Genomic DNA, 115,343 nt, shown 5'->3' with positions numbered 1-115,343 from the left:
GTCGCGCTCTATACCCGGGCAAATGAAAATAAGGGGTATCAGCATCCGCAGGATGTGTCCGACGCCGACAAAAAACGGCTGATGGCGCTGCTCAATGCCTGATGGCGCTACGCAACATCGTAAGCCGGATAAGGCGCTCGCGCCGCCATCCGGCAATCTTCATCTCATCAAAACAACGAAAATAACAATGCGACGGGCAGACTCATCGGCCAGGTTGCGCCCACGAGAATGGCGCTCAGAAAGCGGATACGTTTTTTATCGTGGGAAAGAAACCAGGTAATCAGGCAGGCAATCGCCGCCATCACTGCGTAAAAAACCAACATTTTTTGGTAGAGCGACATTTCGGGCATCCGAACCAGAGGGGAAAAACGCGCGCAATATGCTCTTTTTTTTGACGTACATCAAGTTTTATCCGTACTATTCAGCAAAACACTGAAATAGCTACACCATTCACCATGTTCATATTTTGTCTTATTGCGGATTGCCTGAACCCGTACTATACACAAAGGGGTCATAACGAAAGGTGGCAAAAATGAATGTTTCCAGTAAAACCGTGGTGCTGATAAATGTCTTTGCTGCTATTGGACTTTTTGGCCTTATCTCATTGAGATTCGGCTGGTTTGCCTGATGTACTGAGTGCTTGCTGCGCATACTGGCAGAGAGCGTTCCTCCTCTCTGCCATCGATTTACGATCTTCCCATGCCGCGCCGGAACGGTAAATTATCCTTAATGTTTAACCATTATGTGGCGGATAACCGTATAGTCTTCCAGCCCATAAAGTGACATATCCTTGCCGTAGCCCGAGCGTTTTTGCCCACCGTGCGGCATCTCGCTCACCAACATGAAATGCGTATTAACCCAGGTGCAGCCATACTGCAATCGCGCGCTCAGGCGATGCGCCCGACCCACATCTTTCGTCCAGACGGATGATGCCAGCCCGTACTGAGTATCATTTGCCCACGCCAGCACCTGCTCTTCATCATCAAACACCGTCATGCTGACAACCGGGCCGAACACTTCTCGCTGCACGATGGCGTCCTCCTGTTTTGCGCCGGCCAGCAGCGTTGGCGCAAAATAGTATCCTGCGCCGTCCAGTTTCTGGCCGCCGGTCACCACGTTGATATGTCCGAGCGCTTTCGCCTCTTCCACCGCTTTTGTCACTCGCTCAAGGTGCGCCTGCGAGCTGAGCGGCCCAAGCTCAGTCGATTCGTCGTTTGGCGAACCGGTTTTCAGGCTGGCGACCGCCGCGCCGAGTTTCTCAACCAGCGCGTCATAGATCCCTTTTTGCGCATAGATACGACAGGCCGCCGTACAATCCTGCCCGGCATTGTAGAAACCGAACGTTCGCACACCTTCGACAACGGCATCCAGATCGGCATCATCAAAGACAATCACCGGAGCCTTACCGCCTAATTCCATGTGCGTGCGCTTAATGGAGGGCGCGGTATGTTGAATAATGTGCTCGCCCGTCGCAATCGAGCCGGTCAGGGAGACCATCCGTACTTTTTCATGCCCGGTGAGCGGATCGCCAACCGTCTTGCCCCGCCCGAACAGCACGTTAAGCACGCCTGGCGGAAAAATATCCTTCGCAAACTCCGCCAGCTTCAATGCCGTCAGCGGCGTGATTTCAGACGGTTTTATCACCACACAGTTACCCGCCGCCAGCGCTGGCGCCAGTTTCCAGGCCGCCATCATCAGCGGATAGTTCCACGGCGCGATCGAGGCGACGACCCCAACCGGATCACGGCGGATCATCGAGGTATGCCCTTCCAGATACTCCCCCGCCGCCAGGCCGTTCAGACAGCGTGCGGCGCCGGCAAAGAAGCGAAATACATCGACAATCGCCGGGATCTCATCATTGAGCGCGCAATGCAGCGGCTTCCCGCAGTTTTGCGACTCCAGTTCGGCGAATGTCTGCGCATTTTCCTCAATCACGTCCGCCAGCGTTAACAGCAGCTCCGCTCTGGCTTTTGGCGTGGTTTGCCCCCATTCCGCGAACGCCCGGTCTGCGGCGCGAACGGCGGCATCTACCTGTGCGGGCGACGCCTCTGCAATCTCCAGAATCACCTCGCCCGTCGCCGGGTTGTAGACGGGCTGTTTTTCACCTTCACCGCTGACCAGCTCGCCGTTAATCAGTAATTGATGTGGCATACATCTTACTCCTGTCGCAAAATATTGAGCGGCAGCCTTGCCGTAAATATATGTCCTTTCCTAAAAATAGTCGGCGCGTCTGCCGCGCACCTGTTGGGATAAGGAAATTTAATCAGGTTGTGAGCTGACGCGCATTACGCCGCTCCACGCGGCGCGCATGTTCCATCTTTCGGAGTATAGACAAGGAGTTAGGCTGAGGATGGAAAAGACGGGGGGGTATTGATATTTCCTATGGCGAGTCAGCGATAAATAACGTTCTGCCCTGATAATCGATACGCTTTCTCTATTTTGACTAAAACCAAAAGATGGCAACGCGTATTTTATTTCAGCATATCGCGAATAAGTTTCCCCAGTTGAGATACCGCCTGCTCCTCTCTTTCTCCCCACCCCCATGCGGTATTAAACCGGAAAAAATGCGACCAGGTATCAGAGGTCGAAAACATTTTACCGGGGGCGATACTGATCTGATGCGCCAGAGCCTGCACACTGAGTTCCCCGGCATCAAGAGATTCGGGCAGTTCCAGCCAGAGAAAATAGCCGCTGTCATTGTGGTGAATCTTCACCTCAGCGGGCAGATGACGCAGCAGCGTTTGCCAGGCCTGCTGTTTTCGCTCCGCCAACTGGCGGCGCAGACGACGCAAATGCGCGTCATAGCGGCGTGTCGAAAGATAATCGACCAGAGCAAGCTGCATCGGTGAACTGGTGGATAGCGTACTCATCAGCTGTAGCCGCTGAATTTGTCTGGCGTACTTTCCCGCTGCAACCCAACCGATACGAAAACCGGGAACCAGACATTTCGAGAATGACGAGCAATGCAATATTTTGTCGTGGCGATCCCAGGCTTTGGCAGGCAGCGGTTTGTCGCGGCCAAAATAGAGCTCGCTGTACACGTCATCTTCAATCAGCACGACGTTGTACTGATCCAGTAACGCGACCAGCCGCGCTTTTTTCTCCGGGCTAAGGGTGAAGCCGAGCGGGTTTTGGCTATTGGTCATCAGCCAGCACGCCTTCACCGGATACTCCTGTAATGCCTGTTCCAGCGCCGCTAAATCGATCCCTTCTTGTACATCCGTGGCGACAGAAAGCGCTTTCAGGCGGAGTCGCTCCAGCGCCTGTAACGCGCCATAAAAGCAGGGATTCTCCACAATAACCCAGTCGCCCGGTTCGGTAACCGCCTGAAGGCTGAGGTTCAGGGCTTCCAGCGCCCCGGCGGTAATGACGATTTCATCAGGAGAGACGGTAATTCCCTGCTGCGCATAGCGTCGGGCGATGGCATGGCGCAGCTCGCTGTTCCCCGGCGGCAGGTTCTCAATCACGCTCATGGCCGTGGCGGTTTTACTGACCTGCGCCAGGGAACGGTTAAGCTGCTGCAACGGAAACAGACGCGGGTCTGGAAAGGCAGAGGCGAACGGCATCACCGACGCATCCCGGCTGGCCTGCAACATTTCGAAAATATAGGTATTAATATCAACGGATTCATCGCGCATTACCTGCACGGGCGGCATCGCAGGCTGGCGCACCGGGCGCGCCGCCACGTAATAACCCGACTGCGGACGCGCAATAATGCGCCCCTGGCTTTCCAGCAACTGATACGCATGTCCTACGGTCATAAAACTCATGCCGCTGCTGACTACCTGCTCACGCAAGGAGGGTAATCGATCGCCAGGCTGCCACACGCCGGAGGCGATTTGATCGCAAATTTGTTCCGCCAGTCGCTGATATTTCTTCATCGTTTTTTTATTTCACACAATATGTAAGCCTGCTGGAACAACCGGAAAAGCTAAAGCATAGTCAGCGATAACTCTTTACCCAATGCTCTGGCCGCAATCTGTACAGCATCGATTTTCGTTGCGTGTTTCAAGTCGAATAGTCGGGTAATTTCCTGCTTGGGTCTGCCAATGCGCCTCGCCAGCTCCTGCTGCGTGATTTTTGATTCAAGGAACGCATTCAACAAAAGGACTTTAGACGCAATGCTTAGAGGAATCTCCACATAATCATCAGCTTCATCAACCATTGAAGGTAAAGGAATTGGCTGGTTATCTTCAAAATAAAATTCAAAGGCGGTGACTAATGCGCCCTGCGCGGCTTCGAGAGACTCATGGCGGGTGTCACCTTGTGTTAACGCCTCTGGAATGTCCGGGAACGACACAACATAACCCCCTTCTTCTGCGGGAATGAGATTGACGGGATAACGCATAGTTTCTGGTAACGCTCTCATGTGATCAACCTTATATATCTGATGATTAATTCAAACCAAGCTGCTTTAGTATTGCTTTACGCAGGGTGTCTTTAATTTCATCACCAGGATGTCTGGGCATGACGCTTCGTTTGTCGTGATATCTCAACTTCAAATGATTCGTTCCATTTGTTACATCGACTCCCTGAGATTCAAGCCAGCGTCTGAACTCGCTCTGCTTCACCGCGCCTCCCTGCCATGTATTATAACCATAAGGTAAACATTTTTGTTTACCTTTTCTCTTTTTTTGAATGTTATACACCCCGAAATGGCTTTTGGCTGATTAACACTCAAAAACCGGAAAGCCGGTTCCAGTTTTGCGGGAAGGTTAACTATGGTGAGAGGGGTTTTAAGGTACATCAGGCGTGGCCGGGTGACGCTCAGCGTTCCCGGCCAGCCGCTGACTTAGTTTTTACGTTTTGGCAGCGTTTTCATCAGATCTTCCGGGCTTACGGAGGCGACAACGCTGCCGGGCAAAGGCATTTTCAGAATATGATTTTTGATCTTGCCGATAACGTGCATTTCGCACGGACGGCAATCAAACTTCAGCGTCAATACTTCGTCGCCGTGTACCAGTTGCATCGGCGTTGCTTTCCAGCTTTTGATATTCCCTTTCGCCTGTTTCGGGCACAGGTTAAAGGCAAAGCGCAAACAATGTTTGGTGATCATCACCGGCACATCGCCCTTCTCCTGGTGCGCCTCATACGCCGCGTCGATCAGTTGAACGCCGTAGCGATGATAAAACGCGCGCGCTTTGTGATTGTAGACGTTAGCCAGGAAGCTCAAATGCGTTTCCGGGTAAACCGGGGCTGGTTGCGCCACCGGCTTACGGCTGCCGCGTTGATAGTTCGCCAGACGCGCCGCATCCAGCATTTCTGCCGCTTCGCGACGGAACTGGTTGAGTAAACTGTTCGGCACGAACAGTGCGCCGGGGAGATTCACCTCAACGCTACGTGCGTAGTACATCGTCTGTCCCAGCTTCGCCACGCCTTCTTTCAGGTTGTTCAACGCTTTTTCGGCGTTGTTCGCCTCGTCAAACTGTCCCTCCAGCGTATGGGTGACGCTCACGCCCTCTTCGCTGGTCAGCGTCAGAATTAGCTGTTCCTGCCAGCCGCCTAACGCGATATCCACCGCCACCCGGCGTTCGCTGGAGGTTTTGGTTAACGCCTGCTGCCAGTTGTGGTCGAGATTACGGTTCAGCGGATGATGCGGGCGCACTTTATGCAGGTCGGGCGGCATTTCATTCGGCCAGACGCGATAACGGTTCTGTCCCGTCTTTTCCACCGTATTGGCGCGAAACCCCACCACTTCACGTTTGATCAGCACATTCAGGCCATCGCCGTTGGATAACGGTTCCGTCACCTCAACGTCCAGGTGATCTTTTGCCACTTTGACGACTTCGCCTACCGGTAAACCGATAAATTTTGGCGAATCGAACGCGCCGATATCCCCTTTACGGGCGTTAACAAAATAGTCGGTACTGCCGCGATGGAAGGTTTTATCCGTAGAAGGAATAAAAAAGTGCTCAGTACGACCGGCGGAAGCCCGCGCCAGGTCGCCACGCTCCTCGATAATCGCATCCAGCATCTGGCGATAGTGCGCCGTGATGTTCTTCACATAGCTCATGTCTTTGTAGCGCCCTTCAATTTTGAAGGAACGCACGCCGGCATCGATCAACGCGCCCAGATTGGCCGTCTGGTCATTATCTTTCATCGATAACAGGTGTTTTTCGTACGAGACCACCCGCCCCTGATCGTCTTTTAAGGTGTACGGCAGGCGACAGGCCTGGGAGCAGTCGCCACGGTTAGCGCTGCGACCGGTCTGCGCATGAGAGATATAGCACTGCCCGGAATAAGCCACGCACAGCGCGCCGTGGATGAAAAACTCAATAGTGGCGTCGGTGGCCTGATGAATCGCCTGGATCTGGCTCAGACTCAGTTCGCGCGCCAGCACAATCTGGGTGAAACCGACGTCGGCAAGGAATTTCGCCTTTTCAACGCTGCGGATATCACACTGCGTACTGGCATGCAGTTCAATGGGGGGAATGTCCAGTTCCAGGATGCCCATATCCTGCACAATCAGCGCATCGACGCCGGTCTGGTACAGATCGGTAATCAGCCGTTGCGCGGGCTCAAGCTCATCATCATGCAGAATGGTGTTTAACGTCACAAAGATCTTCGCGCCATAGCGATGCGCAAAAGGCACCAGTTCCGCGATATCTTTCAGGCTGTTACTGGCATTATGCCGCGCGCCGAAGCCCGGCCCGCCGATGTAAACAGCATCGGCGCCATGTAAGATCGCTTCACGAGCAATGGCGGTATCGCGTGCCGGACTTAACAGTTCAAGGTGATGAGGTTGCTGGCGCATACGGTTAATATCATCCAATAACAGCAAAATGGCGGCTATTGTAGTCAGAAGCGCGACGTTTCGGAATACTTTTCCCGTCTAACTATGTGGGTAATGGATCAAGGAGTGAAAGTGAACCGTCTGGTCGCTGCTATTGCGATACGCATGGGCGGCATCGCCCGCAAAACGCACGCCTTCGCCGGATTTGAGCGTGCGCCACTCCCCGGCAATACACATATCCAGCGTTCCCTGAATCACCACCACATGTTCGATGACGCCTGCCTCATGCGGCGTCGATTCGCTAAGCGCGCCCGGGGCCATCAATATTGAAAAATGGTCAAAACGGAGCTGCGGGTCCCACGGAAACAGCGGCGTGATCACCATTGCCTGTTGCTGCGGGTCGAAGGTCGGGAGATCCTCCGCTTCCGGCGGGGAGATAAACGTTGAAAACGGGACATTCAAACCGGTGGCAATCTTCCATAATGTCGATACCGTCGGGCTGGATTCGTTGCGCTCTATCTGGCCGAGCATTGCTTTTGAAACCCCTGTCGCTTCCGCCAGACGCGACAGACTCCATTCTCGCTGTTGGCGCAGCGCCTTCAGCGTCGTCGCCAGATAATGGGTCAGGTTGTCCATTTTTCTCCCCCGGTAAAGCCGCAGTCTATCACTTGTGCGCTATAGCGCACAATGCTACAGTTTGTGACCGTTATAACGCACAAGGGGCAATCATGCGGTCATTTTCACTTCCTCTGCCAACCGTGTTGTCTGGTTTCGTTGCGGTCCTGGTCGGCTATGCAAGCTCAGCGGCAATCATCTGGCAAGCCGCGATTGCCGCCGGCGCATCAACCGGACAAATTGCCGGATGGATGACGGCGCTTGGCATCGCGATGGGCGTCAGTACGCTGGCGTTAACCCTATGGTATCGTGCTCCGGTACTGACGGCATGGTCAACGCCCGGCGCCGCGTTACTGGTTACCGGCTTGCAGGGTCTCACGCTGGCGGAGGCCATCGGCGTATTTATTGTCGCGAATGCGTTAATCGTTCTGTGCGGCGTAACCGGGTTGTTTGCCCGCTTAATGCAGGTGATTCCGCATTCTCTTGCTGCCGCGATGCTGGCCGGTATTTTATTGCGTTTTGGTTTGCAGGCGTTTGGTCATCTGAATGGCGAGCTGTTTCTGTGCGGCAGTATGCTGTTGGCGTGGTTAGCGCTGAAAGTGCTGGTGCCGCGCTATGCGATTATCGCCGCAATGGTTGTCGGTATTCTGGTTGCAGGCATGAAAGGTGACATTGTCACGTCTGGCATAACCTTCTCCCCGGTGCTACCGGCGTTTATCGCGCCCCACTTTTCGCTTGCTCATAGCCTCGGCGTCGCCATTCCACTGTTTCTGGTGACAATGGCGTCACAAAACGCGCCCGGTATCGCCACGATGAAAGCCTCCGGTTACTCCCTTCCGGTTTCGCCGCTGATCGTGTTTACAGGGCTGCTGGCGCTGGTTTTATCTCCTTTTGGCGTCTACTCCATATGCATTGCCGCTATTACCGCCGCCATTTGCCAGAGTCCCGAAGCGCACCCGGACGCCGGGCGTCGCTGGCTGGCTGCGGCTGTCGCAGGCGGGTTCTATCTGCTGGCGGGATTGTTTGGCGGTTCCGTCACCGCTCTGATGGCCGCTCTGCCCGTAAGCTGGATTCAGATGCTGGCCGGGCTGGCGCTGCTGGGAACAATCAGCGGTAGTCTGTACCAGGCATTGCTTAATGAAACGGAGCGTGATGCCGCGATCGTGACCTTTCTCGTCACCGCAAGCGGGTTGACGCTGCTGGGCATTGGCTCTGCGTTTTGGGGACTGGTAGTCGGAGGCGTCTGCTACGGGGTGCTATCGTTTGCTCGCCGCGCGTAACTGCGACGGCGTCTTACCGGTCACCTGCTTAAAGCGATTGCTGAAATGGCTCGCTGAACTGAATCCGCAGGCCATCGCGATCTCTGACAGCGAACGGGTTGAATGGCAGACCCATTGCTGTGCCAGCGCCATACGCCGCTGCATCACGTACTGGTGCGGCGCCATGTTCATCGACTGGCGAAACATTCTGGCGAAATGAAATTCGCTCAATGCCGCCTCGCGCGCCAGATCGCTTAACGTCAGCGGCTCAGCAAGATGCGCTTCAATGTACGCCAGCACATTGCGCAGCGTGGCTGGCGCCAACCCGCCAGTAACCGTCGGGAGACGCCACTGCACGTTACTGTAATGCTGCACCAGATGCGTCAACAGCAGTGACGAGGCGGCGCTGAGCGTCATATGATTCGCCGGTTGCTGCCAGTCATTTCCCAGCAGGAACTGGCGATAAACCGCCGTTATTCCCGGATCGTTGCCAAAGGTGCGCTCATCCAGGGTAAAGCTGTACGGGCTTTTATCCCAGACCTTTTCCCCAACATCCCGCAGATGGGCATCTGTACAGTAGAGATGGACAAACGACAGGTCGTCGCGAATGTCCCAGACGGACTCACTCTCTTTTGGCATCAGACAGAAGCGATCCGGCCCCCCGCCATTCTTCCAGCCGCCCGGCGTTTTGTGGTAGCTCTCGTAGCCGTCAGCGACATACAGGCTGAGAGTATGGTGATCGCAATATTGCGTAATGTTGTCACGTTTATTTGACCATGCCGCCAGCTGGACACCCGAATGCAACGCAACCGAGTCATGCAGCACGGCATTATGTTTGCGTAAATTTTCAAAGGCATCATAAGACTGAGACATACCATCACATCACAAAGCAGTAATAAGTAGAATCTCAGTCTATAACAGCCACGATCTGTTTCCAGCCCTCACCGGTCAGACAGCGGCAAAAAAGCGCAAGATTTTGCAAGTCATCCGCAAACCGGTGCAAGCGCGCGCATTTTTTACATGTCACATTCCTTCTTCGGATAATAAAGATAAAGAAGAGAGTGTTATGAACGCATTATTATACTGTCTGGTGGTTGTCATTTGGGGAACCACCTGGATTGCGATTTATCTGCAACAAGGCCCGGTATCGGCGCCCGTGTCCATTTTCTGGCGGTTTGCCGTCGCCAGCGCGTTAATGATGCTCATCCTGCTGGCGAGCGGGAAATTACGTAAATTATCCGGGCGCGACCACCTGTTTTGCCTGTTACAGGGCGGATGCGTCTTCTGCTTTAATTTCTGGTGTTTTTATAGCGCCGCCGCCTGGATCAACACGGGGCTGGAGTCCGTCATTTTCTCAATGGCCGTACTGTTCAATGCGGTTAACAGCTTTGTGTTCTTCGGGCATAAACCGCCGCTACGCTTTTATTACGCTGCTGGTCTGGGATTAACGGGCATTATCACGCTGTTCTGGCAGGATCTGGCCAACAGCGGCTGGAACCACTCGCTGTTACTGGGGATTGGTTTGAGCGCGCTGGGAACGTTTGGCTTCTCTTTGGGCAATATGATCAGCATGCGCCATCAGAGAAAAGGTCTGGAAGTCATGACCACCAACAGCTGGGCGATGCTGTACGGCACGCTGCTGATCGCCGCCATTGCCTATATACGCGGCGATAACTTCACGCCGCAATGGACGTTGAGCTACCTCGGCGCCCTGCTGTATCTGGCAATATTCGGTTCCGTTATCGCGTTTGGCGCGTATTTTACTCTGGTGGGACGCATCGGCCCCGGCAACGCGGCCTACAGTACGCTGCTGTTTCCTCTGGTGGCGCTGACAATATCCACACTCTATGAAGGTTACGTCTGGCAAATGAATGCCGTTGTTGGATTAGTGCTGATTCTGGTTGGCAATCTGGTGATGTTCACGCGTCCAGAGGCGTTAATGAGTAAGTTAATTTACCGTCGCCGGGCGGCATAAAAAAACGCGCCATCCAAAGATGGCGCGTGAACTTATTTTTTACCGACATCAAACATGGTGGCATCAGTCGCCATGTCATCAATCACTTCTTTCAACGTTTCAAACGCCATCGGCGTATTTTCGTTGCTCAGGTCTTTACCCTCGCCCTGACGAACCACTTTCACCACCGGTTTATTGGTGGCGGCATCAATCAGCTCGCCTTCAAAGTAAAGATGCGTATCCATTGTGCGATGGCCTGTCGCCATCTGCGTACCCGCAACCACCAGGGCGACCGGCACCACTTCATAGAATTGCAGCCCCTCTTTGCTGGTATCAACGCCGGTTATCGCGCCGCGGAAAATCAGGCTACGCGGCCCTGGGGTCGTTACCAGAGGTTTACGTTTCTCAATGGCCGTTTTCAGTTGGGTATCGGTATAGCTTCGTAATTTATCCAGAACCTGCTGCCCGACCTGCGTTGTGGGTTTCGGCACCGGATAGTAGGTTATCGGGTTCCAGACGATGCTGTCATATTTAGACTCATCAAAGCTGGAGTCAACCCAACGGAGCACCGGTTTTCCCGTTGCGGAGGTTGTTTCTTTCAGCCCTGAATAATCTTTTAAGAACCCAGAATATTTATCCGGCTGAGTGATTTTTGACGCACAGCCAGATAAAGCCAATAAGCCAGAAAGCACTGCAACTTTAAATAAAGTATGAGTACGCATGGAAACTATCCCTTTTGTTTTTGCAGATATGCAATTGGAATAGTAGCAAAAGGAAACTAATCTGGATGGACTATAAATGGTATCGCCAGCACAAATTCAACACGGCGAGTTGCAGGCCGTATCAGGCCTGCAACGCTATCGTAAAATTGCGTTATGCGCTTTTACGCGCCAGCAGCGTCGCAAAACGCAGTTTGATGCGGTTGCCGTTGGCGTCCGTGCGGTGAAGTTCACCCACATCCTCGTTGTATTTCAGCAATTCCCAGCCTTCGTAGTAACGGCGCAGTTCCCCTTCTTTAAACGCAAACGGGAAACCCACGGTGCAGGGAAAATCTTCCGTATCCATTGCCGCCACAATCAGGTTATGCCCGCCCGGTTTGGTGCAGCGCTGCATATTGGCAATCAGCCCCGGAATAGTTTTCGCTTCCAGGAACATCATTACTACCGTTGAGAGAATAAAATCGTAGTCGCCTTCGAAGCTTAACGCGTTAAGGTCAACCACCTTTGCTTGCAGGTTTTCCAGCCCTTCCGCCGCTTTGATGCGCTCAACGTTGGCGATGCTCATCGGATTCTTATCCCAGGCGGTAACGTCATAGCCGTTCGCCGCCAGATAGAGGCTATTACGGCCATTTCCGCAGCCCAGATCCAACGTTTTACCCGGCGCGACCACCTTTGCCGCCTCAACGACGTCGGAGTGCGTGCGGGTTAAATCGTATTTTTCAGTAAAGTAATTTTCGTCACGAAGGGTCATTAGTTATCCTCAGATTTCAGTAATGCGGCGCGTTCTGTGCGCACGAGAAGTTTCCCCTGCATCAGCAGCGCAAACGTGCGTACGAGCAATAACGCTATGATAAAATTGGTAAAAATAAACAACGGAATCGCCAGCGTATGAAAAAATCCCGACGCGCTGGCGTGCCCTAAATGCAGCCCTGTCGTCGCCAGTGCTGAAACGCCGAACGAGAAGCTCCAGAAAGAGGCATTAAACGGCTGCGACAGATACCACGGCATCAGGCGCAGCATGAAAAGCAATTGCAGCAAGCCATAGCCAAACAGCATTTTCGCCAGCGTATCGCCTTCTCCGCCGTTGACGCTCAGCCAGGCGCTACAGGCCACTAACGCCGGAGCCAACTGAATGCCCAGCGATGTGCGCAGCACCGCCGGTAATTCACCGGAACTGCGCAAACGTTGCAAAATAACGGGTTCCAGACTCAGCCACGAGAATACGCCAGCCCCTAAAAAGACCAGCCCGGCGTCGTTGTAACCCAACGCGCCGCAGGCCATCGCGCTAATAAAGTTATTCGCTACCGTCGGCAGATACAGCCCCGGCGTTGTCGCCTCTTCAGGATGCGAACCGCGCCAGAGTCCCGCCGTTTGCCATGCGGCATAAGCCAGTTGCACCACGACGCCAATGCTGAACAATCCCACGGCTAACCCACGACACCAGGGGACAAAACCAATCGCCACCAGCATCGTGGTCGCAGGAAAAAGGCTGACAAAACTGCTCTTTACCGGATGCCGTACCTCCGCCAGTACGCTCTGTGGAAAACGCAGCAGACGGTTAAGAAAGGCAAGCGTCAGCAAGCTCCAGATGATCATTGCCAGGATCACCAGGCCATCGCCAATCCAGTGACTGACGGGCCAGATATGGCTGGCATAGCGCCACGCGAAGCCCATGCCAATGGTGCCCAGTACCATCCCAAAATAGCCAGCCGGAAGATTGAGCACCCGGTCGCTCTGCTTGTTCTTACTCATTTTGTTTAATTTATAAAGTATATTTTAAATGCATTTTATGGAATTTCGCCCTGTTTAGCCAGTGCTGAAAAATTTGCTACGGTTATCTTAAGCGAGCAAAGGGAAATTCCCCATGAGCAAATATCACCTGAGTGAAGAATCGCGTGCCTTTAGTTATCAGGATAACGGCCACAAGAAAAGCGTCCTGCTGCGCCAGATCATTGCCCTTACCGACTTTAACGACGTCAAAGCCGGAACCACTGGCGGCTGGGTAGACGATGAAAGCGTGCTGGCGCAAGAAGGACACTGCTGGATTTACGACGAGAATGCCCTCGCATTCGCCGGGGCGATGATTTCAGGCAACGCCCGCATCACCCAGGCCTGCATCATCAGAGATCGCGCGCAAATCGGTGATAACGTCTGGATTGATCTGGCCGAGATCAGTCACGGCGCCCGGATAAGCAACAACGTCACCGTGCAGAATTCGCTCGTTCGCGGTGAATGTCATCTGTCTGGCGACGCTCGTATTCTGCACCATTCGGAGATTATCGCCGCAAAAGGCCTAACTCAGGAAAGCGACCTGACGCTGCAAATCTACGATCGCGCCACCGTCAGCAGCTCGCGCATTGTGCATCAGGCGCAAATCTACGGCGATGCGATAGTCACCCAGGCGTTTATTGAACACCGCGCGGAAGTGTTTGATTTCGCGATCGTCGAAGGAAATGAAGAGAATAACGTCTGGCTTTGCGACTGTGCCAAAGTGTACGGTCACGCCCGCGTTATTGCGGGAACGGAGGAAGATGCCATCCCTACGTTGCGTTACAGTGCTCAGGTGGCGGAGCACGCGACGGTTGAAGGTAACTGCGTATTGAAACATCACGTTCTGGTCGGTGGTCATGCCGAACTACGCGGCGGCCCTGTCCTGCTTGACGATCATATCCTGATCGAAGGCCATGCCCGCATTCTGGGGGACGTGCTGATTGAGCATCATGTGGAAATCACCGATCGGGCGACGATCGAAACCTTTGATGGCGACAGCATCCACTTGCGTGGCCCAAAAGTGGTTAACGGTGAACAGCATATTACACGAACACCGTTGGCAGGGTTACTCTGAGGCGTTCTCGATAATGCGGGCGTACAGGTTGACGTCGTGATACTCCCCGTTGAGAAACTCCGCTTGTTTCAGGCATCCTTCCAGTTCAAAACCATTGCGGCGCGCCACCTGGTTGCTCGCCTGGTTCGCAACCCGACATTTAATCACAAAGCGTCGAAGCTCGCCGCGCCCGGCATAATGGCCGATAAACGCCTGAAGCGCGCGCGACATAATACCCTGCCGCTGGTGAGATTCATCCAGCCAGTAACCGATATAGGCGGTTTTATTCAACGGCTCTATCAGATTAAACGAGATGACGCCCACCACCTCCTCTTCCTGAAAGATAAGGAACATTTTGGCGTAGCCACGCTGGTGCAACATCATATTACCCTGCATATTTTTGCGCGTATCGTCTTCGCTGGCGACAAACTGCGGCCAGTTTAGCGATGCCTGTAGCCAGTCTTTGTTTTTAAGCACCAGTTGATGTAACGGCGTAACATGGCACTCTTCCACCGCTCGCAGTTCCAGTGTTTCGCTGATCGTGATGACTTCAGCCATTTCTCCATCCTTTACGGTGACAACAGCAGGATTTATTAGCTTATCACAGACTTGCCCGCATACCTGAAAACAGGAAGGGCTTCCTTGTCTGTCAGGAAGCCCTTTTAAGCAGGACAAAGACTGCGCAGTGCCTACAACGAATCAGCTCTCATTCAAACTTTCTTTCTGCAATATTCTGAGCAGATCCTCCTTCAGATGGAGTTTCTCTTTCTTCAGACGAACGATATCCAAACTGTATCCCCTGCCGTCAGAACCTTCCAGCCGGGCAATCTCATGATCAAGGGTGTTGTGTTTTTCGAACAAGGAAAGAAAGCGAGGATTCTCGGTTTTCAGTCGTGAAATCAGATCTCTGTATTCTGGAAACATACGCACTCCCTGTTAGTGGCTGTAAAACGTGTACTGAAGTACACACCGTCAGCTTACGCATTTGACATAAGGAATAATGCGAACGGGATCGAGTTTAAATAATGAGCAGAAAATGCGCAAGGAATCGTCGGGAGAAAAGAGCCGCCAGCAGTGTGGCGGCTCGGGGCAGCGCGGATTACCGCATCACGCGGTCATCAACGTAGCGACGCTTATCCGGCGCCGGCGGGAAATACTGATACAGCCAGGTTTCGCTAATGGCGTCCCCCTGGCAGCGCAGGAACATACGCATATCCACCGGGTCGGTCGAATCTGACGTCGGATACCAGTCAAACTGGATGCGATAACCATCGAACGGTTCGACGTAGAGGATCTCAACCTGTTTCGCTTCGCCGTTAGACAGCGTAATGACAGGTTCGATCCCCTTCGGCGCAGCGGCTTTCAGATCGCCGCCGACAAAATCAATGGCAAAGCGGCGCGCCCATTTTTCCGGGTAGTGTTCACCCGGCGCCCACCCTTCGGGGAAACCGCCCATACCGGTACGGGTCGCCATCACGCGCGCCAACGGCGAGCGAACCGGCGGTTGCGCGCTCCAGTAAAGACGGTATTTGAATGCCAGATCATCGCCCGCTTTGATCGCTTTTTCCGGCTGCCAGAAGCACACCACGTTATCGAGCGTTTCACCGGTCGTCGGGATTTCCATCAGACCGATAGACCCTTTCCCCCATTTGTTACGCGGCTCCACCCACAGGCTTGGGCGTTTGTTATACCAGCCCATGATGTCCTGATAGTGGGAAAAGTCACGGTCAAGTTGCAGCAGGCCGAACCCTTTCGGGTTATTGTCGAGATAGGCGTTGAACTGCAATTTCTGCGGATTATTCAGCGGACGGCAGATCCATTCGCCATTGCCCAGCCACATTGCCAGGCGGTCAGAGTCGTGAATTTGCGGATGAATGGTGTCGCACATCCGGCGTTCATTGTTGCCGCAGCTGAACATGCTGGTCATTGGCGCGATACCCAGCTGCTTGATGTCTTTACGCGCATAGATGTGGTTTTCCACATCCATGATCACCTGACTCTCTTCACAGTGGATCACAAATTTATAGGCGCCAGTGACGCTTGGGCTGTCCAGCAGCGCGTACACGGTAAACGTGGTGTCGCCCGGTTTCGCCGTCTCAAACCAGAATGCGGTGAAGTCCGGGAACTCTTCTTTGCTGTCGGTATAGGTGTCTATCGCCAGGCCTCGCGCGGACAGCCCGTACTGATAAGTGTCATCCACCGCGCGGAAGTAGCTTGCCCCCAGGAAGGAGACGATGTCGCGACGCGCCAGTTCAGGCGCTTTAAAGGCGCGAAAGCCCGCGAAGCCAAGGTCGGTTTGCCCTTCCAGTTGACGGGTATCGACACCGGCATCGTTGTATTTGAACAGTTCCGGGCGGAAATGAATTTCGCGCGCCTGATGTGTGCTGGCATCAAGCGAGAACATACGCACGCGACGACGAAAGCCCATTCCTACGTGGAAAAATTGCACATCCAGCTTGCGGCCTTCGATGTTGTTCCACAGAGAGTGCGCCGCATCGTACTGAATGCTGTTGTAGGCCTGCGGCGTCAGATTCGCCAGCGTATTGGGTAACGCCCGGGGTTCGCCGCCCCACGGCTTTTGCGCTAAATCGTTCGCCATTGATTGCAGAACGGAAAAGTCAAAACGGACGGTTTGACCATCTGCAATATCAGACTCTGCCGCGAAAGCGGCGCGGGAAAAGAGTGAAGCAATACCGCTCGTACCGCACACGGCGGCCATTGCCATTGAACCTTTAATAAATCGTCTACGATCCATACCTGAAAGTGAGTCCTTCTGGTCGTGTGAATGGTCCCGCGCTGGTCTCTATCAGCGGCAAGAAGTGCAACGTTTCTGACCGCTCACTCTAGACAAAATTCATTAATAATCCAATTGTTGGCTGTCGATAATCTGTACAAAAGCCAAAATATTTTATGTCGATAAGAACAGACCGAATACCGTGTAAATACAGATGGCGCGCTTTCAGGTTATGAAAAGCGCAACCTGCCGAACATCTCGCCATTATTCCAGACTGACGTGATGTTTCATCACCCGTTTGAACAGCGCCATCCGCGCACCCATAAAGCGGTTCTCTACTTTAAAACCGGCAAATTTATTCAGTCCGATGCGTAACAAGCGATCCCGCCCCTGAACGCTGGCGGGCCAGCGCACCGGACCATGCAGAACATCGCAGGTCCGGCTGGCGTGACGGGCGAAATTAACCCAGTAATCGGCGATATGCCGGGCAAACGCCAGATCGTTGTCATTCACGTAATTGCGCGCGGGTTCCGCCAGCGTCAGCGTATCAAAGACATACGGCACTTCATTTCCGTGCCAGGCGCCGTTGGCGTAGGTTGTGTGTTCAGTTTCCGCGACATAGTCAAACCAGTATCGCCAGCACGGTTCACCTACCCGCTGCTGCGCCTGCATCACCACATAGCCCAACGTGGTGAACGCCATATCGCGGCAGACCTGGCGCCCCAGCTCTTCATCGCCTTTCACGCCGGGATAGAGCAGTTTGATCAGCCCTAACCCCAGTCGGCGTTCGCGCCGCAATTTCGCGATCTGCCCGGCGAGATCAACGCCAAACACCGCCATCACGCTCGCTTCGTCGCTGTTGGAGCCAATCAGAACCGGCATTGGGTGCTGCTTTCCGGCAAAGAAGGTCTCCATCATCGGCTGTGGCAATACAGCATCGCCGGAAATCGGCGTCGGCGCGATTTTCAACGGCGCGCCCAGCGGCCAGAATGCCTCCGCCGGTAGCGCCCGCAACTGTTCAGCAGTAGCGTTCGGCAAATTAAAATGCGCCGCCAGTTCGATGCCCTTTTGCAGCGCGACCTCGCGCGGCGTATCCGGTAACGTATAACCACTCTGAATAATAGCTTTATGGAACAGGCCCTTTGCCCGTGGGGACGCCATCAACGACAGGACGCTACGCGCGCCAGCGGACTCGCCGAACAGCGTCACATTCTGCGCATCGCCGCCGAAAGCGGCAATATTGTCCTGCACCCAGCGTAGCGCCGCGATCTGATCGAGCAAGGCGAAGTTATGCACGCATTCGCCGTCCTCGCCATCAAGGGCCGGATGAGCAAAAAATCCCAGGTGACCAAGACGATAATTGAGTGTGACTACCACGACATCGCGCTTCGCCAGCGCACAACCGTCGTAAGGCGGTAATCCTCCTGCGCCGATGGTGTAGCCGCCGCCATGCAGCCAGACCATCACCGGCAACGGCTGCGGGCGCATCGCGGGCGCCCAGATGTTCAGATACAGGCAATCCTCGGAAAAACGCCCCGGATCGCCCCCGCCAAGCTCGCGACAATATTCAATATCCTGCCAGCTGGCGCATGAAAATGTATTCGCAGGGCGTTCGCCCTGCCAGGGTGCGGCAGGCTGTGGCGCCCGCCAGCGGAGCTGACCCGTAGGCGGCGCGGCATACGGTATACCGCGCCAGATGTGGATGTCGTTTTGCACGACACCCATGACATTTCCCTGTTGCGTTTCGACAAGTGGGATGGAGGGATTCAACATGACGCATTCCTTTTCCTTCACATCCCGACAGCATACCGCGATCAGAGCAGTCCGCAACGCCGTTTACTGCGTTCTTCCGCCGCCTGATAAAGCGCAAACTCATCATATACCGGGCACCCTAACGCCTGCTCAAAGGCGTCGCGGCTGGCATTGCCGTGGCTACGCGCCTGGGTTTCGTTACCCAGGTTAGACTGGAATATTCCGGCCGCGCTTACCGGCAGAAAATCTTCATAGGTAATGGGTTGTGCCACCACCCAACCGCGTTCAATCAGCGGCTGTGGGTCGTCGCCCGGATGAATAGACTGGCGGTGCGATTCACCAGCAGGCGTTAACCGGTAGCGAAACCAGGCGAGCCCCTGCTGGCGCAGTAAAAATTCGCTGTCCGGGAAAGCGTTAAAGACCGCCTGCAAATGCAGCTGATGCGTAAGATTATCTTTGCCCGTCCCCGCCTTATGCAGTAACGCATCGTACAACCGCCGCCCTTCAGGCGTCAGCGCCACGCCGCGCTGTTCAATCTCACCAAAACGTGCCGTATGGCTGCCCTCCGTTTCACCGGCAAACAGCACCGACTCTTCCAGCGCCTTGAAACTGGTCTGGCGTAACAGAATCGGCACCTCACGGCGCGGAGGCCCTTCAATCAGGATCTTGGGTTCGATACCGCATTCCGGCATCATCAACTGCACTTTGTCGATATCCAGCGTGCGCGGCGTCAGGTGGTTAATGTGGCACCCCGGAAAACACACCACGTCAGCAATCAGACGGTGTTCATTATGTAATGCCTGATACGTTTCCCTGTCCACCGTGGCGTGCCGGTGCCAGCGGAAAGTCTCCAGCGCCTCCTGCACAAACTCCCGCGCCTGCGCCCCGGTAAAATTGCCCTGCGCATCAAAGACGTCCAGAAGTTCGCGACAGCGCGGCGTAAAGATATCGCGCTTCGCCAGAATATCCGCCGCGCGTTGGCGCAGCGTCGCGTTCTCAATTAACTCCAGCCGTAATAGCGAGGTGAAGACGCGAAACGGGTTGCGGGAAAGCGACGCATCGTCAATGGGGCGAAAGGCGGTGGAATGAACGGGAACGCCCGCCTGAGAAAGGTCGTAATAACTGACGGGATACATCCCCATAATCGCAAACATTCGGCGCAAGGTGGAAAGCTCCTGCGCCGTACCCACCCGAATCGCGCCATGCCGTTCAACGTTCAGCCGCGCCAGCTCATCCGCGTTGGCCAGCTTTTCATGCAGCGTGGGATTATTTTCCAGTACCGTCAGATTCACATCAGCGACAAGTTCCAGCAATGTACCGTACTGTGGAACTTCCTGCTGGTACATTGCTGACATTGCCTGCGAAAAGTGTTCCCGAATCTCATCAGCCGCGATGGTGTTCGCCATAATGTCATGCCTCCAGTGAATATTACCTGGAGTGTAGAAAACGCCGTTCACTCTGGTGGGAAGAATTTACAAAGTGTGATCTCACCTGTGCGGATTCAGGTGATGTTCCAGCCAGGGGAGCATCTGTTTCTTACGGCTCAGCATCCCTTCCACCTCGCAGGGGTGCGGGACGTCCGGCTGGGCATCTCCGGCAAACCAGAGGCGGGAATAACCGAGATTGATATCCGTGAGCATCAGAACAACCAGCGCCGCATCTGCCCCGGCGGCATAGCGCGCCATTTCCTCACGCAGGTCGTCCATCATCGCATCAACCTGTTCCAGCGCATACAGCTCAAGCTGCGCCACGCAAACCCGCTGCCCGTGGACAGTAAAGGTTTTCATGTCCTTCTGAAGAAGCTGGCTGGCGTTCATCCCTTCCACGCTGGTTTTCGCGTACAGAAGATCGCGGCTAAAGTGTTCAAGAGACAGACCGGCGAGCTGGCTGAGCGATTCCACCGTAAGGCGGTCATCCGGGGTCGTTGTCGGCGAACGAAGCGTGACAGTGTCACTCAGGACGGCGCCCAGTAATAACGTCGCTTCTGCGGGTGAAAGCTGTTTTCGAATGGCATCCGTCATCAGTTGCCACAGTAATGTCGCGCTACTGCCAACAGATTTTACCCACACTTCCGGCGGCAGTCGGGTGATCAACCCGCCTAAGCGGTGATGGTCAATAATGCCAACAACGTTACTCTGCGCTAAAGAATCCGGCCCCTGGGCTGGTTCGGTAAAATCAACCAGCCAGACGTCCCGATCGGTGAGCGGAACGCTTAATCGTTCAGGTATGGGCAACCCCGCCTGCGCAAAAATAAACTGCGTCTCACGGTTGGCTTCCCCCGTGCGGAACGCCACTGCCTCCTGCCCGCGTAACGTCAGCCAGCGCGCCGTCATCATGGCCGTACAGATAGCATCGCTATCAGGATTGAGGTGACCAATTACATATATCATTGTTGTTTCCTGTTGGAAAAAGCATGAGGAACCGGAAGAGTATTGACCAGCCCGACACGCTCCTGGTGATAAAGAGTCATATCAGGCGTCATCAGCCTACTGAAACGAGGCGGTTGGAATAAGGTGGAACGCCATCACCCTGCACAGGATTGTGAACCCGCTTGATGTCTCTTTCAAGTATGAACTCACGTTATGACCTGTCGCTTTCTGCGCCACACATTGTCATTATTCTCACATCACTGTGAATCGTACAAAACATAAGCAAAACAAACTTCTTGTAAAAGAAATGAGTTAGATGTTAATAATATTTTGCTATCAGGTTATCAAAAACCAATAACTTTACTTGTCACCGGCACCGCTCTGTTTTTAACATCACTTATGGAAAAAAATAGCTTGTTTAGTCAGCGCATCCGTTTGCGCCATCTTCATACTTTTGTAGCTGTCGCCCAACAAGGAACACTGGGGCGCGCGGCTGAAACCCTTAACCTGAGTCAACCTGCACTCTCTAAAACGCTTAACGAGCTGGAGCAACTGACCGGAACCCGCCTTTTTGAGCGCGGTCGCCTCGGCGCGCAGTTAACGCTGCCCGGCGAACAGTTCCTCACCCATGCGGTAAAAGTGCTTGATGCGCTTAATACCGCGGGCCAGGCGTTGAATCGCAAAGAAAGCCTCAATAATGATGTGGTGCGCATTGGCGCATTGCCCACCGCCGCATTGGGTATCCTTCCGGCCGTTATTGGTCAGTTCCATAAGCAGCAAAAAGAGACGACGTTACAGGTCGCCACCATGAATAACCCGATGCTGCTCGCTGGCTTAAAAACGGGGGAAATCGACCTCGGTATTGGCCGGATGTCCGACCCGGAATTGATGAGCGGTCTGAATTACGAGCTGCTGTTTCTGGAGTCGCTGAAGCTGGTTGTGCGCCCTAATCACCCACTATTACAGGAAACCGTCACCTTAAGCCGTGTGATGGAATGGCCAGTGGTCGTGTCGCCCAAAGGCACCGCTCCCCGGCAGAATGCGGAAGGTCTGCTACAAAGTCAGGGCTGCAAAATGCCCGTTGGCTGCATCGAAACGCTGTCGGCCTCGCTGTCTCGCCAGCTTACCGTTGATTATGACTACGTCTGGTTTGTCCCTTCAGGCGCGGTGAAAGAAGATCTGCGCCAGGCTACGCTGGTATCACTGCCGATTCCCACCCTGGGCGCTGGCGAACCGATTGGCATCCTCACCCGCGTGGACACGCCGCTTTCTCCCGGCGCGCAGGCGCTGATCGCCGCTATCCGTAAATCCATGCCGCACTGAATGCGCCCTCAAATAAATGCCGGATAAGACGCGTTAGCGTCGTTACCCGGCAATATTAAGGCTTAAAACGTTTCCCAGTTATCACCACTGGTTGTTACCGGCTGCGGTGATGAACTGGCGACGACGTCCACAGACGGCGCGCGTTTAATCGCACTTCCCCCCTGCAAACGAAACGCCCCGACCGCTTCGGTTAAGCGAGCGGCCTGCTCTTCCAGAGACGCGGCGGCGGCAGAGGCCTCTTCGACCAGCGAGGCGTTTTGCTGCGTGACCTTATCCATCTCGGAAATCGCCTGGCTCACCTGCACAATCCCACGACTTTGCTCATCAGAGGCTGCGGCGATCTCCAGCATAATGTCCGTTACGCGTCGCACGGCATCAACAATATCATTCATGGTGTTGCCTGCTGCGACGACTTCCCCGGAGCCCTGGTCAATCAGTCTGACCGATTCGCTGATCAGCCCTTCAATTTCTTTCGCCGCCTGCGCACTGCGGCTTGCCAGCGTGCGCACTTCACTGGCGACCACGGCGAAACCGCGCCCTTGTTCACCCGCTCGCGCCGCTTCGACCGCCGCGTTAAGCGCCAGGATATTGGTCTGGAAAGCGATGCTGTTGATGACGGCGGTGATCTCGGAAATTTTCTTCGAGCTATTGGAGATGTTGCCCATTGTTTTCACGACGCCAGACACCATCTGACCGCCGTGACTGGCTTTGCCGGAGGCGTCTTCCGCCAGTTTGCTGGCATGGTGCGCGTTGTCCGCATTTTGTTTTACCGTGGCCGTGAGCTCTTCCATGCTGGCTGCGGTCTGTTCAATTGCTGCGGCCTGCTCTTCCGTACGCGATGACAAATCGGTATTGCCGGCGGAAATCTCACTGGTGCCGCGATAAATCTCTTCCGCCCCCTGACGTACCGTTCCCACCGTTTGCCCCAGAGAGGACTGCATCTTCTGGAGATGGCGGCTTAAGCGACCGATTTCGCTGCGTCCGGTTGGATCATCCGGCATGGTGAGATCGCCTGCGGCAATCTGTTCAATACGCTGCGCAGCACGTTGCAGAGGGTTGATTACCGTCCGGCGGAGCGCGATAAACGTCAGTAGCGTAAGCACCAGCGCCAGCGCGAACGCTCCAATCATGAACATCAATCCCAGTTGGCTGCGCTGATGCGCCTGGTCGCTAAGCTGATTCGCGCGCGCCGTGCGTAGCTCAATCGCCTTGAGCAATACGGTGTTATACGCGGTATCAAGCGGTCTGGCCTGTTCGTTTTCATGGTTGATAATCGCCTCGAACATGCCGTTTCTGGCGTATTTCAACATAGGTTGCAGGCCATCAATATAGGCTTTGAAGCGGGTATTCAGCTCCGCATCCAGCGCCTCGTCCGCCGGTGTTTTTACCGCCCGCGCCATAAAGACGTTAAAGCCTTCCTGCGACTGCTTAATCCGCTTCTCCGCCTCAGCGATATTGGCTTTCATGTCATCCATTTCAGCAATGCGGCTCGCCGCGCCTGCATGGATCATATTGATACGCGCGGTACGCAGATGGTTAGAACTGTTGGATAAGCCCATCCGCACCTGAATTTCGTCCGTCACATCCCGCTGGTCACGATCTGCCTGTAGCAGGAAGTACCCCGCCAGCCCGGAACTGAGTGCGAACAGAAGAAGGATGCCACCGAGAATGGAGGAAAACAGCGGAACCAGCCGAATATGATGCAGAAAACCCAGCTTATGCGGTGCTTGCATCGTTGATGTGTTGTCCATGACCGTCGACTCTCTTGTAGGTTATTGCGTATAAAACACGCCCGTTAGATAGTCATCGGCATTCCAGGAAGTTTGCTTACGGTGAAAATCGGAATGTTTGTCACATTTTCACAACATTTATTCCTGAAAATTCAGGAAAGTGCCAGCGGCAGACCCGCTGGCATGTGAATCAGTTATCACCGAAATGGATAACGGTACGAATGGACTTGCCCTGATGCATTAAATCAAAGGCATCGTTGATTTGATCAAGCGGTAAGCGATGGGTAATGAACGGGTCCAGACGAATTTTCCCCGCCATCGCCTCTTCCACCATGCCTGGCAGTTGGCTACGCCCTTTCACACCGCCAAAAGCGGAACCGCGCCAGACGCGCCCGGTAACAAGCTGGAACGGACGGGTTTTAATTTCCTGGCCTGCGCCAGCCACGCCGATGATGATGCTCTCGCCCCAGCCTTTGTGGCAGCACTCCAGCGCTGCGCGCATCACATTGACGTTACCGATACATTCAAAACTGAAATCGACGCCGCCATCGGTCAGCTCAACAATCACATCCTGGATGGGTTTGTCATAGTCATTCGGATTAATGAAATCGGTCGCGCCCATTTCTTCCGCCAGTTTGAATTTCTCCGGGTTGGTGTCAACCGCCAGAATACGCCCGGCTTTCGCCTGCACCGCTCCTTGAATCACCGCCAGGCCGATACCGCCCAGGCCAAAGACCGCAACGCTATCCCCTTCTTTTACTTTTGCCGTGTTGTGTACCGCGCCAATCCCTGTGGTGACGCCGCACCCCAGCAGACAGACTTTATCCAGCGGCGCCTGCGGATTGACTTTCGCCAGGGAAATTTCAGCACAAACGGTATATTCACTGAATGTGCTGGTGCCCATATAGTGATAGACAGGTTCGCCGTTGTAAGAAAAACGGGTGGTGCCATCCGGCATCAACCCTTTACCCTGCGTGGCGCGCACCGCCTGACACAGGTTGGTTTTTCCGGATTTACAGAACTTACACTCGCCGCATTCTGCGGTGTACAGCGGAATAACATGATCGCCAGGCTTCAGACTGGTGACGCCTTCACCAACGTCAACCACCACGCCACCGCCTTCGTGACCCAGAACCGCCGGGAACACGCCTTCCGGGTCGTCGCCGGAGAGCGTAAACGCATCCGTATGGCAAACGCCGGTATGGGTAATTTTGACCAGCACTTCGCCTTTTTGCGGCGGCGCGACGTCAATTTCAACAATCTTTAACGGCTGGCCGGGGCCAAATGCAACTGCTGCACGTGATTTCATTTGTCTCTTCCCATTATTGTGAGGTGATCTGTTTATTTTAGATAAGCGCGCAGAAGGTGGCCGATTTCAGCCATGCGCACGGCGCGTTGATCCGGCGTGGTGTCGCCGCTGACCAGTTCATCTTTCAGGTGAATCTCAACCATCTCTCCCATCAGCCCGTTAGATGCACCGCGAACGGCGGCAATCTGTTGCAGGATCGCCAGACAAGGTTCTCCTGACTCCAGCGCCCGTTCCAGCGCGTCAACCTGCCCGCGGATACGGCGAACCCGAGTGAGAATACGTTTTTTATCTTCAGGTGAATGCGGCATACGCCCTCCATACTATAGGGGGGTATACTATCAGATTTGTTATTTGGCTGTAAAACCAACAGCAGCATCTCGCTATTTGTATGACAAATGGCTATACTGCCCGCTTCCGATGTAGACCCGTTTTCTTCACCTGCGTCACGGGTCTGGTTACACGCAGGTGTTTTCTAAAAGAAACCCCGCATTACGCGGGGTGGTGAGAAGAGTCAGGAACGTTTGCGCGGCATCATGCGCAACAGCGTATTGTCTTTCCAGACGTAGTGATGCATCAGCGCCGCGGCGGCATGCAAGCCAATAACAAAATACCCCAGTTTCGCCAGCGTGATATGCCAGGTTTTCAGCATATCCACCACCTCAAAATTAGCGTCTGACGCATGCGGCATCACCAGGCCGAACGCAACCCAGGGATTGCCCCGGTTATACATCATCACCAGGCCAATAATCGGCAAGACAATAAACAGCAGATAGATCACCAGATGCCCAAGATGCGCCATTCCGGTCACCATCGGCTTTGGTTTTGGCACAATGGGCGGCGCCGGGTATTTCAGTCTGACCAGCAGGCGCGTCACCATCAACACCAGGATGGTCATCCCGCACGAGACATGAACCATATTGATCCACGGACGATAGCTGCGGGGCGCAAATCCCCTCAACTCCATTGCACAGTAGGTCACAATAACCAGTAAAAAGACCAGCCAGTGGATGCCAATTTGCAGGCTTGTGTACTTATTGCTCATAACACGTCCTGAGTAAAAAAATAAAGCGTCAACATAGCGAGCTTTTGTTAAAAATTCATTAACTTTTGTTCACCCAATTTCAACCAGTTACGCTTAGCCGCAAAATCTGTTATTGCCCTGGACGCCTGACTGGACTATGCCTGGTAGGAAAAAATGTGTCGTATCGTTGCATCCTGACAGGAGAAAACCATGAGTAAAATTGGCATTAACGGCTTTGGTCGTATCGGTCGTCTGGTGTTACGTCGTCTGCTGGAAGTGAAAAGCGACATTGATGTCGTCGCCATCAATGACCTGACCTCCCCTAAAATCCTCGCGTATCTGTTGAAATATGACTCAAACTACGGCGTATTCCCCTGGAGTGTGGATTTCACCGAAGACGCTCTGATTGTGGACGGCAAGAAAATTGCGGTTTACGCAGAAAAAGAGGCTAAAAATATTCCGTGGAAAACCACCGGTGCCGGGATCATTGTCGAGTGCACCGGCTTCTATACCTCAGCCGAGAAGTCCAAAGCGCACCTCGACGCTGGCGCTAAAAAAGTGCTGATTTCCGCCCCGGCTGGCGATATGAAAACCATTGTCTTCAACGTGAATGACGACACGCTGGATGCCAGCGACCAGATTGTTTCTGTCGCATCCTGCACTACCAACTGCCTGGCGCCGATGGCGAAAGCGCTGAATGACAACTTTGGCATTCAGGTTGGCACCATGACCACAATTCACGCCTACACCGGAACCCAGTCGCTGGTTGACGGGCCGCGCGGGAAGGATCTGCGCGCTTCGCGGGCGGCGGCGGAAAACATCATCCCCCACACCACCGGCGCGGCGAAGGCCATTGGTCTGGTGATTCCTGAACTGAGCGGAAAACTTAAAGGCCATGCTCAGCGCGTTCCAGTGAAAACCGGCTCTGTAACCGAACTAGTCTCGATTCTGGAGAAAAAAGTCACTGCGGAAGAGATCAACGCGGCGCTGAAGAAAGCGACAACCCATAATCCGTCGTTTGGCTATACCGATGAAGAGATCGTCTCTTCCGATATTATCGGCTCACATTTCGGTTCGGTGTTCGATGCCACACAAACTGAAATCAGCACAGTGGGCGATCTGCAACTGGTGAAAACCGTCGCCTGGTACGATAACGAGTACGGTTTTGTGACCCAACTTATTCGCACGCTGGATAAATTCGCCAAACTCTGACCTTCTGGCGGAGGCATTGTTCCTCCGCCGTTTTCACCATTTATCTGGTCATTCAAGACGATGTGAATCCCTTCCGATTTTCAATGGATTAACTGTGTTATAGATAACGTTTATCACTGAGTGAGCACAGTCATGGACGTATTCAGCCGCGAAACCTTAGAAGAAATGATGGCGCAAGCCGTCTCCCGCTCAGCCACATTTACCCTCTGGCCTGATGGCGAAGCCCCCGGAGCGAAAAACAGCGATGCTGTTTTTACGCCAGAACCGCGGCATACCGGTACATCCATCTTCGATCGCGCCGTCACGGGCGTCCGATCTCCTGAAATCACCGTTTACGCGCCAGATAAACCCAACGGCGTGGGGCTTCTCGTGACGCCAGGCGGTTCCTACCGGCGCGTCGTGCTGGATAAAGAAGGCAGCGCGCTGGCGCCCTTTTTTAATGCGCGTGGTTATACCCTGTTCGTGATGACCTACCGGATGCCCGGAGATGGCCATGATGAGGGGGCAAACGCGCCGCTGGCGGATGTGCAGCGCGCGATGCGCTATCTTCGCGCCAATGCGCAAGCGTGGAAGATCGACCCGGAACGCATCGGGGTGCTGGGTTTTTCTGCCGGTGCGCATGTCGCCGCCAGTCTGGGGACGCGTTTTGCTGAACCCGTCTATTCCCCTATAGATAGCCTGGATGAAATCAACGCCCGCCCTGCTTTTATGGCGCTGGTCTATCCGGTCATCACCATGCGTGACGACATTCATCATCCCGGCTCACGCCTTGAGCTGATGGGTGCGGAACCTGACGATGAACAGATTCGCCACTACTCGCTTGAGGAACGCGTGGATGCCGCTACGCCGCCCACATTTCTGCTGCATGCCATCGACGATCCGGCGGTAAAGGTGGAAAACAGCCTGGTATTTTTTAACGCGCTGCGCCGTTCTGGCGTAGCGGTGGAAATGCATCTGTTTGAGCGAGGAAAACACGGGTTTGGCATTCGTGATACGCAGGGATTGCCGGTCGCGGTCTGGCCGGAACTGATGATGAACTGGATTGCGACCAAAGTGTGACCGCCATTAACAGGCCGGGGAAAACCCCGGCCTGTTACATCAGGACTGCAAATAGACCACCTGCGTTTGCAGATACTCGTTCAGACCGTGTTTGCCATCCGCCCCGCCAATACCTGACTTGCGCCAGCCAGCATGGAATCCCTGCATCGCCTCAAAGTTTTCGCGATTGATATAGGTCTCGCCGAATTTCAGCCCGCCGATCGCCTTCATCGCAACATTCAGGTTTTGCGTATATACAGACGATGTCAGACCGTAATCGCTGTCGTTCGCCATCTCCAGCGCCTCTTCCAGCGTATCAAACGCCACAACCGGCAGCACGGGGCCAAATGTCTCCTCATGCATGATGGTCATCTCCTGGCGAACGTCCAGCAGCAGCGTCGGTGGATAATAATAACCTTTGCCCTCCACGGCCTTGCCGCCCAACGCCACGCGAGCGCCCTCCTGTACAGCGCGCGCCACTTTCTGCTCTACCCGCTCCAGCGCGGCAGCGTTAATCAGCGGCCCCATTGCGATGTCATCACGCTGTGCCGGATCGCCAAACTGAACCGCTTTCATCGCCTCGCCCAGACGATTCACAAAGCGATCGTAAATCCCTTTTTGCACATAAACGCGCTCAGCACAGTTACAGACCTGCCCGGTGTTGATCACTCTGGAATCCACAATCGCTTTCACGGCCAGCTCAAGATCCGCATCGTCCATCACGATTGCCGGGGCTTTCCCGCCCAGTTCCAGGCAAACTTTAGTGATGTTTTTCGCTGCCGCCGCCATAATTTTCTCGCCGGCGACCACGCTGCCGGTCATGCTTACCATCGCGACTTTCGGGTTCCCCGCCAGCTCCTGCCCAACTGTTTCACCGCGTCCCAGCACCAGGTTGAATACGCCTTTCGGTAAGCCGATGTCATGCACGATCTGCGCGAAAGCAATGGCATTGTTTGGCGTAAATTCGCTGGGTTTAATGACGATGGTATTCCCGGTCAACAACGCCGGAGCGAGCTTACGGGCAATCAAAAAGAACGGAAAGTTCCACGGCAGAATCCCGGTGGTGACGCCCAGCGCGCGTTTAAAGACCAGAATATTTTCTCCGGGGCGGTCGCTTTGCAGGATCTCGCCTTCATAACGGCGCGCCCACTCGGCCATATATTCGATGTAGTCAGCGGTGAACGCGACTTCCACCTGCGCCAGCTGCTGGATTTTTCCGCCTTCCGCGACAATCAGCGCACTGATCTCTTCTGCCCGCTCACGAATCCCTGCCGCGATCTTTCTCAGCCACCCCGCGCGTTCAATCGCAGGCAGCGCCTCCCATTCCGGCTGAGCGCGCGCAGCGGCGTCAATGGCCTGACGCGCCTCTTGCGCGCCGCCATCAGGAATACGGGAGAGCAGTTCTTCGGTGGCAGGATTCACCACATCAATCCATGCGTCTCCCTGCCAGCTAACAAATTGACCATTGATATACATCGGGTGTTGTACGGGTGCGGACATGCGCTGCTCCTGTAATTGAATTGTTTTTAACAAGTAAAATCATTGTTAAGTAATAACAATCACATGTTCTCAGGGTCGTCTGCGGTGCTGGTTTTGTGATGTGCTTCATAAAAGCAGCCAGGAAGGTTCTGTCAGAGGGGCGATATCGGGGAGAGAGTTTGCCCGTTTGAGCGTAAATTTCCGCAAACGGGCAAGAAAGTAACATTAACGCAACGAACGACTGTTCATGGTCTCAATCAGGTCAGCGTCATTTTGCAGCGTCTGCCACGCCGCCTCAACGTCAGCGGGAATATCAACGTGCACAATAAAGTCGCGGCCACGCGGCCCGTAGCCGGTTTCATCATCCCGTAAGCGCGGAAGCTCTCCCGCAATCAGGGAGAGATAGCGATCCACGGACCACAACCCCTTCTGTTCTCCGGCAAAATCCACGCCGTCATCGTGCTGGCACAGCGTCGGGACAATACCAGGATAGCTCAACCAGCGGGGCGAATCGGGATCGTCGCAGGTGACGCGGCGGAACGTCGCCATCGTCCGGCGTTGCATTGTCGGGTCCTGTACGATAATGGCGGTGTTAATGGGCGCCGATACCTGACCAATCAGGGCGCAGCTAAACTGCGCGTTCTCACCGCAGTTTGTTGACTTGTCTTCTGGCCAAATGTTCTCCGTCGGGATCTGCCAGAACTGATGAGCGATATCCGCGAGGATTTTGGCTTCCGTACGCCCGGTGGTGCGTATGGTGTTGTAGCGCGGGTGCCCGGCGATGGCGGCATAGAGAAACGTGGTGGAATGGCCGATACCGCCGCTGATCAACAGCGGGATCTGCTGCGCTTTCGCTATGTTGCAGGCGGCGTCTATCACCGGGATGACGGCATTCCCCGCCAGCACAACGCAGTCAGCCTGATACGGCGCGTCACCAGAGAAGTCATTTTGGGCCAGCCAATGCCCCAGTGTGTTCGCTGCTTCCAGCGTTGCACTGGATAATGCCGGAAACGGTCTCATTCTCATGGTTCTTCCTCCTGTGTTCCTTGCAGAGTACCGGAGTGGCTTCTGGTGAGTACCAGATCACTCCGAAAGACGATCCGCTGATTATCCTGTGGTGCGAGGGTGAGATAAAGCGTTGATGTCAAACAACGTTCAATGAGCGAAAATCCCGGCTTAACGGCAATGAATATTTGATTTACCGGGCGTTTTCATATTCACTTGAATTATGGTTTACGTCAGACGTAGAATCATTAGCCCGCTAACCATTAAAATAATACAAAGGTATACGACGTTATGCGCCTGCCCCAACGCGATCCTTATGCTCCTCGCGAGTGGCAGCCTCACGAAAAGCCCGCGCTGTTAGGCTCACCTTCGACTCCCATTCACAGCACGCCGAAACGCATCGCCTACGGAGTGGTGGGCCTGCTGGTGTGTCTGACCGGCGCACTCGGGAACGCGGTCGTGACCGCGAATCTGCAAAATTTACAGGGCACCTTTGCCGCCTGGTCGACGGAGATCGCCTGGCTGCCTGCCGTTTATGTCATGACCAATGTCTCAATTAACCTGCTGCTGGTGAAATTTCGCCAGCAGTTTGGTCTGCGGGCATTTACCGAAGGTTTTCTGGTGCTGTATGTGCTGGTCACCTTTTTTCACCTCTTCGTCAACGATCTGAGTTCCGCGCTAATGGTACGCGCGGCGCACGGTATGGTCGCCGCCGCGCTCAGTTCGCTGGGTATTTATTATCAGATACAGGCCTGGCCTGCGAAACACCGTCTGAAAGCGTTAACGATCGGTATTACCGGGTCGTCGCTGGCCATTCCCCTCGCCCGGTTGTTCTCTACCGAACTGCTGCAACTGGATGAGTGGCGCGGCCTGTACTTCTTTGAGCTGGGACTGGCGCTGGTTTCGCTGGGCTGCGTCATCGCCTTAAAACTGCCTCCCGGCGACAGACGTAAGGTTTTTGAAAAGAAAGACTTTATTACTTTTATTCTGCTCGCGCCCGGCATGGCGCTGGTCTGTGCCGTGCTGTCGCTGGGGCGACTGGACTGGTGGTTTGAAGCGCCCTGGATTGGCTGGTCTCTGGCGCTGGCGACGGTACTCATCATCAGCGCAATTGTGTTCGAGCATAACCGCAGCAATCCGCTGTTGAATACGCGCTGGCTCTCCAGCGGCAGTATTCTCCGCCTGGGGCTGATTATGTTGCTGATCCGCATTGTGCTGGCGGAGCAAAACACCGGCGTAATTGGCTGGCTGCAATACGCTGGCTTACAGAATGAGCAAATGACGCATCTGGCCTGGTCAATTTTCGCTGGCATTGTGTGCGGCATCATCACCAGTTGCCTGACGATTAAACCGACGCGGCTGGCCTGGCCCGTGATTACGTCGCTGGCATTGATGATCGTCGCCTCGCTGCTCGACAGCCACTCCACAAACCTGACGCGCCCCGACCAGTTAATGGTCAGCCAATTCTTACTCGGCTTTGGCAGCGCGTTCTTCCTTGCCCCGGCAATGCTGGCGGGTATCGGCGGCGTCATCGCCGATCCGCGCAATCTGGTCAGTTTTTCCGTCTTATTTGGGATGAGTCAGAACATCGGCGGTCTGCTGGGCTCCGCCATTCTCGGCACTTTCCAGACCTGGCGTGAAAAATATCACTCCAGCCTGCTGGCCGATCAGCTCACCACGCTAAATCCGCTGGTGAATGAGCGTCTACAGATGTACAGCCAGATGTACAAAAGCCTGATTGGCGACAGCGCATTGCTGAACACCCAGGCAATCGCTCAGCTACAAACCGTTACGTCGCTTGAGGCAAATATCCTCGCCTATAACGATACTTATTTACTGACGGCCAGCATTGCCGCCGCTACGCTAATCTGGATTTTATGGCGCTTGCTGCGACTGCGTATTACCGCCCGGATGGCGCTGAAAAAAGCCACCGGAACCAAGTAACAAATGAAAATTATGTTTATCGCTTTACCTCAGGAGCCGCTATGAGTCAGCAGGATGCCGCCAAAGAGCAGGCAAATACCCGAAACAATCTCCGTGTGGTGTCAATTTTTGCCGCTGCCGCCATTGGCCTCGTCGGGGTTCTGGTGATCCTCTACGCCTGGCAATTACCGCCGTTTACCCGCCATACGCAATTTACGGATAACGCCTATGTGCGTGGGCAAACCACCTTTATTAGCCCGCAGGTGAATGGATATATCACGCAGGTGAATGTGCAGGACTTTGTGCAGGTGAAAAAAGGCGAACTGCTGATGCAGATCGACGACCGTATTTATCGCCAGCGTGTCCATCAGGCCGAAGCGCAGTTGGCCATGAAAATCGCCGCGTTAAATAACAACCTGCAACAGCGTAAAAGCGCCGAAGCCGTGATTGCGCGCAATGAAGCGGTACTGAAGAACGCCAAAGCGCAAAGTTTGAAAACCCAGGCAGATTTGAAACGCGTGAAAGATCTCACCGCCGACGGTTCGCTGTCGATTCGTGAACGCGATGCGGCGCTGGCCAGCGCGGCGCAAGGCAGCGCGGATATCGACCAGGCGAAAGCCACGCTGGAGATGTCACGACAGGATTTACAAACGGTGATCGTCAACCGGGGAGCGCTGGAAGCCGACGTTGAAAATGCCCGCGCAGCGTTAGAGCTGGCGCAGATCGATCTGCAAAATACCCGCATTGTCGCGCCGCGCGATGGCCAGCTTGGGCAGATTGCCGTCCGCCTCGGCGCGTATGTCACCGCCGGAACGCATCTCACCACGCTGGTGCCGCCGCAGCACTGGGTTATCGCCAATATTAAAGAGACGCAACTGGCGGAGCTGCGCGTGGGTCAGCCGGTACGGTTTACCGTCGATGCGCTGAATGATCGGGCTTATGAAGGCCGGGTGGAGAGCATTTCTCCGGCAACCGGCGTGGAGTTCAGCGCCATTACGCCGGACAACGCGACCGGCAACTTTGTCAAAATCGCCCAGCGCATTCCGGTTCGGGTGGAGGTGCTGGGTAAACCGGAGGAAATTGCGCGATTGCGTCCGGGCATGTCGGTGCAGGTACATATCGATACCCGGGAGGCGAAACAATGACGCGCCGTCCCGTTGCCGCTTTGCTGTTCGCCCTGCTGCTCAGTGGCTGTCAGTCGGTTGATGTGGCACCCGCAAAACCGTCTTTGCAAATCCCCGCCGCCTGGCGAACCGCCACCGGCCCCGCCAGCGCAACAGAACAGGTATGGTGGAGAAATTTTCACGACATTCATCTGAATCGTTATGTCGATCAGGCTCTGCAAAATAACAGTGACGTGCTGATTGCCCGCGAACGGGTAAATGAATACCAGGCCAGGGTCTATGCCGCCGAAGGCAGCCTGTTCCCTTCGCTGGATGCGGGCGTTAGCGGAGCGCGGGCGCGAACGCAGTCTGCGGCAACCGGACTTCCGATCTACAGCACGTTGTATAAGGGCAGCCTGACGGCAAGCTACGATGTCGATATCTGGGGCGTTAATCGCAGCACCGCCAGTGCAGCGCGGGCCTCGCTGGCGGCGCAAAAAGCGGCGGCGGCCGCCGCCGATCTGACCGTTGCCTCGTCCGTTGCGTCCGGTTATGTCACGCTGCTGGCGCTGGATGAGCAGCTCAACGTGACAAAATCGACGCTGAAATCGCGTGAAGAAGCCTGGAATCTGGCAAAACGGCAATATGAAACAGGCTACAGCTCGCGCCTGGAATTGATGCAGTCGGATTCTGAGCTTCGCTCGACGCGCGCGCAAATTCCCCTGCTTGAGCACCAGATCGCACAACAGGAAAACGCGCTGAGTCTTCTGCTGGGCAGTAACCCGACGCGGCTGGCCCGTAGCGACCGTTTTGATGCGCTGACGCCCTTAACGTTGCCGTCACAGTTGCCCTCTTCGTTGCTCAACCGCCGTCCTGATGTTGTGCAGACCGAGAGACAGCTTATTGCGGCCGATGCGACGCTTGCCGCCTCTCGCGCCAGCCTGCTGCCGTCGATCAACCTGACGGCGACCGGATCGGTGCAGGATCGCACGCTTCCCGGTCTGCTTGACGACCCGCTCCGCTTATGGAGTATCGGCGGCAGCATTCTCGCCCCTCTGCTTAACCGTCAGGCATTGAATGCGCAGGTTGATATTTCCCAGTCCCAGCGTAATCAGGCGCTGTACAGTTATGAAAAAACCGTGCGTAACGCCTTCAGAGAGGTAAACGATAGCCTCGACGCCATCACCCGCTATCAGGAACAACTCAGTGAATTACAGGCGCAGCAGGATGTGGCGCAGGAAACATTGCGCATCGCCCAGAATCGCTATCGCAATGGCTATTCGTCTTATCTGGATGTACTGGACGCCCAGCGCACGCTGTTCTCAGTGCAAACCAATGTGGTGCAGGTGAAAAACAACCTGCTGCTGGCACAGATTGATCTCTACAAAGCGCTGGGCGGCGGCTGGTCTGTCTGACGTCATCCGTACGGCAAGTGGTGAATGATTTCGCGGATGTTATAGACCAGACCAGACAGCGATATCACCAGCAAAAACAGCGATGACGCCAGCCCAATACGCCGGCTGTGATGCGGTGACAACCAGTTATTGATGAGCAGGATGTACAGCGATAAAACAGCAAAATCAAAAATGATCCACACCACCGTCAGCGTCATAATGCTGGCGGCGAAGTTCTGCGTCACCGCAATAAACTGAGGGAAGAAAGCGACAAAGAAAAGGATGTCTTTCGGATTTGAAATGCCGGTAATGAATCCCCGGATCACCCCGCCGTCGCCCGCAGCGACCGTGTTTTCTTGCGCATTTGCCTGCGGATTCCCCGCCCGCAGGCTGATTAACGCGCCGTAGCCGATATACAACGACCCTGCGATCCCCAGCAAAGACAGAAACAAACCGGAGATCGACACCACTCCGGCCAGCATCAACGCCGCCAGGATAATCAGCACCAGAGAGGCGCTGTTCGTTCCGATCACGGTCGCAAAGGCTTTACGCGCGCCGTGCCGGGCCGCCGTCCCGGTTACCAGCGCAACCACCGGGCCGGGCGTGACCAGCAACAGTAAAACCGATAAACTATACGCACTCAGCAATGTCAGATTAATCAACGCCTTTTCTCCTTCATAACGCACACAGGCCCGGAAACTCCCGGCATTATTCAGCGAGCGATGACGTTTGAAAAACGAATAAAACTGCTATTTAATGTGAGTAAAACTCACAATAGCGTATCGCCATGACTCTGCCGCCACTGTATGCCCTGCGCGCTTTTGAAGCCGCCGCCCGCCTCGGATCATTCAGCAAAGCCGCTGACGCGCTGAACGTCACTCCGGGCGCGATCAGCAGACATATCCGTACCCTGGAGACAACGTTTGACTGCCCGCTGTTTCACCGCAACGGCCCGCAGGTTGAGGTAACGGAAGCGGGACGCGCGCTGGCGGAGCAGCTGGCCGCAGGCTTTCGGACGCTGGAAAACGCCTGCTCCGCGTTTCGCAACCAGCAGCACGGTCTGCGCTTAAAGGCACCCTCAACCCTGACAATGGGCTGGTTGCTGGACGTGCTGAACAGCGTACATCAGCAGGAGCCCTCGCTTAACGTGGAGCTTTCCAGCGTCTGGATGGACACCGATACGGTGGATTTCAATCGCGAACCCTTTCACTGCGCCATCCTGTTAGGCAACGGTCATTTTGGTCCCGGCACGCAAAGCAGGCTGCTTTTTAAAGAGTGGCTGATCCCGATATGCGCCCCCGCGCTGCTTGAACAGGTACGAGAAAACATTGCCGACTGCGAGCTTATTCACCCTTCGCCAGACCGGCGCGACTGGACGCGATGGCTGGCGCGCAGCGGTAAATTTAACGGGCTGAATACCCGCCGGGGAAAAGTGTTCGACACGCTGGAACAGGGAAATCAGGCGGCGATAAGGGGGCATGGCGTCTCCGTGGGCGATCTGCTGCTCAGTCTGGAGGCGGTAAAAAGCGGTCTGCTCACCCTTCCGTTCAATGAAGCGGTGGCAACCGGAGAAGGCTACTATCTGGTCTGGCCGCAAGATACGGCATTCGAAAAAGACATTGCGCTGCTTTATGACAGGCTAAAGCGCGCCGCCCCGCAGGAGATACCCGAAGGTATCTCCTGCCTGAGCTGAGCATGGAGCTACAGGCTGATTTGCTCCATCGCCTGTAAAATGCGCTTATCGGAGATCGGGTACGGCGTGCCGAGCTGTTGTGCAAAGTAGCTGACGCGCAGCTCCTCAATCATCCAGCGGATTTCTTTGACGTCGTCGTCATCACGGCGGGCTGGCGGCAGCTTATTAATCCACTGCTGCCAGGCCTGCTGCACGCTTTCGATTTTCAGCATCTGCGCCCTGTCACGGTGCGGGTCAACCGCCAGTTTCTCCAGCCGTTTTTCAATCGCCTGCAAATAGCGCAGCGTATCGCCGAGGCGCTTAAAGCCGTTGCCGGTGACAAAACCGCGATACACCAGCCCGCCCATTTGCGCTTTGATATCAGACAGCCCCAGCGCCATCGTCATATCCACGCGTCCTTTCAGACGTTTGTTGATCGTGAACACGGCGGTCAGGATCTGCTCGACCTGCTTCGCGATATCGACAACGGTGTCGTTCAGCTCAGCGCGCACCTTCTCATGCAGCGCGGCAAAAGCCTCTTCCGTCCATACCGGGCCGCCATTGGCGTCGATCAGCTTGTCCACGCCGCAGGAGATGCAGTCGTCAATCAACTCCAGCACTTTGCCATACGGGTTGAAGTACAGACCGAGCTTGGCTTTATTCGGCAGCTTTTCGTGCAGATACTTAATCGGCGACGGAATATTCAGCAGCAGCAAGCGGCGTAAACCGCACCACATTGCCTGTTGTTGCTCCAGCGGATTGTCGAACAGCCTGATGGCGACGCTATCACGCTCATCTACCAGCGCAGGCCACGCCTTCACTTTGTAATTGCCGCGTTTCTGCTCATAGCTTTCCGGCAGCTGACCGAAACTCCAGATGTGCAGCCCACTCTGCTCGATGCCGTCATCTGCCACCGCCGAGAGTGTTTCCTGGACTTTCCCTTTCAGCGCCTCTTTCAGCCCCTGCAAAGCGCGCCCTTCCTGCAACTTCTTGTTTTTGTCATCCACCACGCGGAAGGTGATCTTCAGATGATCGGGCACCTGATCCCAGTGCCAGTCTTCGCGATCTACCGTCACGCCGGTCATCCGCCGCAATTCACGCTCCAGCGCATCCAGCAACGGTAGCTCCAGCGGCGTTACGCGACCTAAAAACGCTTCGGCATAGTTCGGCGCCGGAACAAAGTTCCGCCGTACCGGTTTCGGCAGCGATTTAATCAGCGCAATCACCAGCTCTCGGCGCAGACCTGGAATTTGCCATTCAAACCCGGACTCTTCCACCTGGTTTAACAACGGAAGCGGGATATGGACAGTGACGCCGTCGGCGTCGGCGCCCGGTTCAAACTGATAGCTCAGCCGCAGCTTAAGATTTCCCTGGTGCCAGAAGTTCGGGTAATCCAGCTTGCTGATTTTTTCCGCGCCCTCTTTGATGAGCATACTCTTTTCAAAGTTGAGCAGATCCGGCGTTTCACGGCTGACTTTTTTCCACCAGTTGTCGAAGTGGCGCGCGGAGATCACGTCATGACTGATGCGCTGGTCGTAGAACTCAAACAGCGTCTCATCATCGACCAGAATGTCGCGACGGCGCGATTTGTGCTCCAGCTCTTCCACTTCCGCACGCAGTTTCAGGTTGTCGCGGAAGAAGGCGTGGCGCGTCTGCCAGTCGCCCTCTACCAGCGCATGACGAATAAACAACTCGCGACACAGCGCCGGGTCGATCTGGCTGTAATTCACCTTACGCGCGGCCACTATCGGCAGACCGTACACGGTCACTTTCTCCGTCGCCATCACCGCGCCCTGCGCCCGTTCCCAGTGCGGTTCGCTGTAAGAACGCTTAATCAGATGCTGGGCAACCGGTTCCACCCACTCGGGATCGATGCGCGCCGCAATGCGCCCCCACAGGCGGCTGGTTTCCACCAGTTCTGCGACCATCGCCCACTTCGGCGGCTTCTTGAACAAACCGGAACCTGGGAAGATGGAGAAACGGGCGTTGCGCGCGCCGGTATACTCCTGCTTGTCGGCATCTTTCATCCCGATATGCGACAGCAGCCCGGTCAGCAGCGCGATATGCACTTCACGGTATTGCGCCGGTTCGCTGTTTACCGGAATACCCAGCTCTTTCACCACCTGGCGCAATTGGGTGTAGATATCCTGCCATTCGCGCACGCGCAGATAGTTCAGGTAATCAGTGCGACACAAGCGGCGGAACTGGTTCGACGACAGCGCTTTCTGCTGCTCGCCGAGGTAATTCCACAGATTCACAAAGGCGAGGAAGTCAGACTCTTTATCGTGGAAACGACGGTGCTTCTCATCGGACGCCTGCTGTTTATCCATCGGGCGCTCACGCGGGTCCTGAATAGACAGCGCGGAGGTGATGATCATCGCCTCACGCACGCAGCCGTGTTTCTGCGCTTCCAGCACCATCCGCGCCAGACGCGGGTCTACCGGCAGCTGCGACAACTGGCGTCCTGAAGGCGTCAGTTTATAAGCCGTTTGCTGCTCATCGGTCGTAATCGCCCCAAGCTCTTCCAGCAGACGCACGCCGTCCTGAATGTTGCGTTTATCCGGCGCTTCAACAAACGGGAATGCGGCGATATCGCCCAGCCCCAGCGCCGTCATTTGCAAAATAACCGAAGCCAGGTTGGTACGCAGAATCTCCGGGTCGGTAAATTCCGGGCGCGACAGGAAGTCATCTTCCGAATACAGACGGATGCAGATCCCTTCCGACACACGTCCACAGCGGCCTTTACGCTGGTTAGCGGAAGCCTGTGAAACCGGTTCAATCGGCAGCCGCTGCACTTTGGTACGGTAGCTGTAGCGACTGATGCGCGCAGTGCCGGGATCGATAACGTACTTAATGCCCGGTACGGTCAGCGAGGTTTCCGCCACGTTAGTCGCCAGCACGATGCGACGTCCGCTGTGCGACTGGAACACGCGGTTCTGCTCGCTGTTAGAGAGGCGTGCATACAGCGGCAATACTTCGGTATGGCGCAAATTGAGTTTATTGAGCGCATCGGCGGTATCACGGATTTCGCGTTCGCCGCTCATAAAGATCAGGATATCGCCGGGACTTTCACGCCCCAGTTCATCCACCGCGTCAAAAATCGCCTGAAGCTGATCGCGCTCGGTATCGTCCGCTTCTTCGACAATCGGACGATAGCGCACTTCAACCGGGTACGTTCTGCCGGAAACTTCAATGATCGGCGCATTGTTAAAATGACGCGAGAAGCGCTCCGGGTCGATGGTCGCGGAGGTGATGATGATTTTCAGATCCGGGCGACGCGGCAACAGCTCTTTCAGGTAGCCAAGCAGAAAATCGATATTCAGGCTGCGCTCGTGCGCTTCATCAATGATGATGGTGTCGTACTGCATCAGCAGCCTGTCCTGCTGGATTTCCGCCAGCAGGATACCGTCCGTCATCAGCTTAACCATCGTGTTGTCGCTGACGTGATCGCTGAAACGGACTTTATAACCGATGCAGCCGCCCGGTTCCGTTTGCAACTCTTCGGCAATACGGTTGGCAACGGTACGCGCCGCCAGACGACGCGGCTGCGTATGGCCGATCAGCCCTTTAATACCGCGCCCCAGCTCCATACAAATTTTCGGCAGCTGCGTGGTTTTACCCGAGCCGGTCTCCCCCGCCACAATCACCACCTGGTGGTCGCGAACGGCCTCCAGGATGGCCTGTTTTTTCTGGCTGACAGGCAGATTTTCTGGATACGTTATTTCCGGTCTGGCGGCTTCGCGCAGCACAATTTTACCTGCTGCCTGTTCAATCTCTTTCGCCATCTCCAGGAGAATGGCCTGTTGTGCATCAGGTTTTTTAACCTTCTTCACGCCATGCAGGCGGCGGGCAAAGCGCTGCCTGTCACGCAGCATCAGCGTATCCAGCTGTTGCTGAAGTGCGGCGAAGGTGATTTTCTGTTGTTCTGTCATAGCATTAGAGGGCAGTGCTCTGCCGGGTAAAATCTCTTTTTAATGATTGGTATAGAGTACCACATCGGCGCTTTTCGTGTGTTGTTCAATAATTTCGAACATAGGATTCGATATATTGCGCTATCTCTGCGACAGGATTGTGAATAGAGTGTCAACAAGCAACGGGGCTCACCCCATTCAAACACATAAAAGGAAACACCCATGAGCAAAGTATTAGTTCTTAAATCCAGTATTCTGGCAGGGTACTCTCAGTCTGGTCAGTTGTCTGATTATTTTGTTGAACAGTGGCGCGAAAAGCATCCTGCGGATGCGATCACCGTGCGCGACCTGGCCGCGAATCCTGTTCCGGTACTGGATGGCGAACTGGTGGGTGCCCTGCGCCCGAGCGACGCTCCGCTGACTCCGCGTCAACAGGACGCGCTGGCGTTGTCCGACGAGCTGATCGCGGAACTGCAAGCGCACGATGTGATCGTCATTGCGGCGCCGATGTACAACTTCAACATCCCGACTCAGTTGAAAAACTATTTTGACCTGGTTGCCCGCGCGGGCGTCACCTTCCGTTACACTGAGAAAGGGCCGGAAGGTCTGGTGACCGGTAAACGTGCGGTGATTCTCTCCAGCCGTGGCGGTATCCACAAAGATACGCCGACAGACCTGATCGCGCCGTACCTGAAAGTCTTCCTGGGCTTTATTGGTATCACCGACGTGAACTTCGTGTTTGCTGAAGGGATTGCTTACGGCCCGGAAGTCGCGGCCAAAGCGCAGTCTGATGCCAAAGCGGCGATTGACAGCGTTGTTGCTGCATAAGATTTTTCATCGCTAATTTGCCTCATCCGGCCTGCAAGGGGTGTCATCCTCCCGCAGGCCGGATAACCTCCATCAGGCATTCATGCCATTCAGCACCGCAAGAACCTCATCCGAAAGTTGCAAATCCCCTGCCGCCATATTTTCACGCAAATGCGTCACTGACGACGTTCCCGGAATTAACAGGATATTGGCTGAACGTTGCAGCAACCATGCCAGCGCTACCTGCATTGGCGTCGCATTCAGGCTGGCGGCAACGTCGGAGAGCGTTGATGACTGCAACGGCGTAAACCCGCCCAGCGGGAAGAACGGCACATAAGCGATACCCTCGCCCGCCAGCGCGTCAATAAGTGCGTCATCCTGGCGATGGGCAATGTTGTACTCATTTTGCACACAAACAATTTCGGCAATCTTCCTCGCCTCAGCCACCTGGTTCGCGGTGACATTGCTCAGACCGATATGCTTCACCAGCCCCTGCTGCTGAAGTTCAGCCAGCACGCTAAAACTCTCTTCGATAGATCCTTCATGCGGGCCATGACCGTCGCCGAACATAACGCGCAGGTTGACCACATCCAGCACATCAAGTCCGAGATTACGCAGATTATCGTGAACCGCCTGCTTCAGTTCCGCAGGCGAGAAAGCGGGCAACCACGACGCATCTTCCCCGCGACGGGCGCCAATTTTGGTAACGATCGCCAGATCGTCAGGATACGGATGCAGCGCTTCTCGAATGATTTGGTTCGTAACATGCGGGCCGTAAAAATCGCTGGTATCAATGTGATTCACACCCAGCGAAATCGCCTCCCGAAGCACCGTCAGCGCGACGTGACGATCTCTCGGCGGGCCAAATACACCAGGTCCTGCCAGTTGCATGGCCCCATACCCCAGCCGTTTTACCTGCCGGGAACCGAGAGAAAACGTCGCTGAATTACCGTGACTTGCCATAACTGCCCCTCTTGCTGAATATCGCTTCGGAGCAGACAGTATAGAAACTTACCCTGCAAATTATCGCGCTTTATCATACAAAACAGAAAATACGCACTGTTGCCAGTTACTTTTTCAGCCACTTACCGTTAATGCCCTGCACATACTCACCCGGCTTTGCCCAGTCGACCAGCTTTTGTCCGGCCATTTTCGCCACCTCATCCACCGGAATCTGATGGCTTTTCGCCAGCTGTTGATAACTGGCGCGACGCTCTTTATTAATCTCGCTGACGAGCGAGCGCGTTTCTGGATCGGTTGCCAGCGCCACCAGATAACCATTAAGCGTTTCCCCCACTCGCCCTTGCGTTCTTGCTTCACTCAGGGTCAACGCGATGGCGTTGCAGCTCAATAAACTCAGGATAAGAACGGTCGCTCTAAGCTGTTTTTTCATCATGACCTCAGAACAAATCACTGCGTGACTTCAATAAACTTTCCACGTCCTTATCAACCTTGATATGAATTTCATGCTCAATTTTGACGTTCATATTGATGGTGATCGGTTCCTTCGGCGCTGCAACTTCAATACGCGGCGTACAGCCAGCCAGTAAGAAGAGCGCCAGCATGGCAATCATCGTTTTCATTGTTGTTCCTCACATTCCTTGCCTTCCGGGCAACGGGTTTCCGGCAACGCGGTGTTTTGTTCAAGCCATGCCTGTAAGTTGTCGCCAAAACGCAAACTGCGCCAGAGCGTAAAGACATTTTCTTCATGGGTATAGTTCAGGTTAACCGTGCCGACTTTACCGTCCACATGGCTTTTACCCGTGACCGTCGCCTGCATGGTCAGCACGCCCAGATTGTCCAGATTAATCTTCGTCCACGAACGGGCAATCTCCATATAGCGTAACCAGTTGATTGCCGCGCCCGCCGCCATATTGTCTTTGACGACCGCATCGGCGGTATCTTTATCGATACGCAGCGTCATCGGGCCTGGATTGGTTAACCAGCCGTCTTTAATGATCCATTTTTCATTGCTCAGCCACAGCGGAAGCGCGCCGCTAACCGGGCCGGACATCGCAAATTGTTTGGGATTCACCGCGCTGATCAGTTCGCTGGAAGAGACATTTTGCACCCGCAGCAGTGCCGGATCGTGCTGCGGCATACGTAGCTGTTTCATGATGATTTTGCCGCCCAGCACATCCACGCTCACGTCACTCAGCAATAAAGGATTCTCTTCGCTCCACGGATAGCTTCCCTGGAGATCGGCCGTGATATTTTTCGCGGTGACCTGGTTTACCACCTCTGCGATGCGTAATGACACCGGCCCGCGCGTCCCCAGTTGCCAGGCGCCCTGACTGAAACGGAACGGCAACACAAAATCGACGCCGTTGATTTGGTTGTCCGGCATCCAGGCGCTACCGCCTTTCAGTACGCCGTGTCCACCCGCTTCAAACCCCTGCTCCTCTGCGGCGGAAAAAGCCACCTGCGCGTACAGTTCGCCTGCGCGCAAATTCATTTTCCAGTCAGGAGGCAGCAAGGGCTGGAAGACCGTAACCGACTGTTTTGGCCACCAGGCCTGCCCGCGTAAACGAATGCCGTCCCAGCGCCCATTTACCCGTACTGGCCCAATCGCCCCGGCGTGCAGGTCGCCTTTGAACTGGAATACCGTTGGGTCCGTTCCTTCAACGCTGAATTTGAGCGTTGACGGCGGTAAGACACTGCCGCCGGTGAACACGGTATTGCCCGCATCCAGCGATAACGCGCCGCTGAAGGTCGGGTTCCCGGCATCACGAACCCACACGATCGGTTTATCCAGCACCAGGCGCGGAGACGCCACCGTCATCGTGCCGTATTGCAGTTGATCGAACCCGGTGGACAGGTCGGTAAGCGTGATGGTGTTATCGTGCCATTCTCCTTTCCCGGCGACATCCCAACCGGCGTTCATCGGGGTGAAGCTGCCCTCGCCCCAGTAACGCCACTGCCAGCGCCCCGCATCGGGAAGAAAATCATTCGCCAGCCCATCAAGATGCAGGACAAAGTCGCCCATCTTATTTTCGTGCGCGCGTAAAATTGCCTGTAATCGGCCATCAACTCCGCGTTGGGTAACTTTTACGCCAGCCAGCGGCCAGCGAATTTCGTCAATATCCAGAGAGTCGATCACCCGGCCACGAGAACGCAACAGCGCGCCGGGTTCAAAGGTCAGTTGTGGATCGGCCAGACTGCCGGTGAGCTGTGTCGGCAGTACCGCATAAAAAATCAGATCGCCCTGTTTCGCTTCACCGGTTAAACGCAAGGGCATGTCGCTGTTATCCATACTCAGCTTGCCTGGCCCAATCGTCAGCACCGCATTGCCTTTACCCGCATCGCCTTGCGTCAGAACATTCAACCGACCACTTATCACCGCATTTTCAAGACCTGCCTGCCAGTTATCAATGTTGATCCCCAGACGTCCGCTCAGCGGAAAGCCCTGATACGGCCAGTTCCAGCGTCCATCGCTGATGGCAAGTTGCTGGCGAGTAACCTGCCAGGGGAGATCGAGCAGCGGCTCCGGGTTACCGCGCGCCATGACGATCAGCTGTCCGGCGTTGTCCCGCCACTCCAGTTCCGCATCCACCAGCGACGGTTCCTGCGGCAGGCTCAGCGTTGCGACGGCGTGTCCGTTCACCGGCAGCCCGTCCGGCACCAGAGGCAGCGTAAATTCTCCTTCCAGTTTTACAGGGGGCTGATTTTCGAAGGCGCTCACCTCCAGTTGGCTGACGGTGAAGTTTTGCCCGTGCAGCCGCCCCTGAAAGTTGACCTTCTCGCCCTGATAACGAATCTGTTGGAGGGCTGGCGTCAGCGAAAGCGACAATTTCCCCTGCCATTCCTGCCAGGGAGAAAGAATAAGCCTGTCGATATTAACCCAGGTATCAGGCAGCATAGACTGCCATTCTGCGAGCGTGCGCGGCGCTGCGGGCGATGGTTCAGATTCAGGGAGTTTTGCCAGACAGGCGGAGTCCAGTTCAAGCGTACCGATATTCAGCTGCCAGCGGCTGGGATGGGTGAGTTCCGCGCCGCTCATGCGTGCTAACGGGCAGTCCTTCACCAGATAACGCAGCTCCGGGATATGCAGGCCGTGGCGCGTAAGTTTCGGGCTTTCATCCAGCGCGATACGCGTACCAACCGGTAACCAGATGCCCGCCAGCGTAGGAAGCCACAGGCCAAGCGTCATGAGCAGCGTTAACGGTATAAGGATCAATAATAAAAGTAGCGCGAGAACGGCTTTGTATTTACCCTTCATGGGTAGTTAATATCCTGATTTAGCAAAAATTAAGCCGGTAAGGCTCGTATTGTGGCATGTTTGGGCGCTCAGTTGAAGGCATCGCCCTCACTAAGGATAGATGTTCTGCCGCGACCCAACAATTTTGAGGCCGTCTTAGAAATGATAAAGTTGATGATATAACAGAGCGTTAGTATCCGATCCTTCTGCCATCTCACCATGATGGCGCACATCCGCAGTCAGGCAAACATTTTGTACTGAATTAACTCAGTCTCCTGATTTATTACGGAAAACAGAGGCGCAGAGGACTGACCATTTGCAGATCCTCTGCCAGGGTTCACATTCCTGCCATTCTGTAGCAGCGTTTATACCCGGTATGTTCCATTCCTGAATGCCAGATACCGGGTAAGGTCATATTTCAGCAAAACTGCGCCAGCGCCAATCAAGAGAACATCCTTGATAATGAAGCTGTCAATTTTCCCCAGTTGTGGCAGCAGGCTCAGAGTCGTTACTCCTGTAGTGATAACAATGAGATCGCCTAGTATGCCAACACCAGGTCGGGCGAAGCCAATGATCAACGCAAGAAATGTAATGGTTTCCATAACGCCAAGGAAATAACTTCCCCCGTGGACACCAAAAATCAAATACAGAATATTGAGCCATGTTGATGAAATCAGAGGCTCCAGGGCCATAACTTCAAAATCAAACCATTTATAAGTACCAAACAACATAAATACACCGATAACACTCAGGCGAAGAATGACGATATCGTAATCTGAGCGAATAAATCGATTAATGAAATTCTTCATTCATATTCTCCGGGAAGATAATAATGAGATGCCAGCCAGATTTTATCTCAGATGAGAAATATCAGTTCAAAAAAAGCATTCTGATCAATGCCGTTACTTTTAAATGGCAGGTGCATTCCATTTTTTAAACCGATTTTTTTCTTGATATTGTAAATATGTGAATATACTGTTTTCTTACTTCGACCTCTCACCCTGGCGATTTGCTCTACACTAAAGTGTTTATAGTATAAAAGGAAAGCGATAATTCTTTCATTATGTGTTAATGATTTACCTTGGTCATTCAAACAAGATCCATGCTTCATATTGCAAGGCTCTGACTTGCAGGCAAGGTAAAAATCATACCCGTAGAAAAGTATGCTCATGAGTCCGGCGAACTCATTATCACAGATAATAAAATACGTTTCTCTTTCGCTGTTAAAATGTTCAACGCCAAGTGCCTCACACGAGTTGAATAATACTTCAGCGCCTTGCTGAAAATAAAAATCATGCGTCGCGATGATAATTTTCATTATTGCTCCATGAGCAGGGAGTAAAATACCCCCTGCTGTAAGCTTTAATCAGAACTCCAGACTAATACCCGTGTTCCATGAAACGGAATCTCCACCGGCCGCAACTGCCATTTTACCTGCAACATTGTCTGTAAAGCGGTAGCCGATCCCAACGGCTACTGCCTGCTTATCTGAATATCCTCCCAATGCCGCAGTAGCATTAAATTTACCCACGCTATAAGGCTGGAATAAACCTGCAAGCGCCGCATTCTGAGCTGCACTTTCACGAATTTCTTTGCGGTTGTTAGATATCTGTTTTTGCAGACCATTCATTCTGTCTGCCGCCATTTTTTGCCAGGATTCATGAAGATCTAAACGGCGACTATTCTTACTGGCCGCAGACTGGTTAGCATTGATTTTTCCAGATAAATATTTGCTGGTCTGAGAAAGCTCGCCACGAACAGTTTCCGTATTGCTGTCTATACGCGCGTAAGCATCCCTTTTGACACTGCCGATTTCGCCGCGCAAGGAATCACCCTGCTGCTTAAGCTCGCCACGCACGGCTTTTGCATTACTGTCGGCCCGTGCGTAGGCATCCCTTTTGGCGCTGCCGATTTCACCAAGCAGGGAATCACCCTGCTGCTTAAGCTCACCACGCACGACTTTCGCATTATTGTCAGCCTGTGCAATTGCATCAGCTTTGGCCTGGCCGATTTCGCCGCGCAGAACATCCTTTTGTTCATCCAGTTCTTTATTAACCTTTCCAACGCTTACGGTCACGTCCTGTTTTAGCTTATTTACTGCCTCCTGCTGTAAAGCCAGTGAGCGATTTTGAGTATCAATATGCTCCGCTAAAGCATCAGTATAAACACTCTGCAAGATATCCTGAGCACTAATAGCATTATCAACATACTCTCTCGTACTTTTATCTGTAGCCTTTACATGATTATCTATATAGTTGATCAGTTCTTCTTTAGAAACGCTCCCTTTTTGAGAAAGGGATTGAGCTAATGTAGCCAGTTGGGTATATAGCTCACGTTTAGTGACTGTTGCGTTGAGATCTTCACTCTGGTCCGCTGCCCAACTGATATTGCTTAGAGCACCGAACAAAACCACACCTAACATAGAGGCCATAACATTCTTATGCATGTAAACACCCTTAAATTAAAATTAGGAACAATTTTTATCTATTGCAGAAATAAACAGACTCAACCAGAGAACAACAATCTGGAATTCGCCATCTTTTGCGTAGGAAGTTTTCAATCAACCAGACTTGCCTGATTCCAACTTTTAAATTAATTGCTATCATCTCTCGACTGAAGCCAGAAAGTATTAGTGCAAGAACACTTTTAGACAGCTTCGATAACCTCCCGGAAGAAAGTCGCGCATGTGTTATTTCATTAAGTAAAGGTACTGTATCCGTAAGATATGCTGTATCCTGAACAGATTCTTTCCTTAGTAAAACGGGAGGAAGAAAATAAATTACACGCTGTATTGTTTTCTTGTGGTGTTTTACACCGCTTCTCCCTTCAATAGTGAAGTAGTTAAAAAACTCAGCAATGGTCTCATCCACAGGCAAAAAATAGCCATGCTTAAATATCAATGCTGCGCACGGGTAACACTCCCGAACATGCAGCCAGAAACTCAAAAATAAAGACGGCCGCCCATATATTACGACAGTAGCTGAAGGATACCTGTGAAGCTGCTCCAGTAGACTACATGTAGAGCAGGCATTTTCAGTTATTGAAATTGGTTTATTCAATAAGGTTATCTTGCTTACTGTACCAGGCTTATTCATCGACAGATTCATCGCGTACATTTTTATTCCATTAAAAAGTCGCTACGATACTGCGCGCAGTCATAATAACACCTCCAACTTAACTTAGCCGGATAAGACAGGATTTAACATGCTGTGTTGTTAATAGTATGTATTAAGTTACGGCAATATCACCCCTTCACTCTTGTTTGTATTAAACGTGTTAATAAAAATCACGAGGATTCAAGTTAAAATAACAAAACTAATTTCTTGGTTAAATTATGCTTATTTGGAATCCTTTGACAATCCCTTGATAAACGGGATAACAGGAGCATATCAACGCCTGTTTAAATAAGTGCAAAAAATAAAAGGGAAATTACTGCTGGTCACACCAGACAGGACAATTGGTGAAATTTACAGAAATGTGATAAATATCACAGCAAATGAAAAAGTTCATGAAATTCATCATGGAATGGAGCGATGGGCGGAGCAATTATTAATTTTTGTCAATCAATTGAAGCGATAGGTGATTTCGTATGAAAGTTATAGTTTGCAGGTTATGTCTGTCGGTTGTTCGACGTTACGAACGTCTATCAGACTGATTCGATACAGAAAGGATACGTCAGTCTGTGGAAGCGTAACTGACCCACTGATAAGGCGTGGGTTCAGAATGACCGGAAGGGAAATATGTGTTTAAGAAAGTTGTTTAATTTTAGTATGATAGGTGCCTTAAGAAGAGATGTTCTAAAATTATTCATTATGTCATGATCACGCCTATCAATTATTTTTTAAATTTTGTAAGATAATTTTAATTGATTCAATGTTATTCCACCATCGCTGGAGAAAGTCTTATGAAACTCGCTGTTTACAGTACAAAGCAGTACGACAAGAAGTACCTGCAACATGTTAACGAGTCCTTTGGTTTTGAACTTGAATTTTTTGACTTTCTGCTGACTGAAAAAACGGCAAAAACCGCCAACGGTTGCGAGGCGGTATGCATCTTCGTTAACGACGACGGCAGTCGCCCGGTTCTGGAAGAGCTGAAAAAGCACGGCGTAAAATACATTGCGCTGCGTTGCGCTGGCTTCAATAACGTCGATCTGGACGCCGCAAAAGAGCTGGGTCTGCAAGTCGTGCGCGTCCCGGCCTATTCTCCTGAAGCCGTCGCCGAACATGCGATTGGTATGATGATGACGCTGAACCGTCGCATTCATCGCGCTTATCAACGTACCCGTGATGCAAACTTTTCACTGGAAGGCCTGACCGGTTTTACCATGCACGGTAAAACGGCTGGCGTGATCGGGACGGGCAAGATCGGCGTCGCCGCGCTGCGTATTCTGAAAGGTTTTGGTATGCGACTGCTGGCGTTTGATCCTTACCCAAGCGCCGCCGCGCTGGAGCTTGGCGTGGAGTATGTCGATCTGCCGACGCTGTTTGCGGAGTCTGATGTCATTTCTCTGCATTGCCCGCTGACAGCTGAAAACTACCATTTGCTTAATCATGCCGCGTTTGATCAGATGAAAAACGGGGTGATGGTGATCAACACCAGTCGTGGGGCGTTGATTGATTCGCAGGCGGCAATTGAAGCGCTGAAAAACCAGAAGATTGGCTCACTGGGGATGGATGTCTATGAAAACGAACGCGATCTGTTCTTTGAGGACAAGTCCAACGATGTGATTCAGGATGACGTATTCCGTCGTCTGTCTGCCTGCCATAACGTGCTATTCACCGGGCACCAGGCTTTCCTGACCGCGGAAGCGTTGACCAGCATCTCGGAAACCACTCTGCAAAATCTGGAACAGCTCTCAAAAGGTGAAACCTGCCCGAACGCCCTGTTCTGACCCTTCTGCTCCCCTGCGTTCAGGGGAGCACTTTCAGATAATCCCCGATGATATACCAGGCTATATCATTACAATTATGAATGATTTCCCGTCAGTAAATGTAGAGAGTTTTAATGAAGAAGATCGTCGCACTGGTTGCACTCAGCATGCTTATGGCAGGCTGTGTCAGCAATGGAAAAGTCTCCGTTAACCGTGATCAGCTACAGCATCACCGTTTTGTTCTGGAGAGTGTAAACGGAAAACCAGTCGCTGCGGGTAAGAACGCCCCGGAGTTAAGCTTCGGTGAAAAAATGACGGTTTCTGGCCGCATGTGCAACCGCTTCAGTGGCCAGGGCAAGCTGTCTGATGGCGAGCTGAAAGTCAAAGAAATGGCGATGACGCGTATGATGTGCGCCGACCCGCAGTTAAATGAACTGGATCACACCATTAGCGCGATGCTCAAACAGGGCGCGCAGGTCGACTTAACGGCTAACCAGTTGACGCTGGCGACCGCAGAACAAACGCTGATGTTCCGACTGGCTGATTTAGTGCATTAATAGCTGCCGCAGCTTCCAGCGGCGAGCGACTGTTCACTACAGCGTTTGCCGTTGGGTAATGCGCACATGCCAATCGCCGATCCGTCAAGCTGACGGGCAACAGAGAGCGACCCGCCAATCATGGCGCAGTTAGCTTCCCCGGAACTGGACATTGCCGCCTTTAACCCCGGCGCAACATGCGCTGCCGTCGCCTGCTGAACAGGCTCATTACTACAGGCCGACAATAATAACGCGGCACACCCCACTAAAAACGCTGCACGCATCTCTCTCCCCTCTGAACGTTAGCCGAAACGACACCGCCATAAATAATAGGCAGGCTGCCCTGCGTCGTCGAGAGGCAAACTGCCCATTTATGCGGTTCATTGACATTTTTTAGCAATTTTTTTGCCCTCTCTTTGATCAAATCATTCATTCCCTCTATTCCAGGGACACAAAAGCGAAAATGGTAGAGATCGGGGTTTGCTAAAATAGAGAGATAACTATCAGGGCCCGCCGATGTTTCGCGAGTCCCTCTTTTTGTGCAATGTAAGGGTGTCATATGATCACTATTGACGGTAATGGCGCGGTTGCTTCGGTCGCATTCCGTACCAGCGAAGTTATCGCCATCTACCCAATTACGCCCAGTTCGACAATGGCTGAGCAGGCGGATGCCTGGGCCGGAAACGGGCTTAAGAACGTCTGGGGCGATACCCCTCGCGTCGTAGAAATGCAGTCGGAAGGCGGCGCCATCGCCACCGTTCACGGGGCATTACAGACCGGCGCGCTCTCGACCTCATTTACCTCATCTCAGGGCCTGCTGCTGATGATCCCAACGTTGTACAAACTGGCGGGACAGCTCACGCCGTTTGTACTCCACGTCGCCGCACGCACCATTGCTACTCATGCCTTGTCTATTTTTGGCGATCACTCTGATGTGATGGCGGTTCGCCAGACAGGCTGCGCCATGCTGAGCGCCGGTAGCGTTCAGGAAGCGCAGGATTTCGCGCTCATTTCGCAGATTGCCACGCTGAAAAGCCGCGTGCCATTTATTCATTTCTTTGATGGTTTCCGTACCTCGCATGAAATCAATAAAATTGTGCCGCTGGCGGATGACACCATTCTGAAACTGATGCCGCAGGCTGAAATTGACGCGCACCGCTCCCGCGCGCTCAATCCTGAACATCCGGTGATTCGCGGCACGTCTGCCAACCCGGATACCTACTTCCAGTCCCGTGAAGCCACGAACCCGTGGTACAACGCAGTTTATGACCACGTTGAACAGGCAATGAATGATTTCGCCGGGGCCACCGGTCGCCAGTACAAGCCGTTTGAATACTATGGCCACCCGCAGGCGGAACGCGTCATTATTCTGATGGGTTCCGCAATCGGCACCTGTGAGGAAGTGGTGGACGAGCTGCTGGCGCGCGGCGAAAAAGTGGGCGTACTGAAAGTCCGTCTGTTCCGTCCGTTCTCAGCAAAACATTTATTACAGGCGCTGCCGGAAACCGTACGTACCGTCGCCGTACTGGATCGCACCAAAGAGCCTGGCGCACAGGCCGAACCGCTGTATCTGGATGTGATGACCGCGCTGGCGGAGGCATTCAACAGCGGCGAGAGAGAAACCTTACCGCGGGTGATCGGCGGGCGCTATGGTCTCTCCTCAAAAGAGTTTGGCCCCGATTGCGTGCTGGCTGTTTTCAACGAACTGGCGAGCGCCAGACCCAAATCCCGCTTCACGGTTGGCATCTATGATGATGTCACTAATCTGTCTCTGCCCCTGCCGGAAAACACCCTGCCCGGTACAGCGAAACTGGAAGCGCTATTTTACGGTCTGGGCAGCGACGGCAGCGTTTCTGCAACCAAAAACAACATCAAGATTATTGGTAACTCCACGCCGTGGTATGCACAGGGTTACTTTGTCTATGACTCGAAGAAAGCTGGCGGCCTGACGGTCTCTCACCTGCGCGTCAGCGAGCAGCCGATTCGTTCCGCTTACCTGGTGGCGCAGGCTGATTTTGTCGGCTGCCACCAGTTGCAGTTTATTGATAAGTATCAGATGGTGGAACGTCTGAAACCAGGCGGTATTTTCCTGCTCAATACGCCGTACAACGCAGATGAAGTCTGGGCACGTCTGCCGCAGGAAGTTCAGGCGGTGCTGAACCAGAAAAAAGCGCGGTTCTTTGTGATTAACGCGGCTAAAATCGCCCGCGAATGCGGACTGGCGGCACGTATTAATACCGTGATGCAGATGGCCTTCTTCCACCTGACGCAGATTCTGCCTGGTGATAGCGCGCTAGCGGAATTACAGGGAGCGATAGCGAAAAGCTACAGCAGTAAAGGCCAGGAGCTGGTTGAGCGTAACTGGCAGGCGCTGGCGCTGGCGCGCGAATCGGTAACAGAAGTTCCGTTGCAGGCGGTGGACCCGCACAGCGCAAATCGGCCTCCGGTGGTGTCTGACGCAGCGCCCGATTTCGTTAAAACGGTTACAGCCGCCATGCTCGCCGGGCTTGGTGACGCCCTGCCCGTTTCAGCGTTGCCGCCAGACGGCACCTGGCCGATGGGGACGACCCGTTGGGAAAAACGCAACATCGCCGAAGAGATCCCTATCTGGAAAGAAGAGCTGTGTACCCAGTGTAACCACTGTGTCGCCGCCTGCCCGCACTCGGCGATCCGCGCTAAAGTGGTTTCGCCGGAAGCAATGGAGAACGCCCCGGCCAGTCTGCACTCGCTGGATGTGAAATCACGCGATATGCGTGGTCAAAAATACGTATTGCAGGTGGCGCCGGAAGACTGCACGGGTTGTAACCTGTGTGTTGAAGTTTGCCCGGCGAAAGACCGCCAGAACCCTGAAATCAAGGCCATCAACATGATGTCTCGCCTTGAGCATGTCGAAGAAGAAAAAGTGAATTATGACTTCTTCCTCAATCTGCCGGAAATCGACAAGAGCAAGCTGGAACGTATTGATATTCGCACCTCTCAGCTGATCACGCCGCTGTTCGAATACTCCGGCGCCTGCTCCGGTTGTGGTGAAACGCCGTATATCAAGCTGCTGACCCAGCTGTATGGCGACCGCATGTTAATTGCCAATGCGACCGGCTGTTCTTCTATTTATGGCGGTAACCTGCCTTCAACGCCTTACACCACCGATGCCAACGGTCGCGGCCCCGCATGGGCGAACTCGCTGTTTGAAGATAACGCCGAATTCGGTCTGGGCTTCCGCCTGACGGTTGATCAGCATCGCGTGCGCGTCATGCGCCTGCTGGAACAGTTCGCCGATCGCATCCCAACGGATTTAAACGACGCATTGCACGCCGACGCGACGCCGGAAGTTCGTCGTGAACAGGTCGCCGCATTACGCCAGCATCTGAAAGATGTCGACGGCGCGCATGAACTGTTAACCGATGCCGATGCGCTGATTGAGAAATCAATCTGGCTGATTGGCGGTGACGGCTGGGCCTACGATATTGGCTTTGGCGGTCTGGATCATGTGCTGAGCCTGACCGAGAACGTCAATATTCTGGTTCTGGACACGCAGTGTTATTCCAATACCGGCGGACAGGCGTCGAAGGCGACGCCACTTGGCGCGGTCACGAAGTTTGGCGAACACGGCAAGCGCAAAGCGCGTAAGGATCTGGGTGTGAGCATGATGATGTACGGTCATGTGTATGTCGCGCAGATCTCGCTGGGCGCGCAGTTAAATCAGACGGTGAAAGCAATCCAGGAAGCGGAAGCGTATCCGGGGCCATCGCTGATCATTGCATACAGCCCATGTGAAGAACACGGCTACGACCTGGCGCTGAGCCACGATCAGATGCGTCAGTTAACGGCTACCGGCTTCTGGCCGCTGTACCGCTTTGACCCGCGTCGCGCCGATGAGGGTAAACTGCCGCTGGCGCTGGACTCCCGTCCACCGTCAGACGCGCTGGCAGAGACGCTGCTCAACGAGCAACGCTTCCGCCGCCTGAATGCACAGCAGCCAGACGTTGCTGAACAGCTCTGGAAGGATGCGACGGCGGATCTGCAAAAACGCTATGACTTCCTTGCTCAACTGGCAGGTAAAGCAGAAAAGAGCGGTGCTGAATAATACGGCTGTTTGAGTATTCGTCAGGACGAAAAAAAGCCCGAACCAAGGTTCGGGCTTGTCAATTCATTCGCTGGAAGATCAGTACTTATCGCAATGGCCCAACGAAAAAAGCAAAATGTGACAATAAAGGCATATAACCCGCGCAGAATATCGCAACAAAATTAAATTGTATAATTTTTATTTTATATGTTTTATTAAAAAACATTCATGTCAATTATCATCATTTCTGTAGAATTATTTAATTAAGATTTTACTTAAGGCGTAACAATTCATATTTATCTCTTTACGGAACTTCTCCTTTAGCATGATTTCACTTCCCTTATGGGGAGTCACAGGTAAATAAAAAAACTAAAGGGTTATTTCAATGAAAAGAAAAGTACTGGCTCTCGTAATCCCTGCCCTGTTAGCAGCAGGCGCGGCCCACGCCGCTGAAGTTTATAATAAAGACGGCAATAAATTAGATCTCTATGGCAAAGTAGACGGTCTGCATTATTTCTCTGATGACGCAAATTCTGACGGCGATCAAACATACATGCGTATGGGTTTCAAAGGCGAAACTCAGGTTAACGATATGATCACGGGTTACGGCCAGTGGGAATATCAGGTTCAGGCTAACGGTACCGAAGGTGATAAAGGTGACTCCTGGACTCGTCTGGCATTCGCAGGTATTAAAGTCGGTGACTATGGTTCATTCGACTACGGCCGTAACTACGGCGTACTGTACGACGTGGAAGGCTGGACCGATATGCTGCCAGAATTCGGCGGCGACTCTTATACCAAAGCAGACAACTTCATGACCGGTCGTGCTAACGGCGTAGCAACCTACCGTAATACCGACTTCTTCGGTCTGGTGGATGGTCTGAGCTTTGCGCTGCAATATCAGGGTGCGAATGAAAACCAATCCGGCAGCGAAGACACGTATTCCCAGGAGGGGACAAATAACGGCGGTGACCGTAACGTGAAAAACTCCAACGGTGACGGCTTCGGTATCTCCTCAACTTACGATCTGGGTATGGGCGTCAGCTTCGGTGCGGCATATACCACTTCCGACCGAACGAATCAGCAAGCAAATCACTCTACTGCTGGCGGTGATAAAGCAGATGCGTGGACTGCTGGCCTGAAATATGACGCTAACAACATCTATCTGGCGACCATGTATTCTGAAACCCGTAATATGACTCCTTACGGTGGCTCAAACGGCAGTGATAACACCATTGCCAACAAAACCCAGAACTTTGAAGTTACAGCGCAGTACCAGTTCGACTTCGGTCTGCGTCCTGCCGTATCTTTCCTGATGTCTAAAGGTAAGGATCTGGCCGGCGGTGAAGATAAAGACCTGGTTAAATATGCTGACGTAGGCGCGACCTACTACTTCAACAAAAACTTCTCCACTTATGTTGATTACAAAATCAACCTGCTGGATGAAGACGACAGCTTCTACACTCGCAACGATATGTCTACTGACGACGTCGTTGCTCTGGGTATGGTTTACCAGTTCTAAGTCCGTCAGCCCGCTGGCAACGGCGGGCTTTTCTCATAACAACAGTGTTTTATCTATACTAAAACAATATATTTGTTGCGCTAAAACTCTCCATTGATAGATGATATATTGCATAAAGATCTGCTGTAGAGGACGCCGGCAATGAACCATCATCCCGTTAAATCATCCCGTATTGCATCCGTCGGCTATGACGAAACCTCCAGCACGCTGGAAATTCGTTTTCATCGAACCGGTACTCTGCAATATCTCGGCGTCCCGTCGCGTATTTTCCGTGATTTTCTTGTCGTGGTTTCTAAAGGCCGCTTTTATGACGGCGTGATCAAAGGGAAATTTCCAGAGCAGAAACCAAACTCACGCTAAAATGTGACTCCTGTCATTGTACATAAAGTGCCATTAAGGGTTAAACTTTAATCGGATACTTAAACAGGAGGTTTTATGAGCAGAACGATTCTTGTGCCCATCGATATTTCAGATTCAGAATTAACTCAACGCGTTATCACCCATGTTGAAGCCGAGGCAAAAATAGATGACGCAGAGGTCCATTTCCTGACCGTTATTCCGTCACTGCCCTATTACGCCTCTTTAGGCCTGGCCTACTCAGCAGAGTTACCGGCTATGGACGATCTGAAAGCCGAAGCAAAATCTCAACTGGAAGAGATTATCAAGAAGTTCAGTATTCCTGCCGACAGAGTACAGATTCATATCGCGGAGGGTTCTCCGAAAGATAAAATTCTGGAAATGGCTAAAAAATTACCGGCAGACATGGTGATTATTGCTTCTCACCGCCCGGACATCACCACGTATCTGCTGGGCTCCAACGCCGCAGCGGTCGTACGCCATGCCGAATGTTCCGTCCTGGTGGTTCGCTAAACGCATCAGCCCGCACGCCGTTGCGGGCTTTTCATATCCACTTTTCAGCCATGCACGCTTACCTGCAACCTGAGGTATAACGGGTATAAATGTGCTGACATTCTTCTCGCCAATCCGTACCATACACGCCACAGTTTTTATATCAGATTTCTTTTGCCGGTCTTTCCGGCGTGATGCATACTTTTCTGATGCCACACAATGAATTGAGCCTCTATTAAATGTCGCAAAATCAAGATATTAGCAAGAAAGAACAGTACAACCTGAACAAATTACAAAAGCGTCTGCGTCGTAACGTGGGCGAAGCGATTGCTGACTTCAATATGATCGAAGAAGGCGATCGCATCATGGTGTGCCTTTCCGGCGGGAAAGACAGCTATACCATGCTGGAAATTCTGCGTAATTTGCAGCAAAGCGCGCCCGTCAACTTTTCTCTGGTCGCCGTTAACCTTGACCAGAAGCAACCGGGTTTTCCCGAACACATTCTGCCGGAATATCTCGAGAAACTGGGCGTAGAGTATAAGATCGTTGAAGAAAACACCTATGGGATCGTTAAAGAGAAAATTCCTGAAGGCAAAACGACCTGCTCTCTGTGCTCCCGACTGCGCCGCGGTATTCTCTACCGCACCGCAACAGAACTGGGTGCAACCAAAATTGCGTTAGGCCACCACCGCGACGATATCCTGCAAACGTTATTCCTGAACATGTTCTACGGCGGGAAAATGAAAGGGATGCCGCCGAAGCTGATGAGCGATGACGGCAAACACATCGTTATCCGCCCGCTGGCCTACTGCCGCGAGAAAGATATTGAGCGTTTTTCAGAAGCCAAAGCGTTCCCGATCATTCCGTGCAACCTGTGCGGGTCGCAGCCAAACCTGCAACGCCAGGTCATCGCCGACATGCTGCGCGACTGGGATAAGCGTTATCCAGGGCGTATTGAAACCATGTTCAGCGCGATGCAGAACGTGGTGCCTTCTCATCTGAGCGATATTAATCTTTTTGATTTCAAAGGCATTAATCATGATTCCGATGTGGTAGACGGTGGTGATTTAGCCTTTGACCGCGAAGAGATCCCTCTGCAACCCGCAGGCTGGCAGCCAGAGGAAGACGATAACCAACTGGATGAACTGCGTCTGAACATCGTGGAAGTGAAGTAATTTCTGACTCAGCCGGATGGCGACGTAAACGTCTTATCCGGCCTACGATGCGCATAAGCACCTGTAGGCCGGAACGGGCATTTATTTCAATAAACGAACCCGACAGCTCTTCCCTTTTATCTTTCCGTTCTGCAATTGCTTCCAGGCTTTCTGCGCCACAGGCTGGCGAACCGCCACATAGACATGGGCCGGATGTACGGTAATTTTGCCAATATCAGCGCTATCCAGACCAATATCTCCCGTTAATGCTCCCAGCACGTCGCCCGGGCGCATTTTTGCCTTTTTACCGCCATCAATACACAGCGTCGCCATTTCAGCTTCCAGCGGTGCAACCGGAACGTTGCCCGGCAGCGTCAGCCAGTTCAGTTTAAGCTGCAACATTTCAGACAGGATATTGGCGCGCTGCGCCTCTTCCGGCGCGCAAAAACTGATCGCCAGACCGCTGTTGCCTGCACGGGCGGTACGACCAATACGGTGTACGTGAACTTCCGGGTCCCACGCCAGCTCGAAGTTTACGACCAGCTCCAGCGACTTGATATCCAGCCCACGCGCGGCGACGTCCGTCGCTACCAGTACGCGCGCGCTGCCGTTTGCAAAACGAACCAGCGTCTGGTCACGATCGCGCTGCTCAAGGTCGCCATGCAGCGATAATGCGCTCTGCCCGACAGAATTGAGTGCATCACAAACTGCCTGACAATCTTTTTTGGTATTACAGAAAACAACGCATGACGCAGGCTGATGCTGGCTCAGCAGCTTTTGCAGCAGCGGGATTTTCCCCTGCGAAGATGTTTCAAAAAACTGCTGCTCGATAGATGGCAGCGCATCCACCGAATCAATTTCAATCGTCAGTGGATTTTGCTGAACCCGACCGCTGATCGCCGCGATGGCCTCAGGCCAGGTGGCGGAAAACAGCAGAGTCTGACGGCGTGACGGCGCAAAGCGAATCACCTCGTCAATAGCGTCGCTAAAGCCCATATCCAGCATCCTGTCGGCTTCATCCATCACCAGCGTTTGCAGGGCATCCAGAGAAACGGTGCCTTTTTGCAGATGGTCAAGCAGGCGGCCCGGCGTCGCGACAATAATGTGCGGCGCATGCTGGAGAGAGTCTCGCTGCGCGCCGAAAGGTTGCCCGCCGCACAACGTCAGGATTTTGGTATTAGGCAGAAAACGCGCCAGACGACGCAGCTCCCCTGCCACCTGATCGGCCAGTTCGCGCGTAGGACAAAGCACCAGCGACTGGGTCTGGAACAGACTGGCATCAATATGCTGTAAAAGCCCGAGACCAAATGCAGCCGTTTTTCCGCTGCCGGTTTTTGCCTGCACGCGCACATCTTTTCCGGCCAGGATCGCCGGTAACGCAGCGGCCTGGACAGGCGTCATCTCAAGATAACCCAACTCGTTAAGATTCTCGAGTTGGGCGGCAGGCAGGACATTCAGAGTAGAAAAAGCGGTCACAATTTAATCTCGCGGTAAAAGACACACAGTCAGCAGGCGCGTATCCTCGCAGATCTCCGCTCTTGATGCGACAATTTAATCGGTTCTTCATCCGGCGGCGGATCTGGCATAGGTTGTGGGCGCGGGATAGGATCGGGAATCGGCACCGGATCGGTTGGTACGGAATCCGACTGGCGCGTTTGCATTTGCAACAACGTGAACAGGCTGGTCATATTACCCTCCGGTCATACAGATTGACTCTTTTAGGGTAGACGCTGATATCCCGCAGGCAAAAAAAAGCCGACTAATCTAAGTCGGCGTCGTACGAATCAATTGTGCTATGCAGTAATTCAAAAAAGGAAGTAAGACAATATGGAGCGCAACGCCCATCGCTTGACGTTGCATTCACCTGCGAGAGAGATATTGCCCCGAATGGGTAGATTGTTTATTGACTTCGCTCAAATTATGCGGCGTTTTTCTGCTCAAAGGACGATGAAAAGCGTTGTTGTTACAACCATTTACTACGATGCAACCATAAGGTAACACCACCAATCAGGACAACTAACAGAATACAGAACATAGAAAATCCAAAATGCCATGCGCCACCCGGAATTCCCCCGAGATTCACGCCGAACAATCCGGTTAAAAATGTGCTGGGCAGAAAGACCATCGCCATCAGCGACATCGTATAGGTTCTGCGTGCTAAGGACTCCTGCATGACTTGCGCAATTTCATCGGCCATCACGCCCGTGCGCGCAATACACGCGTCGATCTCATCCAGCCCCCTTCCCAGACGATCCGCGATATCCTGCATTCGACGCCGCTGATCATCATTCATCCAGGCCAGACGCTCGCTTGCCAGTCGCGCATAAACATCACGCTGAGGCGCCATGTATCGACGCATCACAATCAGTTGCTTACGCAGTAACGCCAGGAATCCACGCGGCGGGATCTGCTGATCGAGCAGATTGTCTTCCAGGTCGATAATTCTATCGTGTAATTGCTCGATAAATTCGCTGGCGTGATCCGTCAGGGCGTCACACACGTCGACCAGCCAGCCGCCGCAATCGGACGGGCCCGTCCCTTCCTGCAAGTCGCTAACCACCTCATCAAGCGCCAGAACTTTTCGCTGTCGTGTTGAGACGATAAAACGTTCATCCATATATACACGCATCGCCACTAGCTGATCTGGGCGTTCATCGGTACTGCCGTTGATGCAGCGTAAGGTGATCAGCGTGCCTTCCCCCATCCGACTGACGCGTGGGCGCGAACTCTCGCCAGCCAGCGCATCGCGTACAGAATTCGGTAACAAAGGCGTTGACGCCAGCCACTGCGCGCTGTCAGGGTGGGTGTAATTGAGATGCAACCAGCAGGGATGCTGGCTGTCGATAATATCGTCATTTTCAAGCGGTTTAATGCCGCCGCGACCATCCAGTAGCCAGGCAAAAACGGCATCCGGCACATTGACTTCCGATCCCTTGATGGCTTCCACAACGCCTCCACATTCATTTAACGCTTTTTCGTTAGTCTAGCCTTCGGCGTATGTTAAGCAATACCTCATTATCCCATTGCGCTGAAATGATTCAGAAAAGTACGGTATGGCAGGAAAGGCGCCGGCATCACCGACGCAAATGTGTTGTGCGAGACAATATGGGGTGTTCAACGGATGATAATTTACTTAATCGAAATTTATGAATTTTAGTCTGTAGATCGATAACCTTGCGTTGCATCATCAGCTTTAATATGTCGTACGGGAAAGGGTTAACCTCTTTCAGAATGATTAGCCTGAGTAATGTTTATATAAGTCGCCATCAACCTTTCTTCCTTTTTACTCGTTCACACTTATATCGACCATTGAAAAAAAACTTATCATTCGTGGATTTGTCCTGGTTCCCTGCTAGATTTATCTGCACGTCTATTGTTGTCTCCCGATTTGTGAAAAAACGCTCCATATCACTGTAAGCTGTTAATAAAAAAGCCATTCACCAATAAACCGGCAACACAGCATGTGAAGATAACGGGATTATCGATGATTGCTCACGAACTCAATGCTCTGGATTTATTAAGTTTTCCTGTCTGGATTGTTTTACCACACACAGAAGAGTTAGTTTTCGCTAATACCGCCGCACGCGAACTGACACAGGAACAGACTTTCAGCCGTCTCAGAAAGGGGATATTTTCAACTTATGCGCAAAATGAACTGCGCATGTACGTTGCTGATTTACACCACCATCACGATATTGTTGAAATTCTGACGGTCTGTCGTGATGGTAAAGAAATCGCCTTAACCTGCCGCCTCTCGGTTAAAACCCTGTCGACGCAGGGAGACGTTATTATTTTTGAAGGCATAGAGACACCTACGGCGCAAGGTCTCAAGGCCAGCCGTTCGGCAAACTATCAGCGTAAAAAACAAGGGTTTTACGCCCGTTTTTTCCTGACGAACTCCGCGCCGATGCTGTTGATAGACCCTTCGCGGGACGGTTTGATCGTCGATGCCAATCTGGCCGCACTCAATTTCTATGGCTACAGCCATGAAGCGATGTGCCAGAAACATACATGGGAAATCAACGTATTAGGCCGCCAGATCTTACCTGTTATGCATGAGATTGCCCGTCTGCCCGGCGGTCATAAGCCCTTAAACTTCGTCCATAAACTCTCTGACGGCACCACCCGGCACGTACAAACCTATGCGGGGCCCCTTGAGATATACGGCGATAAACTCATGTTATGCATCATTCATGACATTACCGAGCAAAAACGGCTGGAACAGGAGCTGGAACGCGCTGCCCTGCATGATGCGCTGACCGGCTTACTGAACCGCAGGCAATTTTATCTTCTTACTGAACAAAACCATACGCCCCATCTGTCGATGACAATGGATTACAGCCTGCTGCTAATCGATACCGATCGCTTCAAAAGCATTAACGATTTATACGGTCATTTGAAAGGCGATGAAGTGCTGTGCGCTCTGGCGCGAACGCTGGAAGCCCGCGCACGTAAAGGCGACCTGGTCTTTCGCTGGGGCGGTGAAGAATTTGTCTTGCTGCTGCCGCGAACCTCGCTGGAGGTTGCGCTTAATCTTGCAGAATCAATACGCGCCGCCGTGGCGAAAGTCTGTATTCCTGGCCTGCCCCGTTTTACCGTCAGCATCGGCGTCGCACGGCACGAATCGAATGAAAGTATTGATGAATTATTTAAGCGGGTGGACGATGCCCTGTACAAAGCCAAAAACGACGGCAGAAATCGGGTGCTGGCGGCGTAATAAACGTCACAGGCTGCCCGTAAGTAGCCTGTGAACACCCTTAACGGCTGCGTTTCGCGTGACGCTCCCAGTTTTCCTGCTTTGCCTGCGCCGTTTTACGCAACGCAACATAACACGCTCCGCTGCCGCCATGATGAGGCAGCGCCGTACAGTAAGCCTGAACGTCGTCAAATTCCGTCAGCCAACGCGCCACATAACTGCGCACAATATTGGCATGCGCGTTATCTTCCCGCCCTTTGCCATGAATGATCAGCACGTTGCGTAAACCATCCTGACGCGCCTGGCAGATGAAGCTAAACAGCATCTTGCGACATTCCTCAACCGGCTGACGAAGCAAATTGAGACTCGCCTGCTGGCTGTATTTTCCCGAACGCAGTTTGTCGAGCACGCCCTGCTGCAACCCTTCCCGGCGAAATTCCAGCGGTTCGCCCAAAGGAAGAATATCCAGAAACCCGGTAGTGAGAAAATTGTCGAGCTGGAGCGTATCGATACGCTGCGGCGCCCGTGAATTGCGCGTGGGCTGCCAGTGTACATCAGCGCAACGTTTCAACGGTTGGACATCCTCCATGGCGTCAAGAAACAGCGTTTTGTCGTCAAGGTTCATGATTCCTCCTCCAGCGCGTTAAGACAGGCACTATCATAACCGCGCGCTATTATACCGACAACGGTTTACAGTTATTTCCAATAAACGATACTGGCTCAATTATCTGGCTATGCGCATCTCACTATTTCATCCCCGGTAAAGCCACGTTTTATCCTGCGTTAACCGACAATTTCAGCGGGGCTTTTGTAAAATCAATTATGCCCTGAAAGTGGAATATCTCTTTTATAGCCGTTATAACTTTATTACCCGCTGAGGGAAAACCAGGCCGGGAAAAGGTTAAGGAAGCACTGCTGTGTAGATTTTAGGGGCTGGCGGATGTCGACAGTCCCTGTTTTTTATTCTCCTGCCGTGCTTCATTTTTTCAGCATCTTTATTTGTTCGCTTTTTCAACAAACAATGACGCTAAACGTATTATGCCCGCTTATCTTTTTAGGGGTATGGTTGCGGATATTGGTCGCATGGTATCTTGTTGAACTGCTGATGAGTCCGGGAATTATCCCGCCTGCAATGAGAGATAACGGATGCTGAGATTACTTGAAGACAATATTGCGACCCCGCTGGGGCCGTTATGGGTGATTTGCGATGAGCAATTCCGCCTGCGCGCCGTCGAATGGGAGCAACACAGCGACCGTATGGAACAGCTACTGGACATACATTATCGTTCAGAGGGATACGAGCGCATCGCCGCCAAAAATCCGGGTGGCCTGAGCGATAAGCTCACCGCGTATTTTGAGGGAAATCTCAGCATCATTGATACGCTGGAGACCGCCACCGGGGGAACACCTTTTCAGCGGGAAGTGTGGCAGGCGCTGCGCACCATCCCCTGCGGTCAGGTTATGCATTATGGTCAACTTGCCGAAAAATTAGGCCGTCCGGGAGCCGCTCGCGCCGTAGGCGCCGCTAACGGATCTAACCCGGTCAGTATCGTTGTACCCTGCCATCGCGTAATCGGGCGCAACGGGACAATGACGGGATATGCTGGCGGCGTGCAGAGAAAAGAGTGGTTATTACGCCATGAAGGGTATCTGCTGCTGTAGAAACCAGGCATTTTGTGCCTTACCCGTCACACTTTGATGTAAAGTAACCACTTATAAAGCATGGATTTTCAAAGGGATATAAATATTTCTCCTGCTTATGCCTGAATTATCCTCTATTGGGAGTAGCTCAGGCTTACGTGCTCACCAAAAAGATGTTAAAATTGACAAATATCAATTACGGCTTGAGCAGACCTATGATCCCGGAAAAGCGAATTATACGGCGCATTCAGTCTGGCGGTTGTGCTATCCATTGCCAGGATTGCAGTATCAGCCAGCTTTGCATCCCGTTCACACTTAACGAACATGAGCTTGATCAGCTTGATAATATCATCGAGCGTAAAAAGCCTATTCAGAAAGGGCAAACGCTGTTTAAAGCAGGTGATGAACTGAAATCGCTCTATGCTATCCGCTCCGGTACGATTAAAAGCTACACCATTACCGAGCAGGGCGACGAGCAAATCACTGGTTTTCATTTAGCGGGCGACCTGGTCGGCTTTGACGCGATTGGCAGCGGGCACCACCCGAGCTTTGCCCAGGCGCTGGAAACCTCAATGGTATGTGAAATCCCGTTTGAGACTCTGGACGATCTCTCCGGTAAGATGCCTAACCTACGTCAACAGATGATGCGTCTGATGAGCGGCGAGATCAAAGGCGATCAGGATATGATCCTGTTACTGTCGAAGAAAAATGCGGAAGAACGTCTGGCAGCCTTTATCTACAATCTGTCCCGTCGTTTTGCCCAGCGCGGTTTCTCTCCGCGTGAATTCCGCCTGACGATGACCCGTGGCGATATCGGTAACTACCTTGGCTTAACGGTCGAAACGATCAGCCGTCTGCTGGGGCGTTTCCAGAAAAGCGGTATGCTGGCGGTGAAAGGTAAATACATCACCATCGAAAACAGCGATGCGCTCGCAGTGCTTGCTGGTCATACTCGCAACGTTGCTTAATCTTTCCTCAAGTAAGTCAGTTATCCTTCTGTTAAATCATTAAATTTTCCTGATTTATTGGTTTGACAGAAGGAATCACACCACGTCAATAAGCTAAAGAAATCTCAAATACGTAGCCATCACTCCAGTTGGACACCACTGGCATGGTTTACGCCCTGCCAGGCCGTTTTCGGATTAACCACATTGATTCATCATGCCGGAAAAGTACAATCCGCAGCGGCTGGCAACCGTTCTATATTCGCACTATCGAACGATCGCCAGCTGGCCGCAGTTGCGTTCTTGCATACGACGCAACTGCGGCAACTCTAACACCTTGTCATTTACAATGATTATTGATTTAACTCCCCCCGAAAACAGCGGTTTGGTGGGTATAGAAAAAGTGTGACATTGATCAAAAACAAAAAAAGATTATGACAAAGGTGTATTTATATTACGTTCGCTTCTGGACTGCGGCCCGGATTGTTAAGCGGATTTTTTGATACCCAGATATTAAGAGGAGAAAGAACCATGATCACTTATGATCGTAACCATAATCCTATTACTAATGGCAGTCGGGTTATGATTAATGGGACGGGCAGAACGGGTAAAATCGTTGCCATACATTCTAACGGGTTAACTCCAGCCCAGTTACGCCGCAACAAGACCGTCGAAGTGGAAGGCTGTGAAGGCCAGTTCGAACCCGTTGAACTGATCCGTCTTGGTTCCCACTAACGATAAGAATGCCGCTATGGCGGCATTCATGAATCAAACAGATTTAATTACAGACTCTACTAAGCCGCTATTTACCCCAGGTATGCCCCGGAAGTCTGATTTTACTGATAGAAATTGTTTACATTCAATACACTGCCCTATAGAACAGCAAATTTTCCTGATTTATTGATCTGGCAGAAGGTTCCCCCCTGTTTCATTCAACATATATGGGTTACTCTTTTAATTACAAACTGCGGTGACAGTTGTAAGGAGACCCTGTATGGCTATGTATCAAAATATGCTGGTGGTCATCGACCCAAACCAGGACGATCAACCCGCATTACGACGCGCTGTTTATTTGCATCAACGGATTGGTGGCAAAATTAAAGCCTTTTTGCCGATCTATGATTTTTCCTATGAAATGACTACCCTGCTCTCGCCTGATGAGCGTACCGCGATGCGTCAGGGCGTCATCAGCCAGCGAACAGCCTGGATACGCGAACAAGCGAAATACTACATCGAAGCAGGTGTTCCCGTTGAGATAAAAGTGGTCTGGCACAACCGTCCCTTTGAAGCCATTATCCAGGAAGTGATCAGCGACGATCACGATCTGGTGCTCAAAATGGCGCACCAGCATGACCGCCTGGAAGCGGTAATCTTTACGCCGACTGACTGGCATTTGTTGCGTAAATGCCCAAGCCCGGTATGGATGGTCAAGGACCAACCGTGGCCTGAAGGCGGTAAAGCGCTGGTGGCCGTGAACCTGGCAAGCGAAGAACCTTATCACAATGCGCTGAATGAAAAGCTGGTCAAAGAAACGCTGCAACTTGCAGAACAGGTGAACCATACCGAAGTCCATCTGGTTGGCGCCTACCCCGTGACGCCCATCAATATCGCAATCGAACTGCCTGAATTTGATCCGAGCGTTTACAACGACGCGATTCGCGGTCAGCATTTGCTGGCGATGAAGGCGCTACGTCAGAAATTCAGCATTGATGAGAAAGTGACGCATGTTGAAAAAGGGTTGCCTGAAGAGGTTATCCCGGATTTAGCCGAGCACCTACAGGCGGGTATCGTTGTACTGGGTACGGTTGGTCGTACCGGGATATCTGCGGCCTTCCTGGGCAATACGGCGGAACAGGTTATCGACCATTTGCGCTGCGATCTGCTTGTAATTAAACCCGATCAGTATCAGACACCGGTCGAACTGGATGACGAAGAAGACGATTAAGCCTATTTTCGTGCCGGGTAGCGCTTATGCCTACCCGGCGAAGCCGCTCACTCACGTTACTGTTTGTCCTCACCACCGAGGAAATAGATCCCCAGCGGAATGGCCAGCAGAATGGTGAAAACCAGACTGTAGACGCAAATCATTGATGACTGGATGAAATACATCGAGGTTGTCCACTCGGACAACGGAATATCATACTGTTCGATCACGCCGCCGATAGTCGCCCGCGTAACCACTGATGCCGCAATAATAAACACCGCCAGCAGGCCCAACAGAAATTTCTTCCCCTTTGCTGTCTTCAGCTTTGTCATGATCATGGTATCGTCCTTTTGCAGATGAAAGCTCTGTTACTTGCGCGTAACAATACCATGACAATCCCCCGTTGTCTGCCACACAAGTCGTGACATAATATTCACATCGCGCGTCCCTGTCTGAAAATGCGCTACGTCTTATTCTTTTTGATCAATGACCAGCGCATTCGAAGCGGATAAAATATCTGCACCTCAGAATCTTTTAGCGTTATATCAACCATACGGGGTAGTGACAGACCAAAATGATTGCAGAATTTTTTTTCAAAAACGCGTTTAATCTGGCAATAATTTTTGGCAGTGGCGCCGCCTTACTTCTGATGAGTATTGTGTTTCGTCGTGGCGAGAAAAGAAGAAAAGGATTTATATTTCATGCCGTACAGTTCTTCGTTTATGCCCTTATCATCGGCACGCTGGGCAGTATCGCCAATAATGTTATTGAAAACTACGATCTGAAATTCATCTCTCCAAATGCCGTCGATTTTATCTGCACATCTCTGATTGCGCTGATTCTGACAATAAAACTGTTTTTACTCATCAACCGCTTTGAAAAATCACAGATCGGTAAAGGCAGAGACGTCACCAGTGCGAAGATCCTGTCTCGCATTATTAAGATCACCATTATTATCGCCATCGTTTTACTCTATGGCGAACACTTTGGCATGAGTCTGTCCGGGTTGCTGACTTTTGGCGGCATTGGCGGCATCGCTGTTGGGATGGCGGGTAAGGACATTCTGAGCAACTTTTTCTCGGGGATTATGCTCTATTTTGATCGCCCCTTTAGCATTGGCGACTGGGTCCGTTCCCCGGACAGAAATATTGAAGGCACCGTGACTGAAATCGGCTGGCGAATGACCAAAATTAACACCTTCGACCACCGCCCTTTATATGTGCCGAATTCGATTTTCTCCTCCATTAGCGTGGAGAATCCCGGCAGGATGACCAACCGACGTATTAAAACGGTGATCGGGTTACGGTATCAGGATGCCAGTAAAACAGGCGTTATTGTTGATGCGGTCAGAACGATGCTGCAAAACCACCCTGATATCGATCAGCGCCAGACGCTACTGGTCTATTTCAATGAATTTGGCGAATCATCGCTGAATATCATGGTCTATTGCTTTAGCAAAACCACCGAATGGGAAGCCTGGCTTGCGGTTCAGCAGGATGTTTACCTGAAGATTATCGACATTGTTCAGGCGAACGGCGCAGATTTTGCGTTTCCAAGCCAGACGCTTTATCTGGATAACGCCGCGTCACCGCAATCCGCAAATTAAAAAAGACGCGGTATTCCGCGTCTTTTCGCTCACTGCCGCATATTATTTGTCGTGCTTCACAATATACATTGTCCGGCTATACGCCACGTCTTCCGGGTTATTAATGGGATAACCTTTCAGCCACGGTTTGATCAAACGTCCGTTGGTATACTGGTAAATCGGCGCAATCGGCGCCTGTTCCATCAGGATTTTCTCTGCCGCATTATAGTCCGCATTGCGCGCCTTCGCCGTATTTTCTACTGTCGCCTGCGTCATGATTTTATCGTAGGCCGGGTTATTGAAGCGCGAGATATTGCCCGTATGGGTCGAGGTTAACAATGACAGGAAAGTAGACGGTTCATTGTAGTCCCCCACCCAGGAGGCGCGGATAACATCAAAATTACCGGTGTTGCGGCTGTCGATATAGGTTTTCCATTCCTGGTTTTGCAGCTTCACCTCTACGCCCAGATTCTTTTTCCACATCGAGGCGACCGCAATCGCGATTTTCTGATGATTTTCAGACGTGTTATATAACAGCGTCAATTTGAGCGGTTTCTGCGGGCCATAGCCAGCCGCAAGCAATAACGTTTTCGCCTGAGCATTGAGTTCTTCCTGGCTCATTTGTTCAAATGGCGAAGGATCGGGAGTAAAGCCTGCCGTCACGTCCGGGGTGAAACGCCAGGCCGGTTTCTCCCCGGTTCCTAACACTTTTTCCGCCATGATGCGGCGATCAATCGTCATGCTCAGCGCCAGACGAACGCGGGAATCCGCCGTCGGACCTTTTTGGGTGTTAAACGCATAATAATAGGTGCCCAACTGCGGCGGTGTGTAAACCTGCCCCGGTATATCCTTCAGCAACTTCTGATACAGATTTTTCGGGAAAGACTCGGTGATATCGATATCGCCAGCCAGATAACGTTTAGTCGCTGACGACTCCTGATTAATCGGCAGGAAAGTCACTTTTTGCAGCACCGTCTTCGCATTGTCCCAGTAGTGGGTATTGGGCACCACCACCAGTTTCTCGTTGACCACGCGATCATTCAACACATAGGCGCCATTGCCGATCAGGTTTCCGGGCTTCGTCCAGTCTTTACCGCTTTCTACATTGGCTTTCTGTACCGGGTAAAAAGCAAAGTTGGCAGTCAGGTTAACAAACCACGGCAGCGGTTTATCCAGCTGTATTTTTAGCGTGCGGGCGTCCACGGCGCTAACCCCAAGCGTATCCGGCGACGCTTTACCATCAATAATCGCCTGGGCGTTATTAATGCCAGCAAGGGCGGCAAACCAGGCAAACGGTGACAGGGTTTTCGGATCAACCAGACGTTGCCAGCTGTAGACAAAATCCTGCGCGGTCACCGGAGTGCCGTCCGACCACTTTGCGTTATTGCGCAGGGTAAACGTCCAGATCCGGTTATCATTGGTCTTCCAGCGCGTAGCGACGCCAGGAATGATTTCCCCTTTCTCATTCTGATTCACCAGACCTTCAAACAAATCGCGAATGACCTGAATCTCCGGCAGCCCAACCGCTTTTGCCGGATCTAACGACGCCGGTTCATCTTTAATATGGCGAACCAGTTCTTGCTTCTCTGCCAGTACCGTTCCGCCGGGAACATCCGCAGCGTGTGTCAGGGAGACGCTGCTAATCAACAGCGCACAACAGGTAACTGAAACAGAGTGCTTCATAAGATGCCCTTAAATGATGAAGTTAGATGACTGCGTAATTATTTGTTTCGCATGAAGGAAATGCAAACGTCTTCCTACAGAAAGTTGATATTAACCCGATATACGCATCCGCTTCCAGGAAGCCAGATGGAGGATATTGCATAGCGCGCGCAACGCGTGAAAACGATTTGATTATCTGGGCAATTTGCACAACACTGCGAGTAATAACAACAGCATTCAGAGACACTTATGACCGTTACCCGTCCTCGTGCCGAGCGCGGCGCATTTCCGCCAGGAACCGAACATTATGGGCGTTCATTGCTGGGAGCGCCGTTGATCTGGTTTCCGGCTCCGGCGGCCGATCGCGAAAGCGGCCTGATTCTGGCCGGAACGCACGGCGATGAGAACGCGTCGGTGGTGACGCTCTCGTGTGCGCTGCGTACGCTGAATCCTTCACTCCGCCGTCATCATGTGGTGCTGGCGGTGAACCCGGACGGTTGCCAGCTTGGTCTGCGCGCCAATGCCAATGGCGTCGATTTGAACCGTAATTTTCCGGCGGCGAACTGGAAAGCGGGTGAGACGGTTTATCGCTGGAACAGCAGCGCCGAGGAGCGCGATGTGGTGCTGCTTACCGGCGAACATCCGGGGTCTGAACCCGAAACCCAGGCGCTGTGTCAACTGATACACCGGGTGCATCCTGCCTGGGTGGTCTCCTTTCACGATCCTCTAGCCTGTATTGAAGATCCCAGACATAGCGAGTTAGGCGAATGGCTGGCCCGGGCATTCGAACTGCCGCTGGTCTCCAGCGTAGGTTACGAAACGCCCGGTTCGTTTGGAAGCTGGTGCGCCGACCTCAATCTGCACTGTATTACCGCAGAGTTCCCGCCGATCTCATCCGATGAGGCCAGCGAAAAGTATCTGATGGCGATGTCTACTCTGCTGCGCTGGCACCCTAAAGATGAAGTTGCCCGGTCGTAAACCGTAAAGCGGGCTCGACATCCACCGCCAGCCAGGTGGGGCCATCGAGGTCAGCAAAACGCACCTGTGGGGCCAGCGGCAACGCTGCGCTAATGGCCCTGGAGGTACACAGCATGCATCCCAGCATCAGCCCAAAACCCTGTTCTCTGGCTTCGGCGGCCAGCGCCAGCGCTTCCGTCAGACCACCGGTTTTATCCAGTTTGATATTAACCATATCGTAGCGCCCCTGTAACGCCTTCAGGCTACTGCGGGTATGGCAACTTTCATCCGCGCAGATAGGGAGCGGATGAACAAAATTTTCCAGCGCGGCGTCATCCTGCGCAGGTAACGGTTGTTCCAGCATCGCGACGCCTAAATCCGCCAGCAGCTGGCATCGCGCCGCCAGCCCTTCTGTACGCCAGGACTCGTTTGCATCCACGATTAGCGTCGCATCAGGCACGACGGAGCGAATCGCGACCATCCGTTCGCTGATCAGGCGATCGTCCAGCTTAATTTTGAGCAGTTTCGCCCCTTTTTCCCACAGTGCCGCCGCGCTGGCCGCCATCTGTTCAGGCGTACCGATCACGACAGTCTGTGCTGTTGTCTGCGTAGCGGGCAATTCAACGGCCACAAACTCCGCCAGCGTTTGCTGCTGCTGGCGAGCGCTCAGATCCCACAGCGCGCAATCGACCGCATTTCTGGCCGCACCGGCGGGCAGCAATTTTTGTAGTGCTTCGCGGGTCAGCCCCTGTTCCAGTTGCGGCGCGATACTCATGATCTGCGCCAGCACCGAGGCATCGCTTTCGCCATAACGTGGATAAGGCGTACATTCCCCTACGCCTTTTACGCCCTCTTCCTCCAGCTCCACGACCACAACATGCGCTTCGGTACGACTTCCCCGGGCAATCACAAAGGGCGTGTGCAGCGGCCAGGCCTCCTCATACACCTTAACAGATCTCATTGGTTCTCCTTTTCTCGCCGTTTTTCACGTTGCAGATGCGTGGCGGTGGATTAAACACAAATAGCGTTTGCCGTGTTAACTGCTGATGGCATAAACTAGCCACGACGTTAACTATATGTAAACAGGAAGATAACCATGTCACAAACCGTTCATTTCCAGGGCAATCCAGTCGCCGTCGCCAACACCATTCCTCAAGCTGGTAGCAAAGCACAGGCTTTTACCCTCGTGGCAAAAGATCTGTCTGACGTCACACTGGCTCAGTTTGCAGGCAAGCGCAAGGTGCTGAATATTTTCCCAAGTATTGATACCGGCGTTTGTGCGGCATCGGTACGTAAGTTTAACCAACTGGCGACAGAAATCGACAACACCGTCGTACTGTGCGTTTCTGCGGATCTGCCGTTCGCCCAGTCTCGTTTCTGCGGCGCGGAAGGTCTGAGCAACGTCATTACCCTTTCCACTCTGCGTAATCCTGACTTCCTGAAAGACTACGGCGTTGAAATCACTGAAGGCCCGCTGAAAGGTCTGGCGGCGCGTGCCGTGGTGGTCATTGATGAAAACGACAACGTCATTTTCAGCCAGCTGGTGAACGAAATCACCAACGAACCTGACTATGCTGCTGCGCTGGACGTGCTGAAAGCGTAAGACGGTAAAAAAGCCCGATGGCGCAACGCTCATCGGGCTTCTAATACTTGTGTCGTTTCTACTCTTCGCTTTTCTTCTGATTCAAACCGTATTCACGTAACTTATTGGCAATCGCGGTATGTGAGACGCCCAGGCGTTTCGCCAGTTTGCGCGTGCTCGGATAATTGCGATAAAGCTGCGTCAGCACGGAGCGTTCAAAACGGCTGGTGATCTCATCCAGCGAGCCTTCCATCGCATCTTCACCAACGGCAACGGTCGTGGCGTCGTAATCCGGCAGCAAGATATCCTGCGGACGTAATTCGTACCCTTCAAGCTGCGTCAGCGCCCGGTAGATGGCGTTTTTAAGCTGGCGCACGTTGCCCGGCCAGCCATAACGGGTTAATACGGTGCTGAGATCGGCAGAGAGTTTTGGACGCGGCACCCCCTGCTCATCGGCAAAACGCGCCACGAAAAGTTCAGTGAGCGGCATGATATCCTGCGGGCAATCACGCAGCGGCGGCAGATTGAGCGTCAGCACATTCAGACGGTAGTAGAGATCCTCGCGGAACAGCCCTTTTTGCACCAGTTCCACCAGATTCTTCTGCGTGGCGCAGATCACCCGGACATCAACGTGAACCTCATGATCCTCACCAACGCGACGGAAAGTGCCGTCGTTAAGAAAACGCAGCAATTTGGTCTGCATGCGTGGCGACATCTCACCAATCTCATCCAGCAGCACCGACCCCCCGTTGGCCTGTTCAAAGAAGCCTTTTTTACCTTCCGGCGCATGACCAAACAGTTCGCTTTCAACCGCATCTTCAGGAATGGAGGCGCAGTTCAATGCCAGATACGGTTTTGCCGCACGTGGGCTTGCCAGGTGACAGGCATGGGCGAAGAGATCTTTACCGGTTCCGGTATCGCCGGTAATCAGCAGTGGCGCGCTCAGCGTAGCCAGCTTGCGAGCCTGCTCTACGACATGCTTCATTTTCGCGCTGACGGCGATAATCTGGCTAAACGCGCTCAAATCCTGAGTCGTCAAATTCTGCAACTGACGCCCCATTCGGATGGTGGAACGTAACATAACGACAGCGCCCGTGAGCATGTACTCGTCATTTTCCCCTTGCAAATGAACCGGGGTAATCTCCATCAGGAAGTTCTGCCCATTGATCACCACATGCTCGTTGTGAGAGACCTGTGGGTTGCTCTCCAGCCAACGCTGGAAGTTGAAGCCGTTGATCAACTGCGCGGCAGTGTGATTGCGCATACGCTCCTGATTTTGTGCGAAAAGCTGACAGCTCGCGGGGTTCGCCATCTCTATTTTACTTTTCATATCCAGAGAGAGGACGGGTTCCGGCAACGCTTCGAGCAGTGCGCTCAGCGCCAGATGCTCGCGTTCAGACGGCATCCACGGCACCGTACGGACATCGGTCACGCCGGAAATGCGGCGGATCTCCGCCATCAGGCTGCTGAAGTTGGTGAACTCCAGTTCAGCAAAATTAAGGTAAATTCGCCCGATGGGGTCAATCTCAATACCGCGTAAATCAATGCTACGAAGCACCAGCAAATCGAGTAACTCGCGGGTCAGACCAAGACGGTCTTCACAAAAGACTTCCAGACGCATGGGAACTTTCACCTAAAACAATGAGCTATTAGATAGATGATAAGCCAGTATTCGATTAGCAGGAAGGATTCTGTCAACAATTATTGACAGCATGACGGAAAATTGGGCGCCGGGCCGTAAAGTTATACGGTCAGCGCCCTTCCAGCGATCAGTTTTCGCGCGGGGTTTTGCTTTTCTGCAAGGTCTCTTTGACCTGAACGATAAGCTGGCGACGAAAATCCCCCAGACGCGGCTTATCATCGTCAATCCACGGTAAGGGACGACACAGTTCCATCGCTTTAATGCCCAGACGAGCGGTTAACAGCCCGGCGCCAATACCCTGCGCCGCACGGGCAGACAAACGCGCCGCCAGATCCTGCGACATCCAGTCCATCCCGACTTCACGCACCAGCTCGCTGGCGCCCGCAAACGCAATATTGAGCAACACCAGACGAAACAGGCGCAGACGGCTGTAATACCCCAGTTCAATGCCATACAGCGTCGCAATGCGATTGATCAGTCGCAAATTTCGCCAGGCGATAAATGCCATATCCACCAACGCCAGCGGGCTGACGGCGATCATTAACGTGGATTCGGCGGCTGAACGGCTGATTTCACGTCGCGCCTGGGCATCCAGCACCGGTTGCACCAGTTGAGCGTATAAGTTGACCACTTCCCGATCGTTTTGCGTTTCGTGAATCGAAGCATACCAGCGCTGCAACGCCGGGTGAGACTGATCGATACCGGCCTGCTGCGCCAGCTTTTCGCAAAACGCACGGCCCTTTCCCGTACCGTGGCTGTGCAACAGGTCGCGCGCTTCATCCCGTTCATGCGCCCGCTGGCGTAATCGCCATAGCCGACGCCATTCTGTCGCGACCGAGCCAACGCCTGCGCCAATGATCAACGCCCCGGCGGCACAACCGCCCAGCGCCACCCAGTCCTGGGTTTGCCATGCGTTCATAGTCCATTGCACGCCCTGGCCCACAACGCTGACGCCAAACAACGCCAGTCCCCCCATCACCATCTTGCGCCACAAACTGCGTTTAGGGCGCAGTGCGGCATCAATGACCGCTTCCGCCTGTCCCTCGTCTTCCAGAGGCTCATCCACCTGCGCGGGGGCAAAAGTCTGCGCCTGCGTCTCGCTGAAGGTCTGTTGCGTTTTAAGCGTCTGGTTTTGCTCCACCTCCAGTGGACCTGCGAAATCGATACGCGGTTTTAACGGTTCGCTCATCGCAATTTGTCTCCTATTAAAAATTCCAGCGCGGCATCCAGACGAATGTGCGGCAATGGTTTGTCCACATCCATCACCTGCGGGCGAAACGCTTCAAACTGGAAACCCTGACTGTCCCAGAACGCCTGTCCCGGCAGGCGTGCAGGCACTTCGCCGGGGTACACCGTTAACGGCGTTCCGTCGCTTAAACGGTTACCGCGTAAAGCCGGGATCTTTTCACCATTCACGTCGATCAATCCACTGGTCGTCGCCTGTACGGACGCCAGTCCCAGACAATCCATGCTGATGCCTTCAAACGCCGCGTTTTGCCAGGCATCCTGAATCAGTTGCTGGAGCAAAGAGACCATATTGGCATGTTGATCGACAGTCACATGGTCTGCCTTGGTCGCCGCAAACAGCAGTTTATCAATCACCGGGGAAAAGAGTCGGCGAAATAGCGTTCGCTGACCATAGTGGAAACTCTGCATCAATTGCGTCAGCGCCAGACGCATATCGTTGAACGCCTGCGGCCCGCTGTTCAACGGTTGCAGGCAATCCACCAGTACAATCTGGCGATCAAACCGCAGGAAATGGTTTTTATAGAACCCTTTCACCACTTTTTCACAGTAGTAATTAAAGCGTTCACGCAACATTCCGGCGTTGGTGTGTTTGTCCGCCTGCGCCAGTATTGATTCGCCATGCGCATCCACATCCGGCCACGGGAAAAACTGCAACGCAGGCGCGCCCGCCATATCGCCCGGCAGCACAAAGCGGCCAGGCTGAATAAAGTGCAGCCCCTGCTGTTTACATTGGTGCAGATACGCCGTCCAGGTCGCGGCGATCTCCGCCAGGCGATTTTCATCAGCAGGCGCCAGCGGGTCCAGCCCCTGGCATAGCTGACGCCATTTGGCCGACCATTCGCCCCGCTGCCCTTGCAGTAAGCCGGTCATTTGCCGGGACCAGCTCAGGTAATCCTGCGCCAGCATCGGCAAGTCGAGCAGCCATTCGCCGGGATAATCGACAATCTCCAGGTATAACGTCGAGGTGTCTTTAAAATGGCGCAGCAAAGAATCATTGGATTTATAGCGTAACGCGAGGCGGATTTCGCTCACGCCGCGCGTTGGCGTCGGCCAGGCAGGCGGCTGGCCATAAAGCTGGGCCAGCCCTTCATCGTAGGTAAAACGCGGAATGCCAAAATCACGTTGTGGAACACGTTTCACGCCCAGCAAACGCTCCTCACGCACCGCGCTTAGCAGCGGCAGTCGCGATCCGGCATGGATGTTGAGCAGTTGGTTAACCATCGCAGTGATAAACGCGGTTTTTCCACTGCGGCTAAGTCCGGTAACGGCCAGACGTAAATGCCTGTCTACACCGCGATTAACCAGCGAGTTAAGTTCGTTTTTGAGTCGCTTCATCGCCATCCTGTTGTGCCTGAAGAGTCCATAAAAGTATAACGAGCAGGAAATAAAGATAGGGGCTGATTATTAATTATCAACTCTCTGAGGTATTTATGGCGACGCCGTTTACGCCGCCACAAGCAGAAAAGTACACCTGTTATCGTTCTTACTGATGATCAGGATTTCATCATCCTGTACACATAGCCTTAAGAAAATATTTCCCGCGTCCTCTCATCGCCCATAACGCCGGGATAATTTAGCCGCTGCCCGGCTCAGTAAAGGCTCAAGCGCCAACGCCAGCAACATCTTCAGCGGGCGCCGGGCCACGGATTTCACCGCCCACCCCGCTACGCCTGCGGGACCGTAGCGTAACGCGGTCAGGAGAACCAGCTTCCCTGCAAGTTTAAAGCCCGGCTTCACCTTTTGCCCGGCGCGTTGCCAGCGAGTATTCATCTCTGTCCTCTTACAATTGACGGAAGCGGCTGCGTAACGTGAAGGTATCAGAGGTCACATAGCGCTCCATTTCGCGTAAACGTTTTTCGCCAGCGGCCAGTTCACGATCCACCGCATCTAACAGTTCACCGCTGGAAGGCTGTTGCTCGCCCGTTGCCATGCTGTCCGGCATCGGGTCCAGTACAAAAGAGAGAATGATGTAAGCCACCAGGGTGAAAAATGCCAGACCAAAGAAGATCGACAACACCACCAGGATACGCACCAGTTTCACCGGTACATCAAGGTACTGCGCGATACCGGCACACACCCCTCGCACCATCCCTTGCTGCGGCATACGCCATAATTTCTTGTTCAGGTTAATTCCTCCCATTAGCGATCCCTCCAGTTCGGATGTTCGGCGTCAAGAATGGCTTCCAGCGCCTGAATACGCTCGCGCATGCGTTGTGCTTCGTCGGTTAGCTGCATTAAACGTTGCTGTTCGCTTTGCGACAGTTCGCCCCGACCGGAACGGTTGCTGTAATGCAGCCATAACCAAATCGGTAACACGAACAGCACGAAAATGGTTAACGGTATGGCCAGAAATAACGCGCTCATGAGTGCTCCTTACAGGTGATGAGCGGCGGCGCGTTCGGGCGCCGCCAGGTATTATTATTGGTTATCTTGCTTCATTTTGGCTTTCAACTGCGCCAGTTGTTCGCTGATTTCATCATCTGCTTTCAGATCGGCAAACTGCTGATCCAGGGTTCTCTGCTTGCCAAAGTTTTGGCTTTCCGCTTCCGCCTCCATCTGATCGATACGGCGTTCAAACGATTCAAAACGCGCCATAGCCTCATCCAGTTTGCCGCTGTCCAGTTGACGGCGGACATCACGGGAAGAGCTTGCCGCCTGGTGGCGCAACGTCAATGCCTGCTGACGGGCACGGGTTTCACTGAGTTTATTTTCCAGCTCGCCAATCTCTTTCTTCATCCGCACCAGCGTGTCGTCAACCAGTGCCGCTTCCTGATCGAGAGTGGCGATCAAATCCGTCAGTTTTTGTTTCTCAATCAGCGCGGCGCGCGCCAGATCCTCTTTGTCTTTACGCAGCGCCAGCTCGGCTTTCTCCTGCCACTCCGCCTGTTGCGCGGCGGCCTGCTCAATGCGACGGGATAACTGTTTCTTTTCTGCCAGCGCGCGCGCGGAATTAGAACGGACTTCCACCAGCGTATCTTCCATTTCCTGAATCATCAGGCGCACCAGCTTTTGCGGATCTTCCGCTTTTTCCAGCAGCGCATTAATGTTGGCGTTCACGATGTCGGCAAAACGAGAAAAAATACCCATAATTCAATCCTCACACGGTATGTTCTGATATCGGGCTATGCCCTGCTACAGGGTTAATACAATCTGCGTGCCAACTTTTTAATATATTGATTATTAAAACAATATACGATTTTACCTCACGAGAGAAATAGGCTAAAGTGGTGAATAACACTAACAAGTGGTGAATCTCATCATGGCAGAATACAAAGATAACCTTCTCGGCGAAGCCAACAGCTTTCTTGAAGTGCTGGAGCAGGTTTCCCATCTGGCGCCGCTGGATAAACCCGTGCTTATCATTGGCGAACGCGGAACAGGGAAAGAGCTGATCGCCAACCGGCTGCATTTTCTCTCAACGCGCTGGCAAGGGCCATTCATCTCCCTTAACTGCGCCGCGCTCAATGAAAACCTGCTCGACTCCGAGTTATTTGGTCATGAAGCAGGCGCATTTACCGGCGCGCAAAAACGTCATCCCGGGCGCTTTGAACGCGCCGATGGCGGTACGCTCTTTTTGGATGAGCTGGCGACCGCTCCCATGCTGGTTCAGGAAAAACTGCTGCGGGTGATCGAATACGGCGAACTGGAGCGCGTCGGCGGCAGCCAGCCGTTGCAGGTTAATGTGCGTCTGGTCTGCGCGACAAATGCCGATTTGCCGCAAATGGTGAGCGAAGGGACATTTCGCGCCGATCTGCTGGACCGGCTCGCTTTCGACGTCGTGCAGCTTCCCCCTTTACGCCAGCGTCAAAGCGACATCATGTTAATGGCCGAACACTTTGCCATTCAGATGTGCCGTGAGATTCATCTGCCTCTCTTCCCGGGTTTTACCGCGCGGGCGAGAGAAACCCTGCTTCAGTACCGCTGGCCGGGAAATATTCGTGAGCTGAAAAACGTGGTTGAGCGTTCGGTTTATCGGCATGGCAGCAGCGATTATCCGTTAGATGAAATTATCATCGACCCGTTTAAGCGTGACATTCCCGAACCGACGCCGCCGGAAACGCCCGTTTCTGCGCCATCATTGCCGCTGGATTTACGCGAATTTCAGCAACAGCAGGAGAAAGACTTTCTGCAAATCAGTCTGCAACAGGCGAAATTTAATCAAAAACGGGCAGCAGAATTGCTGGGTCTGACCTACCACCAGTTGCGCGCATTGCTCAAAAAACATCAGATTTAGCGCTCATGCCCGGGACAGTTGTTCTCATTCTGTGGGGGTAATATGTTAAGTGAATTAATGAGGTTTTCTTTATAATTAATTTCGATATTGGTTAATAACATAATAAAAATAATTACAAAGGTGATTGAATTTCCAGCGTAATGTTATACCCAACGATTTTGCATACAAGGGAAATGCCATGAATTGGGATAAACACGCAACCGTAGAATACGCACGCAGACACGCTATGATGGGTGCGAGCCTGGCTGGCTTGTTAATCAGCTCTTCTGCTTTTGCGGCGTTGTCTCCCGGCGGACCCGAAGCTACAGCTTTAACATTTAATCGCTGGTACATATCCCAGTTAATACAGGAGAAAAATCCACTGGCTGATTATGAGGGACTCCAGCCCTACGTTACAGCAAACACCATTGCTGCGTTAAAGACCTCAAATACAGCAGACCCAGGCTCCGAAGATGTACCCGATTCTGATATGTTCATCAAAGCCCAGGATTTTGACGATGACTGGCAGCAAATAGAGATCGTCTCATCAGACTTAGATCCCGTATGTACACAGGTCTATGTCTCTTTCGGCGCTGAACAGAAACACACAGTAATAGACTGCATGGTGAAAGAAAACGGTACCTGGAAAGTACAATCTGTCGCAGGCCAGAAAATATTGCGAAACGTAAGCCTGAAGTAATCATGTATCAAAGCCCGTAACTTAACTGAACGGGCATTTCCTTTGGTGTTTATTCAACCAGTATGACGATTCCTTCATCGCAATTGTGTACATTTACGCCAGTTGTCCGCAGTCATTTTTACCTGGCGGGCCGAAGTGCGATACACTTTGCAGATCGAATCTAAAAACCTTAAAAATTATGCGCCTGGTTTTATCGTCTCTGATCGTGATGGCTGGACTCCTGAGTGGTCAGGCTGCGGCTGCGCCTGAACCGACTATGCATGCTGATATTCGCGACAGCGGCTTTGTCTATTGCGTCAGTGGGCAGGTCAACACCTTCAATCCACAAAAAGCGAGCAGCGGCCTGATCGTTGATACGCTTGCCGCCCAGCTGTATGACAGACTGCTGGATGTGGACCCTTATACTTATCGTCTGGTGCCGGAACTGGCAGAAAGCTGGGAAGTGCTGGACAACGGCGCGACCTACCGTTTCCACCTGCGTCGCAACGTCGCTTTCCAGAAGACCGCCTGGTTCACCCCTACCCGCAAGCTGAACGCGGATGACGTGGTGTTTACCTTCGAGCGCATTTTTGATCGCAAACATCCCTGGCATAACGTTAACGGCGGCAGTTTTCCCTATTTCGACAGTTTGCAGTTTGCCGATAACGTCCAGAGCGTGCGTAAGCTGGACAACAATATCGTCGAATTTCGCCTGACCCAACCAGACGCCTCCTTCTTATGGCATCTGGCGACGCACTATGCGTCGGTCATGTCAGCGGAATATGCGGCACAGCTGACAAAGCAGGATCACCCGGAACTGATTGACCGCCAGCCGGTCGGCACCGGCCCGTTCCAGCTCTCGGAATATCGCGCCGGACAATATATTCGTCTGCAACGTCATGAGGGATTCTGGCGTGGTAAACCGCTGATGCCGCAGGTGGTGGTTGACTTAGGCTCCGGCGGCACAGGCCGTTTATCGAAATTGCTCACCGGCGAATGCGATGTGCTGGCCTGGCCCGCCGCCAGTCAGCTCACGATTCTGCGCGACGATCCGCGCCTGCGTTTGACGCTGCGCCCCGGTATGAACATCGCCTACCTGGCCTTTAATACCGATAAGCCGCCGCTGAATAATCCCGCCGTACGCCATGCGCTGGCGTTGTCGATCAACAACCAGCGGCTGATGCAGTCGATCTACTACGGTACAGCGGAAACCGCCGCCTCTATTTTGCCGCGCGCTTCGTGGGCCTATGACAACGAGGCTAAAATTACAGAATACAATCCGGCTAAATCCCGCGAGCAGTTGAAAGCGCTGGGGCTGGAAAACTTAACGCTACAGCTGTGGGTGCCGACCAGTTCCCAGGCCTGGAACCCCAGCCCGCTGAAAACCGCCGAGCTGATCCAGGCGGATATGGCGCAGGTCGGCGTAAAAGTGGTGATTGTTCCGGTAGAAGGTCGTTTCCAGGAGGCGCGGTTGATGGACATGAACCATGATCTGACGTTGTCCGGTTGGGCAACCGACAGTAACGATCCAGACAGCTTCTTCAGGCCGTTGCTGAGCTGTGCCGCCATTAACTCGCAGACCAACTTTGCACACTGGTGCCATCCTGAGTTTGACGGCATTCTGCGAAAAGCGCTCTCGTCCCAGCAGCTTGCGGCGCGTATTGACGCGTATGATGAAGCGCAAAATATTCTGGCAAAAGAGCTGCCGATACTGCCGCTCGCCTCCTCGCTGCGTTTACAGGCTTATCGCTATGATATTAAAGGGCTGGTTTTAAGTCCCTTTGGTAACGCCTCGTTTGCCGGTGTTTCGCGGGAAAAAGAAGATGAGGTGAAAAAACCATGATTATTTTCACCCTGCGTCGGTTTCTGCTGCTGTTGGTCACACTGTTCTTTCTGACCTTTATCGGCTTTAGCCTGAGTTATTTCACGCCCCATGCGCCATTACAGGGCGCATCGTTGTGGAACGCCTGGGTTTTCTGGTTTAACAGCCTGATCCACTGGGATTTTGGCGTTTCCAGCATTAACGGCCAGCTGATCTCCGAACAGCTCAAAGAGGTTTTTCCCGCCACGATGGAGCTGTGCATTCTCGCTTTCGGCTTTGCCCTGATGGTCGGAATCCCGGTGGGGATGCTGGCAGGCGTAACGCGGAATAAATGGCCAGACCGTTTCATCAGCGCCCTCGCCTTAGTGGGATTTTCGATTCCGGTCTTCTGGCTGGCGCTGCTGTTGACGCTGTTTTTCTCGCTCACGCTCGGCTGGCTGCCGGTATCAGGTCGTTTTGATCTGCTTTACGAAGTGAAGCCGGTCACCGGTTTCGCCATTATTGATGCCTGGATTTCCGACTCGCCCTGGCGCGATGAGATGGTGATGAGCGCAGTGCGCCACATGGTATTGCCGGTGCTGACGCTGGCCGTCGCCCCCACCACGGAAGTGATTCGTCTGATGCGCATCAGCACTATTGAAGTGTATGACCAGAATTACGTGAAGGCAGCGGCGACGCGCGGTCTGTCACGACTGACGATTCTGCGTCGGCATGTGCTGCACAACGCGCTGCCGCCGGTGATCCCGCGTCTCGGCTTGCAGTTTTCCACCATGCTGACGCTGGCGATGATCACCGAGATGGTCTTTAGCTGGCCGGGGCTGGGACGCTGGTTGATCAACGCTATCCGCCAGCAGGACTACGCCGCTATTTCCGCAGGCGTAATGGTGGTTGGTTCGCTGGTGATTATCGTCAACGTGATCTCTGATATTCTGGGTGCTATGGCTAACCCTCTGAAACATAAGGAATGGTATGCCTTACGATAGTGTGTACAGCGAAAAGCGCCCACCGGGAACGCTGCGCACTGCCTGGCGCAAATTTTATGGCGACGCTTCTGCGATGGTCGGTCTTTACGGCTGCGCAGGTCTGGTGGTGCTGTGTATTTTTGGCAGCTGGTTTGCTCCCTACGGCATCGATCAGCAGTTCCTCGGCTACCAGTTGCTGCCGCCGTCCTGGTCGCGCTATGGCGAAGTCTCGTTTTTTCTGGGGACGGACGATCTGGGGCGTGACGTTTTAAGTCGCCTGCTGAGCGGCGCGGCGCCCACCGTCGGCGGCGCGTTTATCGTCACGCTGGCGGCAACGCTGTGCGGCCTGATTCTGGGCGTTGTCGCCGGGGCTACGCACGGCTTACGCTCCGCCGTACTCAACCATATTCTGGACACCCTGCTCTCTATTCCGTCGTTGCTGTTAGCGATTATCGTTGTTGCCTTTGCCGGGCCGCATCTGAGTCACGCAATGTTTGCCGTCTGGCTCGCACTGCTGCCGCGTATGGTGCGTTCGGTCTACAGCATGGTGCATGACGAGCTGGAAAAAGAGTATGTGATCGCCGCGCGCCTTGATGGCGCCACCACGCTCAATATTCTCTGGTTCGCCATTCTGCCCAATATTACCGCCGGTCTGATTACCGAAATCACCCGCGCGTTGTCGATGGCGATCCTCGATATCGCCGCGCTCGGTTTTCTCGACCTCGGCGCGCAACTCCCCTCTCCTGAATGGGGCGCCATGCTCGGCGACGCGCTGGAGCTGATATATGTCGCGCCGTGGACGGTGATGTTACCAGGCGCGGCAATTATGATCAGCGTTCTGCTGGTGAACCTGCTTGGCGACGGCATCCGGCGCGCGATTATCGCGGGGGTGGAATAATGCCGTTACTGGATATCCGTAACCTGACCATTGAATTTAAAACCGGCGAAGACTGGGTTAAAGCCGTAGATCGGGTCAGTATGACGTTAAATGAAGGGGAAATTCGTGGACTGGTCGGCGAATCCGGCTCCGGGAAAAGCCTGATTGCGAAAGCCATTTGCGGTGTGGCGAAAGACAACTGGCGCGTCACCGCCGACCGTATGCGCTTTGACGATATCGACCTGCTGCGTCTTTCCGCACGCGAGCGCCGCAAACTGGTCGGCCATAACGTGTCGATGATCTTTCAGGAACCGCAGTCGTGCCTTGATCCTTCAGAGCGCATTGGCCGTCAGCTGATGCAGAATATTCCCGCCTGGACCTATAAAGGTCGCTGGTGGCAGCGTATTGGCTGGCGAAAACGCCGTGCCATTGAACTGTTGCACCGGGTCGGCATTAAAGATCACAAAGACGCGATGCGCAGTTTTCCGTATGAGCTGACGGATGGCGAATGTCAGAAAGTCATGATCGCCATTGCGCTCGCCAATCAGCCGCGCTTGCTGATTGCCGACGAACCGACCAACGCGATGGAACCCACCACCCAGGCGCAGATTTTCCGCCTGCTGACGCGCCTGAACCAGAACAGCAATACCACTATTTTGCTGATCAGTCATGACCTGCAAATGCTCAGCCAGTGGGCAGACAAAATTAACGTTCTGTATTGCGGGCAGACGGTCGAAACTGCGCCCAGTAAGGATCTGGTGGCTACACCTCACCACCCTTATACTCAGGCGCTCATCCGCGCGATACCGGATTTTGGCAGCGCCATGCCGCATAAAAGCCGCCTGAATACCATGCCAGGGGCAATCCCGCTGCTGGAACAATTACCGATAGGTTGTCGTCTGGGGCCGCGTTGCCCGTATGCTCAACGAGAATGCATTGAAACCCCGCGTCTGACCGGGGCGAAGAATCATCTCTACGCCTGTCATTTTCCGCTGAATATGGAGAAAGAGTGACATGGTGGAAACCCTGCTCGAAGTGCGTAACCTGAGTAAAACCTTCCGCTACCGTACAGGATGGTTCCGGCGTCAGACCGTCGAGGCGGTAAAGCCGCTCAGCTTCACCTTACGCGAACGCCAGACGCTCGCCATTATTGGCGAGAATGGCTCCGGCAAATCCACGCTGGCGAAAATGCTGGCAGGAATGATCGCGCCGACCAGCGGCGAACTGCTGATTGACGATCATCCGCTGAAATACGGCGACTACTCGTTTCGCAGCCAGCGTATCCGCATGATTTTTCAGGACCCGTCAACGTCACTCAATCCGCGACAGCGCATCTCGCAGATTCTGGATTTCCCGCTGCGGTTGAACACCGATCTGGAACCGGAGCAGCGACGTAAGCAGATTATTGAAACCATGCGGATGGTCGGTCTTCTCCCTGACCACGTCAGCTATTATCCGCACATGCTGGCGCCAGGGCAGAAACAGCGTCTGGGATTAGCCCGCGCCCTGATTTTACGCCCGAAGGTGATCATCGCCGACGAAGCGCTGGCTTCGCTCGATATGTCGATGCGCTCGCAGCTCATCAACCTGATGCTGGAACTCCAGGAAAAACAGGGGATTTCGTATATCTACGTCACTCAGCATCTGGGGATGATGAAACACATCAGCGATCAGGTGCTGGTCATGCACCAGGGCGAAGTGGTCGAACGCGGCAGCACCGCTGATGTTCTCGCCTCTCCGTTACATGAACTCACCCGCCGTTTGATCGCAGGACACTTCGGCGAAGCCCTCACCGCCGACGCCTGGCGAAAAGATCGCTAGCCTGAAGGAGCGTTATGATGTTGTTGTCTGAATCAATTAACGGCCATTTGGTCATCCACCACGCGCCCCGAATGCAGGAGCGCCCATGAGAAAATATTCCTGGCTGATCCTGTGTCTGGCGCTGGCTGTGCTACTGGCGTCCGCTTTCGCATTCACTCGTGCTGACAACCAGACTGAACCGGCATTCGGCTACACTCTGGACTTCAAAAAACCGTTGTCCGGGATCGACAATTTATCCTCCCTGAGCTACGTGCCCGAAGAAGATGTTTTTGTCGCCACCCTCAACAGACCCGCCACCATCCTCAAACTGTCTAAAAATGGAGAAATACTCGCCAGAAAAAGCATCGCAGATCGGATTAAAGATGCTGAATCAATCGAATACGCGGGTAACGGGACATACTTACTGGTCGATGAAGCAGACTCCGCGATGTATGTTTACCAGCTCAGCCAGGATCTGGACATCAGGTCAGTGAGAAAAATAGAAACAGACCTGTTTGAGAACGCGCGCAATCGGGGAATCGAAGGCATTGCCTGGATGGCCGGACGAAATGAACTCTATTTCGCCAAAGAACGTAAACCGGTCATGCTGTACCGAACCCAAAGCGACGGCGGCCTTACTCATTTTTCTGAGATCGTCCCACTGGATGATCTGATTAAAAATCTGGACGTAGACGATATCTCTGCCCTTCACATCCACGGTGAACATCTGCTGATCTTATCTGATGAGTCACGCAGCCTGACAGAGATAGACCTGAACGGCAATGTGCTGCGCCGGATGTCATTAACGCAGGGCGAAAATGGTCTTGAGGAAGATATCCCGCAGCCTGAAGGCGTGTCGATGGATAGGGCTGGCAACATTTATATTATGAGTGAGCCGAACCTGTTTTATCGATTTGAAAAGGTCTCGACTGGCAGGTAAACCGTAAGTTCAGACTCTTCTTTCCCGTTGAAGCGCGGTTTTGACGGGAGAGAAGAAACGGTGATACGCGGGCTTTTGTGAAGTCAGAAAACACTGGAAACGTTTGAAATGGTGCCGACTACCGGAATCGAACTGGTGACCTACTGATTACAAGTCAGTTGCTCTACCTACTGAGCTAAGTCGGCCTGGGCCGCCATCGAGGCCTCGAACCCCGTTCCCTACAACACCCACAACAAATGTCGTTCGCTCTTCCAGATGAGCTAATGGCGGTTTGACGGTTCTTGTGAGTTATCACGCACTTACGCGTCATAACGAACCGGCTGCGAATAATACATAAGTAGAATTAGTCATGCAACCATTATGATTCGTCCAAATGTATTTATCCCTTATATTCGCAGCGCGTCGCCCGCTCGTGCTGGTTGGATGAGGCGAACCTGATAGCGGGTGATATACTGGACGGATGCAGGAAAATATCGAAAGTAAACAGGCTCGTCCTGCGCTGCCCCGGAGCTAAGTCACGGGAAATGACGGAAAAATATCGTGACACAAAGGGCTGTGAGTGGGATATAATTTCGAGCTAATTTCGAATAACTTTGAAATGTTGCTTTTAATTTATTGATATTAAAAGCAAAAAATAAGTAATGACTATAAGGATTAAAGCTATGGGTTTTCTTTCCGGTAAGCGCATTCTGGTAACGGGTGTTGCCAGCAAATTGTCCATCGCCTACGGTATCGCTCAGGCGATGCGCCGCGAAGGAGCTGAACTGGCGTTCACCTACCAGAACGACAAACTGAAAGGCCGCGTGGAAGAGTTTGCCGCTCAACTGGATTCCAGCATCGTGTTGCAGTGTGATGTAGCTGAAGATGCCAGCATCGACGCTATGTTTGCCGAACTGGGTAAAGTCTGGCCGAAATTCGACGGTTTCGTTCACTCTATCGGCTTCGCGCCTGGCGATCAGCTGGATGGCGACTATGTGAATGCCGTTACCCGTGAAGGCTTTAAAATCGCGCACGACATCAGCTCTTACAGCTTTGTGGCAATGGCAAAAGCTTGCCGTACCATGCTGAATCCGGGTTCCGCCCTGCTGACCCTGTCTTATCTGGGTGCTGAGCGCGCAATCCCGAACTACAACGTCATGGGTCTGGCAAAAGCGTCTCTGGAAGCAAACGTGCGTTACATGGCTAACGCGATGGGCCCGGAAGGCGTTCGTGTTAACGCAATCTCCGCAGGTCCGATCCGTACTCTGGCCGCGTCCGGCATCAAAGATTTCCGTAAAATGCTGTCGCATTGCGAAGCGGTTACGCCGATTCGCCGCACCGTTACCATTGAAGATGTGGGCAACTCTGCCGCCTTCCTGTGCTCCGATCTGTCTGCCGGTATCTCCGGTGAAGTCGTTCACGTCGACGGCGGTTTCAGCATCGCAGCCATGAACGAACTGGAACTGAAATAATCGTTTCACTTCCCGCAATGGGCGGCGCAGCGTCGCCCATTATTCCCTTCTCTGATGACGCCTTTCACCCCCTTCCATTCTTCGCGCGCTGTCGCATCGCGGTATATATCATTCTGATATTTATTATCACCTAACAATCTTTTATCCCCTCTCTTGCTTACGCCAGGATAATGCAGCGAAAACGATCCGGCGTGATTCGACGACGACGTGTCCGGGTCGCCACTTTTAGACCAAGGAACGCCCATGGAACAACGCCGAATTGAAGGCAAAAGCCACTGGTATCATGAAACCCAGTCCAGCACTTATCCGCAAGAGGTTCTCCCGCTGGTGCCGGAAGCCGCGAACGTCGAGGACAGTTTTCTGCTGGATTTAGCGATCGCCGAAGACGTGCTTTTACCCTTTCAGTCCTGGTTGCACCCTGCCCGTCAACTTGCTCAACGCCTCTTTCCCGAGCGCGTCACACAGAATCGTCTCCACACGTTCAGCGCCTATGAACGGATGAGTACCGCATTGACCGTTGCCCAGGTCTATGGCGTACAGCGACTCTGTAACCATTACGCCGCGCGACTGACCCCGCTTCCCGGCCCGGACTCCTCCCGTGAGAGTAACCACCGACTGGCGCAAATCACGCAATACGCGCGTCAACTGGCCAGTTCCCCTGCGGTCATTAATGCCCGCGACCGCCAGCACCTTGACGATGTGGGTCTGACGACCTGCGACATCATTCTGATAAACCAGATTATTGGTTTTGTGGGTTTTCAGGCGCGCGTCGTGGCGATATTCCAGGCTTATCGTGGACACCCCGTCCGCTGGGTGCCGGGTCTGGATATACAGCAATTCGCCGATGCGCAGCTTTTCCAGGAAAGGGACGCGCAATGGCACCCGGCTCAGGAAGGCGTGGAAATACGTTACGCCAGCGCCGAACAACTGGAGTGCCTGTCCCACCATCAGCCGGTTGCAGAACTGCTGACGCTCGCGCCAGTCCTGGTTCACGAACCCGCCCTGCTTTCTTTGCTTGGCACACTGCTCACCAGCGCCCTGCGTACGGATGCGCCACCGGCGTCGCTCCCACTCGCCACGCTGCTCACGTCGCGCATCAATGGCAGCGTCGCCTGTTTTAATGAACAGTCACGCCACGCGAGCGAATGGGCAGAGACAATTTCGGTGTTCCGCCGGGATGAACGGGAGATACAGCACTGGGAAAGCCAACATCCGGTTGAGCGTCCTGTCACGCAAGCGATACAATGGCTGACCAGGGCGCCCGATCGTTTTAGCGCTGCGCAATTCACGCCGTTACTCGAACAAGGGGCGTCACTGGAACAGGCCGTCAACTTGCTGGGCTGGTGCGGATTGTGCGGTTGGTTGAACCGTTTAAAAATCGCGTTGGGCGAAACACATTAACCGCGCCTTTACTGAAAGAGCGCTTGCTGCGCCAGGCAGAATCGCGTAAAACTGTCAGCCGCTCTTTTGGCCACGAAAATAGACAATTATGTTTCAGGACAACCCGCTGCTAGCGCAGCTTAAACAGCAACTACATTCCCAGACGCCGCGTGCTGAAGGGGTGGTAAAAGCCACGGAAAAAGGCTTTGGCTTCCTGGAAGTCGATGCACAAAAAAGTTATTTCATCCCGCCGCCGCAGATGAAAAAAGTCATGCACGGCGACCGCATTGTCGCGGTGATCCATACGGAAAAAGAACGCGAGTCCGCCGAGCCAGAAGAACTGATCGAGCCGTTCCTGACCCGCTTCGTGGGCAAAATCCAGGGTAAAAACGATCGTCTGTCCATCGTACCGGATCATCCGTTGCTGAAAGACGCTATCCCATGCCGTGCCGCCCGTGGCGTGGAACACGAATTTAAAGAGGGTGACTGGGCCGTTGCCGAAATGCGCCGTCATCCGCTGAAAGGCGACCGCTCTTTCTACGCCGAGTTAACCCAGTTCATCACCTTCGCCGACGACCACTTCGTACCGTGGTGGGTCACGCTGGCTCGCCATAATCTCGAAAAAGAAGCGCCGAACGGCGCGGCGACAGAAATGCTTGATGAAGGTCTGGTACGCCAGGATCTGACCGCGCTGGATTTTGTCACTATCGACAGCGCCAGCACCGAAGACATGGATGACGCCCTTTATGCGCAAGAGTTGGGCGAAGGTAAGCTGCAACTGACGGTTGCGATTGCTGATCCGACCGCGTGGATTGCGGAAGGCAGCAAGCTGGATAACATCGCAAAAATCCGGGCGTTTACCAACTATCTGCCGGGCTTCAACATCCCGATGTTGCCGCGCGAACTGTCTGACGACCTCTGTTCCCTGCGCGCGCAGGAAGTTCGTCCGGCACTGGCCTGCCGCATGACCATTGCCGCCGACGGCACTATTGAAGATGACATCACCTTCTTTGCGGCCACGATCAAATCGAAAGCCAAACTGGCCTACGACAATGTCTCCGACTGGCTGGAAAATACCGGCAGCTGGCAGCCTGAGAGTGACGCTATCGCCCAACAGATCCGCCTGCTCCAGCGCATTTGCCTGAGCCGTGGCGAATGGCGTCACAACCATGCGCTGGTGTTCAAAGATCGCCCGGACTATCGCTTTATTCTTGGAGAGAAAGGCGAAGTGCTGGATATCGTCGCGGAACCTCGCCGCATTGCGAACCGCATAGTGGAAGAGTCCATGATCGCGGCGAACATTTGCGCCGCCCGCGTGCTGCGCGACAAACTGGGCTTTGGTATTTACAACGTTCATATGGGCTTTGACCCGGCCAACGCCGACGCGCTGGCAGCGTTGTTGAAAACACATGGACTGCACGTTGACGCAGGAGACGTATTAACCCTGGAAGGCTTCTGCAAACTGCGCCGCGAGCTGGATGCCCAACCGTCCGGTTTCCTGGACAGCCGCATTCGTCGCTTCCAGTCATTCGCAGAGATCAGCACCGAACCGGGCCCTCACTTTGGACTGGGTCTGGAAGCGTATGCGACCTGGACCTCTCCGATTCGTAAATACGGCGACATGATTAACCACCGCCTGCTGAAAGCCGTCATCAAAGGCGAAACCATCGCGCGTCCGCAGGAAGAGACAACGCAGCAGATGGCTGAACGCCGCCGCCTGAACCGTATGGCGGAACGTGACGTCGGTGACTGGTTATATGCGCGTTTCCTGAATGATAAAGCCGGTACAGAAACACGCTTTGCGGCGGAAATCGTTGATATCAGCCGCGGCGGGATGCGCGTTCGCCTGGTCGATAATGGCGCAATGGCCTTTATCCCGGCGCCGTTCCTGCATGCCGTACGTGACGAGCTGGTTTGCAGCCAGGAAAGCGGCACCGTGCAGATCAAAGGTGAAACGGTATACAAAGTGACGGATGTGATCGATGTAACGATCGCGGAAGTTCGCATGGAAACCCGTAGCATTATCGCCCGGCCTGTCGCCTGACGTTTTTGATGTAGCGGCCTTTCTTTAACCGGAAAGGCCGTTTTTTTTCTGCCCGCCCCACCCACCGCACGCTACACTTCACTCATCCGTTCAGAATTATTTTTATCCGCTCGCTATGCTTTTTTCTGAATCTGGATTACATATAAATACATAAGTAAAACAATATGTTCAGCCATAATTACCTCGTACGAATCATGGCTAACCTTTCTCCTGAGGCTGTATGCGCTTTAAACGGGATGGTAAGCATCATGAAAGACGTTCTGGAGCCTGTTTCATTGTTTAGCGATTTGGGAACCCATAGCCCTTACTGGCGTTTATCGGATGACTGCGACACCCTGCGTTTATCCGCGACTGAGGCTGCCGACGCTGACCAGACCGTTGCGTTATCTTCCGAGCAGGCTGACCGCATCCGGGAGATGACCGTCATCACGTCAAGCCTGTTACTCACCCTTCCCGGTGAACATAATGCCGTTCCCGTGCAACTTGTCGGGCGAAAAATCAACAAGCGCGAATGGGCAGGAAACGTATCGGTCTGGCATGATGCGCCTTCAGATACGCAGGAGGCCGTTCTGGGACTCTCCTTTGCCGAGCAGGTGGTATCAGAGGCCAACTCAGCGATCGTGATCCTTGATAGCCGCGGGAATATCCAGCGTTTTAACCGTCTTTGCGAAGAATACACCGGGTTAAAAGAGCATGACGTCATTGGGCAAAGCGTCTTCAAGTTATTTATGAGCCGGCGCGAAGCCGCGGCCTCCAGGCGCAACATCAGCGGTTTTTTCCGCAACGGCAACTCTTATGAGATCGAACGCTGGGTAAAGACCCGCAAAGGCCAGCGCCTGTTTCTGTTTCGGAATAAATTTGTCCATAGCGGCAGCGGTAAGAACGAAATCTTTTTAATCTGTTCAGGCACCGACATTACCGAGGAGCGGCGTACGCAGGAGCGTTTACGCGTACTGGCGAATACGGACACAATCACCGGGCTGCCTAACCGGAATGCCATTCATGAGCTGATTAACGATGCCATTGAAAACGCGGGCGACAATCAGGTTGGTATCGTCTATCTGGACCTGGACAACTTCAAAAGGGTGAACGACGCCTACGGGCATATGTTTGGAGACCAGCTGTTACAGGCCGTCTCGCTGGCGATCCTGAGTTGCCTTGAGGAGAATCAACTGCTGGCCCGCCTCGGCGGTGATGAGTTTATCGTTCTCGCCACGCAGACTTCGCAAGGGTCGCTGGAGGCTATGGCATCGCGAATTCTCACACGCTTACGTCAACCCTTTCGCATTGGCCTTATCGAGGTGTATACCGGCTGTTCTATCGGTATCGCCCTTGCGCCGCAGCACGGGCATGACAGTGAAAGCGTGATTCGTAATGCGGATACCGCAATGTACACCGCGAAAGAAGGCGGACGTGGACAGTTTTGCGTGTTCTCTCCCGAGATGAACCAGCGCGTCTTTGAGTATCTTTGGCTGGACACCAATCTGCGCAAAGCGCTGGAAAACGATCAGCTCCTGATCCACTACCAGCCGAAGATGACCTGGCGCGGCGAAGTCCGCAGCCTCGAAGCGCTGGTGCGCTGGCAATCACCGGAACGCGGGTTAATTCCCCCGCTGGAGTTTATCTCCTACGCCGAAGAGTCTGGGCTGATTGTCCCGCTGGGGCGATGGGTGATGATGGATGTTGTACGGCAGGTCGCCAAATGGCGCAGCAAAGGCATCAACCTTCGCGTCGCGGTGAACGTATCCGCCCGCCAGCTCGCGGATCAAACTATTTTTACCGACCTGAAGCAGGTGCTTCATGAACTGAACTTCGAATATTGCCCGATTGATGTCGAACTGACAGAAAGCTGTTTGATTGAAAACGAAGAACTGGCGCTGACCGTCATCCAGCAATTCAGCCAGCTTGGCGCGCAGATACATCTGGACGATTTTGGCACCGGCTACTCGTCGCTTTCTCAGCTTGCCCGCTTCCCCATTGATGCGGTCAAGCTGGATCAGACGTTTGTCAGAGACATTCATAAACGGTCGGTTTCGCAATCGTTAGTACGCGCGATCGTCGCCGTAGCGCAGGCGTTAAATCTACAGGTGATTGCGGAAGGCGTCGAAAGCGCAAAAGAAGATGCATTTTTAACCAAGAATGGCGTCAACGAGCGCCAGGGGTTCCTGTTTGCCAAACCCATGCCCGCCGCCGCTTTTGAACGCTGGTACAAACGTTATCTGAATAAAAAGACGCGCTGAGATGGGCAAAAAACAGGCGTTCAGGACAGGGTAAGAGACATCTGATAACAAACTTATCTGCATGTAATAACAGAATATATAATATTACCCAATGGTTTTGGCGAATCCTGTTTTTCCCCTTCTCTTTTGGCATTATTTTTTGCATCATGAAATTCATACATTTTTGACGTAAGGATGATAACCATGTCTGATATCGACGCCCAACGTGTTGCCGAACGCATTGATACCGTGCTGGATATCCTTGTTGCTGGCGATTACCACTCTGCCATCCACAACCTTGAAATTCTTAAGGCGGAGTTGTTAAGTCAGGTGAAAGAAGATACCGACGCCTCCTCGACGAAACCCCGGGCTCCGTGGGAGATCTAAGTGACGCGAGCTTTTCGTGGCACCTGACTCAGGAAACGCAGCATCCCTTATACTCCCCGGTACTGATACCGTTATAAAAATTAAAATTATGAATTCCCGACAACAATCAATTTTGCAAATGGTCATTGATAAAGGCCAGATGAGCGTGGCTGAGCTGGCGAAAATCACCGGCGTCTCTGAAGTCACGATCCGACAGGATCTTAACACTCTGGAAAAACAGAGCTATCTGCGCCGTGCGCATGGTTTTGCCGTCTCGCTGGACAGCGATGACGTCGAAACGCGCATGATGACCAATTACACGCTCAAACGCGAACTGGCTGAATTTGCCGCGTCACTGGTCAGCCCCGGCGAATCGGTGTTTATTGAAAACGGCAGCAGCAATGCCCTGCTGGCCAGAACGTTAGCGGAACAAAAGGATGTCACCATTATTACGGTGAGTAGCTATATCGCTCACTTGCTCAAAGAGACGCCGTGCGAAGTGATCCTCCTTGGCGGAATCTACCAGAAAAAAAGTGAAAGTATGGTCGGGCCATTGACCCGCCAGTTTATCCAGCAGGTTCACTTCAGTAAGGCCTTCATCGGTATCGATGGCTGGCAGCCGGATACCGGTTTTACCGGACGGGACATGATGCGATCGGATGTGGTTAATGCCGTACTGGAAAAAGGCTCTGAAGCCATTGTTCTGACGGACAGCTCTAAATTCGGCGCAGTACATCCTTATACGCTGGGGCCGTTAACACGTTTTAGCCGCGTTATCACCGATTCCAGAATAAGTGCGGACCATCAAATGCAACTGGAACGCACCGGGCTGACGGTGAACATCATCGAACCTCGTGCCTGAGCGCATTGCAGATGATTTGCCATCCGGCAAATCATCTCTCCCCTCTGAGATTTTTCCGACAATCTAATTAAGACTATTTACCTGTTATTAACAGGGTAAAGTCGTAAAATTTATATTAGCGATATAACAGGAAGTGACTATCACCTGCGTGATTTTAAGCTGTTACCCCTGCGCAACAAGGTTTTGCGGACAGTCTCTTTAATGGCTTTAATGAACATCATTTTAGCTATAATTAAAGAGAACTTACTTCCGTGAATCAATTATTCAGGAGAAAGTATTATGTTTATGACGAGCAAAAAAATGACCGCCGCTGTTCTGGCAATTACCCTGGCGATGTCTCTGAGCGCTTGCTCTAATTGGTCTAAACGTGACCGTAACACTGCGATTGGTGCAGGGGCTGGGGCGTTGGGCGGTGCTATTTTAACTGACGGTAGCACGCTGGGTACGCTAGGCGGGGCTGCGGTAGGTGGTGTTATCGGCCATCAGGTAGGTAAATAATCTACGGTCGACCGGCTCGAAATAATAATACGGTAATTCTTTACAGGTCTTTACTCTAAATATACACAGTGAAATTTAAAGCCACGATAAATAACTATCGTGGCTTTTTTCATTAGCCGCCAGCCAGTTTAACTTTCATTCCTTTGGCTTCCAGTAATGATTTAATCAGATCGCGCTTATCGCCCTGAATTTCAATTATTCCCTCTTTAACCGCCCCACCGCAGCCGCATTTTTTCTTCAGCTCAGCGGCCAGTTTGGTCAGTTCAGCATCATCCATATCAATGCCGGTAACGAGGCACACACCCTTACCTTTCCGCCCGCTGGTCTGGCGCTGAATACGGACGATACCATCCCCCTTTGGGCGTTCAACCGCCGCTTTCGGTTCGTCAATCCGGCCCGTTTCCGTGGAATAGACCAGACGGCTGTCAGAATTGTTCATCAGGCTCCCCGTTTCAGTGATGCATTAATGGCCTTCAGGGTTTGCGCAGGGTCAGCAGACTGCGTAACCGGTCGTCCTATAACCATATAGTCCACGCCCGCCGCCAGCGCCTGTTCCGGCGTCATGATACGGCGCTGATCGCCAGCGTCAGACCCCTGAGGACGGATACCCGGCGTTACCAGTTTAAACTCTGCGCCAAATTCCTGCTTAAAGCGCACCGCTTCCTGCGCCGAGCAGACCACGCCATCCAGCCCGCAATTTTGCGTCAGGCGCGCCAGACGTTCCGCATGCTCAGCCGGTGACAACGTCACGCCAAGATCCGCCAGATCGCTGGCTTCCATGCTGGTCAGTACCGTCACCGCAATCAGCAATGGCGCATCCTTACCCAGCGGCAGTAAGGCTTCGCGCGCTGCGGTCATCATTCGCGCCCCACCCGACGCATGGACGTTAACCATCCATACGCCCAGATCTGCCGCCGCCGCAACGGCATGTGCCGTGGTATTTGGAATATCATGAAATTTCAGGTCAAGAAAGATATCGAAGCCGCGCTGCTGCAAATCACGAACCAACTGCGGGCCGAACAGCGTGAACATCTCTTTGCCGACTTTCAGGCGGCAATCACGCGGGTCGATTCTGTCGACGAAAGCCAGCGCGTTATCACGATTATTATAATCCAGAGCAACAACGACAGGAGAGTCGGTAACAGCGCGGGAAGAAGATGAAGCAGTAAACGTCATGACCAGACCTTCTTGATGATGGGCACCGGGTGCGGCGCGAAATGGGTAAACGGCGTGCATTCTACCTGCGCAAGGGCAAAATGAACAGGCGCGATTGTACCTCTGCGAGGCGATATTGCCCGGATGCCAATGTGAGGAACAGGTAAAAACCAACAGGATGTTGTAACTAAAATACAGTTTTTTTTTAAACTACTGCCCGTCAAGGCCGCGAATAGGTTTAATCGTCGACCACGCCCGGCAGGAAGGACAATGCCAGTACATGGTATAGGCGGTAAACCCGCACTTCTGGCAGCGATAACGCGGCTTGCTGCGCACCTGCTCACCAACCATATCACGCAGCACCATCAGGCTCTCTTTCGCGCGTCCTTCTTCTGCCTCATTGAGGTGATAATCCATCAGCTTATGAAACACCCGCATGGTCGGATGGCGCTGTAACTGGCGAGTGATATAGACCTGCGCAGTGTCGTGCCCTTCCCGCGCTTCCAGAATATCGGCAAGCATCAACTCAGCGGCGGCGCCGGTGTTTTCTTCCACGGCCCGACGTAAGAACTCCGCCCATTCATCATTTTTACCAAGCTGCTGATAGCACGTCTGCAACATTTCCAGCGTTTCACTGACCAGTTCTTTATCCTGGGAGATAACCCGCTGTAAGCTCTCCACCGCTTTGGCGTATTCCCCCTTTGCCATAAACACACGGCCCATCATGATAGAAACACGGGCGCTGTTTTTGTCTGCGGCGGCGCCTTTTTTCAGCAACGTCATGGCGCGATCCATATCATCGCAGCCCATCTGTTGCAGCGCCAGTTCACAATAGAAATGTGCGATCTCAATGCGCTGTTTGTCTTTGCCGAGCTTCACCAGCCGCTCAGCCACATCAATCGCTTTCTGCCAGTCGCTGGTCGCCTGATAAATTTGCAACAGCTGTTGCAACGCCCCTACGCGGAAATCCGTTTCATCCGTGAGCTGGTTGAACATATCTTCCGCCCGGTCATACAACCCGGCCGCCATGTAATCACGCCCCAGTTGCTGCACAGCCAGCAGACGCTGCTCATAAGTCAGCGACGCGCTTTCCATTAAGGTCTGGTGGATGCGAATGGCGCGGTCTACTTCACCGCGAGAGCGAAACAGGTTTCCAAGAGTGAGATGAGCCTCAACGGTGCCGGTATCCTCTTTCAGCATGTCGAGGAACAGATCCACCGCTTTATCCTGTTGGTTACTCAGGAGGAAGTTAACCCCCGCCACATAGTCGCGAGAAAGACGGTTAGCTTCGTCCTGTTTTGTTTGTTGCGCACTTCTGCGACCCATATACCAGCCATAGGCTGCCGCTACAGGTAAAAGCAGAAACAACAACTCCAGCATAAATGATTATTCCTTCACAACCGACGAATCGGCAGATACCGCAACGTCGGTCGCAGGCGAAAGCTGGTTTTCCAGTCGTTTGATTTTACGTTCGGCACGCACCAGGGAGACGCGAACACGCAGCCAGAACAGGCCGCAAATTAGCCAACCAATAGCAAAGCCTGCGGCAAATAAAACGGCAAGCAACGTAGAAATACGGTACTCCCCTTGAGCCAGCAGGTAATTAAACGTTACCTGTTGATCGTTCTGCGCACCCAATGTCACCGAAATAACAAAAATCGCCAACACCAGTAAGAAAATGAGTAAATATTTCACATTACTTCCCGTTATGTGGTTTGAGCGAATAAATCGTGTTCAACTTACCGCATTCAGCCCTTTAAATTACCATTTTCGCGACGCGCGCGAAACGGAAAAGCGTTCTGTCCACTCATGATTTAAGGGCAAATTACGGAAAATCAACCACCGTCAACGTTCTTGCTCCCGCTGCGCTATCTCGCGAGCCTCTTCAACGGGTGGCGTAAGCGGCCCGCAAATGCGCTGAGCAAGCCAGGTCGCCAGCGTCACCAGAAGCCAGGATATCAACGTCGCGACAACTAAATCACGCGGCCAATGCATACCCAACAACAGGCGACTACCCATAACACTTGTCGCCCAGACTAACAAAATCGCAATCGTAAGGGTACGCCTGCGCGGCCATAATAGTCCTACCGCCAACAACGCCCAACTTGCGGCAAACAAGGTATGCCCGGAAGGAAACGCGAATCCGGTCTCTTTTTGCCAGTGTTGACGCAGAAAAGCCGGAATATCCTGCTGCCCTGACAGCTGTTCTTTGACTAAGTGCCCGCGTTCTTTACGTTTTAAAGTGTAGAACTCATCAACGGGAATATGGTGCGTTTTTTCCAGCCAAATAACAAAGGGTCGGGGTTCCTGCACCCGCTCCTTCACCAGCGATTTTACCCCCTGCCCCAGCAGGATCGCACCGGCCAGAATAGCAAAAAGCATCATTGCGGCTTTCAGGCGAAATCTCAGGCACCAAAGAAACCAGGCGCACAGAAGCACATGCGTAATAATTCCCCACGGCTGCGTCACCGTTTCTGTCACCCAGTATAAGGATTTTAACCACCAGACCGAGTGTCCGGGTTGCCAGTTCCAGCCTGAAATCCATACGCTAACCGGCATCACAAGCAACAGAGCAGCACCTACGGTTGTGCGCTTCGCAATCGAAAGCATGACCTCTCCTTTCGTCGATAAGTGCCACAATCATAACTGAAAACCTGGCGTGCCGGAAAATTGACAAATTTGTGCCATTCCAAAAGCGATCGCACGGCAGCGATTAGGTGAAGTCCGCCGCCTTATGGCAAAATAGAAACATACAGAAGCCAATTGGCGATGACACCAGCATTATCTGGAGAAATACATGCAGCTTAAACGAGTGGCAGAAGCCAAACTGCCAACCCCATGGGGCGATTTCCTGATGGTGGGATTTGAAGAACTGGCAACCGGACACGACCACGTCGCGCTGGTTTATGGCGATATCTCTGGTCAAACCCCTGTCCTGGCTCGCGTCCATTCAGAATGTCTGACCGGCGACGCATTGTTTAGTCTGCGCTGCGATTGTGGTTTTCAGTTAGAGGCGGCGCTGACGCATATCGCGGAAGAAGGTCGCGGTATTCTGCTCTACCATCGTCAGGAAGGACGTAATATTGGCCTGCTCAATAAGATTCGCGCCTACGCGTTGCAGGATCAGGGCTACGATACCGTGGAAGCCAACCACCAACTGGGTTTTGCCGCCGATGAGCGTGATTTCACCCTGTGTGCCGATATGTTTAAACTGCTGGGCGTCGATGAAGTCCGTCTGCTGACCAATAACCCGAAGAAAGTCGAAATTCTGACGGAAGCAGGTATCAATATTGTTGAACGCGTACCGCTGATTGTTGGCCGTAACCCAAATAACGAACACTATCTGGATACCAAAGCCGCTAAGATGGGGCATTTATTGGGTAAATAAATTTTTGATTAAAGGCCTGATAAGCACCGCGCCATCAGGCCTTTTTTATGTCTTAATGCAGCATATTACGAATCACATAATGCAGAATGCCGTCATTCTGGTAGTAGGTTAATTCAGTTGCGGTATCGATACGGCACCGGCACGAAATCACCTCTGTGCTGCCATCCACTTTGGTTAACGTCACCGGAATGGCGGCGCCAGGCTTCAGGTTTTGCAAACTGGCAATATCAATTGTCTCCTCACCGGTTAACCCGAGCGTTTTACGCGTAACGCCCTGCGGCAATTCCAGCGGTAGAATCCCCATACCAATCAGGTTTGAACGGTGAATACGTTCAAACGACTCGGCAATCACGACGCGAATACCCAGCAAACGCGGGCCTTTGGCCGCCCAGTCACGGCTGGAACCGGAACCGTACTCTTTACCCGCAATCACCGCCAGCGGCGTTTTCTCCTGCTGATACAGCATCGCTGCATCATAGATGGAGATCACCTCCGTCCCCGGCAAATGTCGGGTCATTCCTCCTTCAACACCGGGAACCATTTCGTTGCGGATACGAATATTCGCGAACGTACCGCGCATCATCACTTCATGGTTTCCACGGCGCGAACCGTAGGAGTTGAAGTCCCGACGCTCAACGCCATGATTCTGCAAATAGCGCCCTGCCGGGCTGTCCGCCTTTATGCTGCCCGCCGGGGAGATGTGGTCAGTGGTGACGGAATCACCCAGCATGGCCAGAATACGGGCGCCATGAATATCCTCCACCGGATCGGGTTGAACCTGCATTTCGTCAAAGAACGGCGACAAGCGGATATAGGTGGAGTCATCCTGCCAGCCATAGGTGTCTGAGCGATCAACATTGATCGCTTTCCATTCCGGCGTCCCTTCAAAAACCTCTGCATACTCTTTGTGGAACATTTCTGACGACACCAGCTCAACGGCGCGGGCGATCTCCTGCGCGGAAGGCCAGATATCCTTCAGATAAACCGGGTCGCCTTTGCGATCGTGGCCCAGCGGCTCTTTCGCCAGGTTAACATTCATATTGCCCGCCAGCGCATAGGCAACAACCAGCGGAGGCGACGCCAGCCAGTTGGTTTTCACCAGCGGATGGATTCGGCCTTCAAAGTTACGGTTGCCGGAAAGTACCGCGCCCACCGTCAAGTCGCCTTTTTTGATTGCCGTTTCGATAGGCTCCGGCAGTGGGCCGGAGTTACCAATACAGGTGGTGCACCCATACCCCACCAGATTAAAGCCAAGTTCATCAAGATAAGGCGTGAGTTTCGCCTGCGCCAGGTAATCCGAGACCACTTTCGATCCCGGCGCCAGCGAGGCTTTCACCCACGGCTGCCGTTTCAGTCCCAGCGTTACCGCTTTTTTCGCCAGCAAACCGGCGGCCATCAGCACGCTGGGGTTTGAAGTATTGGTACAGGAGGTGATAGCTGCAATCACGACAGCGCCGTCCGGGAGCTGGTATTGATGGCCGTTCATAACATAATCGATTGGCTGCCGGTCTTTTTGCGCGGTGTTCAGTTCCAGCTCCGTGCTCGCGGCGAAGGCTTTCGGCACATCTGCCAGCGCAACCCGATCCTGCGGGCGCTTCGGCCCGGCAAGGCTCGCCTCGACATCCCCCATATCCAGTTCCAGCGAACTGGTGAAAACAGGTTCATCGCCAGGGTTTCGCCACATCCCCTGCGCTTTGGCATAGGTTTCGACCAGCTCAACCTGCTCCTCGCTACGGCCGCTTAAACGCATATATTCGAGGGTGATGCCGTCAATCGGGAAGAAGCCGCAGGTCGCGCCATATTCCGGCGACATGTTTGCTATCGTCGCGCGATCGGCCAATGGCAAGGAGTCCAGACCGTCGCCGTAGAATTCAACGAATTTACCAACGACGCCGTGTTTACGCAGCATCTGAGTCACGGTCAGCACCAGGTCGGTCGCGGTGATACCTTCACGCAGCTTACCGGTCAACTTGAAGCCAACAACATCGGGAATGAGCATTGAGACCGGCTGGCCCAGCATCGCGGCTTCCGCTTCAATCCCCCCGACGCCCCATCCCAGCACGCCAAGGCCGTTGATCATCGTAGTGTGGGAGTCGGTACCGACCAGCGTGTCCGGGTATGCGACCCACTCTCCCGCCTGCAATTCGCTCCAGACGGCCTTACCAAGGTATTCCAAGTTCACCTGGTGGCAGATCCCGGTTCCTGGCGGCACCACGCTGAAGCGACTAAAAGCCTGTTGCCCCCATTTCAGGAACACATAGCGCTCGTGGTTGCGTTCCATTTCCAGACGCACGTTCTCTTCGAAAGCGTCATCATCGCCAAAGCGATCGACCGTTACCGAGTGGTCAATAACAAGGTCTACCGGGGATAGCGGATTCACTTTCGCAGTATCCCCGCCGAGGCGTTTGACCGCTTCGCGCATGGCGGCCAGATCCACCACCGCCGGGACGCCGGTAAAATCCTGCATTAATACACGGGCGGGTCGATAGGCAATTTCGCGGTCAGCATGGGCTTTTTTCAGCCACCCGGCTAACGCCTGAATATCTTCTTCGGTAACAGAGTCACCGTCCTGCCAGCGCAGCAGGTTTTCAAGCAGAACTTTTAGCGACTTGGGCAAGCGGGTAATATCGCCCAGTTTTTTGGCAGCCAGGGGCAGACTGTAGTAATGATAGGTTTTGTCTTTGGCCTGCAACGTGTCCTTACTGGCTTCTCGTAGGGTTGACGACATAGCTCCTCCTTAATAACAGGGTTGGATACCCTGACTCTCCTCAGGGTTAGTATTAAAGATAACACAAACAGAATGTAACGTTTTGATAACAACCCGAATTGATAAAAGAGGAGAAACCTTACGGACGGGAATCGGCATGCGCAGGCCCGATGACGTTGCGCCATCGGGCATTTACCGGCATACGATCAGAAAGAGACAATCCAGATAAGTTGAGCCCAGAACAAGAGCGATACTGAGAACGCCCCAATCCATGACCAATATTTAAGATTCACAGTTTGCATAGGCTACACCGACATTTGTTTAATACTTTATGCTGAGATTTACTCAGCGCTTATTGCTGTGGTGTATAAGAAAATACAGTACGGGATGTTAATGACCTGTACTGGAAATGATGATTAAAAAAATCGCCAATTATTGTTTCTGTTGCTCATCTTCAGCGAATGAATCAATAAATGCCTGTTGCTGTTGTGTGAGTTTCCAGGATTCTGGAATATTCGTCACACATTCGCTCCGCGCTTCCTTCACGCTATCACGAGGCTGACGTGCTGGCGTTGAGGGTTGCTGATGTTCCTGCGAAACCATGACTTACCCCCACACTTGCCAGATAACCAGCGCAATCACAACCCAGAACAGCGCAGAGCCGAGGAATACCGCCAGCCATGCTTTGCGTTTAAGCTCGGGGTCCCTGCGGGGTTCCTGGTTTCCAGAAGGCATTGCTAACCTCATACAATCGGCATCACTTATCATTTCAGCACCAAACAATCGGTACAATTAATCATCAGATGAGACAAATCCTAAAGAAACTTTAGTCAAAAATCCAGTGAATTTACGAATCGTTTCCCATGAATAAATCAATCTTTTGACCGGAAATAAATATTTGAAAGGCGGAATTTGCGAGGCGGGTAATTCGAAACTACTTTACTGGCGCTTTTCCATGAATACGATACAGGTAATATGATCGCAGAAAAAACGAAAACCATAATCCATAAATTTAGTGGTTATTCAGGTATCTCCTCATGTCTGGAGATACCTGAAAACTCACGCGCGTGATTACTTTTCCGGTAATTTAATATCGTTAAACATGGCTTCAATTTCTTCGTTAGAACGCAAGGCCACGGCGGTATCCACAACATCGCGCGTCAGATGCGGCGCAAAGCGTTGAATAAAGTCGTACATATAGCTGCGTAAAAACGTGCTGCGGCGAAAACCAATTTTCGTGGTGCTATGGCTGAAAATATCATGCGCATCGACACGCACCAGGTCCGGGTCGGAAATCGGATCGACGGCCATGCTTGCAATCACCCCAACCCCCAGGCCAAGTCGGACGTATGTTTTTATCACGTCCGCATCGGTTGCCGTAAAGACAATACGCGGCGTCAGCCCGGCGCGATTAAACGCGGTATCCAGCTCGGAGCGCCCGGTAAAGCCAAAGGTGTAGGTCACCAGCGGATACTGTGCCAGTTCCTCAATCGTCACCGATGATTTAGCGGCCAGCGGGTGCTCTGGCGTGACGACGATAGAGCGATTCCAGTGGTAGCATGGCAGCATCACCAGATCGTCATACAGGTGCAGCGCTTCGGTAGCGATAGCGAAGTCGGCATTCCCTTTCGAAACCGCTTCCGCGATTTGCGTGGGCGACCCCTGATGCATATGCAATGAAACGCGAGGATAGCGCTCAATAAAGCCCTTGATCACATTTGGCAGCGCGTAGCGCGCCTGAGTGTGCGTGGTGGCAATATACAGAGAACCTTTATCCGGCCAGGTGTGTTCGCCCGCCACGGACTTGATGGCATCGACTTTGGACAACACTTCGCGCGCAATGCGAATAATTTCCTGCCCGGCTGGCGTCACTTGCGTCAGGTGTTTACCGCTGCGCGCGAAAATCTGGATGCCAAGTTCATCTTCCAGCATACGAACTTGCTTACTGATGCCCGGCTGGGAGGTGTAAAGCCCTTCGGCGGTGGAAGAGACATTAAGGTTGTGATTAACCACCTCAACAATGTAGCGAAGCTGCTGTAATTTCATGTTAAACCATCCAGATTAGCGCCGTCATGTCATCGTTTGATAAGCAGCACGTCACGCGCTGCTAATACGATTTAATAATAAAAAAGCCGTTAACTATAACCACTATATCATTTATATCAGAGCTGTATAGATGCGAAGAAAAAATAATAAGCCCGGAATAAAAAAGGGCCGCTTGCGCGACCCTCTTAAGTGAAATTCAGCCAGGTGACTGTTATTTCTTACCTTCTACCCACTTGCCATCAACGAAGAATGCGGACCATCCCGTCGCTTTCCCGTCTTTTTCAGCGGCAACATACTGCTGTTTCGTCTTACGGCTAAAACGCACCAGCGTCTTATTGCCTTCCGGGTCCTGCTGCGGCGCATCGGCCAGATAACGCAGTTTTTCCGGCAGACGGTCGCGGAAGCGGTACAACTCTTCCACTAACGGCGCACGCGTTTCACGCGATTTCGGGAAGGTATTCGCCGCGAGGAAGATCCCTGCGGCGCCGTCACGCAGCACGAAATACGCGTCCGATTTCTCGCACGGCAGTTCCGGCAACGGTACCGGATCTTCTTTCGGCGGCGCGACTTCACCGTTACGCAGAATCTTACGGGTATTTTTACATTCGTCGTTGGTACAGGCCATGTACTTACCAAAACGCCCCATTTTCAGGTGCATTTCAGAGCCACATTTTTCGCACTCAACGATCGGGCCGTCATAACCTTTAATACGGAACTCGCCCTCTTCGATTTCGTAACCGTCGCAGGTCGGGTTATTACCGCAGACATGCAGCTTGCGTTTCGGATCGATCAGGTAGCTGTCCATTGCGGTGCCGCACTTCTGGCAACGACGTTTTGCACGCAAAGCGTTGGTTTCCGCATCATCGCCTTCCAGTACGTTCAGCACTTCATTTTCCGGCACCAGGTTGATGGTGGTTTTGCAGCGCTCTTTCGGCGGTAGCGCATAGCCGGAACATCCCAGGAACACGCCGGTGCTGGCGGTGCGAATCCCCATTTTGCGCCCGCATGTCGGGCAGTCAATGCTGGTCAGCACCATCTGGTTAGGACGCATGCCGCCCTCTTCAGGATCTTTCTCCGCTTTATCAAGCTGCTGAGTAAAATCGCTGAAGAAGTTATCAAGCACGTTTTTCCACTCGGCTTCGTGGCTGGCCACCTTGTCGAGGCTGTCTTCCATCTGGGCGGTGAAATCGTAGTTCATCAGCTCGCGGAAGTTTTCTTCCAGTCTATCGGTGACAATCTCACCCATTTTTTCAGCATAGAAGCGACGGTTTTCCACGCGGACATAACCGCGATCCTGAATGGTCGAGATGATCGACGCATAGGTGGATGGACGACCAATACCGCGTTTTTCCAGCTCTTTAACCAGCGATGCTTCACTGAAGCGCGCCGGTGGTTTGGTGAAGTGCTGCGCCGGGGTCAGTTCAACCAGCGTCAACACATCGCCTTTATTCACCGCAGGCAACGTCCGGTCTTCATCGCCTTTACGCAGCGCAGGCATGACTTTCGTCCAGCCGTCGAAACGCAGAATGCGGCCACGCGCTTTCAGGCGGAAATCACCCGCACCGACCGTCAGCGTGGTGGAATCGTACTGGGCTGGCGTCATCTGACAGGCGACAAACTGACGCCAGATCAGCTGATACAGTTTCTGCGCGTCCGCTTCCATATCCTTCAGCGCTTCGGCCATCACCGCGACATCAGAAGGACGGATCGCTTCGTGCGCTTCCTGTGAATTTTCTTTGCTGGCGTACTGGTTCGGGTTCTCCGGCAGGTATTTCTTGCCGAAGCTATCGCTGATATAACCGCGAACCATGTTTACCGCATCCTGGCTCAGGTTGGTGGAGTCAGTACGCATGTAGGTGATGTAGCCCGCTTCGTACAAGCGCTGCGCCATCATCATGGTTTTTTTCACGCCAAAGCCCAGACGCGTGCTCGCCGCCTGTTGCAGCGTCGACGTGATAAACGGCGCGCCAGGCTTGCTGCTGGTCGGTTTATCTTCACGCTCCAGTACGCTGTAACGCGCTTTTTCCAGTAGGCTGACCGCCGCCAGCGTTTGCTCGCGGTTAACCGGACGGAACGGTTTATCATTCTGGTGCGTAACGTCAAGCGGCAAGGCATCGCCAGAAGGCGTTGTTGTGCTGGCGTTCACTTCCCAGAACTCTTCCGGTACGAACGCTTTGATGTCACGTTCGCGCTCAACAACCAGACGCACGGCAACGGACTGTACGCGGCCTGCCGACAGGCCTCGCGCAATTTTTTTCCACAGCAATGGCGACACCATATAGCCCACAACGCGGTCCATAAAGCGGCGCGCCTGCTGCGCGTTAACACGGTCGATATTCAGTTCGCCTGGCTTATCAAACGCCTGGCGAATCGCGTTTTTGGTTATTTCGTTAAACACCACGCGGCTATAGCGCGTGTCATCACCCCCGATTACTTCCCGCAGGTGCCAGGCAATGGCTTCCCCTTCGCGGTCAAGGTCGGTTGCGAGATAGATGTGGTCGGCTTTTTCAGCCAATTGTTTCAGTTCAGAGACGACCTTCTCTTTACCGGGCAGCACTTCATAATGCGCATCCCAGTTATGCCAAGGGTCAACCCCCATTCGGTTGACGAGAGCGCCACGTTCATCCTTTTTGGGCTTTTTAGCCGTTTTGGTGGAGGTAGAGTCGGCGCTCTTTTTAGCTGCTGAGCCACTGGTCGGCAAATCACGGATATGACCGACGCTGGACTTAACCACGTAATCATTACCCAGATACTTGTTGATCGTTTTGGCTTTTGCCGGGGACTCAACGATGACAAGAGCTTTACCCATATTCACCTTTACCTAAATTGATTCTTCCTGGAATGCGTCGCACGTTGATTCACCTTCCACTGGCGACGAGACACCGATATGGTCTCTGTGTCGGCGGATATCAACCCCTTGTACTGACTCAGTGCGCGAAACGTGATCCTCAGGTGACTGAGTTAACAGGCTTTTTAGCACACAAGCGCTATAGCACGACGGAATTTTGGTCGAATGTCAAGCAAATCTGTTGCCAGATTGACGAAAGCGTCACACTGTACCTGATAAAATTCGTTACGCAACTTTATTAGCATGCAAAAACAAATCTCGCCAGTAACAGCACCTTTACAAGACCTTCGTGTTTATCAGGGAATATTTGCCCATAAGCAGCGCCCGGCGTAGACTAATGTCCTTGTTTAAGGAGTAAATAATGCATAAAGACACCCAACCTATCGATCGTGAAACACTGCTGATTGAAGCCAACAAAATCATTCGTGAGCATGAGGACACGCTGGCGGGGATTGTCGCCACCGGTGTGACGCAGCGAAACGGCGTGCTGGTCTTCAGCGGCGATTACTTTTTAGACGAGCAAGGTTTACCGACGCCCAAAAGCACCGCCGTGTTTAATATGTTTAAACATCTGGCGCATGTGCTTTCTGAGAAGTATCACCTGATCGATTAACGCTGGAAAGGTTTTGCCGGATGGCGGCTGCGCCTTATCCGGCCCACAAAACAGTCCGCAGGCCCGGTAAGCATTAGCGCCACCGGGCTGTTTGCCGGATGGCGGCTGCGCCTTATCCGGCCTACAAAACAGTCCGTAGGCCCGGTAAGCGTTAGCGCCACCGGGCAATGACAATTTTACATCAGCGGTTTTTGTCCGCGCTGCCACCAGCGTAGCAACAAACGATCGGCGCTTTCTGCGGCGCTACCCGTAAACCGATCCATCAATTTCTTACGCTGCATAAAGCGAACGTTGAACACCTCATAACCGTCCATCAAGCGGAGAATGACGTCATCACTGGTGTTGATTTCGTCCACCAGACCTTTCTCCAGCGCCTGTTGGCCATACCAGTGCTCGCCTGTGGCCACCTGTTCGATATCCAGCACAGGGCGCATCTGCTGCACAAAATGCTTAAACAGGTGATGGGTTTCATTCAGATCTTCACGGAATTTCTGACGCCCTTCCTCCGTGTTTTCGCCAAGCAGCGTTAGCGTGCGCTTATACTGGCCCGCCGTGTGCAGCTCAATATCGATATCCTTCCCTTTCAAAAAGCGATTAAAGTTAGGGATTTGCGCCACAACGCCAATAGAGCCGACAATCGCAAACGGCGCCGAAACAATTTTGTCGGCCACACAGGCCATCATGTAACCGCCGCTGGCGGCGACTTTGTCCACCGTTACCGTCAACGGGATCTGCTTATCGCGCAGACGCTGCAATTGCGAAGCCGCCAGGCCATAGCCATGCACAACGCCGCCGGGGCTTTCCAGACGCACGACCACCTGATCCTGCGGTTTAAACGCTGCTAACACCGCCGTCACCTCCTCACGCAGCGCGCTGACTTCGTGGGCATCCATACTACCTTTAAAATCCAGCACCCAGGCACGAGGTTTCTCCGTCGCGGCATTTTCCCCCTGCTTTGCTTTCGCTTTCGCCGCTTTTGCCTCCAGCTTCAACTTCTTTTTCTGCGCCTTATGCCAGAGTTTTTGTTGATGACCGTCCATCAGCGCCGTCGCCAGCTCGTCCTTCATCTCTTTATATTGTTCGCTGAGATTCGTTACCCGCAGCTCCCCACGCTGGCGTTTACGCTGGGCAGCATTCACGATCAGCATCACAATGACGGCGATTGCCACCACGACAGTGACGATTTTTGCCAAAAACAACCCATATTCAGACAACAATTCCACGAGTCCCACCTTGGTTAAACAACGCTATTTTGGCTCAGTGTACAACAGGCGTGTTAGCCCGTCTCGTTTGATCCTGCGTTGCGGTTACTGGGTGAAAAGTATGACAAAGTGTTCATTTTTCGGCGTTATCGCCGTTGACTGATTGAAATGACGCGGGCTTTCAGGCATAAAGCCGAAAAGTTAAAGAGAAGATAAGACAACTGGCAGGGTGACCCAACGCGTCGCCGAGGAGTAGCCGTGCATTACCAACCTAAACAAGATCTACTGCAAAATCGCATTATTCTGGTCACTGGCGCCAGTGATGGCATTGGTCGCGAAGCCGCGCTCACCTACGCGCGCTACGGCGCAAACGTTATTTTGCTGGGTCGAAATGAAGAAAAACTGCGTCAGGTCGCACAGACTGTCGCCGAAGATACAGGCGCATTGCCACAGTGGTTTACGCTGGATCTACTGACCTGCACCGCTGAAGAGTGCCACCAGTTAGGCCAGCGGATTGCGGCGCACTATCCACGACTGGATGGCGTTCTGCATAACGCCGGGTTACTGGGCGATATCTGCCCAATGAGCGAACAAAATCCGCACGTCTGGCAGGATGTTATGCAGGTTAACGTCAATGCGACATTCATGCTGACTCAGGCGCTGCTTCCTTTATTACTTAAATCCGACGCCGGTTCGCTGGTCTTTACCTCATCAAGCGTCGGTCGTCAGGGACGCGCCAACTGGGGCGCTTACGCCACCTCTAAATTCGCCACCGAAGGCATGATGCAGGTACTGGCAGACGAATACCAGAACCACCCCTTACGTGTAAATTGCATCAACCCAGGCGGCACGCGCACGAGTATGCGCGCCAGCGCCTTCCCTACGGAAGATCCACAGAAGTTAAAAACGCCCGCCGATATCATGCCCCTCTATTTGTGGCTGATGGGCGACGACAGCCGCCGTAAAACCGGTATGACTTTTGATGCCCAGCCGGGCCGTAAACCAGGAATCGCCCAATGACTGAAGAACGCTATCAACAACGCCAGCAGCGTGTGAAAGACCGGGTCGACGCCCGCGTTGCGGCGGCGCAGGACGAACGCGGCATCATCATCGTGTTTACCGGCAACGGTAAAGGCAAAACCACGGCGGCATTCGGCACCGCAACGCGCGCCGTCGGCCACGGTAAAAAAGTGGGCGTGGTGCAGTTCATTAAAGGCACATGGCCTAACGGCGAGCGCAATCTGCTGGAGCCCCACGGCGTGGAATTTCAGGTGATGGCGACCGGGTTCACCTGGGAAACGCAAAATCGCGAAACCGACACCGCAGCCTGTATGGCTGTCTGGGAACATGGCAAACGTATGCTGGCGGACCCAACGTTGGATATGGTCGTGCTGGATGAACTGACCTACATGGTGGCGTATGACTATCTGCCGCTTGAAGAGGTCATCAATGCCTTAAATGCCCGTCCGCAGAATCAGACGGTGATTATTACCGGTCGCGGTTGTCATCGCGATATTCTGGAACTGGCCGACACGGTCAGCGAGCTGCGTCCGGTCAAACATGCTTTTGAAGCGGGCGTGAAGGCCCAGATGGGAATTGATTATTAGGAAACGGTGCCGGATGACGGCGTAAACGCTTTATCCGGCCTACAGGCAAAACGTAGGCCCGGTAAGCGTAAGCGCCACCGGGCATTCAGCATCAACCGTTGTTGTTACGACCGCCTGAACGACGACCGCCGCCAACCTGGCTGTGACGCTTCACCGCACGGCGAATCTGGTTCGCCTTCATACGACGTCGGTCTTTCTCGACGGCCACTTTGGAGGTGGTTTCCGGCGCCAGCTGCACCAGTTCACGCAGATAGTTGGTCTGCGCCAGATCCAGTTCAGTCCAGCCACCGCGCGGCAGCCCTTTCGGCAATGGAATATCGCCATAGCGCACGCGGATCAGTCGGCTAACCTGCACGCCAACCGCTTCCCACAGACGACGTACCTCACGGTTACGCCCTTCGGTCAGCGTGACGTTGTACCACTGGTTAATGCCCTCACCACCGCTGAATTTGATGGTCTTAAACGCCGCCGGGCCATCTTCCAGTTGAACGCCACGACTCAGGTCACGCAGCTTGGCGTCATCAACCTGACCAAATACGCGCACGGCGTATTCACGCTCAACTTCACGACTCGGGTGCATCAGACGGTTCGCCAGTTCGCCATCCGTCGTGAACAACAGCAAACCGCAGGTATTCACATCCAGACGACCTACGGCAATCCAGCGTGCGCCGCGCAGTTTCGGTAAGCGATCAAAAACGGTAGGACGACCTTCCGGGTCGTTACGGGTACACAGCTCACCTTCTGGTTTGTAATAGGCCAGAACGCGACAAATTTGTTCCGCAGACTCTTTCACCGAGATCAGATGACCGTCGATACGGATTTTCAGACCCGGCGTGATTTCAACGCGATCGCCAAGCGTGGCGATTTTGCCGTCAACGCTTACGCGGCCTGCTTCAATAATGGATTCAATTTCACGGCGAGAACCGTGGCCAGCGCGAGCCAGCACTTTTTGTAACTTTTCGCTCATAGAGCTTCCTTCAGGTGTCGCCTTCACAGGCGTCGAACAGGAGAATCAACGGCGCTTTACAGCGCCATTTTAAGGCCGCGTAGTATACAGAGTTGCGCCCTTATAAGAAAGGTTTAACGTCACCAACGCCTTCGCGCAAGACAACCGGGGAATCATCGGTTAAATCAATCACCGTGGTCGGTTGCTGGCCGAGGTAACCGCCATGAATGATCAAATCGACCTGTTTTTCCAGGCGGTCTTTGATCTCTTCCGGGTCGGACTCGGTAAATTCGCTGCCGGGCAGCATCAGCGAGGTGGAGAGCATCGGTTCGCCCAGCGCTTCCAGCAGTGCCAGCGCGATCGGGTTCGACGGCACGCGCAGACCGATGGTTTTCCGTTTTTCCTGTAACAGGCGGCGCGGCACGTCTTTCGTTCCCTTCAGGATAAAAGTGTAGTTGCCCGGCGTATTGTTTTTAATTAAGCGAAAGGCGACGTTATCGACAAACGAATAGGTCGATAACTCAGACAGATCCCGACACATCAGCGTGAAGTTATGCCCGTCCGGCAGGTGGCGAATGCGGCAGATGCGCTCCATCGCCCCTTTATCTTCGATTTTACAACCCAGCGCATAGCCGGAATCGGTTGGATAAACAATCACCCCACCTTTACGCACAATTTCAACCGCCTGATTGATCAGCCGTTGTTGCGGGTTTTCAGGATGAATATAAAAAAACTGGCTCATACTTCCCTCACTGTGGTGTTTGTGGCTCTTCCCACAGCTGCCATACGCCTTCGACGCCTGCTGGCAGCCAGAGCTTGCGACCCAGTTCAATCCACGGGCACGGCTGATGAAAATCAGAGCCTTGTGATGCCCATAAATGGTGCTGGCGCGCATAGGTCGCCAGTTGGGTTCGCTCATTGGGCGACTGCTGGCATTGCGCCACTTCCATCGCATCACCGCGATGCAGCGCAAAATACGCAATCAACCTTTTCAGCCACTTAGCGCTAAGGTCGTAGCGGCCCGGATGGGCCAATACTGCCTTACCGCCAGAATGATGAATCACATCAATAGCTTGTTCTATTGTACACCACTGTGGCGGAACGTATCCGGTTTTCCCACGCGCAAGGTATTTTTTAAAAACATCGGCAATGCTCCCGGCTTTGCCGCACTCCACCAGAAAACGGGCGAAATGCCCGCGCGTCACGGCCCCACCGTCGGCAAGCCGCAAAGCGCCTTCCCACGCCCCTGGAATATGCGCTTTCTCCAGACGCTCGGCAATCAGACGCGCACGCTGCTGACGACGTTCGGTTTGCTCCGCCAGGAACGCGCACATCGCCGGATGCGCAATGTCGATATTCAGACCCACAATATGGATCTCATGATTTTCCCAGACAGTTGAAATTTCCACGCCAGGAATCAGGTTCAGGGCAAGCCCGGAACGTGAAATTTCTTCTCTTGCCGCCGGAATAGCGGCTGTGGTGTCATGATCGGTGATCGCCAGTGTGCCGACTCGCATCTCTACCGCACGATGTACTAACGCTTCTGGCGTTAACCGACCATCGGACGCCGTTGTATGACTGTGCAGGTCGTAAATCACTGCGTAATTCGTGTCGCTCAAGGCGGCTCCCGTCTTAATAAATGTTCTTTCACAAACATCATAACGGTTCCGGCAAATATACTGAAATCAGGTGTTGACTTTATTTCATCGAACTAGTTAACTAGTACGCAAGTTCACATGAAGAAGGTATCTGAGAT

At 53.2% G+C, this 115,343-nt stretch carries 109 protein-coding genes, 1 tRNA gene, 1 pseudogene and 1 riboswitch (2 of these 112 only partly in view); of the genes and pseudogenes, 48 read left to right on the top strand and 63 right to left on the bottom strand.

Annotated elements, in window-relative coordinates; all coding sequences use genetic code 11:
* Positions 1-102, top strand: partial view of a virulence factor SrfC family protein gene (locus OGV67_RS10370; protein ID WP_115614776.1) — the 3' portion only. Its footprint begins 2,061 nt before the window's first position; the window shows 102 of its 2,163 coding nt (coding positions 2,062-2,163); the start codon falls outside the window, past its left edge; the stop codon is at positions 100-102.
* A 65-nt stretch (positions 103-167) separates the two neighbouring features.
* On the opposite strand, the gene OGV67_RS10365 is transcribed toward OGV67_RS10370, so the two are convergent.
* Positions 168-341 carry a GhoT/OrtT family toxin gene (locus tag OGV67_RS10365; protein WP_049008504.1) on the bottom strand — a complete coding sequence of 58 codons (174 nt, stop codon included), beginning with the start codon at positions 339-341 and terminating at the stop codon, positions 168-170.
* 191 nt (positions 342-532) lie between these two features.
* On the opposite strand from OGV67_RS10365, the gene yncL reads away from it, so the two are divergent.
* A complete protein-coding gene (gene yncL, locus OGV67_RS10360; protein ID WP_071818853.1) occupies positions 533-628 on the top strand; it encodes a stress response membrane protein YncL in 96 nt (31 codons plus the stop codon).
* Between the two features lie 98 nt (positions 629-726).
* Here yncL and patD read toward each other — a convergent pair whose 3' ends face one another.
* The 6 genes from patD to OGV67_RS10330 form a co-directional block, all read right to left on the bottom strand.
* Positions 727-2,151: an aminobutyraldehyde dehydrogenase gene (gene patD, locus OGV67_RS10355; RefSeq protein WP_012132353.1), complete on the bottom strand. Its 1,425-nt coding sequence runs from the start codon at positions 2,149-2,151 to the stop codon at positions 727-729.
* Between the two features lie 320 nt (positions 2,152-2,471).
* Entirely contained in the window at positions 2,472-3,881 is a 1,410-nt protein-coding gene (locus OGV67_RS10350; RefSeq protein WP_115614775.1) for an aminotransferase-like domain-containing protein, read from the bottom strand.
* 50 nt (positions 3,882-3,931) lie between these two features.
* On the bottom strand, positions 3,932-4,348 hold the full coding sequence (locus OGV67_RS10345; protein WP_125337124.1) for a type II toxin-antitoxin system HicB family antitoxin: 417 nt from the start codon (positions 4,346-4,348) through the stop codon (positions 3,932-3,934).
* A gap of 46 nt (positions 4,349-4,394) precedes the next feature.
* Positions 4,395-4,571, bottom strand: coding sequence for a type II toxin-antitoxin system HicA family toxin (locus OGV67_RS10340; RefSeq protein WP_071818852.1), 177 nt, complete (start codon positions 4,569-4,571; stop codon positions 4,395-4,397).
* A 221-nt stretch (positions 4,572-4,792) separates the two neighbouring features.
* Positions 4,793-6,754 carry a peptidase U32 family protein gene (locus OGV67_RS10335; protein ID WP_200003528.1) on the bottom strand — a complete coding sequence of 654 codons (1,962 nt, stop codon included), beginning with the start codon at positions 6,752-6,754 and terminating at the stop codon, positions 4,793-4,795.
* 78 nt (positions 6,755-6,832) lie between these two features.
* A complete protein-coding gene (locus tag OGV67_RS10330) occupies positions 6,833-7,369 on the bottom strand; it encodes a helix-turn-helix domain-containing protein (RefSeq protein ID WP_058669186.1) in 537 nt (178 codons plus the stop codon).
* 92 nt (positions 7,370-7,461) lie between these two features.
* Between OGV67_RS10330 and OGV67_RS10325 the strand changes: the two genes are divergently transcribed.
* Positions 7,462-8,628 (top strand): benzoate/H(+) symporter BenE family transporter, encoded by a 1,167-nt coding sequence (locus OGV67_RS10325; protein WP_147294128.1) that lies wholly within the window; start codon positions 7,462-7,464, stop codon positions 8,626-8,628.
* On the opposite strand, the gene OGV67_RS10320 is transcribed toward OGV67_RS10325, so the two are convergent.
* A complete protein-coding gene (locus OGV67_RS10320) occupies positions 8,605-9,480 on the bottom strand; it encodes an AraC family transcriptional regulator (protein ID WP_012132344.1) in 876 nt (291 codons plus the stop codon). The two genes, OGV67_RS10325 and OGV67_RS10320, sit on opposite strands and share 24 nt — an antisense overlap.
* A 193-nt stretch (positions 9,481-9,673) precedes the next feature.
* On the opposite strand from OGV67_RS10320, the gene OGV67_RS10315 reads away from it, so the two are divergent.
* Positions 9,674-10,582: a DMT family transporter gene (locus OGV67_RS10315; protein ID WP_115614773.1), complete on the top strand. Its 909-nt coding sequence runs from the start codon at positions 9,674-9,676 to the stop codon at positions 10,580-10,582.
* Positions 10,583-10,614: 32 nt separating this feature from the next.
* Here the strand turns inward: OGV67_RS10315 and OGV67_RS10310 are convergent, their stop codons facing one another.
* The 3 genes from OGV67_RS10310 to tehA form a co-directional block, all read right to left on the bottom strand.
* On the bottom strand, positions 10,615-11,283 hold the full coding sequence (locus tag OGV67_RS10310; protein WP_047463635.1) for a DUF3313 domain-containing protein: 669 nt from the start codon (positions 11,281-11,283) through the stop codon (positions 10,615-10,617).
* Between the two features lie 151 nt (positions 11,284-11,434).
* Positions 11,435-12,031, bottom strand: a complete 597-nt coding sequence (gene tehB / locus OGV67_RS10305; RefSeq protein WP_012132341.1) for a tellurite resistance methyltransferase TehB — start codon at positions 12,029-12,031, stop codon at positions 11,435-11,437.
* Positions 12,031-13,032 carry a dicarboxylate transporter/tellurite-resistance protein TehA gene (gene tehA / locus OGV67_RS10300; protein WP_058669188.1) on the bottom strand — a complete coding sequence of 334 codons (1,002 nt, stop codon included), beginning with the start codon at positions 13,030-13,032 and terminating at the stop codon, positions 12,031-12,033. Before tehA ends, tehB begins: the two co-directional genes overlap by 1 nt.
* A 112-nt stretch (positions 13,033-13,144) precedes the next feature.
* Here tehA and ydcK point away from each other — a divergent pair, with 112 nt between their 5' ends.
* The gene (gene ydcK / locus OGV67_RS10295; protein ID WP_115614772.1) at positions 13,145-14,125 is read left to right on the top strand and encodes a YdcK family protein; all 981 of its coding nucleotides are present in this window, start codon (positions 13,145-13,147) and stop codon (positions 14,123-14,125) included.
* On the opposite strand, the gene rimL is transcribed toward ydcK, so the two are convergent.
* The 6 genes from rimL to OGV67_RS10265 all read right to left on the bottom strand — a co-directional run bounded on the left by rimL (position 14,117) and on the right by OGV67_RS10265 (position 20,980).
* Positions 14,117-14,662 carry a 50S ribosomal protein L7/L12-serine acetyltransferase gene (gene rimL / locus OGV67_RS10290; protein WP_115614771.1) on the bottom strand — a complete coding sequence of 182 codons (546 nt, stop codon included), beginning with the start codon at positions 14,660-14,662 and terminating at the stop codon, positions 14,117-14,119. The genes ydcK and rimL overlap by 9 nt on opposite strands.
* A gap of 141 nt (positions 14,663-14,803) precedes the next feature.
* Positions 14,804-15,028: an HP1242/YdcH family protein gene (locus OGV67_RS10285; protein WP_012132337.1), complete on the bottom strand. Its 225-nt coding sequence runs from the start codon at positions 15,026-15,028 to the stop codon at positions 14,804-14,806.
* A 175-nt stretch (positions 15,029-15,203) separates the two neighbouring features.
* A complete protein-coding gene (locus tag OGV67_RS10280; protein WP_115181615.1) occupies positions 15,204-16,859 on the bottom strand; it encodes a glucan biosynthesis protein D in 1,656 nt (551 codons plus the stop codon).
* Between the two features lie 243 nt (positions 16,860-17,102).
* Positions 17,103-18,611 (bottom strand): carboxylesterase/lipase family protein, encoded by a 1,509-nt coding sequence (locus tag OGV67_RS10275; protein WP_115614770.1) that lies wholly within the window; start codon positions 18,609-18,611, stop codon positions 17,103-17,105.
* Between the two features lie 41 nt (positions 18,612-18,652).
* Complete coding sequence (hglS, locus tag OGV67_RS10270) at positions 18,653-19,996, bottom strand: 2-oxoadipate dioxygenase/decarboxylase HglS (protein WP_071258351.1); 1,344 nt, start codon at positions 19,994-19,996, stop codon at positions 18,653-18,655.
* An 81-nt stretch (positions 19,997-20,077) separates the two neighbouring features.
* Entirely contained in the window at positions 20,078-20,980 is a 903-nt protein-coding gene (locus tag OGV67_RS10265) for a DHHA2 domain-containing protein (protein ID WP_115614769.1), read from the bottom strand.
* Between the two features lie 75 nt (positions 20,981-21,055).
* Positions 21,056-21,128: riboswitch (Fluoride riboswitch) on the bottom strand.
* A 230-nt stretch (positions 21,129-21,358) separates the two neighbouring features.
* Between OGV67_RS10265 and OGV67_RS10260 the strand changes: the two genes are divergently transcribed.
* Positions 21,359-22,282, top strand: a complete 924-nt coding sequence (locus tag OGV67_RS10260) for a LysR substrate-binding domain-containing protein (protein ID WP_012132331.1) — start codon at positions 21,359-21,361, stop codon at positions 22,280-22,282.
* Positions 22,283-22,344: 62 nt separating this feature from the next.
* Here the strand turns inward: OGV67_RS10260 and OGV67_RS10255 are convergent, their stop codons facing one another.
* The 4 genes from OGV67_RS10255 to cybB all read right to left on the bottom strand — a co-directional run bounded on the left by OGV67_RS10255 (position 22,345) and on the right by cybB (position 26,363).
* Positions 22,345-24,033, bottom strand: a complete 1,689-nt coding sequence (locus OGV67_RS10255) for a methyl-accepting chemotaxis protein (RefSeq protein WP_012132330.1) — start codon at positions 24,031-24,033, stop codon at positions 22,345-22,347.
* Between the two features lie 169 nt (positions 24,034-24,202).
* Positions 24,203-25,321, bottom strand: a complete 1,119-nt coding sequence (locus OGV67_RS10250) for an S-(hydroxymethyl)glutathione dehydrogenase/class III alcohol dehydrogenase (RefSeq protein ID WP_012132329.1) — start codon at positions 25,319-25,321, stop codon at positions 24,203-24,205.
* Positions 25,322-25,353: 32 nt separating this feature from the next.
* Positions 25,354-25,629: a metal/formaldehyde-sensitive transcriptional repressor gene (locus OGV67_RS10245; RefSeq protein WP_012132328.1), complete on the bottom strand. Its 276-nt coding sequence runs from the start codon at positions 25,627-25,629 to the stop codon at positions 25,354-25,356.
* Between the two features lie 203 nt (positions 25,630-25,832).
* A complete protein-coding gene (cybB, locus tag OGV67_RS10240; RefSeq protein WP_012132327.1) occupies positions 25,833-26,363 on the bottom strand; it encodes a cytochrome b561 in 531 nt (176 codons plus the stop codon).
* 189 nt (positions 26,364-26,552) lie between these two features.
* Here cybB and gap point away from each other — a divergent pair, with 189 nt between their 5' ends.
* Positions 26,553-27,554, top strand: a complete 1,002-nt coding sequence (gene gap / locus OGV67_RS10235; RefSeq protein ID WP_047463617.1) for a type I glyceraldehyde-3-phosphate dehydrogenase — start codon at positions 26,553-26,555, stop codon at positions 27,552-27,554.
* Between the two features lie 132 nt (positions 27,555-27,686).
* Entirely contained in the window at positions 27,687-28,613 is a 927-nt protein-coding gene (locus OGV67_RS10230) for an alpha/beta hydrolase (RefSeq protein WP_112002070.1), read from the top strand.
* A gap of 39 nt (positions 28,614-28,652) precedes the next feature.
* Here the strand turns inward: OGV67_RS10230 and aldA are convergent, their stop codons facing one another.
* Positions 28,653-30,092, bottom strand: coding sequence for an aldehyde dehydrogenase (gene aldA, locus OGV67_RS10225; protein WP_047463614.1), 1,440 nt, complete (start codon positions 30,090-30,092; stop codon positions 28,653-28,655).
* 204 nt (positions 30,093-30,296) lie between these two features.
* Complete coding sequence (locus OGV67_RS10220) at positions 30,297-31,097, bottom strand: YdcF family protein (RefSeq protein WP_115614768.1); 801 nt, start codon at positions 31,095-31,097, stop codon at positions 30,297-30,299.
* Positions 31,098-31,367: 270 nt separating this feature from the next.
* Here OGV67_RS10220 and OGV67_RS10215 point away from each other — a divergent pair, with 270 nt between their 5' ends.
* Genes OGV67_RS10215 through OGV67_RS10205 form a run of 3 tightly spaced genes read left to right on the top strand, consistent with a single transcriptional unit; the run spans position 31,368 to position 35,517 of the window.
* Positions 31,368-33,020, top strand: a complete 1,653-nt coding sequence (locus tag OGV67_RS10215) for an MFS transporter (RefSeq protein ID WP_049011895.1) — start codon at positions 31,368-31,370, stop codon at positions 33,018-33,020.
* A 41-nt stretch (positions 33,021-33,061) separates the two neighbouring features.
* Positions 33,062-34,144 carry an HlyD family secretion protein gene (locus tag OGV67_RS10210; RefSeq protein ID WP_047463610.1) on the top strand — a complete coding sequence of 361 codons (1,083 nt, stop codon included), beginning with the start codon at positions 33,062-33,064 and terminating at the stop codon, positions 34,142-34,144.
* The gene (locus tag OGV67_RS10205; protein ID WP_115614767.1) at positions 34,141-35,517 is read left to right on the top strand and encodes an efflux transporter outer membrane subunit; all 1,377 of its coding nucleotides are present in this window, start codon (positions 34,141-34,143) and stop codon (positions 35,515-35,517) included. Before OGV67_RS10210 ends, OGV67_RS10205 begins: the two co-directional genes overlap by 4 nt.
* Positions 35,518-35,519: 2 nt before the next feature.
* Here the strand turns inward: OGV67_RS10205 and OGV67_RS10200 are convergent, their stop codons facing one another.
* Positions 35,520-36,155, bottom strand: a complete 636-nt coding sequence (locus OGV67_RS10200; RefSeq protein ID WP_115615337.1) for a LysE family translocator — start codon at positions 36,153-36,155, stop codon at positions 35,520-35,522.
* 128 nt (positions 36,156-36,283) lie between these two features.
* Here OGV67_RS10200 and OGV67_RS10195 point away from each other — a divergent pair, with 128 nt between their 5' ends.
* Positions 36,284-37,189 carry a LysR family transcriptional regulator gene (locus tag OGV67_RS10195; protein WP_115614766.1) on the top strand — a complete coding sequence of 302 codons (906 nt, stop codon included), beginning with the start codon at positions 36,284-36,286 and terminating at the stop codon, positions 37,187-37,189.
* A gap of 8 nt (positions 37,190-37,197) precedes the next feature.
* Here the strand turns inward: OGV67_RS10195 and hrpA are convergent, their stop codons facing one another.
* On the bottom strand, positions 37,198-41,100 hold the full coding sequence (gene hrpA / locus OGV67_RS10190; protein ID WP_047463604.1) for an ATP-dependent RNA helicase HrpA: 3,903 nt from the start codon (positions 41,098-41,100) through the stop codon (positions 37,198-37,200).
* A 201-nt stretch (positions 41,101-41,301) separates the two neighbouring features.
* On the opposite strand from hrpA, the gene azoR reads away from it, so the two are divergent.
* Positions 41,302-41,907, top strand: a complete 606-nt coding sequence (gene azoR / locus OGV67_RS10185; RefSeq protein WP_012132314.1) for an FMN-dependent NADH-azoreductase — start codon at positions 41,302-41,304, stop codon at positions 41,905-41,907.
* Between the two features lie 72 nt (positions 41,908-41,979).
* Here the strand turns inward: azoR and OGV67_RS10180 are convergent, their stop codons facing one another.
* The 7 genes from OGV67_RS10180 to OGV67_RS10150 all read right to left on the bottom strand — a co-directional run bounded on the left by OGV67_RS10180 (position 41,980) and on the right by OGV67_RS10150 (position 48,530).
* On the bottom strand, positions 41,980-42,849 hold the full coding sequence (locus OGV67_RS10180; protein WP_047463600.1) for an aldo/keto reductase family oxidoreductase: 870 nt from the start codon (positions 42,847-42,849) through the stop codon (positions 41,980-41,982).
* A gap of 106 nt (positions 42,850-42,955) precedes the next feature.
* A complete protein-coding gene (locus OGV67_RS10175; RefSeq protein WP_071258358.1) occupies positions 42,956-43,279 on the bottom strand; it encodes a YdbL family probable chaperone protein in 324 nt (107 codons plus the stop codon).
* Between the two features lie 7 nt (positions 43,280-43,286).
* Positions 43,287-43,469 carry a YnbE family lipoprotein gene (locus OGV67_RS10170; protein WP_012132311.1) on the bottom strand — a complete coding sequence of 61 codons (183 nt, stop codon included), beginning with the start codon at positions 43,467-43,469 and terminating at the stop codon, positions 43,287-43,289.
* Complete coding sequence (locus OGV67_RS10165; RefSeq protein WP_071258359.1) at positions 43,466-46,105, bottom strand: YdbH family protein; 2,640 nt, start codon at positions 46,103-46,105, stop codon at positions 43,466-43,468. The genes OGV67_RS10170 and OGV67_RS10165 overlap by 4 nt, the downstream gene beginning before the upstream one ends.
* Before the next feature lie 344 nt (positions 46,106-46,449).
* Complete coding sequence (locus OGV67_RS10160; protein WP_049011902.1) at positions 46,450-46,893, bottom strand: DUF417 family protein; 444 nt, start codon at positions 46,891-46,893, stop codon at positions 46,450-46,452.
* Positions 46,894-46,940: 47 nt separating this feature from the next.
* On the bottom strand, positions 46,941-47,402 hold the full coding sequence (locus OGV67_RS10155) for a helix-turn-helix transcriptional regulator (protein ID WP_071258360.1): 462 nt from the start codon (positions 47,400-47,402) through the stop codon (positions 46,941-46,943).
* 48 nt (positions 47,403-47,450) lie between these two features.
* Positions 47,451-48,530 carry a YadA C-terminal domain-containing protein gene (locus OGV67_RS10150; protein ID WP_115614765.1) on the bottom strand — a complete coding sequence of 360 codons (1,080 nt, stop codon included), beginning with the start codon at positions 48,528-48,530 and terminating at the stop codon, positions 47,451-47,453.
* A 1,458-nt stretch (positions 48,531-49,988) separates the two neighbouring features.
* Between OGV67_RS10150 and ldhA the strand changes: the two genes are divergently transcribed.
* Both ldhA and hslJ read left to right on the top strand, forming a co-directional pair.
* Entirely contained in the window at positions 49,989-50,978 is a 990-nt protein-coding gene (ldhA, locus tag OGV67_RS10145) for a D-lactate dehydrogenase (RefSeq protein WP_012132304.1), read from the top strand.
* Between the two features lie 113 nt (positions 50,979-51,091).
* Positions 51,092-51,514, top strand: coding sequence for a heat shock protein HslJ (hslJ, locus tag OGV67_RS10140; protein ID WP_047463583.1), 423 nt, complete (start codon positions 51,092-51,094; stop codon positions 51,512-51,514).
* Here hslJ and OGV67_RS10135 read toward each other — a convergent pair.
* Positions 51,511-51,777, bottom strand: a complete 267-nt coding sequence (locus tag OGV67_RS10135; RefSeq protein WP_012132302.1) for a putative hemolysin — start codon at positions 51,775-51,777, stop codon at positions 51,511-51,513. The genes hslJ and OGV67_RS10135 overlap by 4 nt on opposite strands.
* Before the next feature lie 275 nt (positions 51,778-52,052).
* Here OGV67_RS10135 and nifJ point away from each other — a divergent pair, with 275 nt between their 5' ends.
* From nifJ to ttcA, 5 genes are all read left to right on the top strand, one after another.
* A complete protein-coding gene (nifJ, locus tag OGV67_RS10130; RefSeq protein WP_115614764.1) occupies positions 52,053-55,577 on the top strand; it encodes a pyruvate:ferredoxin (flavodoxin) oxidoreductase in 3,525 nt (1,174 codons plus the stop codon).
* A 364-nt stretch (positions 55,578-55,941) separates the two neighbouring features.
* Positions 55,942-57,078, top strand: coding sequence for a porin OmpC (gene ompC / locus OGV67_RS10125; RefSeq protein ID WP_047463579.1), 1,137 nt, complete (start codon positions 55,942-55,944; stop codon positions 57,076-57,078).
* A 141-nt stretch (positions 57,079-57,219) separates the two neighbouring features.
* On the top strand, positions 57,220-57,438 hold the full coding sequence (locus tag OGV67_RS10120; RefSeq protein ID WP_012132297.1) for a KTSC domain-containing protein: 219 nt from the start codon (positions 57,220-57,222) through the stop codon (positions 57,436-57,438).
* Between the two features lie 75 nt (positions 57,439-57,513).
* On the top strand, positions 57,514-57,948 hold the full coding sequence (uspF, locus tag OGV67_RS10115) for a universal stress protein UspF (protein ID WP_012132296.1): 435 nt from the start codon (positions 57,514-57,516) through the stop codon (positions 57,946-57,948).
* A gap of 218 nt (positions 57,949-58,166) precedes the next feature.
* Positions 58,167-59,102 carry a tRNA 2-thiocytidine(32) synthetase TtcA gene (gene ttcA / locus OGV67_RS10110; RefSeq protein ID WP_115614763.1) on the top strand — a complete coding sequence of 312 codons (936 nt, stop codon included), beginning with the start codon at positions 58,167-58,169 and terminating at the stop codon, positions 59,100-59,102.
* Between the two features lie 81 nt (positions 59,103-59,183).
* Here the strand turns inward: ttcA and dbpA are convergent, their stop codons facing one another.
* The 3 genes from dbpA to zntB form a co-directional block, all read right to left on the bottom strand.
* Positions 59,184-60,557 carry an ATP-dependent RNA helicase DbpA gene (dbpA, locus tag OGV67_RS10105; RefSeq protein WP_200003527.1) on the bottom strand — a complete coding sequence of 458 codons (1,374 nt, stop codon included), beginning with the start codon at positions 60,555-60,557 and terminating at the stop codon, positions 59,184-59,186.
* A 29-nt stretch (positions 60,558-60,586) separates the two neighbouring features.
* Complete coding sequence (ynaL, locus tag OGV67_RS10100) at positions 60,587-60,769, bottom strand: proline-rich small protein YnaL (RefSeq protein ID WP_072025335.1); 183 nt, start codon at positions 60,767-60,769, stop codon at positions 60,587-60,589.
* A 275-nt stretch (positions 60,770-61,044) separates the two neighbouring features.
* The gene (zntB, locus tag OGV67_RS10095) at positions 61,045-62,028 is read right to left on the bottom strand and encodes a zinc transporter ZntB (protein ID WP_115614762.1); all 984 of its coding nucleotides are present in this window, start codon (positions 62,026-62,028) and stop codon (positions 61,045-61,047) included.
* A 537-nt stretch (positions 62,029-62,565) separates the two neighbouring features.
* Between zntB and OGV67_RS10090 the strand changes: the two genes are divergently transcribed.
* Positions 62,566-63,798 (top strand): sensor domain-containing diguanylate cyclase, encoded by a 1,233-nt coding sequence (locus tag OGV67_RS10090; RefSeq protein WP_012132290.1) that lies wholly within the window; start codon positions 62,566-62,568, stop codon positions 63,796-63,798.
* A gap of 40 nt (positions 63,799-63,838) precedes the next feature.
* Here the strand turns inward: OGV67_RS10090 and smrA are convergent, their stop codons facing one another.
* A complete protein-coding gene (smrA, locus tag OGV67_RS10085) occupies positions 63,839-64,402 on the bottom strand; it encodes a DNA endonuclease SmrA (RefSeq protein WP_012132289.1) in 564 nt (187 codons plus the stop codon).
* A 521-nt stretch (positions 64,403-64,923) separates the two neighbouring features.
* On the opposite strand from smrA, the gene ogt reads away from it, so the two are divergent.
* The 4 genes from ogt (at position 64,924) to uspE (ending at position 68,307) form a co-directional block, all read left to right on the top strand.
* Positions 64,924-65,439 carry a methylated-DNA--[protein]-cysteine S-methyltransferase gene (gene ogt, locus OGV67_RS10080; RefSeq protein ID WP_012132287.1) on the top strand — a complete coding sequence of 172 codons (516 nt, stop codon included), beginning with the start codon at positions 64,924-64,926 and terminating at the stop codon, positions 65,437-65,439.
* Positions 65,440-65,633: 194 nt separating this feature from the next.
* Positions 65,634-66,386 carry a fumarate/nitrate reduction transcriptional regulator Fnr gene (gene fnr, locus OGV67_RS10075; protein WP_003020397.1) on the top strand — a complete coding sequence of 251 codons (753 nt, stop codon included), beginning with the start codon at positions 65,634-65,636 and terminating at the stop codon, positions 66,384-66,386.
* A 507-nt stretch (positions 66,387-66,893) separates the two neighbouring features.
* On the top strand, positions 66,894-67,097 hold the full coding sequence (ydfZ, locus tag OGV67_RS10070) for a putative selenium delivery protein YdfZ (protein ID WP_024130312.1): 204 nt from the start codon (positions 66,894-66,896) through the stop codon (positions 67,095-67,097).
* Positions 67,098-67,356: 259 nt separating this feature from the next.
* A complete protein-coding gene (uspE, locus tag OGV67_RS10065) occupies positions 67,357-68,307 on the top strand; it encodes a universal stress protein UspE (RefSeq protein WP_012132283.1) in 951 nt (316 codons plus the stop codon).
* A 56-nt stretch (positions 68,308-68,363) separates the two neighbouring features.
* On the opposite strand, the gene OGV67_RS10060 is transcribed toward uspE, so the two are convergent.
* On the bottom strand, positions 68,364-68,624 hold the full coding sequence (locus OGV67_RS10060; protein WP_012132282.1) for a DUF2534 family protein: 261 nt from the start codon (positions 68,622-68,624) through the stop codon (positions 68,364-68,366).
* Between the two features lie 236 nt (positions 68,625-68,860).
* On the opposite strand from OGV67_RS10060, the gene OGV67_RS10055 reads away from it, so the two are divergent.
* Positions 68,861-69,892 carry a mechanosensitive ion channel family protein gene (locus OGV67_RS10055; RefSeq protein WP_110494225.1) on the top strand — a complete coding sequence of 344 codons (1,032 nt, stop codon included), beginning with the start codon at positions 68,861-68,863 and terminating at the stop codon, positions 69,890-69,892.
* 42 nt (positions 69,893-69,934) lie between these two features.
* Here OGV67_RS10055 and OGV67_RS10050 read toward each other — a convergent pair whose 3' ends face one another.
* A complete protein-coding gene (locus OGV67_RS10050) occupies positions 69,935-71,554 on the bottom strand; it encodes a peptide ABC transporter substrate-binding protein (RefSeq protein WP_012132280.1) in 1,620 nt (539 codons plus the stop codon).
* 228 nt (positions 71,555-71,782) lie between these two features.
* Between OGV67_RS10050 and mpaA the strand changes: the two genes are divergently transcribed.
* Positions 71,783-72,511, top strand: a complete 729-nt coding sequence (mpaA, locus tag OGV67_RS10045) for a murein tripeptide amidase MpaA (protein ID WP_012132279.1) — start codon at positions 71,783-71,785, stop codon at positions 72,509-72,511.
* On the opposite strand, the gene ycjG is transcribed toward mpaA, so the two are convergent.
* A complete protein-coding gene (gene ycjG / locus OGV67_RS10040) occupies positions 72,486-73,451 on the bottom strand; it encodes an L-Ala-D/L-Glu epimerase (RefSeq protein ID WP_049008184.1) in 966 nt (321 codons plus the stop codon). The two genes, mpaA and ycjG, sit on opposite strands and share 26 nt — an antisense overlap.
* A gap of 135 nt (positions 73,452-73,586) precedes the next feature.
* Here ycjG and tpx point away from each other — a divergent pair, with 135 nt between their 5' ends.
* Entirely contained in the window at positions 73,587-74,093 is a 507-nt protein-coding gene (gene tpx, locus OGV67_RS10035; protein ID WP_012132276.1) for a thiol peroxidase, read from the top strand.
* A gap of 58 nt (positions 74,094-74,151) precedes the next feature.
* Here the strand turns inward: tpx and tyrR are convergent, their stop codons facing one another.
* From tyrR to pspA, 7 genes are all read right to left on the bottom strand, one after another.
* The gene (tyrR, locus tag OGV67_RS10030; RefSeq protein ID WP_012132271.1) at positions 74,152-75,693 is read right to left on the bottom strand and encodes a transcriptional regulator TyrR; all 1,542 of its coding nucleotides are present in this window, start codon (positions 75,691-75,693) and stop codon (positions 74,152-74,154) included.
* A gap of 148 nt (positions 75,694-75,841) precedes the next feature.
* Positions 75,842-76,903: a YcjF family protein gene (locus tag OGV67_RS10025; RefSeq protein ID WP_115614761.1), complete on the bottom strand. Its 1,062-nt coding sequence runs from the start codon at positions 76,901-76,903 to the stop codon at positions 75,842-75,844.
* Positions 76,900-78,297 carry a YcjX family GTP-binding protein gene (locus OGV67_RS10020; RefSeq protein ID WP_047464077.1) on the bottom strand — a complete coding sequence of 466 codons (1,398 nt, stop codon included), beginning with the start codon at positions 78,295-78,297 and terminating at the stop codon, positions 76,900-76,902. Before OGV67_RS10020 ends, OGV67_RS10025 begins: the two co-directional genes overlap by 4 nt.
* A gap of 213 nt (positions 78,298-78,510) precedes the next feature.
* Complete coding sequence (gene pspD / locus OGV67_RS10015; RefSeq protein WP_012132268.1) at positions 78,511-78,732, bottom strand: phage shock protein PspD; 222 nt, start codon at positions 78,730-78,732, stop codon at positions 78,511-78,513.
* A 10-nt stretch (positions 78,733-78,742) separates the two neighbouring features.
* Positions 78,743-79,102 carry an envelope stress response membrane protein PspC gene (pspC, locus tag OGV67_RS10010; protein WP_012132267.1) on the bottom strand — a complete coding sequence of 120 codons (360 nt, stop codon included), beginning with the start codon at positions 79,100-79,102 and terminating at the stop codon, positions 78,743-78,745.
* Complete coding sequence (pspB, locus tag OGV67_RS10005; RefSeq protein ID WP_012132266.1) at positions 79,102-79,326, bottom strand: envelope stress response membrane protein PspB; 225 nt, start codon at positions 79,324-79,326, stop codon at positions 79,102-79,104. The genes pspC and pspB overlap by 1 nt, the downstream gene beginning before the upstream one ends.
* Positions 79,327-79,380: 54 nt before the next feature.
* Positions 79,381-80,049, bottom strand: a complete 669-nt coding sequence (pspA, locus tag OGV67_RS10000; protein ID WP_012132265.1) for a phage shock protein PspA — start codon at positions 80,047-80,049, stop codon at positions 79,381-79,383.
* A gap of 172 nt (positions 80,050-80,221) precedes the next feature.
* Between pspA and pspF the strand changes: the two genes are divergently transcribed.
* The 8 genes from pspF (at position 80,222) to OGV67_RS09960 (ending at position 88,255) form a co-directional block, all read left to right on the top strand.
* A complete protein-coding gene (gene pspF / locus OGV67_RS09995) occupies positions 80,222-81,196 on the top strand; it encodes a phage shock protein operon transcriptional activator (protein ID WP_012132264.1) in 975 nt (324 codons plus the stop codon).
* A gap of 178 nt (positions 81,197-81,374) precedes the next feature.
* Positions 81,375-81,875: a DUF3828 domain-containing protein gene (locus OGV67_RS09990; RefSeq protein ID WP_081353184.1), complete on the top strand. Its 501-nt coding sequence runs from the start codon at positions 81,375-81,377 to the stop codon at positions 81,873-81,875.
* Positions 81,876-82,053: 178 nt separating this feature from the next.
* Positions 82,054-83,697 carry an ABC transporter substrate-binding protein SapA gene (gene sapA / locus OGV67_RS09985; RefSeq protein ID WP_115614760.1) on the top strand — a complete coding sequence of 548 codons (1,644 nt, stop codon included), beginning with the start codon at positions 82,054-82,056 and terminating at the stop codon, positions 83,695-83,697.
* Positions 83,694-84,659: a peptide ABC transporter permease SapB gene (sapB, locus tag OGV67_RS09980; protein WP_047463560.1), complete on the top strand. Its 966-nt coding sequence runs from the start codon at positions 83,694-83,696 to the stop codon at positions 84,657-84,659. Before sapA ends, sapB begins: the two co-directional genes overlap by 4 nt.
* Positions 84,646-85,536 carry a peptide ABC transporter permease SapC gene (gene sapC / locus OGV67_RS09975; protein ID WP_012132258.1) on the top strand — a complete coding sequence of 297 codons (891 nt, stop codon included), beginning with the start codon at positions 84,646-84,648 and terminating at the stop codon, positions 85,534-85,536. The genes sapB and sapC overlap by 14 nt, the downstream gene beginning before the upstream one ends.
* Positions 85,536-86,528 carry a peptide ABC transporter ATP-binding protein SapD gene (gene sapD / locus OGV67_RS09970; RefSeq protein ID WP_012132257.1) on the top strand — a complete coding sequence of 331 codons (993 nt, stop codon included), beginning with the start codon at positions 85,536-85,538 and terminating at the stop codon, positions 86,526-86,528. Before sapC ends, sapD begins: the two co-directional genes overlap by 1 nt.
* Before the next feature lies 1 nt (position 86,529).
* Positions 86,530-87,336, top strand: a complete 807-nt coding sequence (gene sapF / locus OGV67_RS09965; RefSeq protein WP_012132256.1) for a peptide ABC transporter ATP-binding protein SapF — start codon at positions 86,530-86,532, stop codon at positions 87,334-87,336.
* An 85-nt stretch (positions 87,337-87,421) separates the two neighbouring features.
* A complete protein-coding gene (locus tag OGV67_RS09960) occupies positions 87,422-88,255 on the top strand; it encodes an SdiA-regulated domain-containing protein (RefSeq protein ID WP_115614759.1) in 834 nt (277 codons plus the stop codon).
* Positions 88,256-88,364: 109 nt separating this feature from the next.
* On the opposite strand, the gene OGV67_RS09955 is transcribed toward OGV67_RS09960, so the two are convergent.
* Positions 88,365-88,440: transfer RNA gene (locus OGV67_RS09955), tRNA-Thr, on the bottom strand.
* 477 nt (positions 88,441-88,917) lie between these two features.
* On the opposite strand from OGV67_RS09955, the gene fabI reads away from it, so the two are divergent.
* From fabI to osmB, 7 genes are all read left to right on the top strand, one after another.
* On the top strand, positions 88,918-89,706 hold the full coding sequence (gene fabI / locus OGV67_RS09950) for an enoyl-ACP reductase FabI (protein ID WP_024130306.1): 789 nt from the start codon (positions 88,918-88,920) through the stop codon (positions 89,704-89,706).
* Between the two features lie 243 nt (positions 89,707-89,949).
* Complete coding sequence (locus tag OGV67_RS09945) at positions 89,950-91,107, top strand: carboxymuconolactone decarboxylase family protein (RefSeq protein ID WP_115614758.1); 1,158 nt, start codon at positions 89,950-89,952, stop codon at positions 91,105-91,107.
* Between the two features lie 88 nt (positions 91,108-91,195).
* Positions 91,196-93,130, top strand: coding sequence for an exoribonuclease II (locus OGV67_RS09940; RefSeq protein ID WP_060816072.1), 1,935 nt, complete (start codon positions 91,196-91,198; stop codon positions 93,128-93,130).
* 248 nt (positions 93,131-93,378) lie between these two features.
* Entirely contained in the window at positions 93,379-95,370 is a 1,992-nt protein-coding gene (pdeR, locus tag OGV67_RS09935) for a cyclic di-GMP phosphodiesterase (protein ID WP_115614757.1), read from the top strand.
* A 183-nt stretch (positions 95,371-95,553) separates the two neighbouring features.
* Positions 95,554-95,736 (top strand): YciZ family protein, encoded by a 183-nt coding sequence (locus tag OGV67_RS09930; RefSeq protein WP_024130304.1) that lies wholly within the window; start codon positions 95,554-95,556, stop codon positions 95,734-95,736.
* Positions 95,737-95,824: 88 nt separating this feature from the next.
* On the top strand, positions 95,825-96,577 hold the full coding sequence (gene yciT / locus OGV67_RS09925) for a DNA-binding transcriptional regulator YciT (protein ID WP_024130303.1): 753 nt from the start codon (positions 95,825-95,827) through the stop codon (positions 96,575-96,577).
* Between the two features lie 279 nt (positions 96,578-96,856).
* Complete coding sequence (gene osmB / locus OGV67_RS09920) at positions 96,857-97,075, top strand: osmotically-inducible lipoprotein OsmB (RefSeq protein ID WP_012132246.1); 219 nt, start codon at positions 96,857-96,859, stop codon at positions 97,073-97,075.
* A gap of 112 nt (positions 97,076-97,187) precedes the next feature.
* Here the strand turns inward: osmB and yciH are convergent, their stop codons facing one another.
* The 5 genes from yciH to pgpB all read right to left on the bottom strand — a co-directional run bounded on the left by yciH (position 97,188) and on the right by pgpB (position 100,840).
* Positions 97,188-97,514, bottom strand: coding sequence for a stress response translation initiation inhibitor YciH (gene yciH / locus OGV67_RS09915; RefSeq protein WP_012132245.1), 327 nt, complete (start codon positions 97,512-97,514; stop codon positions 97,188-97,190).
* Positions 97,514-98,251, bottom strand: a complete 738-nt coding sequence (pyrF, locus tag OGV67_RS09910; protein WP_110494909.1) for an orotidine-5'-phosphate decarboxylase — start codon at positions 98,249-98,251, stop codon at positions 97,514-97,516. Before pyrF ends, yciH begins: the two co-directional genes overlap by 1 nt.
* Before the next feature lie 189 nt (positions 98,252-98,440).
* A complete protein-coding gene (gene lapB, locus OGV67_RS09905) occupies positions 98,441-99,610 on the bottom strand; it encodes a lipopolysaccharide assembly protein LapB (RefSeq protein WP_012132243.1) in 1,170 nt (389 codons plus the stop codon).
* 6 nt (positions 99,611-99,616) lie between these two features.
* Positions 99,617-99,925: a lipopolysaccharide assembly protein LapA gene (gene lapA, locus OGV67_RS09900; protein WP_047463550.1), complete on the bottom strand. Its 309-nt coding sequence runs from the start codon at positions 99,923-99,925 to the stop codon at positions 99,617-99,619.
* Between the two features lie 150 nt (positions 99,926-100,075).
* Entirely contained in the window at positions 100,076-100,840 is a 765-nt protein-coding gene (gene pgpB, locus OGV67_RS09895) for a phosphatidylglycerophosphatase B (protein WP_012132240.1), read from the bottom strand.
* A gap of 187 nt (positions 100,841-101,027) precedes the next feature.
* On the opposite strand from pgpB, the gene ribA reads away from it, so the two are divergent.
* Complete coding sequence (ribA, locus tag OGV67_RS09890) at positions 101,028-101,618, top strand: GTP cyclohydrolase II (RefSeq protein WP_012132238.1); 591 nt, start codon at positions 101,028-101,030, stop codon at positions 101,616-101,618.
* A 52-nt stretch (positions 101,619-101,670) separates the two neighbouring features.
* On the opposite strand, the gene acnA is transcribed toward ribA, so the two are convergent.
* The 6 genes from acnA to topA all read right to left on the bottom strand — a co-directional run bounded on the left by acnA (position 101,671) and on the right by topA (position 109,180).
* On the bottom strand, positions 101,671-104,346 hold the full coding sequence (gene acnA, locus OGV67_RS09885; RefSeq protein WP_114847858.1) for an aconitate hydratase AcnA: 2,676 nt from the start codon (positions 104,344-104,346) through the stop codon (positions 101,671-101,673).
* 185 nt (positions 104,347-104,531) lie between these two features.
* Positions 104,532-104,627, bottom strand: a complete 96-nt coding sequence (gene ymiC, locus OGV67_RS09880) for a small membrane protein YmiC (protein WP_223849120.1) — start codon at positions 104,625-104,627, stop codon at positions 104,532-104,534.
* Positions 104,628-104,757: 130 nt separating this feature from the next.
* On the bottom strand, positions 104,758-104,928 hold the full coding sequence (locus tag OGV67_RS09875) for a YciX family protein (protein ID WP_096753854.1): 171 nt from the start codon (positions 104,926-104,928) through the stop codon (positions 104,758-104,760).
* Positions 104,929-104,931: 3 nt separating this feature from the next.
* Positions 104,932-105,093 carry a YmiA family putative membrane protein gene (locus OGV67_RS09870; protein ID WP_012132233.1) on the bottom strand — a complete coding sequence of 54 codons (162 nt, stop codon included), beginning with the start codon at positions 105,091-105,093 and terminating at the stop codon, positions 104,932-104,934.
* Between the two features lie 303 nt (positions 105,094-105,396).
* Positions 105,397-106,371, bottom strand: a complete 975-nt coding sequence (gene cysB / locus OGV67_RS09865) for an HTH-type transcriptional regulator CysB (RefSeq protein ID WP_012132231.1) — start codon at positions 106,369-106,371, stop codon at positions 105,397-105,399.
* Positions 106,372-106,582: 211 nt separating this feature from the next.
* Complete coding sequence (gene topA / locus OGV67_RS09860; protein ID WP_114847857.1) at positions 106,583-109,180, bottom strand: type I DNA topoisomerase; 2,598 nt, start codon at positions 109,178-109,180, stop codon at positions 106,583-106,585.
* 400 nt (positions 109,181-109,580) lie between these two features.
* Between topA and OGV67_RS09855 the strand changes: the two genes are divergently transcribed.
* Complete coding sequence (locus OGV67_RS09855; protein WP_003020616.1) at positions 109,581-109,832, top strand: YciN family protein; 252 nt, start codon at positions 109,581-109,583, stop codon at positions 109,830-109,832.
* A gap of 176 nt (positions 109,833-110,008) precedes the next feature.
* On the opposite strand, the gene sohB is transcribed toward OGV67_RS09855, so the two are convergent.
* Positions 110,009-111,055, bottom strand: a complete 1,047-nt coding sequence (sohB, locus tag OGV67_RS09850) for a protease SohB (RefSeq protein WP_286465460.1) — start codon at positions 111,053-111,055, stop codon at positions 110,009-110,011.
* Positions 111,056-111,292: 237 nt separating this feature from the next.
* Here sohB and OGV67_RS09845 point away from each other — a divergent pair, with 237 nt between their 5' ends.
* Together OGV67_RS09845 and cobO are read left to right on the top strand one after the other, a co-directional pair.
* Complete coding sequence (locus tag OGV67_RS09845; RefSeq protein WP_047463540.1) at positions 111,293-112,054, top strand: YciK family oxidoreductase; 762 nt, start codon at positions 111,293-111,295, stop codon at positions 112,052-112,054.
* Positions 112,051-112,641 (top strand): cob(I)yrinic acid a,c-diamide adenosyltransferase, encoded by a 591-nt coding sequence (gene cobO, locus OGV67_RS09840; protein ID WP_012132224.1) that lies wholly within the window; start codon positions 112,051-112,053, stop codon positions 112,639-112,641. Before OGV67_RS09845 ends, cobO begins: the two co-directional genes overlap by 4 nt.
* A gap of 91 nt (positions 112,642-112,732) precedes the next feature.
* Here the strand turns inward: cobO and rluB are convergent, their stop codons facing one another.
* The 3 genes and pseudogenes from rluB to rnm form a co-directional block, all read right to left on the bottom strand.
* Complete coding sequence (rluB, locus tag OGV67_RS09835) at positions 112,733-113,608, bottom strand: 23S rRNA pseudouridine(2605) synthase RluB (protein ID WP_012132223.1); 876 nt, start codon at positions 113,606-113,608, stop codon at positions 112,733-112,735.
* A gap of 100 nt (positions 113,609-113,708) precedes the next feature.
* Positions 113,709-114,329 carry an L-threonylcarbamoyladenylate synthase gene (locus OGV67_RS09830; protein WP_012132222.1) on the bottom strand — a complete coding sequence of 207 codons (621 nt, stop codon included), beginning with the start codon at positions 114,327-114,329 and terminating at the stop codon, positions 113,709-113,711.
* Positions 114,326-115,206, bottom strand: a pseudogene (rnm, locus tag OGV67_RS09825) (RNase RNM). The gene OGV67_RS09830 and the pseudogene rnm overlap by 4 nt, the downstream one beginning before the upstream one ends.
* Positions 115,207-115,341: 135 nt before the next feature.
* On the opposite strand from rnm, the gene trpL reads away from it, so the two are divergent.
* On the top strand, positions 115,342-115,343 hold a 2-nt sliver of the coding sequence (gene trpL, locus OGV67_RS09820) for a trp operon leader peptide (protein ID WP_012905981.1). Its footprint extends 43 nt past the window's final position; a 2-nt sliver of its 45-nt coding sequence is all that appears in the window; the start codon is cut by the window's right edge — 2 of its three bases fall inside, at positions 115,342-115,343; its stop codon lies off the right edge, out of view.

The sequence above is a fragment of the Citrobacter sp. CK188 genome, assembly GCF_030333525.1.
Lineage (GTDB): Bacteria > Pseudomonadota > Gammaproteobacteria > Enterobacterales > Enterobacteriaceae > Citrobacter_B > Citrobacter_B koseri.
This window is presented reverse-complemented; position numbering and strand designations above follow the sequence as displayed.

Bases quoted from the DNA above. Each gene is read 5' to 3' on its own strand.
- OGV67_RS10365 (WP_049008504.1), bottom strand. From the start codon at position 341: ATGTCGCTCTACCAAAAAATGTTGGTTTTTTACGCAGTGATGGCGGCG.
- yncL (WP_071818853.1), top strand. From the start codon at position 533: ATGAATGTTTCCAGTAAAACCGTGGTGCTGATAAATGTCTTTGCTGCT.
- patD (WP_012132353.1), bottom strand. From the start codon at position 2,151: ATGCCACATCAATTACTGATTAACGGCGAGCTGGTCAGCGGTGAAGGT.
- OGV67_RS10350 (WP_115614775.1), bottom strand. From the start codon at position 3,881: ATGAAGAAATATCAGCGACTGGCGGAACAAATTTGCGATCAAATCGCC.
- OGV67_RS10345 (WP_125337124.1), bottom strand. From the start codon at position 4,348: ATGCGTTATCCCGTCAATCTCATTCCCGCAGAAGAAGGGGGTTATGTT.
- OGV67_RS10335 (WP_200003528.1), bottom strand. From the start codon at position 6,754: ATGCGCCAGCAACCTCATCACCTTGAACTGTTAAGTCCGGCACGCGAT.
- OGV67_RS10330 (WP_058669186.1), bottom strand. From the start codon at position 7,369: ATGGACAACCTGACCCATTATCTGGCGACGACGCTGAAGGCGCTGCGC.
- OGV67_RS10325 (WP_147294128.1), top strand. From the start codon at position 7,462: ATGCGGTCATTTTCACTTCCTCTGCCAACCGTGTTGTCTGGTTTCGTT.
- OGV67_RS10320 (WP_012132344.1), bottom strand. From the start codon at position 9,480: ATGTCTCAGTCTTATGATGCCTTTGAAAATTTACGCAAACATAATGCC.
- OGV67_RS10315 (WP_115614773.1), top strand. From the start codon at position 9,674: ATGAACGCATTATTATACTGTCTGGTGGTTGTCATTTGGGGAACCACC.
- OGV67_RS10310 (WP_047463635.1), bottom strand. From the start codon at position 11,283: ATGCGTACTCATACTTTATTTAAAGTTGCAGTGCTTTCTGGCTTATTG.
- tehB (WP_012132341.1), bottom strand. From the start codon at position 12,031: ATGACCCTTCGTGACGAAAATTACTTTACTGAAAAATACGATTTAACC.
- tehA (WP_058669188.1), bottom strand. From the start codon at position 13,032: ATGAGTAAGAACAAGCAGAGCGACCGGGTGCTCAATCTTCCGGCTGGC.
- ydcK (WP_115614772.1), top strand. From the start codon at position 13,145: ATGAGCAAATATCACCTGAGTGAAGAATCGCGTGCCTTTAGTTATCAG.
- rimL (WP_115614771.1), bottom strand. From the start codon at position 14,662: ATGGCTGAAGTCATCACGATCAGCGAAACACTGGAACTGCGAGCGGTG.
- OGV67_RS10285 (WP_012132337.1), bottom strand. From the start codon at position 15,028: ATGTTTCCAGAATACAGAGATCTGATTTCACGACTGAAAACCGAGAAT.
- OGV67_RS10280 (WP_115181615.1), bottom strand. From the start codon at position 16,859: ATGGATCGTAGACGATTTATTAAAGGTTCAATGGCAATGGCCGCCGTG.
- OGV67_RS10275 (WP_115614770.1), bottom strand. From the start codon at position 18,611: ATGTTGAATCCCTCCATCCCACTTGTCGAAACGCAACAGGGAAATGTC.
- hglS (WP_071258351.1), bottom strand. From the start codon at position 19,996: ATGGCGAACACCATCGCGGCTGATGAGATTCGGGAACACTTTTCGCAG.
- OGV67_RS10265 (WP_115614769.1), bottom strand. From the start codon at position 20,980: ATGATATATGTAATTGGTCACCTCAATCCTGATAGCGATGCTATCTGT.
- OGV67_RS10260 (WP_012132331.1), top strand. From the start codon at position 21,359: ATGGAAAAAAATAGCTTGTTTAGTCAGCGCATCCGTTTGCGCCATCTT.
- OGV67_RS10255 (WP_012132330.1), bottom strand. From the start codon at position 24,033: ATGGACAACACATCAACGATGCAAGCACCGCATAAGCTGGGTTTTCTG.
- OGV67_RS10250 (WP_012132329.1), bottom strand. From the start codon at position 25,321: ATGAAATCACGTGCAGCAGTTGCATTTGGCCCCGGCCAGCCGTTAAAG.
- OGV67_RS10245 (WP_012132328.1), bottom strand. From the start codon at position 25,629: ATGCCGCATTCACCTGAAGATAAAAAACGTATTCTCACTCGGGTTCGC.
- cybB (WP_012132327.1), bottom strand. From the start codon at position 26,363: ATGAGCAATAAGTACACAAGCCTGCAAATTGGCATCCACTGGCTGGTC.
- gap (WP_047463617.1), top strand. From the start codon at position 26,553: ATGAGTAAAATTGGCATTAACGGCTTTGGTCGTATCGGTCGTCTGGTG.
- OGV67_RS10230 (WP_112002070.1), top strand. From the start codon at position 27,687: ATGGACGTATTCAGCCGCGAAACCTTAGAAGAAATGATGGCGCAAGCC.
- aldA (WP_047463614.1), bottom strand. From the start codon at position 30,092: ATGTCCGCACCCGTACAACACCCGATGTATATCAATGGTCAATTTGTT.
- OGV67_RS10220 (WP_115614768.1), bottom strand. From the start codon at position 31,097: ATGAGAATGAGACCGTTTCCGGCATTATCCAGTGCAACGCTGGAAGCA.
- OGV67_RS10215 (WP_049011895.1), top strand. From the start codon at position 31,368: ATGCGCCTGCCCCAACGCGATCCTTATGCTCCTCGCGAGTGGCAGCCT.
- OGV67_RS10210 (WP_047463610.1), top strand. From the start codon at position 33,062: ATGAGTCAGCAGGATGCCGCCAAAGAGCAGGCAAATACCCGAAACAAT.
- OGV67_RS10205 (WP_115614767.1), top strand. From the start codon at position 34,141: ATGACGCGCCGTCCCGTTGCCGCTTTGCTGTTCGCCCTGCTGCTCAGT.
- OGV67_RS10195 (WP_115614766.1), top strand. From the start codon at position 36,284: ATGACTCTGCCGCCACTGTATGCCCTGCGCGCTTTTGAAGCCGCCGCC.
- hrpA (WP_047463604.1), bottom strand. From the start codon at position 41,100: ATGACAGAACAACAGAAAATCACCTTCGCCGCACTTCAGCAACAGCTG.
- azoR (WP_012132314.1), top strand. From the start codon at position 41,302: ATGAGCAAAGTATTAGTTCTTAAATCCAGTATTCTGGCAGGGTACTCT.
- OGV67_RS10180 (WP_047463600.1), bottom strand. From the start codon at position 42,849: ATGGCAAGTCACGGTAATTCAGCGACGTTTTCTCTCGGTTCCCGGCAG.
- OGV67_RS10175 (WP_071258358.1), bottom strand. From the start codon at position 43,279: ATGAAAAAACAGCTTAGAGCGACCGTTCTTATCCTGAGTTTATTGAGC.
- OGV67_RS10170 (WP_012132311.1), bottom strand. From the start codon at position 43,469: ATGAAAACGATGATTGCCATGCTGGCGCTCTTCTTACTGGCTGGCTGT.
- OGV67_RS10165 (WP_071258359.1), bottom strand. From the start codon at position 46,105: ATGAAGGGTAAATACAAAGCCGTTCTCGCGCTACTTTTATTATTGATC.
- OGV67_RS10160 (WP_049011902.1), bottom strand. From the start codon at position 46,893: ATGAAGAATTTCATTAATCGATTTATTCGCTCAGATTACGATATCGTC.
- OGV67_RS10155 (WP_071258360.1), bottom strand. From the start codon at position 47,402: ATGAAAATTATCATCGCGACGCATGATTTTTATTTTCAGCAAGGCGCT.
- OGV67_RS10150 (WP_115614765.1), bottom strand. From the start codon at position 48,530: ATGCATAAGAATGTTATGGCCTCTATGTTAGGTGTGGTTTTGTTCGGT.
- ldhA (WP_012132304.1), top strand. From the start codon at position 49,989: ATGAAACTCGCTGTTTACAGTACAAAGCAGTACGACAAGAAGTACCTG.
- hslJ (WP_047463583.1), top strand. From the start codon at position 51,092: ATGAAGAAGATCGTCGCACTGGTTGCACTCAGCATGCTTATGGCAGGC.
- OGV67_RS10135 (WP_012132302.1), bottom strand. From the start codon at position 51,777: ATGCGTGCAGCGTTTTTAGTGGGGTGTGCCGCGTTATTATTGTCGGCC.
- nifJ (WP_115614764.1), top strand. From the start codon at position 52,053: ATGATCACTATTGACGGTAATGGCGCGGTTGCTTCGGTCGCATTCCGT.
- ompC (WP_047463579.1), top strand. From the start codon at position 55,942: ATGAAAAGAAAAGTACTGGCTCTCGTAATCCCTGCCCTGTTAGCAGCA.
- OGV67_RS10120 (WP_012132297.1), top strand. From the start codon at position 57,220: ATGAACCATCATCCCGTTAAATCATCCCGTATTGCATCCGTCGGCTAT.
- uspF (WP_012132296.1), top strand. From the start codon at position 57,514: ATGAGCAGAACGATTCTTGTGCCCATCGATATTTCAGATTCAGAATTA.
- ttcA (WP_115614763.1), top strand. From the start codon at position 58,167: ATGTCGCAAAATCAAGATATTAGCAAGAAAGAACAGTACAACCTGAAC.
- ynaL (WP_072025335.1), bottom strand. From the start codon at position 60,769: ATGACCAGCCTGTTCACGTTGTTGCAAATGCAAACGCGCCAGTCGGAT.
- OGV67_RS10090 (WP_012132290.1), top strand. From the start codon at position 62,566: ATGATTGCTCACGAACTCAATGCTCTGGATTTATTAAGTTTTCCTGTC.
- smrA (WP_012132289.1), bottom strand. From the start codon at position 64,402: ATGAACCTTGACGACAAAACGCTGTTTCTTGACGCCATGGAGGATGTC.
- ogt (WP_012132287.1), top strand. From the start codon at position 64,924: ATGCTGAGATTACTTGAAGACAATATTGCGACCCCGCTGGGGCCGTTA.
- fnr (WP_003020397.1), top strand. From the start codon at position 65,634: ATGATCCCGGAAAAGCGAATTATACGGCGCATTCAGTCTGGCGGTTGT.
- ydfZ (WP_024130312.1), top strand. From the start codon at position 66,894: ATGATCACTTATGATCGTAACCATAATCCTATTACTAATGGCAGTCGG.
- uspE (WP_012132283.1), top strand. From the start codon at position 67,357: ATGGCTATGTATCAAAATATGCTGGTGGTCATCGACCCAAACCAGGAC.
- OGV67_RS10060 (WP_012132282.1), bottom strand. From the start codon at position 68,624: ATGATCATGACAAAGCTGAAGACAGCAAAGGGGAAGAAATTTCTGTTG.
- OGV67_RS10055 (WP_110494225.1), top strand. From the start codon at position 68,861: ATGATTGCAGAATTTTTTTTCAAAAACGCGTTTAATCTGGCAATAATT.
- OGV67_RS10050 (WP_012132280.1), bottom strand. From the start codon at position 71,554: ATGAAGCACTCTGTTTCAGTTACCTGTTGTGCGCTGTTGATTAGCAGC.
- mpaA (WP_012132279.1), top strand. From the start codon at position 71,783: ATGACCGTTACCCGTCCTCGTGCCGAGCGCGGCGCATTTCCGCCAGGA.
- ycjG (WP_049008184.1), bottom strand. From the start codon at position 73,451: ATGAGATCTGTTAAGGTGTATGAGGAGGCCTGGCCGCTGCACACGCCC.
- tpx (WP_012132276.1), top strand. From the start codon at position 73,587: ATGTCACAAACCGTTCATTTCCAGGGCAATCCAGTCGCCGTCGCCAAC.
- tyrR (WP_012132271.1), bottom strand. From the start codon at position 75,693: ATGCGTCTGGAAGTCTTTTGTGAAGACCGTCTTGGTCTGACCCGCGAG.
- OGV67_RS10025 (WP_115614761.1), bottom strand. From the start codon at position 76,903: ATGAGCGAACCGTTAAAACCGCGTATCGATTTCGCAGGTCCACTGGAG.
- OGV67_RS10020 (WP_047464077.1), bottom strand. From the start codon at position 78,297: ATGAAGCGACTCAAAAACGAACTTAACTCGCTGGTTAATCGCGGTGTA.
- pspD (WP_012132268.1), bottom strand. From the start codon at position 78,732: ATGAATACTCGCTGGCAACGCGCCGGGCAAAAGGTGAAGCCGGGCTTT.
- pspC (WP_012132267.1), bottom strand. From the start codon at position 79,102: ATGGGAGGAATTAACCTGAACAAGAAATTATGGCGTATGCCGCAGCAA.
- pspB (WP_012132266.1), bottom strand. From the start codon at position 79,326: ATGAGCGCGTTATTTCTGGCCATACCGTTAACCATTTTCGTGCTGTTC.
- pspA (WP_012132265.1), bottom strand. From the start codon at position 80,049: ATGGGTATTTTTTCTCGTTTTGCCGACATCGTGAACGCCAACATTAAT.
- pspF (WP_012132264.1), top strand. From the start codon at position 80,222: ATGGCAGAATACAAAGATAACCTTCTCGGCGAAGCCAACAGCTTTCTT.
- OGV67_RS09990 (WP_081353184.1), top strand. From the start codon at position 81,375: ATGAATTGGGATAAACACGCAACCGTAGAATACGCACGCAGACACGCT.
- sapA (WP_115614760.1), top strand. From the start codon at position 82,054: ATGCGCCTGGTTTTATCGTCTCTGATCGTGATGGCTGGACTCCTGAGT.
- sapB (WP_047463560.1), top strand. From the start codon at position 83,694: ATGATTATTTTCACCCTGCGTCGGTTTCTGCTGCTGTTGGTCACACTG.
- sapC (WP_012132258.1), top strand. From the start codon at position 84,646: ATGCCTTACGATAGTGTGTACAGCGAAAAGCGCCCACCGGGAACGCTG.
- sapD (WP_012132257.1), top strand. From the start codon at position 85,536: ATGCCGTTACTGGATATCCGTAACCTGACCATTGAATTTAAAACCGGC.
- sapF (WP_012132256.1), top strand. From the start codon at position 86,530: ATGGTGGAAACCCTGCTCGAAGTGCGTAACCTGAGTAAAACCTTCCGC.
- OGV67_RS09960 (WP_115614759.1), top strand. From the start codon at position 87,422: ATGAGAAAATATTCCTGGCTGATCCTGTGTCTGGCGCTGGCTGTGCTA.
- fabI (WP_024130306.1), top strand. From the start codon at position 88,918: ATGGGTTTTCTTTCCGGTAAGCGCATTCTGGTAACGGGTGTTGCCAGC.
- OGV67_RS09945 (WP_115614758.1), top strand. From the start codon at position 89,950: ATGGAACAACGCCGAATTGAAGGCAAAAGCCACTGGTATCATGAAACC.
- OGV67_RS09940 (WP_060816072.1), top strand. From the start codon at position 91,196: ATGTTTCAGGACAACCCGCTGCTAGCGCAGCTTAAACAGCAACTACAT.
- pdeR (WP_115614757.1), top strand. From the start codon at position 93,379: ATGAAAGACGTTCTGGAGCCTGTTTCATTGTTTAGCGATTTGGGAACC.
- OGV67_RS09930 (WP_024130304.1), top strand. From the start codon at position 95,554: ATGTCTGATATCGACGCCCAACGTGTTGCCGAACGCATTGATACCGTG.
- yciT (WP_024130303.1), top strand. From the start codon at position 95,825: ATGAATTCCCGACAACAATCAATTTTGCAAATGGTCATTGATAAAGGC.
- osmB (WP_012132246.1), top strand. From the start codon at position 96,857: ATGTTTATGACGAGCAAAAAAATGACCGCCGCTGTTCTGGCAATTACC.
- yciH (WP_012132245.1), bottom strand. From the start codon at position 97,514: ATGAACAATTCTGACAGCCGTCTGGTCTATTCCACGGAAACGGGCCGG.
- pyrF (WP_110494909.1), bottom strand. From the start codon at position 98,251: ATGACGTTTACTGCTTCATCTTCTTCCCGCGCTGTTACCGACTCTCCT.
- lapB (WP_012132243.1), bottom strand. From the start codon at position 99,610: ATGCTGGAGTTGTTGTTTCTGCTTTTACCTGTAGCGGCAGCCTATGGC.
- pgpB (WP_012132240.1), bottom strand. From the start codon at position 100,840: ATGCTTTCGATTGCGAAGCGCACAACCGTAGGTGCTGCTCTGTTGCTT.
- ribA (WP_012132238.1), top strand. From the start codon at position 101,028: ATGCAGCTTAAACGAGTGGCAGAAGCCAAACTGCCAACCCCATGGGGC.
- acnA (WP_114847858.1), bottom strand. From the start codon at position 104,346: ATGTCGTCAACCCTACGAGAAGCCAGTAAGGACACGTTGCAGGCCAAA.
- ymiC (WP_223849120.1), bottom strand. From the start codon at position 104,627: ATGCAAACTGTGAATCTTAAATATTGGTCATGGATTGGGGCGTTCTCA.
- OGV67_RS09875 (WP_096753854.1), bottom strand. From the start codon at position 104,928: ATGGTTTCGCAGGAACATCAGCAACCCTCAACGCCAGCACGTCAGCCT.
- OGV67_RS09870 (WP_012132233.1), bottom strand. From the start codon at position 105,093: ATGATAAGTGATGCCGATTGTATGAGGTTAGCAATGCCTTCTGGAAAC.
- cysB (WP_012132231.1), bottom strand. From the start codon at position 106,371: ATGAAATTACAGCAGCTTCGCTACATTGTTGAGGTGGTTAATCACAAC.
- topA (WP_114847857.1), bottom strand. From the start codon at position 109,180: ATGGGTAAAGCTCTTGTCATCGTTGAGTCCCCGGCAAAAGCCAAAACG.
- OGV67_RS09855 (WP_003020616.1), top strand. From the start codon at position 109,581: ATGCATAAAGACACCCAACCTATCGATCGTGAAACACTGCTGATTGAA.
- cobO (WP_012132224.1), top strand. From the start codon at position 112,051: ATGACTGAAGAACGCTATCAACAACGCCAGCAGCGTGTGAAAGACCGG.
- rluB (WP_012132223.1), bottom strand. From the start codon at position 113,608: ATGAGCGAAAAGTTACAAAAAGTGCTGGCTCGCGCTGGCCACGGTTCT.
- OGV67_RS09830 (WP_012132222.1), bottom strand. From the start codon at position 114,329: ATGAGCCAGTTTTTTTATATTCATCCTGAAAACCCGCAACAACGGCTG.